102 protein-coding genes, 3 tRNA genes and 5 pseudogenes (1 of these 110 running past the window's edge) are annotated in these 115,343 nt (G+C 65.5%); 58 read left to right on the top strand and 52 right to left on the bottom strand.

The window, feature by feature from the left end; all coding sequences use genetic code 11:
- Together H7K34_RS05195 and H7K34_RS05190 are read left to right on the top strand one after the other, a co-directional pair.
- Window positions 1-552, top strand: the end of a protein-coding gene (locus tag H7K34_RS05195; protein WP_264060970.1) for a 3-beta-hydroxysteroid dehydrogenase. It extends 555 nt beyond the left edge of the window; 552 of the gene's 1,107 nt are visible here — the last part of the coding sequence; its start codon lies beyond the left edge, outside the window; it ends in the stop codon at window positions 550-552.
- Window positions 553-626: 74 nt separating this feature from the next.
- Window positions 627-1,775 carry an AI-2E family transporter gene (locus H7K34_RS05190; RefSeq protein ID WP_264060731.1) on the top strand — a complete coding sequence of 383 codons (1,149 nt, stop codon included), beginning with the start codon at window positions 627-629 and terminating at the stop codon, window positions 1,773-1,775.
- Here the strand turns inward: H7K34_RS05190 and H7K34_RS05185 are convergent.
- Window positions 1,756-2,553 (bottom strand): dienelactone hydrolase family protein, encoded by a 798-nt coding sequence (locus H7K34_RS05185; protein ID WP_264060730.1) that lies wholly within the window; start codon window positions 2,551-2,553, stop codon window positions 1,756-1,758. The two genes, H7K34_RS05190 and H7K34_RS05185, sit on opposite strands and share 20 nt — an antisense overlap.
- An 11-nt stretch (window positions 2,554-2,564) precedes the next feature.
- Window positions 2,565-3,236, bottom strand: coding sequence for a DUF4245 domain-containing protein (locus H7K34_RS05180; protein WP_264060729.1), 672 nt, complete (start codon window positions 3,234-3,236; stop codon window positions 2,565-2,567).
- A gap of 80 nt (window positions 3,237-3,316) precedes the next feature.
- On the opposite strand from H7K34_RS05180, the gene glpX reads away from it, so the two are divergent.
- Genes glpX through H7K34_RS05165 form a run of 3 tightly spaced genes read left to right on the top strand, consistent with a single transcriptional unit; the run spans window position 3,317 to window position 6,892 of the window.
- Window positions 3,317-4,402 (top strand): class II fructose-bisphosphatase, encoded by a 1,086-nt coding sequence (gene glpX / locus H7K34_RS05175; protein ID WP_264060728.1) that lies wholly within the window; start codon window positions 3,317-3,319, stop codon window positions 4,400-4,402.
- Window positions 4,403-4,433: 31 nt separating this feature from the next.
- Entirely contained in the window at window positions 4,434-5,837 is a 1,404-nt protein-coding gene (locus H7K34_RS05170; protein WP_264060727.1) for a class II fumarate hydratase, read from the top strand.
- Window positions 5,838-5,854: 17 nt separating this feature from the next.
- A complete protein-coding gene (locus H7K34_RS05165; RefSeq protein ID WP_264060726.1) occupies window positions 5,855-6,892 on the top strand; it encodes a hypothetical protein in 1,038 nt (345 codons plus the stop codon).
- A 7-nt stretch (window positions 6,893-6,899) separates the two neighbouring features.
- On the opposite strand, the gene H7K34_RS05160 is transcribed toward H7K34_RS05165, so the two are convergent.
- The 5 genes from H7K34_RS05160 to glyA all read right to left on the bottom strand — a co-directional run bounded on the left by H7K34_RS05160 (window position 6,900) and on the right by glyA (window position 13,214).
- Window positions 6,900-8,360 carry an adenylate/guanylate cyclase domain-containing protein gene (locus tag H7K34_RS05160; protein ID WP_372510697.1) on the bottom strand — a complete coding sequence of 487 codons (1,461 nt, stop codon included), beginning with the start codon at window positions 8,358-8,360 and terminating at the stop codon, window positions 6,900-6,902.
- 120 nt (window positions 8,361-8,480) lie between these two features.
- Window positions 8,481-9,356, bottom strand: a complete 876-nt coding sequence (locus tag H7K34_RS05155; RefSeq protein ID WP_264060724.1) for a polysaccharide deacetylase family protein — start codon at window positions 9,354-9,356, stop codon at window positions 8,481-8,483.
- Between the two features lie 143 nt (window positions 9,357-9,499).
- Window positions 9,500-10,801 carry a PhoH family protein gene (locus H7K34_RS05150; RefSeq protein ID WP_108924474.1) on the bottom strand — a complete coding sequence of 434 codons (1,302 nt, stop codon included), beginning with the start codon at window positions 10,799-10,801 and terminating at the stop codon, window positions 9,500-9,502.
- A 251-nt stretch (window positions 10,802-11,052) separates the two neighbouring features.
- The gene (locus H7K34_RS05145) at window positions 11,053-11,877 is read right to left on the bottom strand and encodes an acyl-ACP desaturase (protein ID WP_108924473.1); all 825 of its coding nucleotides are present in this window, start codon (window positions 11,875-11,877) and stop codon (window positions 11,053-11,055) included.
- A 56-nt stretch (window positions 11,878-11,933) separates the two neighbouring features.
- The gene (gene glyA / locus H7K34_RS05140; protein WP_264060968.1) at window positions 11,934-13,214 is read right to left on the bottom strand and encodes a serine hydroxymethyltransferase; all 1,281 of its coding nucleotides are present in this window, start codon (window positions 13,212-13,214) and stop codon (window positions 11,934-11,936) included.
- A 115-nt stretch (window positions 13,215-13,329) separates the two neighbouring features.
- On the opposite strand from glyA, the gene coaA reads away from it, so the two are divergent.
- A complete protein-coding gene (gene coaA / locus H7K34_RS05135) occupies window positions 13,330-14,268 on the top strand; it encodes a type I pantothenate kinase (RefSeq protein WP_108924471.1) in 939 nt (312 codons plus the stop codon).
- A 72-nt stretch (window positions 14,269-14,340) separates the two neighbouring features.
- Here coaA and H7K34_RS05130 read toward each other — a convergent pair whose 3' ends face one another.
- The 6 genes and pseudogenes from H7K34_RS05130 to H7K34_RS05110 form a co-directional block, all read right to left on the bottom strand.
- Entirely contained in the window at window positions 14,341-14,736 is a 396-nt protein-coding gene (locus tag H7K34_RS05130) for a hypothetical protein (protein ID WP_108924470.1), read from the bottom strand.
- A 155-nt stretch (window positions 14,737-14,891) separates the two neighbouring features.
- Window positions 14,892-15,623 (bottom strand): methyltransferase, encoded by a 732-nt coding sequence (locus H7K34_RS05125; protein ID WP_308205434.1) that lies wholly within the window; start codon window positions 15,621-15,623, stop codon window positions 14,892-14,894.
- A gap of 56 nt (window positions 15,624-15,679) precedes the next feature.
- Window positions 15,680-15,859: pseudogene (locus H7K34_RS27045) on the bottom strand (methyltransferase family protein); the annotation flags it as partial.
- Window positions 15,860-16,002: 143 nt separating this feature from the next.
- On the bottom strand, window positions 16,003-17,091 hold the full coding sequence (locus H7K34_RS05120) for an acetylserotonin O-methyltransferase (protein ID WP_264060721.1): 1,089 nt from the start codon (window positions 17,089-17,091) through the stop codon (window positions 16,003-16,005).
- 179 nt (window positions 17,092-17,270) lie between these two features.
- On the bottom strand, window positions 17,271-18,641 hold the full coding sequence (locus H7K34_RS05115) for a hypothetical protein (protein ID WP_264060720.1): 1,371 nt from the start codon (window positions 18,639-18,641) through the stop codon (window positions 17,271-17,273).
- 49 nt (window positions 18,642-18,690) lie between these two features.
- A complete protein-coding gene (locus tag H7K34_RS05110) occupies window positions 18,691-19,479 on the bottom strand; it encodes a (2Z,6E)-farnesyl diphosphate synthase (protein ID WP_108924586.1) in 789 nt (262 codons plus the stop codon).
- A gap of 156 nt (window positions 19,480-19,635) precedes the next feature.
- Here H7K34_RS05110 and trhA point away from each other — a divergent pair, with 156 nt between their 5' ends.
- Window positions 19,636-20,373 (top strand): PAQR family membrane homeostasis protein TrhA, encoded by a 738-nt coding sequence (trhA, locus tag H7K34_RS05105; RefSeq protein ID WP_264060719.1) that lies wholly within the window; start codon window positions 19,636-19,638, stop codon window positions 20,371-20,373.
- A 7-nt stretch (window positions 20,374-20,380) separates the two neighbouring features.
- Here trhA and H7K34_RS05100 read toward each other — a convergent pair whose 3' ends face one another.
- Genes H7K34_RS05100 through mca form a run of 3 tightly spaced genes read right to left on the bottom strand, consistent with a single transcriptional unit; the run spans window position 20,381 to window position 23,560 of the window.
- Window positions 20,381-22,402: a thioredoxin domain-containing protein gene (locus tag H7K34_RS05100; RefSeq protein WP_264060718.1), complete on the bottom strand. Its 2,022-nt coding sequence runs from the start codon at window positions 22,400-22,402 to the stop codon at window positions 20,381-20,383.
- The gene (locus tag H7K34_RS05095) at window positions 22,389-22,691 is read right to left on the bottom strand and encodes a hypothetical protein (RefSeq protein ID WP_264060717.1); all 303 of its coding nucleotides are present in this window, start codon (window positions 22,689-22,691) and stop codon (window positions 22,389-22,391) included. Before H7K34_RS05095 ends, H7K34_RS05100 begins: the two co-directional genes overlap by 14 nt.
- Window positions 22,688-23,560: a mycothiol conjugate amidase Mca gene (mca, locus tag H7K34_RS05090; RefSeq protein WP_108924463.1), complete on the bottom strand. Its 873-nt coding sequence runs from the start codon at window positions 23,558-23,560 to the stop codon at window positions 22,688-22,690. Before mca ends, H7K34_RS05095 begins: the two co-directional genes overlap by 4 nt.
- Window positions 23,561-23,681: 121 nt before the next feature.
- Here mca and H7K34_RS05085 point away from each other — a divergent pair, with 121 nt between their 5' ends.
- Entirely contained in the window at window positions 23,682-24,116 is a 435-nt protein-coding gene (locus tag H7K34_RS05085) for a DUF4307 domain-containing protein (RefSeq protein WP_264060716.1), read from the top strand.
- A gap of 215 nt (window positions 24,117-24,331) precedes the next feature.
- Window positions 24,332-24,826, top strand: coding sequence for a transcription elongation factor GreA (gene greA, locus H7K34_RS05080; RefSeq protein ID WP_108924585.1), 495 nt, complete (start codon window positions 24,332-24,334; stop codon window positions 24,824-24,826).
- A gap of 12 nt (window positions 24,827-24,838) precedes the next feature.
- On the opposite strand, the gene H7K34_RS05075 is transcribed toward greA, so the two are convergent.
- Window positions 24,839-26,008: a cystathionine gamma-synthase gene (locus tag H7K34_RS05075; RefSeq protein WP_264060713.1), complete on the bottom strand. Its 1,170-nt coding sequence runs from the start codon at window positions 26,006-26,008 to the stop codon at window positions 24,839-24,841.
- A 111-nt stretch (window positions 26,009-26,119) separates the two neighbouring features.
- On the opposite strand from H7K34_RS05075, the gene H7K34_RS05070 reads away from it, so the two are divergent.
- Window positions 26,120-26,548 carry a low affinity iron permease family protein gene (locus H7K34_RS05070; RefSeq protein WP_372510690.1) on the top strand — a complete coding sequence of 143 codons (429 nt, stop codon included), beginning with the start codon at window positions 26,120-26,122 and terminating at the stop codon, window positions 26,546-26,548.
- A gap of 4 nt (window positions 26,549-26,552) precedes the next feature.
- Here the strand turns inward: H7K34_RS05070 and H7K34_RS05065 are convergent, their stop codons facing one another.
- The 3 genes from H7K34_RS05065 to H7K34_RS05055 form a co-directional block, all read right to left on the bottom strand.
- Window positions 26,553-27,227, bottom strand: coding sequence for an RDD family protein (locus H7K34_RS05065; protein ID WP_264060710.1), 675 nt, complete (start codon window positions 27,225-27,227; stop codon window positions 26,553-26,555).
- Between the two features lie 100 nt (window positions 27,228-27,327).
- Window positions 27,328-28,722, bottom strand: coding sequence for a cystathionine beta-synthase (locus tag H7K34_RS05060; RefSeq protein ID WP_108924459.1), 1,395 nt, complete (start codon window positions 28,720-28,722; stop codon window positions 27,328-27,330).
- Window positions 28,723-28,808: 86 nt separating this feature from the next.
- Window positions 28,809-29,876 (bottom strand): alpha/beta hydrolase, encoded by a 1,068-nt coding sequence (locus H7K34_RS05055; RefSeq protein WP_264060709.1) that lies wholly within the window; start codon window positions 29,874-29,876, stop codon window positions 28,809-28,811.
- Between the two features lie 242 nt (window positions 29,877-30,118).
- Here H7K34_RS05055 and H7K34_RS05050 point away from each other — a divergent pair, with 242 nt between their 5' ends.
- Both H7K34_RS05050 and H7K34_RS05045 read left to right on the top strand, forming a co-directional pair.
- Window positions 30,119-31,066, top strand: a complete 948-nt coding sequence (locus tag H7K34_RS05050) for an SGNH/GDSL hydrolase family protein (RefSeq protein ID WP_372510696.1) — start codon at window positions 30,119-30,121, stop codon at window positions 31,064-31,066.
- Between the two features lie 93 nt (window positions 31,067-31,159).
- Entirely contained in the window at window positions 31,160-32,377 is a 1,218-nt protein-coding gene (locus H7K34_RS05045; RefSeq protein ID WP_264060707.1) for an acetyl-CoA C-acetyltransferase, read from the top strand.
- 185 nt (window positions 32,378-32,562) lie between these two features.
- On the opposite strand, the gene H7K34_RS05040 is transcribed toward H7K34_RS05045, so the two are convergent.
- Window positions 32,563-33,426 carry a Bax inhibitor-1/YccA family protein gene (locus tag H7K34_RS05040; RefSeq protein WP_264060706.1) on the bottom strand — a complete coding sequence of 288 codons (864 nt, stop codon included), beginning with the start codon at window positions 33,424-33,426 and terminating at the stop codon, window positions 32,563-32,565.
- Between the two features lie 241 nt (window positions 33,427-33,667).
- On the opposite strand from H7K34_RS05040, the gene H7K34_RS05035 reads away from it, so the two are divergent.
- From H7K34_RS05035 to H7K34_RS05025, 3 genes are read left to right on the top strand one after another with little or no spacing between them, the layout of a single operon-like run.
- Window positions 33,668-34,717 (top strand): enoyl-CoA hydratase/isomerase family protein, encoded by a 1,050-nt coding sequence (locus H7K34_RS05035; RefSeq protein ID WP_372510689.1) that lies wholly within the window; start codon window positions 33,668-33,670, stop codon window positions 34,715-34,717.
- Window positions 34,718-34,730: 13 nt separating this feature from the next.
- Window positions 34,731-35,513, top strand: coding sequence for an enoyl-CoA hydratase (locus H7K34_RS05030; RefSeq protein WP_108924454.1), 783 nt, complete (start codon window positions 34,731-34,733; stop codon window positions 35,511-35,513).
- Between the two features lie 9 nt (window positions 35,514-35,522).
- The gene (locus tag H7K34_RS05025; protein WP_264060705.1) at window positions 35,523-37,322 is read left to right on the top strand and encodes an alpha/beta hydrolase; all 1,800 of its coding nucleotides are present in this window, start codon (window positions 35,523-35,525) and stop codon (window positions 37,320-37,322) included.
- On the opposite strand, the gene H7K34_RS05020 is transcribed toward H7K34_RS05025, so the two are convergent.
- Complete coding sequence (locus H7K34_RS05020; protein WP_264060704.1) at window positions 37,323-37,763, bottom strand: rhodanese-like domain-containing protein; 441 nt, start codon at window positions 37,761-37,763, stop codon at window positions 37,323-37,325.
- Window positions 37,763-38,359: a cupin domain-containing protein gene (locus tag H7K34_RS05015; protein WP_264060703.1), complete on the bottom strand. Its 597-nt coding sequence runs from the start codon at window positions 38,357-38,359 to the stop codon at window positions 37,763-37,765. Before H7K34_RS05015 ends, H7K34_RS05020 begins: the two co-directional genes overlap by 1 nt.
- Window positions 38,360-38,528: 169 nt before the next feature.
- Between H7K34_RS05015 and H7K34_RS05010 the strand changes: the two genes are divergently transcribed.
- Complete coding sequence (locus tag H7K34_RS05010) at window positions 38,529-38,927, top strand: lipoprotein LpqV (protein WP_372510687.1); 399 nt, start codon at window positions 38,529-38,531, stop codon at window positions 38,925-38,927.
- Window positions 38,928-39,030: 103 nt separating this feature from the next.
- A complete protein-coding gene (locus tag H7K34_RS05005) occupies window positions 39,031-40,068 on the top strand; it encodes a patatin-like phospholipase family protein (protein WP_264060700.1) in 1,038 nt (345 codons plus the stop codon).
- A gap of 5 nt (window positions 40,069-40,073) precedes the next feature.
- On the opposite strand, the gene H7K34_RS05000 is transcribed toward H7K34_RS05005, so the two are convergent.
- The 10 genes from H7K34_RS05000 to H7K34_RS04955 form a co-directional block, all read right to left on the bottom strand.
- On the bottom strand, window positions 40,074-40,943 hold the full coding sequence (locus H7K34_RS05000; protein ID WP_264060699.1) for a patatin-like phospholipase family protein: 870 nt from the start codon (window positions 40,941-40,943) through the stop codon (window positions 40,074-40,076).
- Window position 40,944: 1 nt separating this feature from the next.
- Entirely contained in the window at window positions 40,945-41,826 is an 882-nt protein-coding gene (locus H7K34_RS04995) for a class II glutamine amidotransferase (protein ID WP_264060697.1), read from the bottom strand.
- Between the two features lie 30 nt (window positions 41,827-41,856).
- Window positions 41,857-42,330 (bottom strand): SRPBCC family protein, encoded by a 474-nt coding sequence (locus H7K34_RS04990; protein ID WP_264060696.1) that lies wholly within the window; start codon window positions 42,328-42,330, stop codon window positions 41,857-41,859.
- A 38-nt stretch (window positions 42,331-42,368) separates the two neighbouring features.
- On the bottom strand, window positions 42,369-44,000 hold the full coding sequence (locus H7K34_RS04985; RefSeq protein ID WP_264060695.1) for a long-chain fatty acid--CoA ligase: 1,632 nt from the start codon (window positions 43,998-44,000) through the stop codon (window positions 42,369-42,371).
- A 123-nt stretch (window positions 44,001-44,123) separates the two neighbouring features.
- Window positions 44,124-45,269 (bottom strand): YncE family protein, encoded by a 1,146-nt coding sequence (locus H7K34_RS04980; protein WP_264060694.1) that lies wholly within the window; start codon window positions 45,267-45,269, stop codon window positions 44,124-44,126.
- Window positions 45,270-45,665: 396 nt separating this feature from the next.
- Entirely contained in the window at window positions 45,666-46,433 is a 768-nt protein-coding gene (locus H7K34_RS04975; protein ID WP_264060693.1) for a DUF427 domain-containing protein, read from the bottom strand.
- A gap of 7 nt (window positions 46,434-46,440) precedes the next feature.
- A complete protein-coding gene (locus H7K34_RS04970) occupies window positions 46,441-46,713 on the bottom strand; it encodes a DUF6295 family protein (RefSeq protein ID WP_264060691.1) in 273 nt (90 codons plus the stop codon).
- Window positions 46,714-46,725: 12 nt separating this feature from the next.
- Entirely contained in the window at window positions 46,726-47,481 is a 756-nt protein-coding gene (locus H7K34_RS04965) for a dienelactone hydrolase family protein (RefSeq protein ID WP_264060690.1), read from the bottom strand.
- 113 nt (window positions 47,482-47,594) lie between these two features.
- Complete coding sequence (locus tag H7K34_RS04960; protein ID WP_264060688.1) at window positions 47,595-49,178, bottom strand: esterase-like activity of phytase family protein; 1,584 nt, start codon at window positions 49,176-49,178, stop codon at window positions 47,595-47,597.
- Between the two features lie 68 nt (window positions 49,179-49,246).
- A complete protein-coding gene (locus tag H7K34_RS04955; RefSeq protein ID WP_264060687.1) occupies window positions 49,247-50,041 on the bottom strand; it encodes a hypothetical protein in 795 nt (264 codons plus the stop codon).
- Window positions 50,042-50,137: 96 nt separating this feature from the next.
- Here H7K34_RS04955 and H7K34_RS04950 point away from each other — a divergent pair, with 96 nt between their 5' ends.
- On the top strand, window positions 50,138-51,343 hold the full coding sequence (locus H7K34_RS04950; RefSeq protein ID WP_264060686.1) for a class I SAM-dependent methyltransferase: 1,206 nt from the start codon (window positions 50,138-50,140) through the stop codon (window positions 51,341-51,343).
- Window positions 51,344-51,498: 155 nt separating this feature from the next.
- Window positions 51,499-51,828 (top strand): DUF732 domain-containing protein, encoded by a 330-nt coding sequence (locus H7K34_RS04945; protein WP_264060685.1) that lies wholly within the window; start codon window positions 51,499-51,501, stop codon window positions 51,826-51,828.
- Window positions 51,829-51,918: 90 nt separating this feature from the next.
- Here H7K34_RS04945 and H7K34_RS04940 read toward each other — a convergent pair.
- Window positions 51,919-51,992, bottom strand: a tRNA-Leu gene (locus tag H7K34_RS04940).
- 359 nt (window positions 51,993-52,351) lie between these two features.
- On the opposite strand from H7K34_RS04940, the gene H7K34_RS04935 reads away from it, so the two are divergent.
- The 5 genes and pseudogenes from H7K34_RS04935 to H7K34_RS04920 all read left to right on the top strand — a co-directional run bounded on the left by H7K34_RS04935 (window position 52,352) and on the right by H7K34_RS04920 (window position 55,305).
- Window positions 52,352-53,281 carry a PPE family protein, SVP subgroup gene (locus H7K34_RS04935; RefSeq protein WP_264060684.1) on the top strand — a complete coding sequence of 310 codons (930 nt, stop codon included), beginning with the start codon at window positions 52,352-52,354 and terminating at the stop codon, window positions 53,279-53,281.
- A gap of 61 nt (window positions 53,282-53,342) precedes the next feature.
- Window positions 53,343-54,518: a PPE family protein gene (locus tag H7K34_RS04930; RefSeq protein ID WP_264060683.1), complete on the top strand. Its 1,176-nt coding sequence runs from the start codon at window positions 53,343-53,345 to the stop codon at window positions 54,516-54,518.
- Between the two features lie 141 nt (window positions 54,519-54,659).
- Window positions 54,660-54,767 (top strand): annotated as a pseudogene (locus tag H7K34_RS27040) (WXG100 family type VII secretion target); the annotation flags it as partial.
- On the top strand, window positions 54,756-55,049 hold the full coding sequence (locus tag H7K34_RS04925) for a WXG100 family type VII secretion target (protein WP_264060964.1): 294 nt from the start codon (window positions 54,756-54,758) through the stop codon (window positions 55,047-55,049). The pseudogene H7K34_RS27040 and the gene H7K34_RS04925, both read left to right, overlap by 12 nt.
- Before the next feature lie 29 nt (window positions 55,050-55,078).
- Window positions 55,079-55,305: pseudogene (locus H7K34_RS04920) on the top strand (type VII secretion protein EsxI).
- 143 nt (window positions 55,306-55,448) lie between these two features.
- On the opposite strand, the gene H7K34_RS04915 reads toward H7K34_RS04920, so the two are convergent.
- Complete coding sequence (locus tag H7K34_RS04915) at window positions 55,449-57,425, bottom strand: TPM domain-containing protein (protein ID WP_264060682.1); 1,977 nt, start codon at window positions 57,423-57,425, stop codon at window positions 55,449-55,451.
- 65 nt (window positions 57,426-57,490) lie between these two features.
- Here H7K34_RS04915 and H7K34_RS04910 point away from each other — a divergent pair, with 65 nt between their 5' ends.
- Genes H7K34_RS04910 through dnaG form a run of 3 tightly spaced genes read left to right on the top strand, consistent with a single transcriptional unit; the run spans window position 57,491 to window position 61,379 of the window.
- On the top strand, window positions 57,491-58,765 hold the full coding sequence (locus H7K34_RS04910; protein WP_264060681.1) for a deoxyguanosinetriphosphate triphosphohydrolase: 1,275 nt from the start codon (window positions 57,491-57,493) through the stop codon (window positions 58,763-58,765).
- 29 nt (window positions 58,766-58,794) lie between these two features.
- Complete coding sequence (sodC, locus tag H7K34_RS04905; protein WP_264060680.1) at window positions 58,795-59,400, top strand: superoxide dismutase[Cu-Zn]; 606 nt, start codon at window positions 58,795-58,797, stop codon at window positions 59,398-59,400.
- A gap of 44 nt (window positions 59,401-59,444) precedes the next feature.
- A complete protein-coding gene (gene dnaG / locus H7K34_RS04900) occupies window positions 59,445-61,379 on the top strand; it encodes a DNA primase (RefSeq protein ID WP_264060678.1) in 1,935 nt (644 codons plus the stop codon).
- Here dnaG and H7K34_RS04895 read toward each other — a convergent pair.
- Entirely contained in the window at window positions 61,354-61,632 is a 279-nt protein-coding gene (locus tag H7K34_RS04895; protein WP_264060677.1) for a hypothetical protein, read from the bottom strand. The genes dnaG and H7K34_RS04895 overlap by 26 nt on opposite strands.
- Before the next feature lie 173 nt (window positions 61,633-61,805).
- On the opposite strand from H7K34_RS04895, the gene H7K34_RS04890 reads away from it, so the two are divergent.
- A tRNA-Asn gene (locus H7K34_RS04890) sits at window positions 61,806-61,878 on the top strand.
- A 158-nt stretch (window positions 61,879-62,036) separates the two neighbouring features.
- Window positions 62,037-62,318, top strand: a complete 282-nt coding sequence (locus tag H7K34_RS04885; protein WP_165839898.1) for a DUF3349 domain-containing protein — start codon at window positions 62,037-62,039, stop codon at window positions 62,316-62,318.
- Between the two features lie 43 nt (window positions 62,319-62,361).
- Here H7K34_RS04885 and arr read toward each other — a convergent pair whose 3' ends face one another.
- The 5 genes from arr to H7K34_RS04860 form a co-directional block, all read right to left on the bottom strand.
- Complete coding sequence (arr, locus tag H7K34_RS04880) at window positions 62,362-62,790, bottom strand: NAD(+)--rifampin ADP-ribosyltransferase (protein WP_264060676.1); 429 nt, start codon at window positions 62,788-62,790, stop codon at window positions 62,362-62,364.
- 10 nt (window positions 62,791-62,800) lie between these two features.
- Window positions 62,801-64,447: an NAD-dependent malic enzyme gene (locus tag H7K34_RS04875; protein ID WP_264060673.1), complete on the bottom strand. Its 1,647-nt coding sequence runs from the start codon at window positions 64,445-64,447 to the stop codon at window positions 62,801-62,803.
- Window positions 64,448-64,539: 92 nt separating this feature from the next.
- Window positions 64,540-65,226, bottom strand: a complete 687-nt coding sequence (cysE, locus tag H7K34_RS04870) for a serine O-acetyltransferase (protein WP_264060672.1) — start codon at window positions 65,224-65,226, stop codon at window positions 64,540-64,542.
- A gap of 2 nt (window positions 65,227-65,228) precedes the next feature.
- Window positions 65,229-66,161: a cysteine synthase A gene (gene cysK, locus H7K34_RS04865; RefSeq protein WP_264060671.1), complete on the bottom strand. Its 933-nt coding sequence runs from the start codon at window positions 66,159-66,161 to the stop codon at window positions 65,229-65,231.
- Window positions 66,148-67,410, bottom strand: a complete 1,263-nt coding sequence (locus H7K34_RS04860; protein WP_264060670.1) for a thioester domain-containing protein — start codon at window positions 67,408-67,410, stop codon at window positions 66,148-66,150. The genes cysK and H7K34_RS04860 overlap by 14 nt, the downstream gene beginning before the upstream one ends.
- A gap of 371 nt (window positions 67,411-67,781) precedes the next feature.
- On the opposite strand from H7K34_RS04860, the gene H7K34_RS04855 reads away from it, so the two are divergent.
- The 14 genes and pseudogenes from H7K34_RS04855 (at window position 67,782) to H7K34_RS04790 (ending at window position 83,451) form a co-directional block, all read left to right on the top strand.
- Window positions 67,782-68,705 carry a family 2A encapsulin nanocompartment shell protein gene (locus tag H7K34_RS04855; protein ID WP_108925684.1) on the top strand — a complete coding sequence of 308 codons (924 nt, stop codon included), beginning with the start codon at window positions 67,782-67,784 and terminating at the stop codon, window positions 68,703-68,705.
- The gene (locus H7K34_RS04850; RefSeq protein ID WP_264060668.1) at window positions 68,692-70,605 is read left to right on the top strand and encodes a family 2A encapsulin nanocompartment cargo protein cysteine desulfurase; all 1,914 of its coding nucleotides are present in this window, start codon (window positions 68,692-68,694) and stop codon (window positions 70,603-70,605) included. Before H7K34_RS04855 ends, H7K34_RS04850 begins: the two co-directional genes overlap by 14 nt.
- A 571-nt stretch (window positions 70,606-71,176) precedes the next feature.
- Window positions 71,177-71,944 (top strand): MlaE family ABC transporter permease, encoded by a 768-nt coding sequence (locus H7K34_RS04845; protein WP_108925682.1) that lies wholly within the window; start codon window positions 71,177-71,179, stop codon window positions 71,942-71,944.
- Window positions 71,941-72,789 (top strand): ABC transporter permease, encoded by an 849-nt coding sequence (locus tag H7K34_RS04840; protein ID WP_108925681.1) that lies wholly within the window; start codon window positions 71,941-71,943, stop codon window positions 72,787-72,789. Before H7K34_RS04845 ends, H7K34_RS04840 begins: the two co-directional genes overlap by 4 nt.
- Before the next feature lie 4 nt (window positions 72,790-72,793).
- Window positions 72,794-74,062 carry an MCE family protein gene (locus H7K34_RS04835; protein ID WP_264060667.1) on the top strand — a complete coding sequence of 423 codons (1,269 nt, stop codon included), beginning with the start codon at window positions 72,794-72,796 and terminating at the stop codon, window positions 74,060-74,062.
- Window positions 74,059-75,087: an MCE family protein gene (locus H7K34_RS04830; protein WP_264060666.1), complete on the top strand. Its 1,029-nt coding sequence runs from the start codon at window positions 74,059-74,061 to the stop codon at window positions 75,085-75,087. Before H7K34_RS04835 ends, H7K34_RS04830 begins: the two co-directional genes overlap by 4 nt.
- Window positions 75,084-76,267, top strand: a pseudogene (locus H7K34_RS04825) (MCE family protein). Before H7K34_RS04830 ends, H7K34_RS04825 begins: the two are co-directional and overlap by 4 nt.
- On the top strand, window positions 76,264-77,619 hold the full coding sequence (locus H7K34_RS04820) for an MCE family protein (protein WP_264060665.1): 1,356 nt from the start codon (window positions 76,264-76,266) through the stop codon (window positions 77,617-77,619). Before H7K34_RS04825 ends, H7K34_RS04820 begins: the two are co-directional and overlap by 4 nt.
- Window positions 77,616-78,737 (top strand): MCE family protein, encoded by a 1,122-nt coding sequence (locus tag H7K34_RS04815; protein WP_264060659.1) that lies wholly within the window; start codon window positions 77,616-77,618, stop codon window positions 78,735-78,737. Before H7K34_RS04820 ends, H7K34_RS04815 begins: the two co-directional genes overlap by 4 nt.
- Entirely contained in the window at window positions 78,737-80,206 is a 1,470-nt protein-coding gene (locus H7K34_RS04810) for an MCE family protein (protein WP_264060655.1), read from the top strand. Before H7K34_RS04815 ends, H7K34_RS04810 begins: the two co-directional genes overlap by 1 nt.
- Before the next feature lie 17 nt (window positions 80,207-80,223).
- On the top strand, window positions 80,224-80,883 hold the full coding sequence (locus H7K34_RS04805) for a tetratricopeptide repeat protein (RefSeq protein ID WP_264060653.1): 660 nt from the start codon (window positions 80,224-80,226) through the stop codon (window positions 80,881-80,883).
- Window positions 80,880-81,485: a hypothetical protein gene (locus H7K34_RS04800; RefSeq protein ID WP_264060651.1), complete on the top strand. Its 606-nt coding sequence runs from the start codon at window positions 80,880-80,882 to the stop codon at window positions 81,483-81,485. Before H7K34_RS04805 ends, H7K34_RS04800 begins: the two co-directional genes overlap by 4 nt.
- A 14-nt stretch (window positions 81,486-81,499) precedes the next feature.
- A pseudogene (locus H7K34_RS04795) lies at window positions 81,500-81,992 on the top strand (CAP domain-containing protein).
- 67 nt (window positions 81,993-82,059) lie between these two features.
- Window positions 82,060-83,451: an MBL fold metallo-hydrolase gene (locus H7K34_RS04790; RefSeq protein WP_264060648.1), complete on the top strand. Its 1,392-nt coding sequence runs from the start codon at window positions 82,060-82,062 to the stop codon at window positions 83,449-83,451.
- A gap of 94 nt (window positions 83,452-83,545) precedes the next feature.
- Here H7K34_RS04790 and H7K34_RS04785 read toward each other — a convergent pair whose 3' ends face one another.
- Both H7K34_RS04785 and H7K34_RS04780 read right to left on the bottom strand, forming a co-directional pair.
- Window positions 83,546-83,824 (bottom strand): hypothetical protein, encoded by a 279-nt coding sequence (locus tag H7K34_RS04785; protein ID WP_264060646.1) that lies wholly within the window; start codon window positions 83,822-83,824, stop codon window positions 83,546-83,548.
- Window positions 83,825-83,937: 113 nt separating this feature from the next.
- On the bottom strand, window positions 83,938-88,140 hold the full coding sequence (locus H7K34_RS04780) for a bifunctional nitrate reductase/sulfite reductase flavoprotein subunit alpha (protein ID WP_264060963.1): 4,203 nt from the start codon (window positions 88,138-88,140) through the stop codon (window positions 83,938-83,940).
- Between the two features lie 338 nt (window positions 88,141-88,478).
- On the opposite strand from H7K34_RS04780, the gene H7K34_RS04775 reads away from it, so the two are divergent.
- Complete coding sequence (locus tag H7K34_RS04775; protein WP_264060643.1) at window positions 88,479-88,946, top strand: LppP/LprE family lipoprotein; 468 nt, start codon at window positions 88,479-88,481, stop codon at window positions 88,944-88,946.
- Window positions 88,947-89,251: 305 nt separating this feature from the next.
- Complete coding sequence (locus H7K34_RS04770) at window positions 89,252-90,649, top strand: nitrate/nitrite transporter (RefSeq protein WP_264060962.1); 1,398 nt, start codon at window positions 89,252-89,254, stop codon at window positions 90,647-90,649.
- A gap of 18 nt (window positions 90,650-90,667) precedes the next feature.
- Here the strand turns inward: H7K34_RS04770 and H7K34_RS04765 are convergent, their stop codons facing one another.
- Window positions 90,668-92,614, bottom strand: coding sequence for an acyl-CoA dehydrogenase family protein (locus H7K34_RS04765; RefSeq protein ID WP_264060640.1), 1,947 nt, complete (start codon window positions 92,612-92,614; stop codon window positions 90,668-90,670).
- A 99-nt stretch (window positions 92,615-92,713) separates the two neighbouring features.
- Here H7K34_RS04765 and H7K34_RS04760 point away from each other — a divergent pair, with 99 nt between their 5' ends.
- Window positions 92,714-93,436 carry a VIT1/CCC1 transporter family protein gene (locus H7K34_RS04760; RefSeq protein WP_264060639.1) on the top strand — a complete coding sequence of 241 codons (723 nt, stop codon included), beginning with the start codon at window positions 92,714-92,716 and terminating at the stop codon, window positions 93,434-93,436.
- A gap of 67 nt (window positions 93,437-93,503) precedes the next feature.
- Here H7K34_RS04760 and H7K34_RS04755 read toward each other — a convergent pair whose 3' ends face one another.
- On the bottom strand, window positions 93,504-96,008 hold the full coding sequence (locus H7K34_RS04755; RefSeq protein WP_264060634.1) for an ATP-binding cassette domain-containing protein: 2,505 nt from the start codon (window positions 96,006-96,008) through the stop codon (window positions 93,504-93,506).
- Window positions 96,009-96,061: 53 nt separating this feature from the next.
- Window positions 96,062-96,538, bottom strand: coding sequence for a MarR family winged helix-turn-helix transcriptional regulator (locus tag H7K34_RS04750; RefSeq protein ID WP_108925667.1), 477 nt, complete (start codon window positions 96,536-96,538; stop codon window positions 96,062-96,064).
- Window positions 96,539-96,665: 127 nt separating this feature from the next.
- Between H7K34_RS04750 and H7K34_RS04745 the strand changes: the two genes are divergently transcribed.
- From H7K34_RS04745 to H7K34_RS04730, 4 genes are read left to right on the top strand one after another with little or no spacing between them, the layout of a single operon-like run.
- Window positions 96,666-98,708, top strand: coding sequence for an ATP-binding cassette domain-containing protein (locus tag H7K34_RS04745; RefSeq protein ID WP_372510686.1), 2,043 nt, complete (start codon window positions 96,666-96,668; stop codon window positions 98,706-98,708).
- Entirely contained in the window at window positions 98,705-99,559 is an 855-nt protein-coding gene (locus H7K34_RS04740) for a CbiQ family ECF transporter T component (RefSeq protein WP_264060615.1), read from the top strand. Before H7K34_RS04745 ends, H7K34_RS04740 begins: the two co-directional genes overlap by 4 nt.
- A gap of 40 nt (window positions 99,560-99,599) precedes the next feature.
- Entirely contained in the window at window positions 99,600-100,052 is a 453-nt protein-coding gene (locus H7K34_RS04735; protein ID WP_264060610.1) for an SRPBCC family protein, read from the top strand.
- Window positions 100,045-101,847, top strand: a complete 1,803-nt coding sequence (locus tag H7K34_RS04730) for a sulfatase-like hydrolase/transferase (protein WP_264060608.1) — start codon at window positions 100,045-100,047, stop codon at window positions 101,845-101,847. Before H7K34_RS04735 ends, H7K34_RS04730 begins: the two co-directional genes overlap by 8 nt.
- On the opposite strand, the gene H7K34_RS04725 is transcribed toward H7K34_RS04730, so the two are convergent.
- Window positions 101,825-102,271 carry an Lrp/AsnC family transcriptional regulator gene (locus tag H7K34_RS04725; RefSeq protein ID WP_264060606.1) on the bottom strand — a complete coding sequence of 149 codons (447 nt, stop codon included), beginning with the start codon at window positions 102,269-102,271 and terminating at the stop codon, window positions 101,825-101,827. The two genes, H7K34_RS04730 and H7K34_RS04725, sit on opposite strands and share 23 nt — an antisense overlap.
- Window positions 102,272-102,406: 135 nt before the next feature.
- Between H7K34_RS04725 and ddaH the strand changes: the two genes are divergently transcribed.
- The 3 genes from ddaH to H7K34_RS04710 are packed head-to-tail and all read left to right on the top strand — an operon-like array spanning window position 102,407 to window position 105,972.
- Window positions 102,407-103,285, top strand: a complete 879-nt coding sequence (ddaH, locus tag H7K34_RS04720; protein WP_264060605.1) for a dimethylargininase — start codon at window positions 102,407-102,409, stop codon at window positions 103,283-103,285.
- On the top strand, window positions 103,282-104,517 hold the full coding sequence (gene rocD / locus H7K34_RS04715) for an ornithine--oxo-acid transaminase (RefSeq protein WP_308205433.1): 1,236 nt from the start codon (window positions 103,282-103,284) through the stop codon (window positions 104,515-104,517). Before ddaH ends, rocD begins: the two co-directional genes overlap by 4 nt.
- 27 nt (window positions 104,518-104,544) lie before the next feature.
- Window positions 104,545-105,972: an amino acid permease gene (locus H7K34_RS04710; protein ID WP_264060603.1), complete on the top strand. Its 1,428-nt coding sequence runs from the start codon at window positions 104,545-104,547 to the stop codon at window positions 105,970-105,972.
- On the opposite strand, the gene H7K34_RS04705 is transcribed toward H7K34_RS04710, so the two are convergent.
- Genes H7K34_RS04705 through H7K34_RS04695 form a run of 3 tightly spaced genes read right to left on the bottom strand, consistent with a single transcriptional unit; the run spans window position 105,969 to window position 108,998 of the window.
- Window positions 105,969-107,306 (bottom strand): ABC transporter substrate-binding protein, encoded by a 1,338-nt coding sequence (locus H7K34_RS04705; RefSeq protein ID WP_264060601.1) that lies wholly within the window; start codon window positions 107,304-107,306, stop codon window positions 105,969-105,971. The two genes, H7K34_RS04710 and H7K34_RS04705, sit on opposite strands and share 4 nt — an antisense overlap.
- Complete coding sequence (locus H7K34_RS04700) at window positions 107,303-108,127, bottom strand: carbohydrate ABC transporter permease (protein ID WP_264060599.1); 825 nt, start codon at window positions 108,125-108,127, stop codon at window positions 107,303-107,305. The genes H7K34_RS04705 and H7K34_RS04700 overlap by 4 nt, the downstream gene beginning before the upstream one ends.
- Entirely contained in the window at window positions 108,114-108,998 is an 885-nt protein-coding gene (locus H7K34_RS04695; protein ID WP_264060597.1) for a carbohydrate ABC transporter permease, read from the bottom strand. The genes H7K34_RS04700 and H7K34_RS04695 overlap by 14 nt, the downstream gene beginning before the upstream one ends.
- Before the next feature lie 58 nt (window positions 108,999-109,056).
- Here H7K34_RS04695 and H7K34_RS04690 point away from each other — a divergent pair, with 58 nt between their 5' ends.
- The 4 genes from H7K34_RS04690 to H7K34_RS04675 all read left to right on the top strand — a co-directional run bounded on the left by H7K34_RS04690 (window position 109,057) and on the right by H7K34_RS04675 (window position 114,549).
- Window positions 109,057-110,574 (top strand): TldD/PmbA family protein, encoded by a 1,518-nt coding sequence (locus H7K34_RS04690; protein ID WP_264060595.1) that lies wholly within the window; start codon window positions 109,057-109,059, stop codon window positions 110,572-110,574.
- Window positions 110,571-111,944, top strand: coding sequence for a TldD/PmbA family protein (locus H7K34_RS04685; protein ID WP_264060593.1), 1,374 nt, complete (start codon window positions 110,571-110,573; stop codon window positions 111,942-111,944). Before H7K34_RS04690 ends, H7K34_RS04685 begins: the two co-directional genes overlap by 4 nt.
- Before the next feature lie 16 nt (window positions 111,945-111,960).
- Entirely contained in the window at window positions 111,961-112,827 is an 867-nt protein-coding gene (locus tag H7K34_RS04680; RefSeq protein ID WP_264060591.1) for a carboxymuconolactone decarboxylase family protein, read from the top strand.
- Between the two features lie 225 nt (window positions 112,828-113,052).
- On the top strand, window positions 113,053-114,549 hold the full coding sequence (locus H7K34_RS04675) for a B12-binding domain-containing radical SAM protein (protein ID WP_264060587.1): 1,497 nt from the start codon (window positions 113,053-113,055) through the stop codon (window positions 114,547-114,549).
- 12 nt (window positions 114,550-114,561) lie between these two features.
- Here H7K34_RS04675 and H7K34_RS04670 read toward each other — a convergent pair whose 3' ends face one another.
- Window positions 114,562-114,882 (bottom strand): EthD family reductase, encoded by a 321-nt coding sequence (locus H7K34_RS04670; RefSeq protein ID WP_264060582.1) that lies wholly within the window; start codon window positions 114,880-114,882, stop codon window positions 114,562-114,564.
- 256 nt (window positions 114,883-115,138) lie between these two features.
- Here H7K34_RS04670 and H7K34_RS04665 point away from each other — a divergent pair.
- A tRNA-Ile gene (locus H7K34_RS04665) sits at window positions 115,139-115,212 on the top strand.
- Window positions 115,213-115,243: 31 nt separating this feature from the next.
- On the opposite strand, the gene H7K34_RS26870 is transcribed toward H7K34_RS04665, so the two are convergent.
- A partial coding sequence (locus tag H7K34_RS26870) for an integrase core domain-containing protein (RefSeq protein ID WP_372510652.1) occupies window positions 115,244-115,343 on the bottom strand: 100 nt, incomplete at its 5' end.

Genomic DNA, 115,343 nt, shown 5'->3' with positions numbered 1-115,343 from the left:
AGTGGCATCTGGGGCCGCGGCGACCAGACGATGTTCAGGAAGTTGTTCGAGAGCGTGATCGCCGGCCACGTCAAGGTGCTGATCGGCCGCAAGTCGGCCCGCCTGGATAACTCCTACGTGCACAACCTGATTCACGGTTTCATCCTGGCCGCCCAGCATCTGGTGCCCGGCGGCACGGCGCCCGGTCAGGCGTATTTCATCAACGACGCCGAACCGATCAACATGTTCGAGTTCGCCCGGCCGGTAGTGGAGGCCTGCGGGCAGCCATGGCCGCGGATCCGGGTCAACGGGCCCATCGTGCGCGCGGCGATGACCGGCTGGCAGCGGCTGCACTTCCGGTTCGGAATTCCCGCGCCGCTGCTAGAGCCGCTGGCGGTCGAGCGGCTCTACCTGGACAACTTCTTCTCGGTCGCCAAGGCTTCCCGTGACCTGGGCTACCAGCCGCTGTTCACCACCGAGAAGGCACTTACCGAGTGCCAGTCGTACTACATAGATCTGTACCAGCAGATGGAACGCGAGGACCTGGCGGCCAAAGCCGCCGCCAAACGGTAGCGCGGATACTGCCGAAAACCACCGCCTCGGGCTAAGGTTGCGCTCAACGACGAGGTGGAGGACGGACGGCTCGTATGAACACCGAATTCACGCTCACTCAGAAGCGCGCCCTCGCGGTTTTCACGCTGATAGCGCTAGTTTTCGGCGCGTACTTCTTGCGCGACTACTTCGTGCTGATCGTCGTCGCCGCGGTCGGAGCGTACTTGTTCACGCCGCTGTTCAATCGGTTCAACCGCCGCCTCGGCACCGGCCTGTCGGCCGCCTGCACTTTGATGTCGGCGCTGGCCATTTTCATCGTTCCGGTCGGCCTCTTCATTGTGTTGGCCGTCGTCCAGATCACCCGCATGGTCGACAGCGTTTCCGGCTGGGTCAAGACCACCGATCCAAGCGAACTCGGCGGCAGAGTCCTACAGCTCGTCAATGACGTACTGGCCCGAATCCCCTTCCTGCACATCACGGTAACGCCGGAGATGTTGCGTAAGGCGATGGTCACCGCAGCACAGCACGCCGGTCAATGGCTGCTGCAATTCCTGCAGAGCGCCGCCGGCGGGATCGCGGGAGCGGTCACCTACGCGATCATCTTCTTGTATGTGTTCATCGCACTGCTGGTGCACCGCGAGAAGCTGCGCACGTTGATCGGTCAGCTCAACCCGCTCGGCGAGGAAGTCACGGATCTATACCTGAAGAAGACCGGCGCGATGGTACGCGGCACCGTGTTCGGTCAGTTCGTCATCGCGCTATGCCAAGGTGTCGCGGGCGCCGCGTCGATCTACATCGCCGGATTCCAGCACGGCTTCTTCATTTTCGCGATCCTGCTAACGGCGCTGTCGATCATTCCGCTGGGCGGCGGCATCGTGACGATTCCGTTCGGGATCGGAATGATCTTCTACGGCAACATCTTCGGCGGCGCGTTCGTGATTTTGTGGCATCTGTTGGTAGTCACCAACATCGACAACTTCCTGCGCCCGATCCTGGTCCCGCGTGACGCCCGGCTGAATTCGGCGCTGATGCTGCTGTCGGTGTTCGCCGGGCTCGCCATGTTCGGCCCCTGGGGCATCGTCATCGGGCCGGTGGTGATGATCCTGATCGTCACGACCATCGATGTCTACCTGGCGGTCTACCAGGGTGTCGAGCTGGTGAACCCGGACGACGAAGCGCCGAAGCGCCGCGGCTGGCTGCCGCGCCGGAAGGCGAGAGCAGGCGTTAAGTCAGCCGCGCAGTAAGGAATTCGACGACCCGCTTGCGGGCCTCGTAGGCCGGCTGACCTTCGAGTTCACGGACCTCGTCGGTGAGCACCGAGTGCGCCATCTTGCCGAAACCGTGTTCGTTGCCCGGGCGTGAATCGATCTCGATCACCTCGAACGCGTCCCCAAGGCGGTCCTTGAGCGCGGTGAATCGATTCCGCGGAGACATCCAGTCCTCGCTGAATCGCAAACCCATGGCGCACAAGCCCTCGTTGGCAGCGCGGTCGGCGATGGTGGTCAGCTCGGATTCGCTGAGTCCGGTGTCGCTGCGACGCGTCAGGCCAAGGGGCAGCGGTACCGACGGCTGGCTGAGCACCGGGGCCAGCACGCTGTCGTCGACCGCGGCGGCCAGCGCGAAGCCGCCGGTGAAACACTGGCCGATCACGCCGACGCCCTTGCCTCCCGCCGACGCCTTGAGATCACGGGCCAGCGCGCGCAGGAACAGCGACACCGGCCGCTGCTTGTTGGTCGCGAAGGCCGCGAATTCCTTTGCCACACAGGCCCGCGCGATCACCCCCGCCGTGTACCCGGCGGTCTTCGGGTGGCCCGGCACGCCGAACAGCGACGGGATGACGACGGTGAAACCGTTGTCCACCAAGTGATTACCCAGACCCAGCACCCCTGGATGGATCCCGGGTATCTCGGGGATCAGCACCACCCCGGGGCCGGTGCCCCTGCGATAGACGTCATGGGTGTAACCGCCACCGGTGAACGGTTCCGCGACCCATCCTGAGAGGTCCGCTTCGGGTGCTGTCACGCGAGTCGCTCCTATCGGCTTGTCGGCAGCGGCGGCTGTGACTGCGTCGCCGACGCCAGCGTACGGAACTGGTCGGTACTTCCGGCACCCGTGATCGCGATCTGGGCGGCACCACCCGGGCTGGTGAGCCTGGTCGTCCATACCGGTTCGGCGTCGGCACCACTTTCACCGGATCCGCGGTAGATGATCCAGTTCGTCCCCGAGACGTCGACCGTTCCGGTTGGATACGCCGAAGGATGAATCGAGCCGACCAGCTTGTCCTCGTCTGCGTTGCTCTGCGTCAGGCTCAAATACATTCCCGTCGGGCCGATGTACCCGACCGTCGAGGTGGCCGCGTTCAGCCGTTGGCTACCCGAGGATCGCCCATTCTCGATGCCGCCGCGGCCGCCGGAGTTGGCCTGCCAGCCTGCGGGTAGCAAGGGCAATCGGATGGGAAACCCCAGTGTCTGAGCATCCGCACGCAAGGCCGTCGCGGCGTCGTAGGACGGAATTGCTCCTTTGTTCGCCCCGGTCGGCCGGAAGGAACACATCCCGACCATGCCGGCCAGCAGGATGCACCCGATTACCAGCGGTGCCAGCGACCAGAACATGTCCCGACCGTCTTCGAGCAGCCGCGGTTTGGCCGGCCTGGGCGCGGGCACGGGCTCACCGGCCTCCTGCGCGTTGGGCTGCTCGTCGGTCACCCCTGCAGTATCCCAGCCCGCTGTCAACAGCCACAGCCCAGATCCAGCTGGCCGATCTGCTTCTGGGAGAATCAGCAACCATGACAGCATCGGGCAGCTCCGGTTCGTCTTCGACCGCAACCGCGGGCCCCGACCCGCAGGTACGGGCACGCCGCGAAGCCCCCGACCGCAACCTGGCCCTGGAACTGGTCAGGGTCACCGAGGCCGGCGCGATGGCCGCCGGTCGCTGGGTGGGTCGCGGCGACAAGGAGGGCGGTGACGGCGCGGCCGTCGACGCGATCCGCGAACTGGTCAACACGGTTTCCATGCGCGGGGTCGTCGTGATCGGCGAGGGCGAAAAAGACGAAGCACCGATGCTCTACAACGGCGAAGAGGTCGGCAACGGTGACGGCCCGGATTGCGACTTCGCGGTTGACCCGGTCGATGGCACCACACTGATGAGCAAGGGCATGCCCAACGCGATCTCGGTGCTGGCGGTGGCCGATCGCGGGGCCATGTTCGACCCGTCGGCGGTGTTCTACATGAACAAGATCGCCGTCGGCCCCGAAGCCGCGCACGTGCTGGACATCACCGCGCCGATCGCCGACAACATCCACGCGGTCGCCAAGGTTAAGGGCCTGTCGGTGCGGGACATGACCGTGTGCATCCTGGACCGGCCGCGGCACGCTCAGCTCATCGAGGACGCCCGCGCCACCGGTGCCCGCATTCGGCTGATCACCGACGGCGACGTCGCCGGCGCGATTTCCGCCTGCCGGCCCGACTCGGGCACCGACATGCTGGCCGGTATCGGCGGCACGCCGGAGGGCATCATCGCCGCCGCCGCGATCCGTTGCATGGGTGGGGCGATCCAGGCGCAGCTGGCGCCGCACGATGACGCCGAACGCCGCAAGGCGGTCGATGCCGGCTACGACCTGGACCAGATCCTGACCACCGAAGACCTGGTGTCCGGCGACAACGTCTTCTTCTGCGCGACCGGGGTCACCAACGGCGACCTGCTCAAGGGCGTGCAGTACTACCCCGGCGGCTGCACCACGCAGTCGATCGTGATGCGGTCGAAGTCGGGCACCGTCCGGATGATCGAGGCCTACCACCGGCTCTCCAAGCTCAACGAATACTCAGCGATCGACTTCACCGGCGACAGCACCGCTGCCTATCCCCTGCCGTAACCGCGATAACCCGACGAACAGGAACTAATTGATGGCCGAAAGCGGCGAATATCGCATCGAGCACGACACCATGGGCGAGGTACGAGTGCCCGCAAAAGCGTTGTGGCGAGCCCAAACCCAACGCGCCGTGGAGAACTTTCCGATTTCAGGCCGGGGGCTGGAACGCACTCAGATCCGCGCGTTGGGACTGCTGAAGGGCGCCTGCGCCCAGGTGAACTCCGACCTCGGGCTGCTGGCCAAGGAGAAAGCCGACGCGATCGTCGCGGCGGCAACTGAGATCGCCGACGGCAAACACGACGACCAGTTCCCGATCGACGTGTTTCAGACCGGCTCGGGCACCAGCTCCAACATGAACACCAACGAGGTCATCGCATCCATCGCGGCGGCCAATGGCGTCACGGTGCACCCCAACGACGACGTCAACATGTCGCAGTCGTCCAACGACACCTTCCCGACCGCCACCCACATCGCGGCCACCGAAGCCGCTGTCCGCCATCTGATCCCGGCGCTCGAAATACTGCACGACGCACTGGCAACCAAAGCCAGCGAATGGCACACCGTGGTCAAGTCCGGCCGCACTCACCTGATGGATGCCGTGCCGGTGACGCTCGGCCAGGAATTCAGCGGATATGCCCGCCAGATCGAGGCCGGGATCGAGCGGGTGCGCGCCACGCTGCCCCGGCTGGGTGAGCTGGCGATCGGCGGAACCGCGGTGGGCACCGGGCTCAACGCTCCCGACGGTTTCGGCGCCAAGGTTGTCGAGGCCCTGGTTGCTTCCACGGGATTGTCCGAACTACGCACGGCGGCAAACTCTTTTGAGGCACAGGCCGCGCGCGACGGCCTGGTGGAGGCATCCGGCGCGCTGCGTACCATCGCCGTGTCGCTGACCAAGATCGCCAACGACGTCGGCTGGATGGGGTCCGGGCCGCTGACCGGTTTGGCCGAGATCGGACTGCCGGACCTACAGCCGGGCAGCTCGATCATGCCAGGCAAGGTCAATCCGGTTCTGCCGGAGGCGGTTACGCAGGTCGCGGCGCAGGTGATCGGCAACGATGCCGCGGTGGCCGTCGGCGGTCTGTCCGGCGCGTTCGAACTCAACGTCTACATCCCAATGATGGCCCGCAACGTCTTGGAGTCATTCAAGCTGCTGACCAACGTGTCAAAGCTGTTCGCCGAGCGCTGCATCATCGGGCTGTCGGCCAATGTCGAGCACCTGCGCGAGTTGGCCGAGTCGTCGCCGTCGATCGTGACACCATTGAATTCGGCCATCGGCTACGAGGAAGCGGCTGCCGTGGCCAAGCAAGCGCTCAAGGAGCGCAAGACGATTCGCCAGACCGTCATCGCCCGCGGCCTGATCGGCGACAAGTTGTCGCTCGAGGAGTTGGACCGCCGGCTTGACGTGCTGGCGATGGCCAAGGTCAAACCAGCGAACTAAGTGGGGATGGTTCTGCAATGACGGTTCCTCCGGGCGGTCCCTACGGCCAGGATCCGTACGGAGCGAATCCGTATGGGCAGGGCCCCTATTGGGGTGGTTCTCCGCAGGGTGGTCCACCCCAGGGCCCGCCGCAAGGCGGCCCGCTGCCGTATCCGCAGGGCGGCCCCTACTCGGGGCCGCAAAGCGGCTCGTACCCCTATCCGCCGACCGGTCCGTTCATCAATCCCGCGGGCGGCGTGGACCCCTCGGCGCAGGGCTACCCCGGTCAGCCGTATCCGCCGCCCGGCCAACAGTTCCCGCCCGGCTGGCCACCCGGGTCCTATCCCCCCGGACCGCCGCCGACTGGCCCACGGTCGAACATGCCATGGCTGATCGTCGCCGGTATCGCGGTGCTTGGCGTCATCGCGCTGGTGGTGATTCTGGTGCTCAGCCTGGGCAACGGATCCAAGTCCCCCAAGGCCAACCCCTCGACCAGTTCGGTCGCGCCGACGTCGCAGCCCAGCGGGTCCGGGCAGACCGCAACCGATTGCACGCCGAACGTGTCCGGTGGCGACAAGCCGGCGGGCGGCGCCCCGATCAAGGCCGGCAAGTTGTCGTTCCCGGCGAACGCGGCACCCGGATGGATGCCGTTTTCGGACGACCAGAGTCCGAATCTGATTGGCGCAGTGGGCCTCGCGCAAGAGGTGCAGGGAGCCAGCCAGTGGGTAATGCAGGCCGAGGTCGCGGTGAGCAATTTCGTTCCGAGTATGGATGTCACCGCACAGGCGGCGAAGTTGATGAATTGCGTGGCCGAAGGTCCCGGCTATTCGAACGCCTCACCGACGCTGGGCCCGATTAAAAAGTCGTCGATGACGGTTGAGGGGATCAAGGCCGCCCGGGTGGACGCCAACGTCACGATCGCCGACCCCGCCCGAAATGTGAAGGGCGATGCCGTGACCATCATCGCGGTTGACACCAAGCCGGTCACTATCTTCCTGGGCGCAACACCCATCGGAGATACCGCCTCGGCGGGCATCCTCAACCAGGTGATCGGCTCGCTGAAGGTCTCGAAGTAGGTCGCGCCTAGGCGGGGCCCGCGGGCGCCGAGACGTGGGTGGCCTCCGATCGGCCGCGCAGCACGGTGGAATAGCACGCCGCCCAGTGATCCCGTTCGGTTTCGTCGGCTCGTTGGATGGCCGCGGCCGAGCACAGAATCCGCCGATCCGAGGTCTTCGCCAGATCCGCCAGGCGTGCGGCCTCGTTGACCGCATCACCGATTACCGTGTATTCATAGCGGTTTTCGGCACCGATGTTGCCCGCGAAAACACGGCCCGCCGAGACCCCGATACCGAAATCGACCACGGGGAGCCGGCGTAATTGGATGCCCAGCGTGCGCGCAGTGGCCAGCGCCGCCGATGCCGGCTCGCCGGTCCGCAGCGGCACCCCGAAGATCGCCAGCGCAGCGTCGCCCGCGAATTTATTGATCAGTCCGTGGTGTTCGTCGACGGCGTCGACGACGATTCGGAAGAAGTCGTTGAGCACGTCGGCAACCTCTTGGGGCGGACGACTTTCCGCGAGCTGAGTGGAGCCCACCAGATCGATGAACAGCACCGCGGCCTCGACCACATCCCCCGACAAAGATGCGCCCTCTTCGATGGCGCGCTGAGCCACGTCGGCCCCGACGTGGCGGCCGAACAGGTCGCGCAACCGGTCGCGCTCGGCAAGCCCGGTCACCATCCGATTGAATCCCGTTTGGAGACGCCCGATTTGGGATCGCTCGTAGGCGCCCACGGTGGTATCAATGTGGCCGCGTTCGACCTGAGCCATCGCGTCCACCACTTCGCCGATCGGGTCCGAAATCGACCGGGAGGTCAGGATCATCGTGGGCAGCCCGAGCAACACCGCGGCCAGCGACACCACCAGGATGGGCACGTCTAACGAGGCGGACTTCTGAATCAGCCAGCCGTATGAGCGCAGCACCACCAGCGTTGCCACGACTCCGATCGGTAGCGCGCTGACCAGAAACCACAGCATGACCAACCGTGCGAACACTCCCGGCACCGCCAATCGGGGCTCTTGCCCCCGCGTGGCGGCACCCATGATGGGCCGCAGCGTGCGTTGCGCGAGCAGCATTCCCGTGCCCGCGGCGGCCGGACCACCGAGCAGCACGCCGAGCATCATCGGCAACAGCAGCGCGGCGCCACCGCTCAGGTTGACCAACACAAAGATGCCGCCGGCCAGGCCCCAGGCCGCCAGCAGGATCCCTGTCTGGCGGCCGGCCAGCCGCATCGCGACTTCCCGTTGCGCCGTGGTGGGTTCGTCGCCGGCGGCATACCAGCGCACCGTGGGCGTGAGGCTGACCATGCCGGACACCGCGACACCGATGACCCCCAGCACCACCAGCAAGACCACGATGGCGGTGTCTTTTTCCGCGAAGACGACGCTGGTGGCGGCCGAAGTGTGACCCCGCAGCGGAATCAGGATGGCGGCAACGTCGATGACGGCGATGATGTAGGACAGGGCAAGGTCGATCGCGTATTCGATCAAGAGCCTGCGAGCCGACTTGCGCTGCGGCGGCTCGGATGTCGCGGCGCTCGACCCTCGCGCACTCCGACCTCGCAGCCCGTCCGCTTTGATCACCCTCTAAAGGTAGCCGCGCGTGCGCTAAGCACCGTTATTTGGCCCGCCCGAGTTCTGGCCTTCGATGTCTGTGATCGGGAAGTTCGGCATCGGCTTGGGCGACGGCGTATTGGGCAACGTCGGGATCTCACCGGGTGGGATGTCGTGAAGCTGGTTGGCCTGGGGCCCGTTTTCCCGACTGCCGTAGCTGCTGCCCGGGGCGCGCGGGCCCAGCAATTCGCTGACCGTCACCATCCGGTAGCCGTTGGCCCTGAGAACCGGAATGAACTGATACACCAAATCGACGGTGCTCGAGTAGGTGCTGTGCAGCAACACCACCGAGCCAGGCTTGATGTACGTCATCAGCATGTACCGGGTGGCGGCGATGTTCGAGTCATTTGCCCAATCGAAAGGGATTACATCCCAAAGGATTTCGGACAGCCCGTAACGGCCGGCGGTCTGGCGTACCTCGGGGGTGGACAGCCCGCCGGCGGGCCGATACAGCGTCGGAGTCCGCCCGGTCGCGGCGTTGATCGCATCGTTGGCCTTAGCGAACTGTGCGGCAATGTCGTCTGGTGGGATCGTCGCCATGTTGGGGTGTTCCCAGGTGTGACTGCCGATCTCCATGCCGGCATCGGCGATGCGCTTTGCTCCGGCCGGGTTGGCAGCCACCTTGTTGCCAATCAGGAAGAAGGTGGCCTTGGCGTCATTGTCTTTCAGAATTTGTAGCAGCCGCTCGTCGAACGGGCTGGGCCCATCGTCGAACGTCAGCGCGACGCATTTGACCACCGAGCAACTCAGGTTGTCGGCGCGCGTCACGTGACCGGTCAGGCCACCGATCACCAGCACCGCGCCGGCGGCCACGACACCGAACACGGTCCGCCAATAGCGCCAGGCCTGGCTGTCGGGTCGTTTCGGCACGGTAAAAGCCTACTCACCCCCGAGTGTGCGACGTGGGCGCCGAGTGTGCCCACGAGGCGGGAAAACGGCTCAAATCGCGCCGTCAGCGCACACTCAAGCCCAAAGGTGCCGACGAAAGCCGGCGGCAGGGTGGTGCGGAAGCGTCAGTTCGGGCCGGCGATTTCTTCGAGCATCTCGGTGACTAGCGCGGCAATCGGTGACCGCTCGCTGCGCAGCAGGGTGATGTGCGCGAACAGCGGATGACCCTTGAGCTTTTCTATGACGGCCGCGACGCCGTCATGGCGGCCCACCCGCAAATTGTCACGCTGGGCGATGTCGTGCGTCAGCACCACTCGCGAACCGGTGCCCAGCCTGGACAGCACGGTCAGCAGCACGTTGCGCTCCAGCGACTGCGCCTCGTCGACGATGACGAACGAGTCGTGCAGCGAACGACCGCGGATGTGGGTCAGCGGCAGCACTTCGAGCATGCCGCGGGATAGCACTTCCTCCAGCACGGCCGGGCTGGCCAACCCTTCCAGGGTGTCGAAGACCGCCTGCGCCCAGGGACCCATCTTTTCGCTCTCGCTGCCGGGCAGGTAGCCCAGTTCCTGGCCGCCGACGGCGTACAGCGGGCGGAACACCACCACTTTGCGCTGGGTCCGTCGTTCCAGCACCGCCTCCAGGCCGGCGCACAGCGCCAGCGCCGACTTACCGGTGCCGGCCTTGCCGCCCAGCGACACGATGCCCACCGACTCGTCGAGCAGCAGGTCGAGCGCGACGCGCTGCTCGGCGGAGCGACCGCGCAGTCCGAACACCTCGCGGTCACCGCGAACCAGCTGGACACGTTTGTCCGCATTGACCCGGCCCAGCGCATGAGAGGTACCGCCGAGAAGCCGAATTCCAGTGTGACACGGCAGGTCTCGAGCATCAGCCAGGTCGATCTCGCCATCGGCGAACAGCGAGTCGATGTCCTCAGCGGCGGTCTCGATCTCCTGCATCCCCGACCAACCGGAGACGACCACGTCTTGCGCGTGGTACTCGTCGGCGGCCAGACCCACCGCGGCAGCCTTGACGCGCAGCGGAATGTCCTTGCTGACCAACGTAACCCGCTTGCCTTCAGCAGCGAGGTTGGCCGCGCAACTCAGGATCCGGCAGTCGTTATTGTCATTGCGGAAACCGGCCGGCAGCACCGCTGGGTCGGTGTGGTTGAGTTCGACGTGCAGCGTACCGCCTTGCGCCCCAACGGGAATGGGCTGATCCAGGCGTCCATGTTCGAGCCGCAGATCGTCGAACAATCGCAACGCCTGTCGGGCGAACCATCCCAGCTCGTGGTGGTGGCGTTTAGCCTCGAGTTCGCTGATCACCACCAGCGGGACCACCACCTCGTGCTCGGCGAACCGACTACATGCCCAGGGGTCGGACAGCAGCACCGAAGTGTCGATCACGTAGGTCCGGAGTTCGGTCACGTAGCGCTCCTCGAGCGGGATGAGCCCGCGCGGACCCGCGCAGGCATGTCGGCGGGAACTGCGACACCAGGACCGGGGCCGGTCCTTCCGTTGTAGTGACGGGAGGTGCCGCCCTGGCAGCTGAGCATGACGCTGACCATCGAGAATGACGCTACTCCCGTCGCCGCTTAGCAGCAGCGCAGGCGCGCCGACGCCGGGGTGGTGATGGGTGGTGAAGAACGGCGAGCGCAGTGATCGCCGCGAAGGTTGGCTTAGCCGACGAACTGCCGCAGTTGGGGCTCGCCAGCGACGCCCCACTCGGTAATGCGATCGGAGATCGCCCGACGCAGTTCGGCGGGACCGAAAATCCCCGCGTCGGCGACGTTGCGCACCTTGTCCCGATACGCCTGGATGTCCGCACCGACGGCCTGGAGGTCGGCCGCTCGTTTGGCGATCGCGGCGATGGTCTCGTCGCGGGTGTAAGTCAGGCAGTGCGCGACGAGATTGGAGAAGAACAGCTCGTGGCGCGCCTCGTCGCGGGCGATCCGGTCGATGAGGCCGGCCAAGATCGGCTCTTCGAGCTGGGCGGCCAGGTTGCGGCAGAAGACGGCATGCGTGCGCTCGGTCAAAGCCATGTACACCAGGGTTTCCACCTGCGTGTAAGTGTCGGCGCGGTAGCCCTGCATCAGGTACTGGACGCGGGCTTCTTCGTTGGCGGTGGGGTCGACCTCGCGGGTCACCACCAGGTATTCGCGCAGCGCGATGGCGTGCAGATGCTCTTCGGCGGTCCAGCGGCCCAGCCAGCGGCCCCACCAGTCCTCGAGAATGAAGTGCTCGACAAGCTCGCGGTGATGAGCGGCCAAGTCGTCCTTGAGCAGCACCAGGATCTCGCAGGCGTCAGTGAATTGCCGCGGCAGCGTCATGCTGGACGAGTCCCAGTCGCGGCCGCCGAGGAAGGCGAAGTTCTCGCCGCGGTCGAACGGCACGTAGTCGTGAGCGAACCAGATGTCGTCGGTGGACAGGTGGCGGTCCATCTCCGCCTCGACGACCGGCTCGAGTTCCAGGGTCAGCGCGTTAGCGACAGGTTTCTGTGCCATGCGGTAACTGTAACCGATAGACACAGGTTTAATAAAACAGGCCGCGCCGTGTCGCGTCAGCGACCGACCAATGCCCAGTCCTCGAGTCCCTCGTACAACGGGAACTCCCGGGCAAGCCGGGTCACCCGGTCTCGCAGCGCCGTGACATCGGCCGAGGTGCCGGCCGCCAACGCGGTGGCGATGACGTCGGCCACCGCGGTGAACTCGGCGTCCCCGAAGCCGCGGGTAGCCAGCGCGGGGGTCCCGATCCGCAGACCAGACGTCACCATCGGTGGCCGCGGGTCGTTGGGTACGGCGTTGCGGTTGACCGTGATGCCGACCTCGTGCAGCAGGTCCTCGGCTGCCTGCCCGTCGAGCGGGGAGTTGCGCAGGTCGACCAGCACCAGGTGGACGTCAGTGCCGCCGCTGACCACCGACACCCCGGCCTTGGCGACATCGGCTGCCAATAGACGATCGGCGAGGATCCGGGCGCCGGACAGCGTGCGCTGCTGGCGCTCGGCGAATTCAGGGGTGCCGGCGATCTTCAGCGCGACGGCCTTGCCCGCGATCACGTGCATCAGCGGGCCGCCCTGCTGGCCGGGGAACACCGCTGAGTTGACGGCTTTGGCGTATTCCTGCTTCCCCAGGATCATCCCGGAGCGCCCGCCGCCCAGCGTCTTGTGAATGGTGGTGGAGACGATGTCCGCGTGCGGCACCGGAGAGGGGTGCAGTCCGGCTGCGACCAGGCCCGCGAAGTGGGCCATGTCCACCCACAGCTTGGCGTCGACCTCGTCGGCGATCGACCGGAACGCCGCGAAGTCGAGAATCCGCGGGTAGGCCGACCAGCCGGCGATGATCACCTTGGGGCGGAACTCGAGCGCCTGAGCGCGCACCGCGTCCATGTCCACGAGATGCGTCGTCGGGTCGACACCGTAGAAGCCGTTCTCGTAGAGCTTGCCGGAGAAGTTGAGCTTCATTCCGTGCGTCAGGTGTCCACCGTTGGCCAAGTCCAGACCCAGCAACCGCTCCCCGGGTGACATCAGGGCGTGCAGCACCGCCGCATTTGCCTGCGCACCGGAGTGCGGCTGCACGTTCGCGAAGTCGGCACCGAACAACGCCTTGGCACGGTCGCGGGCGATGTTCTCCACGACATCGACGTGCTCGCAGCCGCCGTAGTAGCGCCGGCCGGGCAATCCCTCGGCGTATTTGTTGGTCAGCACGCTGCCCTGGGCCTGCAGCACCGAGCGCGGTACGAAGTTCTCCGACGCGATCATCTCGAGGGTGTCGCGTTGCCGGCCCAGCTCTTTGCCGAGCAGCTCGGCGATATCCGGGTCGACTTCGGCGAGCGGGGCAGACATCAGGGACGTGGAAACACGGGCATCAGGTGCGGCAGTCACGGGCCCCAGTCTAACGAGCGACGGTTTAAGCCAGCCCAGCCGTCCGGCGTGCTATCGCCCCTGCCACACTTGCACTATGCCCCGGCTGAGCGAGCCGAGCCCTTATGTGGAGTTCGACCGAAAGCAGTGGCGCGCGTTGCGCATGTCGACGCCGCTGGCCCTCACTGAAGAGGAACTTGTCGGCCTGCGTGGTCTCGGCGAGCAGATCGACCTGCTAGAGGTCGAAGAGGTGTATCTGCCGCTGGCCCGGCTCATCCATCTTCAGGTCGCGGCCCGGCAGCGATTGTTCGCTGCCACTTCGGAATTCCTCGGTGAGCCGCAGCAGAACCCGGACCGGCCGGTGCCGTTCATCATCGGCGTGGCCGGCAGCGTGGCGGTCGGGAAATCGACCACCGCCCGTGTGCTGCAGGCGTTGCTGGCGCGCTGGGATCACCACCCGCGGGTCGACTTGGTGACTACCGACGGCTTCCTCTATTCGAATGCCGAGCTAGACCGACGAAACCTGATGCACCGCAAAGGCTTTCCGGAGAGCTACAACCGCCGGGCGCTGATGCGGTTCGTCACCTCGGTCAAATCGGGCTCGGACTACGCGTGTGCGCCGGTGTACTCACACCTGCGCTACGACATCATCTCCGGGGCCAAACACGTGGTTCGGCATCCAGACATCTTGATCCTGGAAGGTCTCAACGTATTGCAGACCGGTCCGACGCTGATGGTGTCGGACCTGTTCGACTTCTCGCTGTACGTGGACGCCCGGATCGAAGACATCGAACAGTGGTACGTCTCGCGGTTCCTGGCCATGCGCGGCACGGCCTTCGCCGACCCGGAATCGCACTTCCACCACTACTCGGCCCTCAACGACACCAAGGCAGTCGCCGCCGCGCGTGAGATCTGGCGGTCGATCAACCGGCCCAATCTGGTCGAGAACATTCTTCCCACCCGTCCGCGCGCGACCCTGGTACTGCGCAAGGACGCCGACCACTCCATCAACCGGTTGCGGTTGCGCAAGCTGTAAAGGCTCCCAGCAGGCCGGAGCGGGGCGACGCTCCGTGGCCGCGGAGGCGCCCCGCACCGGCGGGATGGGGAGCTAGGCGGTCTGGAGCCGACGCACTCCCAGGTATTGCAGCCACGCGAAGCCCGCGGCGTAAACGCCGGTGGCCAGCGTGGCGGCCACCCCGGCCGCGGACATGGGGACTGCTTCGACGGCCACCAGGGCGCCCAGAGTCAACACGATGTTTGCGACGATGACACCGACACCAACGCCGCGCAGGTCCGCCAACCCCGTCAGGCTGTACACCACCAGGCCGTAGACCACGAACAGAGCGCCCAGGGCGTATTCCAGATCGGAGTTCAGGTCGGCGATGACGGCGATGGCCAGACCGAACAGCCCGGTCAAAGTGCCGTCTGCACGCATCGCGAAACGCAACAACGATTCGGTCGAGTCGTACATGTGTCTATTCGGTATGCCAGTGACAACGGACATTTGATTACTCCTCGCGATGGCGTTTTGTGTCGAACTGGTTTGAGCGTGCCGCCGGAGCACTGCCATATCGACTCGTGGCACTGCCAACTCCTGCCACGGAAGAAATGACGAGGGATCGCATCGAGGTATTCCCAAAATCGGCGGCGAATGGGGATTTAGACGGCGACGGCTTCGACGACGCTGTACGCCGATGCCGTTGGCACCACCCGTGTCATGCGGAACCCGGCACGATTCAACATTTCGGCATATCCGGCGGCGGTGCGCTCGCGTGCGTCGAATTCGACGAGCACTTCCAGGTCGAGCCAGTTGCCCATAAAGTCGCGATCGTGGCCGGGCAGCACCATTTCGACGAGCAGCACATGCTTACCGGCCCCGGCCGCCTTACGAACATTGCGCAGGATTTGCAGCGCCTCGTCGTCGGGCCAGTCGTGCACGATGTGTTTGAGGACGTAGGCGTCGCCGCCCTCGGTGATCGTCTCGAAGAATGACCCCTCGGCCACCCGGACCCGGTCGGCCACCCGATGCTGCTTGAGTAGCGGTGCCGCGTCCGCGACGACGTGCGGCTGGTCGAACAGAATCCCCCGAGCCTGCGGGGTGGCATTCAAGATCGCGGCCAACAACCGCCCGTGCCCACCGGCGACGTCCACGATCGTCGAATAGCGGCTGAAGTCGTAGCCCGCGACAACCGGCGCGATCGCGAGTTCGGACGCACTGGTCATGGCGTCGTTGAAAACTTCGTCGAGTTTCTTTTCCCCGGCCAGATAATCGAAGATCGGTTTGCCGCGCATCTCTTGAACGACTGCCCGGCGGGTGCGGATAGCAGTCGTGAGGTGGCTCCAGTGCTCCCGATGCTCGGGGGCGCCGAGAAACCGGACGAAGCCTCGCATCGACACCTCGTTGTCGCTGCGTAGCGTTTCCGCGAGCGGGTTGAGGGCATGCGCCCGTCGCGCAGCTGACGGAAGACGCCACGGCCGATCAACGCCCGCAGCAGGCGGGCGAGGCTGTCGGCATCGGCGTCGACCGCGTCGGCCAACTCGTCGGCCGACAACGGTCCGTTCGCCAGCGCGTCGGCGATACGCAGATCTGCCACGGCGGTAATCGCTTGCGCCGCCCACGCACTCATGACCAATTCCACCATCGCCGCCGGCGGCGGGACCATGCGTTGGTGTAGCCGACCGAGATGATGCCGAGCGATGCCGACGATCTGCATAACCTCGGTCTGTGGGAATTTAATCGAAAACATAGGTACTCCTTGATGATTCAGTGTTAGACAGCGACTGCTTGGACAATGCTGATCGGTGAGGCCGTTTGGACCACCCGCGTCAGCCGGAAGCCCGCACGGCTCAAGAGCCGGCCGTATTGGGAGGCGGTACGCTCGCGGGCCCCGGCCCCGATGTGCATTTCCAAGTCCATCCAGTGGCCGGGGAATTCGCGGTCGTGCCGTGGAATGACGAATTCGACGATCAGGACATGCTTTCCGACCCCGGCGGCCTTCCGGATGTTGCCGAGAATCTGTACGGCTTCGTCGTCGGGCCAGTCGTGGATGATGTGCTTGAGCAGGTAGGCGTCGCCACCGTCGGCGACAGACTCGAAAAAGGAACCATCGACCAGCTTCACCCGGTCAGCGACCCGATACTGCTTGAGTAGCGGTGCTGCGTCCGCGACGACGTGCGGCTGGTCGAACAGAATCCCCCGGGCGTGTGGCGTGGCGTTCAAGATCGCGGCCAACAACCGACCGTGCCCACCGGCGACGTCGACGATCGTCGAATAGCGGCTGAAGTCGTAGGCCGCGACGATCGGGGGAATTTCGAGTTCGGAGAGGTCAGTCATCGCGTTGTTGAAGATCTCGTCGAGTTCGGGTTGCTCGGCGAAATACTCGAAAATGCATTTGCCGCGTATCTCGGGGACAACGGCCCGGCCGGTGCGGATCGAGTCGGTCATGTGGCTCCAGTGCTCCCGCTCCTGCGGTGAGCCCACGAACCGGGCGAACGCGCGCAGCGAGGCATCGCTGTCGCTGCGCAGTGTGTCCGCCAGTGGGGTGAGGCCATAGCGCCCGTCCCGGCGCAGCCGAAAAATGCCTCGCGATATCAGCGCCCTCATCAGACGGACGATCGTGTCGGCGTCCGCATCGACCGCTTCGGCCAACTCGTCAGCGTTCATCGGCTGCTTGGCCAGCACGTCGGCGATGCCGAGGTCGGCTGCCGCGGTAATCGCTTGCGCGGACCAGGCATTCGTGATCATTTCCAGCATCGCGGCAGGCGGTGGAACCATGCGTTGGTGCAGCCGACCGACGCGGTGCCGGACGATCTCGGCAATCCGCGCAAATTGGGCGGGCGGAAGGGTCGGCGAAAACATCAGTCCCCCTGGCAGACTCGGGATGGCACGTGCCGGCCGGCCGGCCGCACCTAACGCATTCGTTGCCAGTCCACCCGAAGATGGGCCGCGGGGCCATTACAACCGGCGTTGTCAGCCGAATAACGCTGATGGCTGTACAGATAAGGCTCGGGCGCAAGCGCGCCCGCGGCGGCGTCGAGCTACTCGGTAGGGACGGCGACGCGCCCGCGAAGATCGGCGGCGATCAGCCGGGCCGCGGCATTTTGCCAGTTGTGCAGCGAGCGCTGTGGGACCTCCGTCACAAACCACTGCCACGCCTGCCGAGCGGTCGGATCCAGACCCGAGGCGGTGGCGTTCTGCGCGTAAGCGCGCACCCCGACGACGTAGGGGAAATACAGCGAGTTGTAGTACCGCCATTCTTCGGTGGTGCCGAAGTCGCCACCTTCGCGGGGCTTCAGCCGCGAAATGCCGTCGGCGAGCAGGGCCTTGAGTTCGTTGGCCCGTTCGACCGGATGGTCGGGTGCGCCGCGGGCGGTCAGCCGCTCGTCGATCACCGGCAACGCCGTCAACGGGCTCGCGACCAGCTTGCTCAGGTCGCCGTAGTGGCCTAGCGCACGGCGGGTGAGCCTGACGAAGGTGACGTCGTCGACGTCGCCGAGCGGGTGCTCCTGCCGCAGCGGCAGGGCCGCCCCGGTATGCCGCAGCACGGCCCGATCCGCCCGCAGCGCAGGCGATTTCCAGAACGCCAGCCGGTCGAGGACACCGGCCAGCGGATCCGCGAGCACCTGCACGGTGATCGCGATCGCCAGGCTGGTGAACAGCAGCACGGTCAGCGCGGTCTGCGCGGCGGGGTCGTCGCGGGTCATCTCCAACCCGATCAGCGCCTGGCCGCCGAAGAGCACCGCCACCGCCACCGAACCGGCGAACGAGCGCAGCATGTGGTTGCGCAGCGCCTGGCCCTCATCAAATGCGTCCCACAGCGCGACGGCAAGCCCGAGCGCGAGGACGTCGCAACTCGTCGACGCCAGCGCAACCCAGCTGGGCACCAGGCCCAGCGGAATGATCAGGATCGCATTGGCCAATGCAAAGAACAGGGTCGCGGTAATGGCGAGTCCCACGGCCGGCCTCGGCCGCCGCGGGCGGCGCAACGCGACCGCCATCGCGCCGAGGGTCGATATCGAGATCACTGCGAACATCACCCAGTGACCTGGCCGCAGCGGCCCCTCCACACTGCCGGCCATCATCGCCCCGAACAGGGTCAGCACGGCAACCCCGGCCACCAGCAACAACTCGCGGGTGCGCGTCCGCCCGCCGTCGCTGGGCCGGGACAGCTCGACGAGCACCGCGAACCACGCCACGCCGGGGATGGCCGTCAGGTAGATCTCGACTCGGCTCAGCAGCTGGGCATCCGCGGGATTGGCGGTCCGAACCGCATCCAGCCCCACCACGAGCGCGAAGCCGCACAGTCCAATCGCCGCGAGCGCGAGGACGGGTTTACGCGGATCACGGGCCGCCAGATACAGGCCCAGCCAGGCACTCAGCGTGAACACCACCGCCGACAGTGCAGCCATCTACCCAGTGTGGCACGCGGGTGACCTGCCGCTTGAGCGCCTTGGCCGACTACTTGCCGTGCCGGCGATCCCGCCGCGTGTAGTCGCGCAAGGCGCGCAGAAAGTCGACGCGGCGAAACGCCGGCCAGTGCGTTTCGCAGAACCACATCTCCGAATAGGCGCTCTGCCACAGCAGAAACCCGGACAGCCGTTGCTCGCCCGACGTGCGGATCACCAGGTCGGGGTCGGGCTGCCCCGAGGTGTAGAGGTTCTCGGAAATGGCGTCGACGGTCACCGCGTCGACCAGTTCCTCGGCGGTGGCGCCATTGGCGAGCTCCTTGCTCAACAGCGCACGCACCGCGCCGGCGATCTCCTGCCGGCCGCCATAACCGACCGCCACATTGACATGAAACGGCGCGACGCTGGGCGTGGACTCGACCGCGCCCCGCAACCGGCGGGCCGGCTCGTCGCCCAGCAGTTCCAGATCGCCCACCGTGCGCACGCTCCAGCGGTTGGCCGGTGCACAGATCTCCTCGACGACGTCGGTGATGACTTCGATCAGCCCGGCAAGCTCGTCGGGATCGCGTTGCAGGTTTTCGGTGGACAGAAGATAGACCGTGGTCATTTCGACGCCGGCTTCCTGGCACCAGCGCAGCATCTCGGCAATCTTGGCCGCGCCCATCCGATAGCCGTAACTGACGTCGTCGTATCCCGCGTCGCGGGCCCACCGCCGATTCCCATCGCAGAGCACCGCGATATGCCGCGGAAGCTGGGACTTCGAGGCAACCAGGCCTTGCCTCAGCCGAAGCTCGTAGACGCGATACAGCGGGTCCTTGAGCCGCGGCGGGATAATCTCCACGAAGCTCCACACTACTGTGGGCGGCAAGGAATTCTCGGGCGGATTTTCGCCGAGGTCGCTGCCGCTGAAAGGACACTCCCCGGCCGGTGCCGACTAGTGTCTATCCATGTCAGGCACACCCACCTTGACCGTCACCCGAACAAGGCAACAGGAGACATGAGCGGCTCGACGACCACGGCCACCGACCCGGAACCCGAATCGCAGGGGGTCGCGGCCAACGCCGCACAGCACCTTGTCGATGGTGTGGCCCGAGTACTGACCAAGCCGCGATTCCGCGGCTGGATTCACGTCTATTCCGCCGCCACCGCCGTCTTCGCGGGCGCCTCGCTGGTCGCGGTGTCGTGGGCGGTGGGATCCACCCGCGCCGGACTGGCCACGCTGCTGTACACCTTCGCCACTATCATCATGTTCACCGTCAGCGCCACCTATCACCGCGTCCGCTGGCAGTCGGCCACCGCTCAGAAATGGATGAGGCGGGCCGACCACTCGATGATCTTCGTGTTCATCGCCGGCAGCTACACCCCGTTCGCGCTTTTGGCACTGCCGGGTCGCGACGGGCACGTGGTGTTGTGGATCGTGTGGGGCGGCGCGTCGGCTGGAATCCTGCTGAAGATGTTGTGGCCGTCGGCGCCGCGGTGGGTGGGCGTGCCGCTGTACATCCTGCTGGGCTGGGTAGCGGTCTGGTACACCGGCGAGATCCTGCACAACGCCGGCGTGGCCGCGATGGTGCTGCTGTTCGTCGGCGGTGCGCTGTACAGCATCGGCGGCATTCTCTACGCGCTGCGCTGGCCCGACCCCTGGCCGTCGACGTTCGGCTATCACGAGTTCTTCCACGCCTGCACCGCGATAGCGGCGATCTGCCACTACATCGCGATGTGGTTCGTCGTCTTCTGAATCGGCGCTACCGCGCGGGGACGCCCAGGGCGGCGGCCAGGTCGGCCGACCGCGTCACGGGCAGGTCGCACAGGCGTCCGCGGCACACGTAGGCGGCGTCGGCACTGTGCACTCGGTCCCGGCCGACCAGCAGCGCCGACGAGTCCATCTTGCCGCCCATCACGATCGCTCCACCCGGCGCGAACCGGCGAGCATCGAGCAGCAGCGGTGAGCGCGGCGAGCTGCAGGCGACCGCGACCTGCAGCGGCCCGCGGATCGCGGTTTCGGCCACGCCCAGCCAATGCCCGGCCGACCGTGGGGCCCGCGCCAGCAATGCCGAATGCGCGGTCAGGGCCTCGGTCGCCGCTTGCAGATACCGCGGCGCGTTGCGGCTGTCGACCAGATGCGCCGCGGTCAGCAGCGCTTCGGTGATCGTCGACGCGCCCGACGGGGTAGCTCCGTCCAGCGGGTCTGACGGCCGGAGCATCAGCTGTTCGGCATCGTCGGCGGTGTCATACCAGCGCCCGGGTTGGCGCGGATCGGCGAAATGCGCGCACGCGGTGTCGAGCAGCCCGCACGCCGCAGTCAGCCAGACGTCTTCGGCGTCGAGTTGATAGAGCGCCAGCAGTCCGGTGGCCAGCATCGCGTGGTCCTCCAGGATGGCGGCGCTGTCGCCGACCACTCTGCCGAGGCTGGCCCGGCGCAGTCGGCCGTCGACGACATGAGTGTCCAGCAGCGCCGTCGCGCAGCGTCGCGCAGCGCGGACCAACTCGGGTTCTTCGAGGGCCACGCTGGCCTCCGCCAGCGCGGTGATCGCCAGCCCGTTCCACGACGTGACGACCAAGGCGGCGCGTCCCGGCTGGGTCCGGGTGTGCCGGGCGGCCAGCAGCGCGGTCCGCACCCGTTCGGACCGTTGCGGGTCGTCGGGATCGCGGGGCAACTGCAGCACCGACGTCCCGTGTTCGAAGGTGCCGGATTGCGTGACCACGAAAACCTCAGCGGCCCAAGGACCGTCGTCGGGGCCGAGCACGTCGGTCAACTGTTGCGGCGTCCAGACGTAGGTCGAACCCTCGCGGCCGTCGGCGTCGGCGTCGGCGTCCAGCGACGAGATGAACATGTCGCCGTCGGTCAGCTCGTCGAGCAGAAATTGCGCGGTCTGCGCGGTGACGCGGCGGGCCAACGGGTCGCCGGTGCGCCGGGCCCAGTGCGCGTAGGCGCGCAGCAGCAGCGCGTTGTCGTACAACATCTTCTCGAAATGCGGTACTACCCAAGCGTTGTCGACGCTGTAGCGGGCGAAACCGCCGGCGAGCTGGTCGTAGATGCCGCCGCGGGCCATCGCGTTGCCGGCGCGTTCGACGGCCTCTAGCGCTGCCGGCGATCCGGTGCGCTCGTAGCTGCGCAGCAGCGCTTCAAGAATCGCCGACGGCGGGAATTTGGGCGCACCGCCGAACCCGCCACGCACCGTGTCTTGGTCGGCCAGCACTGCGGCGACCGCCTGATCGCACAGCTCCGGCCCGATGGCAGGGCCGCCACCCGGCAGTCCGGACGACATCTTGCGCAACTCGCCGGCGATATCGTCCGACGCCTCCTCGACCTCGCCCCGGCGCTGCTGCCATGTCTCGGTGACGGCCGAAAGAAGTTGCAGAAAACCGACTTTCGGATAGTAAGTGCCGCAGAAGAAGGGCCTGCCGTCGGGCGTCAGGAAACATGTCATCGGCCAGCCGCCTTGCCCGGTGAGCGCAACGGTGGCGTTCATGTAGACCGCGTCGATGTCCGGCCGTTCCTCGCGGTCGACCTTGACGCAGACGAATCCCGCGTTCATCGCGGCGGCCACCTCATCGTCGGCGAACGATTCGTGGGCCATCACGTGACACCAGTGGCAGGCGGCATAACCGATCGAAAGCAGGATCGGCACATCGCGCGCCGCCGCGTCGGCCATGGCCTGCGCCGTCCACTGCTGCCAGTGCACCGGGTTGTCTGCGTGTTGACGCAAATAGGGGCTGGTCGCCAGCCCGAGGGTGTTGACCGAAGACGACTCAGCCGGGCTCATCGCCGGGTCCTGACGGCCGGGTGGATCCGTTCGTGGGCCCGGGTGCTTCGTCAGGGGGTGATCCGACCGCATCGGTGCCCTCATCGGCGGCCTGATCGGGCTCGGGGTGCGTGGGATCGAACGAATCGGGCACCTTCTTCAGTTGCCGATTCATCGAGCGCAGCAGGAACAAGGTGGCGATCAACAAGAGCACGACGACCAGCAGCCCGATCGGGCTGGCCTTGCCGAAATCGGGCCCGGTGTGCTGCGGTGCGCCGTCAGCGATCAGCGTGAGTAAAAGGTGGCTCACGCGTGGTTCTCGATTCCGGCGAATAGGTCGTCCTCGGGCAGCGGGGCGGGGACGCGCGAGCGAGCCAACTCGAATTCCTCGGTCGGCCATAGTCGCTGCTGCCAGGCGATCGGGGCGGCGAAGAACTCGGCTTTCGGGTCGATCTGCGTGGCGTGTGCGCGCAGCGCATCGTCGCGCTGGCTGAAATATTCCGAGCACTCCACCCGCGTCGTCACCCGGGACTCGAAAGGATCGTGCTCGGGTTGCCAGTGCTTCAGCCACTTGCCGAACGGGCCCTCTTCGCCATTTTTGGCGAATTCGTCTTGTAACAACTGCATCCGCTGACGCAGGAAGCCATGGACGTAGTACAGCTTGGACACCGTCCAAGGTTCACCAGCATCCGGGAAACGGGCATGGTCGCCCGCCGCCTCGTAGGCACCGACCGAAACCTGATGGCAGGCAATGTGATCCGGATGCGGGTAGCCGCCGTTCTCGTCGTAGGTAGTGATCACGTGCGGCCGGAACTCGCGGACCACGCGGACCAGCGCCTCGACGGACTTCTCCAACGGCACCAGCGCGAAGCAGCCGTCGGGCAGCGGCGGTGGCGGATCACCCTTGGGCAGACCAGAATCGACGAAACCGAGCCAGGTGTGCTCGACGCCGAGAATTTCGGCGGCTTTCGCCATCTCGTCACGACGAATTTCGGTGATGTGCTCTTGCACGTCGGGCAGATCCATCGCCGGGTTGAGGATGTCGCCGCGCTCACCGCCGGTCAGTGTCACGACCAGCACGCGGTGACCCTTGTCGGCATACCGGGCAAGCGTGGCCGCGCCCTTGCTGGACTCGTCGTCGGGGTGGGCGTGCACCGCCATCAGCCGCAGTTCGCTCACGTGTCCCCTTGTCGGTCCGCCGGTCTCCCTTCGAAGCCTATAAGGACCATATAATTCCAGTTCTCCCATGTTGCATGCTGTCGGCCCCCGCCGGCAGCCACACTCCACACGTGAAACTCCCATGACCGAAACTTCCATTCCGCGTCCCGAGTCCCGCTACGGGCGTTCGCGACTGTCTGCGGCCTCGCGACGCCGGGTGGCCATCGCGCTGGGTGTGCTGGCCCTGATTGCGGGCATCGGCGTCGCGTTCGTCGGCTACCAAAGGCTGGCCACCAGCGACGTTTCGGGTTCGCTGGGCGGCTACCAGGTGATCGACGCCGAAACGGCCTCGGTCACGATCAGCGTGACGCGATCCGATCCGTCCCGGCCGGTGGACTGCATCGTGCGCGTCCGCGCGAAGGACGGCAGCGAGACGGGCCGACGAGAGGTCAAAGTCCCGCCCTCCACGCAGGCAACGGTGCAGGTCACGACCATCGTGAAGTCTTCGCAGCCGCCGGCGATGGCGGACATTTACGGATGCGGCACCGACGTGCCCAGCTACCTGCGCGCAGCCTGATCGGTCACAAAAGCGAACCTCAAATGATGTCATCGGCTGTTTCCTCGGTGGTAATATGGATGAATGCACGGTTCCGGCTGGGACCGTGTATTGCTGCATTAGCGGCCATCAGCCCAACAAAATGGCAGCAAGGGGTGGAAACCTAGACACTCCCCTTAATGGAGTGCAGAAACTTACGCGGCTACGCGAAACGACAGGACGAGGAGCACGACGAGATGACGGACACTCAGGTGACCTGGCTGACCCAGGAGTCACATGACCGACTGAAGACGGAGCTCGATCAGCTGATCGCGAATCGTCCCGTCATCGCCGCGGAAATCAACGACCGCCGCGAAGAGGGCGACCTTCGCGAGAACGGCGGCTACCACGCCGCCCGCGACGAGCAGGGCCAGCAAGAGGCCCGCATCCGCCAGCTGCAGGACCTGCTCAACAGCGCGAAGGTCGGCGAGGCGCCCAAGCAGTCCGGCGTCGCGCTGCCCGGTTCGGTGGTGAAGGTCTACTACAACGGTGACAAGTCGGACACCGAGACGTTCCTGATCGCCACCCGCCAGGAGGGCGTCAACGAAGGCAAGCTCGAAGTGTTCTCGCCGCTCTCACCGCTGGGCGGGGCGCTGATCGACGCCAAGGTCGGTGAGACCCGCAGCTACACCGTGCCCAACGGCAACACCGTCGAGGTCACGCTGATCAGCGCGGAGCCGTATCACTCCTAGTTCGACCGCGAACTAGCCCAGCGCTTGTTCGAGATCGGCCAGCAGGTCGATAACATCCTCGATGCCCACCGAAAGCCGCACCAGGTCGTCGGGTACTTCCAGTTGCGAACCGGCCGTCGACGCGTGGGTCATCGCGCTGGGGTGCTCGATCAGCGACTCGACCCCGCCCAGCGATTCGGCCAGGATGAAAACCTTCGTGCCGGCACACAGCTTTTCGGCGGCCGCGCGGCCGCCGCGCATCCGCACCGACACCATGCCACCGAAGCCCGTCATCTGCTGTGCGGCGACATGGTGCCCGGGATGGGTGGGCAGACCCGGATACAGCACCGTACTCACCGATGGCTGCCCGGCGAGGAATTCCGCTACGGCCAAAGCGTTTTCGCTATGCCGCTGCATCCGCAGCACTAACGTTTTCAGGCCGCGCATCGTCAGGTAGGCGTCGAACGGGCCCGGCACCGCGCCGGCGCCGTTCTGCAGAAAAGCGAAGGCATCGTCGAGTGCATTGTCGTTGGTGACCAACGCGCCGCCCACCACGTCGGAGTGGCCACCGATGTACTTGGTGGTCGAATGCAGCACGACGTCGGCTCCCAGCGCCAACGGCTGCTGCAGCGCGGGCGAGGCAAAGGTGTTGTCCACCAACACTTTCACCGGGTTGTTCGCGGCCGCCAATTCGGCAATGGCCGCAATATCGGCGATGGACAGCAGCGGATTGGTCGGTGTTTCCACCCAAATCAGCCGGGTCTGTGGCGTGATCGCGGCCCGAACCGCGTCGACGTCGGACAACGCCACCGGCGTATACCCGACGTCCCACTGGCTGAAGACCTTGTCGATCAAGCGAAATGTGCCGCCGTAGGCGTCATTTGGGATGACCAGATGGTCGCCGGGACGCAACATCGCCCGCAGGGCACAGTCGGTTGCGGCCATGCCGGAACTGAACGCTCGCCCGAATGCGCCGCCTTCGACGGCCGCCAGCGAGGCCTCCAGCGCGGCCCGGGTCGGGTTGCCGGTGCGCGCATATTCGAACCCACCGCGCAGCCCACCGACACCGTCTTGGGCGAACGTGCTGCTGGCATAGATCGGCGCGTTCACTGCGCCGGTAGCCGGATCCGGGTGATAGCCGGCGTGGATGGCCTTGGTGGCCAGTCCTTTAATTCCGTCGTGTCCGTTACGGTTCTCGCTCATCAAGGATCAGCCTAGTGAGCGACGCACGATCACGTCGCCTGCGGTTATGAGAATCACCGGCCGGGTAGTCGTCGGTAACTGGACTGCACCAACCGCTCAGAGAGAACCACCATGACCGATGACAGCCGCCCGGCGGCCAATCCGTCATCCGAGGACATGCCGTCAGGCGACGACTCGGAGCTGACCCTGTTCGATCGCTTCGCAACTTCCACCAGCGCGTGGGTTTCCAAGCCATGGTTTTTCGCGATCTGCGTGCTTCTTGTCGTCGTGTGGATACCCACCGTCTGGGCGCTTCCGACGGTGGATACCTGGCAACTGGTGATCAACACCGTCACCACCATCATCACGTTTCTGCTGGTGGCATTGCTGCAGAACACCCAGTCACGTAGCGATCGCGCACTGCAGCACAAGCTCAACGCAATCGCCGATGCCCTATGGGATCTGATGGGCGAATTAGGTGACGAGCACCCTCGGCTGCGACGTCACCGCGACGAGCTGGCCGACGCAGTCGGCCTGGAACAGCGGATGGGTTCAGCCTGACCCGTCAGATCGGCAGGACCACCGTTGTCATGATCTTGTCGGCGAGGGTCTGCCGTTTGGCGTCCCATAACGGAAACAGGAAACCGATGAGGCAAATGACCGCGTCGACGAAGTGGGCGAGGTCGCGCACGACGGACAATCCGAAACCGATCGGCTGCCCGGTGGTCTCGCTGACCACCTTGATCTTCATCACCGTCTTGCCGAGGCTCGAGCCGGTGGTGCCCTGGCGGTAGCCACGGTTCCAGATCCAGTAGGCCAAGCCCACCAGCGTCGCGAGCCATTGCAGCAACTGGCCGATCATCGAGGGCTGGCTGGCGCAGTACTGGCTGACGTCGTACTGCGTGATATCGGTGACGCAGGACGACGTCTGGGTGGTGTACATGATCCCGGTGCCGATGCCCTGCACGATCGCGTAGGGCAGGTAATCGATGATCAGCGCGATTACCCGGGTGAGCCACGGCGTGTAGGAGTCTGTCGGCAGCGCTCGGACCGCCGGTCCGGGCGGCGGCGGCGCGTAGCCACCGGCAGCCGGCGGAGGTGGGGGGTAACCGCCGCCGGGCGGCGGTGGTGGAGGGTACGAGGCGCCCGGCGCGGAAGGAGTGGGTTCATGCCCGCCGGAGGGCGGTTCGTAGCCACCAGGTGGTTCGGGCGGCGAGGAGGGCGGCGGTTGATCGGTCATGGTGCAACCTTCCACTGCGGATTAGCTGAACTAGCCGCATTACCCTACCTGAGAGCCGCCCCTGAGCGGAGGCTCCGCGCGAGGTCTGCGGCCGGCGCCGCTAACGCCGTCGCGGTCCGTCCGACAGAAAGCCCAACAGGTCGTATCGGGTGATGACCCCGACAGGTTTGCCTTCCTCGACGACCATCAACGCGTCCCAGTCACGCAGCGCCTGCCCGGCGGCGCTGACCACCTCGCCGGCACCAATGATCGGTAACGGCGGGCTCATGTGCACGGAGACGGCGTCGGCCAATTTGGCGCGGCCCTCGAAGACGGCCGACAGCAGTTCGCGCTCGGAGACACTGCCGGCGACCTCACCGGCCATCACCGGCGGCTCGGCGCCGACGACGGGCATCTGGGACACCCCGTACTCGCGCAGGATGCCGATGGCGTCGCGCACCGTCTCCGAGGGGTGGGTGTGCACCAGATCGGGCAGCGCACCCGATTTACCGCGCAGCACATCACCGACCGTGGGCTGCTCGGTTGAGCCGTCCAGCCGGGTCCGCAGGAAGCCGTACGACGACATCCACGAGTCGTTGAAGATCTTCGACATGTAGCCGCGGCCGCCGTCGGGGAGCAACACGACAACCAGCGCGTCGGGCCCGGCTTCCTCGGCCACCTTCGCGGCGGCCACCACGGCCATGCCGCACGAACCGCCGACCAGCATGGCTTCTTCACGAGCCAGCCGCCGGGTCATGTCGAACGAGTCGGAGTCGGACACCGCGATGATCTGGTCGGGCACCGCGGGGTCATAGGCCGCCGGCCAGAAGTCCTCACCGACGCCCTCGACCAGATACGGCCGGCCGGTGCCGCCCGAATACACCGACCCTTCGGGGTCCGCGCCGATGACGCGCACCGCGCCGCCCGACACCTCCTTGAGGTAGCGGCCTGCGCCGGTGATCGTCCCGCCGGTGCCGATGCCGGCCACGAAGTGGGTGACCTTGCCGTCGGTGTCGGCCCAGATCTCGGGCCCGGTGGTCTCGTAGTGGCTGGCGGGACCCTGGGGGTTGGCGTATTGATCGGGCTTCCAGGCGCCCTCGATCTCGGCGACCAGCCGGTCGGAGACGCTGTAGTAGCTCTCCGGGTGCTCCGGCGGCACCGCCGTCGGGCACACCACCACCTCCGCGCCGTATGCGATCAGCACGTTGCGCTTGTCCTCGCTGACCTTGTCCGGGCAGACAAACACACACTTGTAGCCGCGGTGCTGGGCAACCAGAGCCAGACCGACGCCGGTGTTGCCCGACGTGGGTTCGACAATGGTGCCGCCCGGCTTGAGCAGCCCGCTGGCCTCGGCGGCGTCGATCATCTTCACCGCGATGCGGTCCTTGGAGCTGCCGCCCGGGTTGAGGTATTCGACCTTTGCCGCAACAGTGCCAGCGCCGGCGCGGATGACGGAGTTCAGGCGAACCAGCGGCGTGCCGCCGATGATGTCACTGATGTGCTGCGCAATTCGCATGCGTCCATCGTCTCAGGCCATTTGTGGCCGCGCGCACCCACTCTCGGTGTGATCGAGATCCCGGCGCGCGGCGAACAACCGAGCAGCTAGCCGGTGGCTTCGCGGATGTACTCCCCGATTTGGCGCAGCGAACGGACGGCTTCGGGAACCAGCGGTGCCGCCAGCTGGAAGTCGTGAACCTGTCCGGGCCAGACCCGAACTTCGGCCGGCACGCCAACGGCGGCAAGCCTGCTCGCCGCCAACTGCGCGTCGTGCAGCAGCACCTCGGAACCCGAAACGTGGATCAGCGTGCGCGGAAGTCCGGGTTTGATGTACTCGAGGGGTTCGTAGATCTCCTCGGCCTTGCCGTCGACGACGTTCTTCTGCGCCGCGCCAGCAACCAATTCGACGAGCGCATCAAAAGCCTTGGCAGAGAACATCGCATCCGTCTTGATGTTGGGATGCGTTTGCTTGTATTCCTTTGCTAGCTGCAGCAGCGGCGAGATTGCTACCAGCGCCGCTGGCTCCTCGCATTCCTCCTGCAGCCGTTGCGCGAGGGACAGCGCGAGATACCCGCCCGCGGAATCTCCGGCGAGCACGATCTGGTCCGGCTGATAGCCGCGCCGCCGCAACCACCGGTAGGCGTCGTGGCAGTCCTGCAGAGCCATGCCCACCGAGTGCTTGGGCAACAGCCGGTAATTGACCACCAAAACGGGTGAATCAGCAAACTTCGAAATCGATTCGACCACCCGGCCGTGGGAGTTCGCTCCACAGGTCAGGAACGCGCCGCCATGGAAGTAGAGCACCATCCGCCTGGTGCCGTCCGCGGGCAGCACGCCGGGAGCGCGAACCAATTGTGCCGACGCATTCGGCAACGTCACAGTCTGTCGCACGGTTGCGGAGGCGGGCAGCAACGCCCGGGCCGCGAGGTCGATCAGGCCCCATGGCCACGGCATGTTGGGCACGTAGCTGCCGGCCGCCAAAATCGGCCGTATCGTCACGCGCAAGGCCAGCGTGGCTACTCGCGCCTGGACGCTGGGGCCCGACTCCAGGACCTCGACCGGCGCGCCGTCGCTGATAGCGAATTTGCGTGCCTCGGCCCTGCGTGACTTGAGCAGGTCACGGAGATGGCTGGTATTCCGGGGTGCACCGGAAACCTTGCTGGGTGCGGTCATGCTCGACACTCCTACGCCTTTGTAGTGCGATACAGCATGTGACGAGGAAGCCAAGCGCTCAGTTCATTTCGTGCACCGAGCCGTTCAGCCAACCCGTTGAACTTAGCTTCGCAGGCATTACTTAGAAGAACGTTTGAAGAGTCTGATTTGATACCACATCTGATTCACAACGTGACCGCATTGTTTGTCGGGCGTCCGCGCAAACACGACAGCCGATCTAAACTGATCCAGTGACCATTAGGGTGCCGCGTCGCTCGACGATCGCCCTGGCCACAGCGGGCGCACTCGCCTCGACGGGGACGGCCTATCTGGGCGCACGCAACCTGCTGGTCGGCCAGGCGACGCACGCGCGCACCGTCATTCCCAAAGCCTGGGACATCCCGCCGCGCGCCGACGGCGTGTACAGCCCGGGCGGCGGGCCGGTGGAACGGTGGCAGCGCGGCATGACCGCGGATCTGCACCTGATGATCTTCGGGGACTCAACTGCCACCGGATACGGATGTGCGAGCGCCGAAGAAGTGCCGGGCGTGCTGGTCGCCCGCGGGCTGGCCGAGCAGACCGGCAAGCGTATTCGGTTGAGCACCAAGGCAATTGTCGGCGCCACCTCAAAGGGCGTCAGCGGCCAAGTCGACGCGATGTTCGTGGCCGGACCGCCTCCGGACGCTGCCGTGATGATGATCGGCGCCAACGATGTCACCGCCCTCAACGGGATCAGCCAGTCCGCGCGGCGGCTGGGCAGAACTGTGCGCAAGTTGAGTTCGCGCGGCGCGGTGGTGGTCATCGGCACCTGCCCGGACCTGGGCGTGATCAGTGCGATCCCGCAGCCCCTGCGCTCGCTGGCGCGCGCGCGGACCAGACAGCTCGCCCGCGCGCAGGCCGCGGCGGTGCGGTCCTCCGGGGGGCTGCCGGTACCACTGGCGCACCTGCTGGCTCCCCAATTCCGGGCCACACCCGAGCTGATGTTCTCGGCCGACGGCTTCCATCCGTCACCGGCCGCGTACGCGCTGGCAGCGGCGCAGCTGCTGGTGGCGCTGTGCGATTCGCTGGGTGTAGAGGTTGCGACCCCGGTGCTGAATCTGGCGGCACGCTCCGAGACACCCATGGTCAGCGCGGGCCACACCCCACTGAGTGCCATGTCGCGGCTATGGCGGCGCCCGGCGTCCAGCGCGGCCGCCCCATCGTCGAACTGACCAATCGGCACCGTCTAGATTTGCCTTAGCCCGTCGGGGTGGGTGTGCCACCCGATTGTTACGCGAGCCCGTATCCCATTGGAGGGAATCGTCATGCCCGAAGCCGTCATCGTCTCCGCCGCCCGCTCTCCGATCGGGCGCGCCATGAAGGGGTCGCTGGTCAGCATGCGGCCCGACGACCTGGCCGCGCAGATGGTGCGCGCCGCGCTCGACAAGGTGCCCGCGCTCAACCCACACCAGATCGACGACCTGATCCTGGGCTGCGGCCAGCCCGGCGGTGAGGGCGGATTCAACTTGGCGCGCGTGGTTGCCGTCGAACTGGGCTATGACTTCCTGCCCGGCACCACCGTCAACCGGTATTGCTCGTCGTCGCTGCAGACCAGCCGGATGGCTTTCCACGCGATCAAGGCCGGCGAGGGCGACGTGTTCATCTCCGCGGGTGTGGAAACCGTGTCCCGCTTCGCCAAGGGCAGCGCCGACTCCTGGCCGGACACCAAGAACGCGCTGTTCAGCGAGGCGCAGGAGCGGTCTGCCGCCGCGGCAGGCGGCGCCGACGAGTGGCACGACCCGCGCGCCGACGAGAACATTCCCGACGTCTACATCGCGATGGGGCAGACGGCGGAGAACGTCGCGCTCCTGACCGGCGTCAGCCGCGAAGACCAGGACCACTGGGGCGTGCGCAGCCAGAACCGCGCCGAGGAAGCGATCAAGAGCGGGTTCTTCGAGCGGGAGATCTCGCCGGTGACCCTGCCCGACGGCACCACGGTGAGCACCGACGACGGCCCGCGCCCCGGTACCACCTACGAGAAGATCAGCGAACTCAAGCCGGTATTCAGGCCCAACGGCACCGTGACCGCGGGCAACGCTTGCCCGCTCAACGACGGTGCGGCGGCGTTGGTGATCACCAGCGACGTCAAGGCCAAGGAGTTGGGCCTCACGCCGCTGGCCCGCATCGTGTCCACCGGAGTCAGCGGCCTTTCGCCGGAGATCATGGGCCTGGGCCCGATCGAGGCGTCCAAGAAGGCGCTGGCCCGGGCCGGCATGTCGATCAACGACATCGACCTCTACGAGATCAACGAGGCCTTCGCGGTGCAGGTGCTGGGTTCGGCCCGCGAGCTGGGCATGGACGAGGAAAAGTTGAACGTCTCCGGTGGCGCGATCGCCCTGGGCCACCCGTTCGGCATGACCGGCGCACGCATCGCCGCGACGCTGATCAACAACCTGCAGACACACGACAAGACGTTCGGCCTGGAGACCATGTGCGTCGGCGGCGGCCAGGGCATGGCGATGATCATCGAGCGGCTCAGCTAGCGCTTTCAGCTGTTCAATGTGCGTCCTGAGCGCCGAGTGTGCGCCCAGGGCGACGACACGCCGGATGAGGCAACCGTCAGCGCACACTCGAGGCCGTAGCCGCACACACGATGCGGTTGCGGACCTCGTCAGCGCACAAAAAAGCCGGCACGCCCGTGGGCGCGCCGGCTTTCCCGTTAAGCGGGCTACCTATCGCCCTGGAAGTAACTGAGCAGACGCAGGATCTCGAGGTAGAGCCAGACCAGGGTCACGGTCAGGCCCAGCGCGATCCCCCACGCCGCCTTCTCCGGCGCTCCGGCGCGGATCATCTGGTCGGCTGCGTCGAAGTCGATCAGGAAGCTGAACGCCGCGATAGCGATCATGACCAGCGAGAAGATGATCGCCACGGGTCCGCCGCTGCGCAGGCCCAGCCCGGTGCCGCCGCCGACACCGAACAGCGCCAACACGAAGTTGCCGAGCATCAGGAACAGTGCGCCGAACATGGCGGCGACCACCATGCGGGTGAACTTGGGCGTGACCCGGATGGCGCCGGTCTTATAGACGACGAGCATCCCGAAGAACACGCCGAGCGTCCCCAGCACCGCCTCGCCGATCATCGCCCCGGCGTTAACCGACCGACCGCTGCCGACCGATACCTGGAAGGTCAGAAGTAGCGATATAGCGCCGAGGGCCAGGCCTTCGAGAACGGCGTAGCCGAGCACGATCGCCGGGTTGTCCTGCTTGCGGCCGAACGTGGCGATCAGCACCAGCACCAAACCGCCGATGGCGCCGATGAAGGTCAGCGGCGCCGCCAGCGCGAGGTTAGTCGACGCCAGGTAGAACGACACAACGGCGGAGGCCGTCAAAACGGCCAGCGTGATGCCGGTCTTGGTGACGACGTCGTCGATGGCCAGCGGCCGGGAGGCCTTGGCCTCCTGGTATGGAGCTGCCGTGTAGGGGTCGCCCTGGTAGTAGCCCTGCTGCACCTGGGCCGCGCCAGTGCCGAACTGCGCATATCCGCCGCTCTGCTTGGGCAGCGAACGAAATACCGGGTTGCTGGTCTCCCGCACCGTCGGTTCCTCTCTTAGGATTGTGGGTTCGAGCTGTGCGAACGCTTGCTCAACGATCAGTCGCCTTCCCAGGTTCCCAGCGGAACTGGTGTTTTCAGGGTATCTCCGGGCACGGCCGCTGTCGTCGGCTCAAACATAATCCTTACCCGCGGGTATCGCTTCCGTTGTAACGATCTAGATTGCTGGTCAAGGCCCGGCAAGGCGACACACGGGCACCGATTCCGGCGATGGGAGCCACGGCGTGACCGAAGGCGCGACTGACCAAATCGACGAGGTATTGACCCGCATCGACAATGGCGTCGGCCTGATCACGCTCAACCGCCCTAAGGCAATCAACTCGCTGAACCAGACGATGGTCGACGTGCTCGGCCCGCTGCTGCGCCGTTGGGAAAACGACGATGCAGTGCGCGCGGTGGTGCTGGCCGGGGCCGGCGAACGCGGACTGTGCGCCGGCGGCGACGTGGTCGCGGTCTACAACAGCGCCCGCAAGGATGGCGTCGAGGCACGGAGATTCTGGCGCGACGAGTATCTGCTGAACGGCCAGATCGGCCGGTTCGCCAAGCCCTACGTGTCGTTGATGGACGGCATCGTGATGGGCGGCGGCGTCGGGGTCAGTGCGCACGGCAGCGTCCGCGTGGTGACCGAAAAGTCCAAGATCGCAATGCCGGAGGTCGGTATCGGGTTCATCCCCGACGTCGGCGGCGCATTTCTGTTGTCCCGGGCGCCGGGTGCGCTCGGGCTGTACGCCGGCCTCAGCGGAGCACCGTTCGGCGGGGCGGACGCCATCGCATTGGGCTTTGCCGACCACTACGTCCCACACCAGCAGCTGGGCGCGTTCACGAAGGCGATCGTCGACGACGGCGTTGAAAGTGCGCTGGCCGCGCACGCTGTCGAGCCACCGGCCAGTGAACTTGTCGCGCAACGCCATTGGATTGACCATTGCTTTGCCGGTGAGACCGTGCAGGACATCATCGAAGCGCTGCGCGGGCATGACGCCGGGCCTGCCCAAGACGCCGCCAACCTGATCGACAGTCGCTCCCCCATCGCGGTGTCGGTGGCACTGGCGGCGGTGCGCCGAGCTGCGAAGCTGGACACACTGGAAGACGTTCTGGTACAGGACTATCGAGTGTCGTCGGCGTCGGCGAGCTCACACGATCTGGTGGAAGGCATTCGAGCACAGATCATCGACAAAGATCGTGATCCGAAGTGGTCGCCGCCGAACCTTTCCGCGGTCTCCGCGGCCGACATCGACGCGTACTTCGCGCCGGTCGACGACGACTTGAGTTTCTAGAAAGGCGATTTGGGTGAGCGAGACAACGTACGAAACCATCCTGGTCGAGCGCGATCAGCGGGTCGGCATCATCACGCTGAACCGGCCGCAGGCACTCAACGCGCTCAACAGTCAGGTGATGCACGAAGTCACCAGTGCCGCAGCCGAACTCGACGAGGACCCGGGCATCGGGGCGATCATCATCACCGGTTCGGCCAAGGCGTTCGCGGCCGGGGCCGACATCAAGGAGATGGCCGCGCTGAGCTTCGCCGACGCGTTCGGCGCCGACTTCTTCGCCGCTTGGGGCAAGTTGGCCGCCGTGCGCACCCCGACGATCGCCGCGGTGGCCGGCCACGCACTCGGCGGTGGCTGCGAGCTCGCGATGATGTGCGACCTGCTGATCGCGGCCGATACCGCGAAGTTCGGACAGCCCGAGATCAAACTCGGTGTGCTGCCGGGCATGGGCGGCTCGCAGCGCCTCACCCGCGCCATCGGCAAGGCCAAGGCGATGGACCTGATCCTGACCGGCCGCACGATCGGCGCCGAAGAAGCCGAACGCAGCGGCCTGGTTTCGCGGGTGGTGCCGGCCGACGACCTACTCGGCGAGGCCAAGGCCGTCGCCACCACCATTTCGCAGATGTCGCTATCGGCGGCCCGGATGGCCAAGGAAGCCGTCAACCGTGCCTTCGAGTCCACCCTGGCCGAGGGACTTCTCTACGAGCGCCGGCTTTTCCATTCGACTTTCGCGACCGACGATCAGTCCGAAGGGATGGCGGCATTCGTCGAGAAGCGGGCTCCTAACTTCACGCATCGCTAAGATGCTCGGATGAGCGAGCCAGGTTCTGCGACCGGCACCGACGACGAACCAGCCGTCAGCGCAGACAAACTCGCGGGCTCCGACGACGCCCAGGTCACCGGAGAGGCGACCAAGGCCGAAACGGCTCCCGAAATCCTCTCCGCTGACGACGCTGCTGATGCGACGGAAATCGCGACGAAGCCGTTTTGGGTGCGTCACTACACCTTCACCGGCACGGCGGTCGGCCTGATCTTCATCTGGTTCTCCCTGACGCCGTCGCTGCTGCCCCGCGGCCCGCTGTTCCAGGCGTTGGTCAGCGGGTTCTCCGGCGCCATCGGCTACGGCCTGGGCGTGTTTTCGGTGTGGTTGGTGCGGTTCATGCGCGAAAAGCGTCACAGCCCGCCGCCGCCACGCTGGGCGTGGAAGGTACTCGTACCGGTCGCCCTGGTCGGCCAGGTGCTGATGGCGATCTGGTTTCACGTGTGGCAGGACGACGTGCGCAACCTGATGGGGGTCGCTCACCTGCACTGGTTCGACTACCCCCTGACCGGGATCCTGTCGGTCATCGTGTTGTTCACGGTGGTCGAAATCGGCCAGGCCATCCGCCTCCTGGTCAGATTCCTTGTCGGCCAACTCGATCGGATCGCGCCGTTCCGCGTTTCAGCCACCATCGTGGTGGTCCTGCTGGTCGTCTTGACGATCACCTTGCTCAACGGCGTGGTCATCAAGTTCGCGATGCGCACGATGAACAACACGTTCGCCTCGGTCAACAATGAGATGAATCCCGACAGCACGGCCCCGACAATTTCGGAGCGATCCGGGAGTCCGCAGTCGCTGGTGTCGTGGGAATCCCTGGGCCATCAGGGCCGTATCTTCGTCAAGGGCGGTCCCCGAGTCGATGACCTCACCAAATTCAACGGAACCCCCGCCACCCAGCCGATCCGCGCCTACGCCGGCCTGAATTCCGCCGACGGCATCACCGCGACCGCCGAGCTGGCGGCGCGCGAACTGCTACGCGAAGGCGGACTGCAACGTGCCGTTGTCGCCGTCGCGACCACCACCGGGACCGGCTGGATCAACGAGGCGGAGGCGTCGGCGCTGGAATACATGTACAACGGCAACACCGCGATCGTGAGCATGCAGTACTCGTTTCTGCCGAGCTGGCTCTCGTTCCTGGTGGACAAGGAGAACGCTCGGCATGCCGGCCAGGCGCTGTTCGAAGCCGTCGACAGACTGATCCGCCAAATGCCTGAGGCGCAACGCCCCAAACTCGTGGTGTTCGGCGAAAGCCTGGGTTCGTTCGGCGGTGAGGCGCCGTTCATGAGCCTCAACAATGTGCTGGCCCGAACCGATGGTGCCCTGTTCAGCGGACCGACCTTCAACAACACCATCTGGACGGACCTGACCTCCACCCGGGACTCCGGTTCACCGCAGTGGCTGCCCATCTACGACGACGGCCACAACGTCCGATTCGTCGCTCGCCCAACCAATCTGGATCGTCCCAAGGACCCGTGGGGCGCACCGCGAGTGGTGTATCTGCAGCATGCCTCCGACCCGATCGCGTGGTGGACACCCGATCTGCTGTTCAGCGAGCCGGACTGGCTGCGCGAACGGCGGGGCTACGACGTGCTGCCGCAAACCAATTGGATTCCGGTGGTGACGTTCCTGCAGGTGTCGGCGGACATGGCGGTCGCCGTGGATGTGCCGGACGGGCACGGACACCGCTACGTCGCCGACGTCGCCAATGGCTGGGCCGCGGTAGTGTCACCGCCCGGGTGGACGCCGGAGAAGACCGAGCGGCTGCGGCCGCTGTTGCACGCCAACGAATAACTACAGCCAGCGGCGGCCGGTCGCCCCCGCATTCGCCAGCGCCGCCGGGTCGACCGCGGCAGCGGCCAACTCCGCCAGCACGCCGGCGCCGGCCAGCGCGTGGTAGCCGCCGACGACGTCGGTGGCGCGGTGCAGACCGATGTCGAGCAGCGCGGCCGCCGCCAGGCTGGATGTGTAACCCTCGGAACACAGGATCACCCACTCGACGTCGTCGCCAACGGCTTCCGGCAGACGGGCATCGCTGGTCGGGTCGCAACGCCATTCCAGGACATTGCGTTCGATCAGCAGCGCGCCGGGCACTTCGCCCTCACGGAATCGCTGAGCCTGCGGGCGGATGTCGACGAGCACCGCGCCGCGCCGCAGCGCATCGGGCACCTCGGCGGCTGAAAGCCGGCGATAGCGGCGTCGGGCGGATCTCAAGACCACATCGATACGGCTCATCACGTCCCCTCTGGCTGGTCGGTCAGTTCGGTGCGCTGGCGGCGCAACGTGTTGTTCCCGGTGACCTCGTAGTAGGACATCGCACTCAGCGGCGGCGAATAGGCGTGCACGCTCAGCGTCGGTGCAACCGGTGTCTTGATCGGCATGACGGTCCCCGGGACCGGGCTTGGAACAGTCCTGGGCGCCCACACCACGTCGTGCACCCAGCCCAGCGGAAAGCCGGCCTGATCACCCGCGTCAAGGCGGCGGCGCCGCAATCTGCGCCCATCCCAACGGAATTCGTTGAGCGACCCGGACACCACGGTCAGCGCACCCAGCGACCCACCGTGGTCGTGCAATTCGGTGGCGTGACCGGGAACCCAGCTGATCAGCCAGACGTCGAGTTCGTCGTCACCGTGGACGCGGGTGAACCAGCGCTGCGAATCCGGTACGCCGCCGTCGGGCAGCAGGTGGTCGCAACGGCCGCTGAGTACGTCGTCGGCGACTTGGTCGGTGGCGCGCAGCAGGTCGGGAACCCGCAGCCGCGTCGGCCCCGCGGCAGGCGACGCGATGGCCGGCGAACGCAACGCAACGGAACTGGTGACAGGCAATGACATTGGGAGAGCTCCAGAGAAAGCGGAAGGGGCAAGGGCGGCGCGTTAGGGCCGACAACACTCGCAAAATCCGAAGCGCTCCATCACGGCCGCAAGTGTTGCATAGATTGAGACGGTGCGCTGGTGCTGTCATCGCCCCCTGCTGTGGGGCGCGCTCGTTGCGGCGACGTCTGTGACCGGACTGTCTGCGGTCACGGGATGCTCGCCGGGCGGCGGTCCCCCGGGCAAGGTCACATCGTCGACGACGCGGCCGGCGGCCATTCCGCACGGCCCCACTTCGGCGCCACCGGGAGCTGTCGGGCTCTCCCCCGCCGGCGTGACAACCAGGGTCGACGTCCCCGCGGATTCGACCGAAGAAGAGTATTACCAGGCCTGTCACGCCGCAAAAGTGTGGATGGACGCCCGGCCTAAGACCGGAGAATCCCAGTTCGAGCCGTATCTGGCCATGGTCCAGACCTCGTCTTCGGGCACTGCTGGCAGCTGGAATGCCAGGTGGGTGGACCTGGCGCCGGCCCGGCAGGCAGCGGTGATCACCGCCGCGCGGGCGGCCGCCAACGACGAATGCGGGTAGCACCAGGCGAACGGGCTTCGAACGCCTGCGCAATTGCGATCACGGCTGTAAAAAGTGCCGCCCCGACCCGGCGACGGCACGATCCGCCACGCAAAATGTAGGGGTGCCTACCGAAGTTGCCGCACGACGCTCAGCACCGCCCCGGGTCGCGATCGCGCTCGGGAGCGGTGGCGCCCGGGGCTACGCCCACATCGGGGTGATCGAGGCGCTCGATGCGCGCGGCTTCGAGATCGTGGGGATCACCGGCTCGTCGATGGGCGCGATGATCGGGGGTCTGCAGGCCGCCGGACGGCTTGACGAGTTCGCCGACTGGGCGAAGTCGTTGACGCAACGCACGATTCTGCGGCTGCTTGACCCGTCGATCAGCGCGGCGGGGGTGATGCGGGCCGAGAAGATCCTGGAGGCCGTGCGCGACATCCTCGGCCCGGTCACGATCGAGGAACTGTCGATCCCGTACACCGCGGTGGCGACCGACCTGCTGGCCGGTAAGTCGGTGTGGTTTCAGCACGGACCGCTCGACGAGGCGATCCGGGCATCCATCGCGATTCCGGGGGTGATCCCTCCGCACCAAGTCGGCGGACGCCTGCTCGCCGACGGCGGCATCCTGGATCCGCTGCCAATGGCTCCGCTCGCCGCGGTCAACGCCGATCTGACGATCGCGGTGGGCGTCAGCGGCAGCGAAGTGATCGCCAAACGATCCCCCGAGCCCGGCGCCACCGTTGAGTTGCTGAACCGGATGGTGCGCAGCACTTCTGCGCTGCTCGACACGTCGGCCGTTCGCTCACTGCTCGACCGCCCCACCGCGCGCGCCGTGTTGAGCCGATTCGGCGCTGACACTTGGTCAGAGGAAGCCGGCGACGCGGATACCGACGACCTCGTGGGCGGGCCCGGGGTTCCGAAATTGGGCAGCTTCGAAGTGATGTACCGGGCATTCGACATCGCCCAGTCGGCGCTCACCCGCCACATGCTCTCGGCCTACCCGCCCGATCTGCTGATCGAGGTACCACGTTCGACCTGCCGGAGCCTGGACTTTCATCGGGCCGCGGAGGTGATCGACGTCGGACGGTTACTGGCCGATCAGGCCCTCGATGCGCTCGAACACGTGGCCACCGAACCCGTAGGGCCCGCGATCGAAGGCTGATCCGATCAGACGCCCAGGAACCGGGCGATCGCGCGCGCTTCACGGCGACCCTGCTCACGTCCAGCCTCGGCCGAGCTGACCCGACAGCGCGGGTCTAACAGGTTGGGCCCGAACGCTTTCAACGAGCCATCGTCGGCGAACACCGCGAATGTGGTGCCGTCGAACGCCGCGATCTCGGCGGCCAGTCCGTCGCCGAACGGTGCTGGAGCATCGGGCGCCGAGGGCACCAACACCACGGCCGCATCGCAGTCGTCGGCGACACCGAGGTTCACCGAACTGGCGATCCCGCCGTCCATGTACCGCCGGCCCGCGATCGTCACCGGCGGCCACGCGCCCGGCACCGCGCAACTGGCCGCCACCGCATCGACAAGCTGCACTGCCGAATCGGAGTCGAAGACCACCAATTCGCCGGTGGCCGTGTCGATTGCGGTAATACGCAGTGTGCGGCTGGGCCAGTCGTGCGACGGCAGGCGCTGCACGATCACCTGGCGGCGGACCGGCTCGGGCACGGTTTTGCTACCCAGCGCCACCGCCCCGATCCGCTGCATCTGCTGACGCGTCCTGGGCGGCGACTCGTCGTACGGCACGGCCAGGGCGGTCAAGAACAGTTCGGTGATGGTCTCGAAGTCGACGCCGGAATCGATTTCGGCCGACGTCTCGGCGACTTGCCGTTCGAACAGCGCCTCGGGCGTGCTGCCGGTGCCGATCTGGGCGGCGACCGCCGAACCCGCCGACGTGCCGACCAGCACATCCGAATCCAGCAGCAGCCGTGCGGCGGCCGGCGACTCATCGGCGATGCCCTGCAGAATACCTGTTTCCCAAGCGATTCCGGCTATCCCCCCACCGGCCAGCACCAGCGCGCGTCTGATTGTCATGTCACAACTTCCTGGTGTTGGGCAGTGCGTGCTGCGCGTCTTCGACCGGGACGCTGAGATCCTCCCGGCGCAGCAGATGCTGGGGCGGGTCCGGCAGGATCATCGTTCGGTTGATCTGCAGCGAGCCGTCGACCTGCACCAGCTCGCCGGGATGCAGCAGACGCCAGCGCGGGTCGTCGTCCATCGGTTCGGTCGCCAGCACCACCGACGGGCGCGTGCACAGAGCTTCGGATTGGGCGTGAATTCGCTTGGTACGCAAATCGAACTCCGGATCCGGTGCCCCGTCGCGGCGGTCCAGCAGGCAGAGCTGGTGGGTTTGCGGGTAGCGCAGCGCCCACATATCGGTGGCCGTGCTCAGCAGCACGTTGACCGCATAGATCGGCACGTTCGCGGCAAGCCAGGTCATCGCGTCGGTGATGCCGGCGCAGACGTCGCCGTCGGCGGCGCGGATCGATGCGGTGATCAACGCGAATACCCGCTCGGAATCGGTTTGGCCCAGCACCAGGTCATCGGTGCCGACCTCGCGCAGCCGTTCGTCGAGGATCCCCAGCCCCTCAAGCACACCGTTGTGCGCGAAGATCCGGCCGTCCTGCAGAAACGGGTGGGTGTTGCGGACGTCGCGCGACCCGGTCGTCGCGTAGCGCACGTGGGCGATGAACGTCGTGCCGGTCTTGCGGTGTGCTTCGGTGGCGAAGTCGGCATCCTGCCAGGCCGCGATCGGCTCCTTGTACAGCCGCGGTCCGCCGTTGGATTCGAACACACCCAGGCCGGTGCCGTCCGGGTTCCGCCTGCTCTGTTCGGACAGACTGTCCGGTGCGTCCAGCAGCCAGAAGGTCGCGGTGCAAGCGTGCGTCCCGGCGTGCAGGCCAAAGAGTCGACACATGGCTCGACGGTACCGAATGCCGTTGCGGCCTCAGCGCGTCAACAGCACCGACAGCTCATGCAGCGACCGGCGCGCGTAGCCCTTCCACATCGCGGCGAACACCGGGAGCGCCAAGGCGCTGCGCGCCGACCGCGGGTGAATGTCCCAGCGCCAGGTGACCTGGGTGCCGCCGGCGGCCGGGGTGAAGATCCACTCGCCCAGCACGTGGTCGACCAGCAAAGCCATCGGGCCGGTGACGTTGCCGAGCCGGTAGCCGAACGATCGCGGTGGGTCGACGCTGGTCAACTCCTCGCGGGTGCTACCACCACCGGCCAACACCACGGTGCGGGTCTGGCCCGCCGCGTCCCAATCACCCGTCTGGTCGCGGACCTCCTTGATCGGCGGGAACACCCCGTGCCGGCGGCTGAAAATCTCCGGAAGCGGCGCCGGCAGGGTGCGGTGGAAGGCCTCCTCGACGGGCACGGGGATCACCAGCGATTCGGAGACAACACGCGAATGTGCCATGCGCTTAACCCTTTCAGACCTCTGGCTTGACGAGCCGCTCAGTCGCGCGCCTCGGTGACCTCGTATGCGTTGTCCGCGTAGCGGGATCGGATCGCCTTCTTGTCGTACTTACCCACACTGGTGCGCGGGACTTCGTCGGCAAAAGCCCACCGTTCGGGCAGCCACCAACGAACGACCTTGTCCGAGAGGAACGTTCGCAGCTCGCCGGCGCTGACTGACGCACCTTCGTTGAGCACGACGACGGCCAGTGGGCGTTCCTGCCAGCGTTCGTCGGGAACTCCGACGACTGCGGCCTCGAGCACGTCGGGGTGACCGACCAGGCAATTCTCCAACTCCACCGAGGAGATCCACTCCCCGCCGGACTTGATCACGTCCTTGGCGCGGTCGGTGAGGGTGACGAAGCCCTCCTCGTCGATGCGACCGACATCGCCGGTGCGCAGCCAGCCGGAATCGAATTTCGAATCGTCGTGCCCGCGGTAGTAGGAGCCGGCGATCCACGGGCCACGGACTTCCACCTCACCCACGGCCTGACCGTCGTTGGGTAGCACCGCGCCGTCGTCGGAGACGATCCGCATTTCCACACCGCATATCGGTTGGCCCTGGGTGCCGCGGATGGCCCAGTGCCGGTCTTGCGGCGTTCCGACCGGCGGCCAGGCCAAAGTGGCCAGCGGCGACGTTTCGGTCATGCCCCACAGCTGCCGGATCTGGACGTTGTACTTGTCTTCGAAGGTGCGCATCATCGACACCGGAACGGCCGAGCCGCCGCAGGCGACCAGCCGCAGCGACGAAATGTCGTGGTCGGGGTCTTTTTCGAGGTGATGCATCACGTCGTTCCAGATGGTCGGTACCGCGCCGGCCAGAGTAGGCCGTAACTTCTCGATCATGCCGATCACCGATCGAGCGTCGAGGTGGCAATCGGGCAGCACCAAGTCGGCGCCGGCCATCACCGCCGCGTACGGCAGCCCCCACGCGTTAGCGTGGAACATCGGCACAATCGGCAGCACCCGATCGCAGGCCCCGACCCCGATCCCGTTGGTGCTGCATGCGCCCATTGTGTGCAGGAAGCTCGAACGATGGCTGTAGACAACACCTTTGGGGTTTCCGGTGGTACCGCTGGTGTAGCATATCGCGGCCGCGGAATTCTCGTCGATGCGTGGCCAGTCGAATTCGGTCGGCTGGCCCTCGAGCAATTCCGCGTAGCGCAGCACCGTCTTGCCCGACTCCTGCAGCGGCGCCGTATCGCCTTCGCCGACCGCGATCACGGTGTGCACCGTTTTGAGCTCGGGCAGTACCGGGGCGAGCAGTTTGACCAGTGACATGTCAACCAGCACGACCTGGTCTTCTGCTTCGTTGGCGACATAGGCGATCTGCTCGGGGAACAAGCGGATGTTGAGGGTGTGCAGCACGGCACCCATCGAGGGCGCCGCAAGGTAGGTCGCCAGGTGCTCGGCGTTGTTCCACATAAACGTCGCGACCCGCTGATCTCCGGTCACGCCCAGACCGCGCAGCCCGTTCGCCAGTTGAGCCGCCTGCTGACCCAATTCGCGGTACGTGGTGTGGCGGTAGCCGTCAGCCATCGCGGTGGTGACCGTTCGGGCCCCGTGAACGCCGCAGCCGTGCCGCATGATCGCGGAGATAGTCAGCGGAAAGTCCTGCATTGTGCTGTCCATCGATCTACCGCCTTACGGTCTCGGCGCAGCACCGCCACATGGTCGGTCGGGCGAATGGTATCGCCGCGCTACATCAGGAGAAAGGGTTCCCCTGACAAGGCGTGTTGTACCCCCGGCCGAGAGTCAGGCGGGCACCGGCTCCTGCGGCATCAGGTCGGGCAGCATCCAACCGGTCGCCGACAGCTCGCTGTTGGGCACGGCGCTCTCGATGGCCAGCGTGGTGGCCGAGACGATCGGCGCAACGCTCACGGCACCGGAGTAATCGGCGATGTACAGGCGCGTCCCATCCGGGCTCTCCACCACGCACGACGGCTGGGTGCCCGCGCCAATGGTGGCGATGACGTCGTGGGTCAGCGTGCACAGCACGGTGACGCGGTCGTCGCTGACCAGATAGGCGCGATCGCCGTCGGCGGACAGCGTCATCCCGGTGAGAATGCCGCCGATCTCGCCGACCTTGCGCGTGTTGGTGATCTTGTTGGTCCGGGTGTCGATGACGTCGACCACGACACCGATCTCGGGAGCGCAACTCGCCACATAGGCGAGCGCACCGCCCCGGCTCAGGGCGACGTCGCGGACGGGCAAGCCGATCTCCACGGTGTCAATGACCTGCAATGCGGTCTGGCGGTCGGTGCCGTGCTTCTTCCGCCAGCCGGTGTGGCCGCCGGCCGCACCGGACTGCGCTTTCGTGCCGATCACCACGAGCCGGCCGCCGGCGGGCCCGTTGATCCCCACATAGGCCCGAGTCCCGTCGGGGCGCACCCGCACGCATTCCGTCGCGGTGCCCGCCGCGGCGTCCGCGACACTGATTGCCTGAACCCGTCCGGTCCTGGTGTCCAGGACAGCGAGGTCGACAACACCGGCGGCGTTGCGGCTCGCGTACACATGGCGCCCGGCGGCATCGACCGCTAGGTCGCTGACGGACAGCGCCAGCGGGTGCGTCGCGACCACCGCGTTCGTGGACATGTCGATGACCTGGATCGAGTCATAGGACGCCGACGCCGTGCTGACGTATGCCTGTAGTCCCGACCCGTCCACCGCAATGGCAAACGGTTCGTCGACGCCGTCGATCGAATCGACGACCCGGAAGCAGTCAGTGTCGATGACCGAGACGCTGCCAGCGCGAAAGTTGGTCACCATCAGTCGTCTGCCGTCGCGGCTGATGGCGATGCCGCTGATCGGGCCGTTGCCGACCGCGATCTCGACGGCCACCGGCGTGGGGTCGACCTCGACGATCTCGCTGGCGGCCTGCCGGCCGTTGAGTTCGTTCACGTTCGTACCGCCTTCGCTGTTGTCAACGGCGATCTCCGCTCGGGCCGGTCACCGCAACTCTGATGCGACACCGGCGGCTGGGATAACCGCGTTTCAGCACCGGAGAAATGCGCTGATCTGCACAAATTTTACTGGCCCAATTTCGGCCAAAAATCATTTAAATCGGCAATGTCGGCTAAATCACCGTGCGGCCTCAGGATCTGCTCAGGTGATTGTTACCGAGTATATACACGGCCACCCCCAGGCAAACAAGTCATAGAGGGACTATCTGCGGCTATGTGCAGTTAGGCTAATGCTGATGCGAGCAGTGAGCACATAGCCGAATAAGAATTCATTAGATTTGTCGGCAAAAAGAGGTAAATGTCACATTCAGCGGGCTCGGCATGTCGCGGTTAATTAGCTGAACTGCGTCTTTGGCCGGGCCAGGCCGACACCGTCGACCTCGATATCGAGCTTCTCGTTGTAGAAAGCCACCAGCCCCGCGATCTGGCTCACCGCGGGCAGCGGATAGTGATACGTCCACGCGAGATCGGTATGCACGGTGTCGCCGACGCGCACCGACCAGTAGCCCGACGTCACCCCTTTGTACGGGCATTGCGTCTGAGTCGGGCTGGGCTCCAGATGCGCGAAAAAGACATCGGTGGGATCGAGGTAATACCTTGTCGGCAAACCGGTTTCGAAGAGCAGCACCGGCGACTGGGTATCGGCCAGCACGACGGCGTCCAGCTCTACCCGAATGTGTCGGTGCGAGCGCAGCGCGTCGACCCGCGAGTAGGGATTGCGCGGGTGGACGTAGATGGGCTCGTCTTCCTCGAACCACCGCAGCGCGTCCCATTCGAAGCGCACCGTGCCCGCTACCGGGCTGTCGGTGTCGGCGTCGAACACCCGCGCGGCCGCCGGGTGCGTCTGGCCGGCCCCGACGAGGGCATGCAGCCGCGAGGGCCCCAGCTGCACTTTCTGCGCGTGGTCCTCGTCGCGCAGGAACTCTTGGCGCACATCCGCTAGCGGCACGTAATACGCCGGGTAATAAGGGATTTCCCACACGTAGCGAGCCGCGGTGGTGTCGAAGACCAGCTCGGCGCCCAAAAAGCCCCGGACCCGCCGCGGTGCCGGCTCGATCCTCCCGCGGGCGGCGGCCGGCTGCGGGTAGTCATTCTCGGTCATGGCTCACCTACTGGTCCCTGGACGCAAGGCCGGCCGGCGCATTCGCAATCGCTTTGTGGATGGCGTCGGCCAACGCCAGCGCACTTTCCGCGGTGAGCTCCAGCGCGACCCGCGCCGACGGCCCGAGCTCCGGATTGATGACGTCGATGTTGACGGTGTGGCCGTAGGGCGCGTGGACGGGATGGTCGACGTAGACGGTCGCGCGGTGCGCGCCGAACCATCCCAGCGCACCCTTGCCACTGCCATCGATGTCGACGTGTTCGGTCAGATATGTGCACATCGCTTGGCGGACCTAGCCTTTCAGATGGGTGGCGAAAAACTCGTCGATGCGGCGCCAGCCGTCGACGGCCGCCTCCGCCCGATACGCCGGTCTGTCAACCGAGAAGAACGCGTGGCCCGCGCCCTGGTAGGAGTGGAACTCGTGTGGCTTGTCCAGCTTGTTCAGCTCCGCGTCCAGCGTGGCCACCGCGGGTGGGGCCGGAAATTTGTCGTCGATGCCGAACAGCCCCAGCAGTGGACAACTCAGCTTCGGCGCCAGATGCAGGATCGGTTGCATGGCCTTGGGCATGCCCTCGGGCCGGTCCTCTACGACGAAGGCGCCGTAGCAATCCACGGCGGCGTCCAGCTGCAGCGAGCACGCCGCCAGGTAGGCGTGCCGGCCGCCCGAGCAGTGCCCGATGACGCCGAATTTCCCGTTCGCGCCGGGCAGCGACCGCAGGTGCTCGATCGCGCCCGCGACATCGCCGACCAGCCGCTCGTCGGGCACCCCGCCGGCCGCGCGCACCGCGGCGGCCGCGTCGTCGGGAGCGGCCCCCGGCGCCTCGCGGGAGTAAAGATTCGGCGCCACGGTGTGATAGCCGCTGACGGCAAGCCGGCGGACGAACTCTTTGGTCTCGCGGTCGTAGCCGGGCATGTGATGGATCCAGACGACCGCGCCGCGCGATCCTTGCGCGAGCGGTGTCGCGCGGTAGGCCTCGATCTCCTCACCGCCATGGCCGGTGATGGTGATCGTCTCCGCGCGAATGGCATCTGGGCTAACCGCATTCATCGAAATGCTCCTTGCTGGGCCGCAATCGGGTGCGCAGCGCGTGCGGCTCATCCGGGTGCCGGCGGGGTGGTGCGCCCGCCCGACACCAACGTATCCGAACTTCGCGTCGGGGCTCAGGCAACCTTGATAGGGACTGTCTCCGACTCCATCGTGGGGGGCAGCTTCCCGGTGTCGACCGTCAGAATCTCACCGCTGTCCGCAGCACCGTTGGGCGCCATCTTGGGCATGAGCGAAAACGGCGCGGTGGTGGACGCCAGGCCGGCCAGCCCGAAATCGCTGTCGTTGGCGATGAATATCGTCTTTCCGCCGTCCGGAGTGATGACGCCTTCGATCTTGGCGTGCCCAAAGAAGTTGCCGTTGGCGGACAGGGAACGCAGCATGTCGGTGAGATCGAGCTTGAGCCTCTTGCCCGTCACCGTGATACCGGCGGCGCTGAGTTCGTCGGTCGCCGCGTCGACCCCGCCGACTCCGACGAAGGTCTCGATCGGAACCCCATTGATCAGCAACCCGCCGCCGTCGGCCCGATAGGTCGCCCCGGGCAGCTTCGCGCGCGGACCCACATCGGTGGCCCCGGAGATGTCGGCCGAGTAGATCTTCTTGTTGCCGTTGGGTTGTGGCTCGCCGTCGAGCTCGTCGACCAGGAAGGTGGTGGCCGTGACCGCGGTGATCTCTGAGACCGCGACCTTGGTCTGCTGGAGGTTGGCCAGCGGGTACAGGTACTCGTGCACGTCGCCGCGGTTGGCGAGTTTGATCGTCACGATGCGGGTGATCGGGACCGACGTCGACGGGCCGACCAGACCGGGTGTTTGCAGCGCCGACTGCATGATGCCCACCAATGTCGTGGCGTCGGGGGTGACGGTAAGGCCCTCCATCCCGTGGTTCGGGCTGCGCAGCGAAAGCTCCTTGGGCAGAGTTCCGTCGAAAGGCGAAAGCCGTTCCAGCTCTTTGCCGTTGGCGTCGAAATGGACGATGAACGGGCCGTATTCGTCGGAAACCCAGAAGGTGCCGTCCGGCAAAGCGACCAAGCCTTCGCCGTCCAGTCCGTGATCGGATGGCGGCAACGGGGCACCGTTGATGTCGACCATCGAATCGCCGGTGCTGGCCTGCGGGTGGGACAGTCCGACCAACGGGGCGCCGTCCTTGCCGGCCAGCGTGATGATTTGCTCCACCGACGCCACCCCGTCGGCGAGCTTGAGCTTGGCGATCTGCGGGTGGAAATCGGGTACGGGGAAAACGATTTCGTTCGGCGTGCGCCCGGCTACGTTGGGGCCGCGATCCGTCAGGCCGTAAATCTCGTTGGAGCTACCGGGCACCGGGGCGATTGCGGAGCCGTGCGCGTTGGCCTGGACGGCGACGCCGCCGACAGTCGCCAGCGGCGGCAGGTTCTCGGCATAGAGCTTGACGCTGGGCGTGACGGTGATGTGGAGCCGATCGGTGCCGGTGAAGCCCGCGTCGGGGGTGTAGATCATCGCGCCGTTGGCGCCGTACGCGATGTTGCCCTGCTCGGGCTTGCCGAACGCCACCGGCGTCTCGCCGTCCGTCGCGGCCAGCAGCTGATCCGGGGTGATGGTCAGCGCCTTGCCGGCGCCGGTGCTCAACGCCACCTTGGCGCCCGACCCCCAGTGGCCTGATGAGCAAGCTGCCACCGCGATCAGCACCGTGGCGGCAGCCAGCGGCCAAGTCCTGTGGGATGCCATGCGATCGACCTAACAAGTGGAAGTTGTCGCGCCGGTGGATGTCGGGCGCGCGGACGAACAGCGCGCCCCTAATGGTCCTTGTCGCGCACCTTGTAGGACGAGGGCCACGACTTGCGCGACTCGTCTCCGGTCAGCGGGGTTCCGATCCCCCCGACCTTCACGTTGTACGCCTCCTTGCCCGGGCCCACCTCGCGATTCGCGTGTTCCTGGGCGAGGTAATACAGCTCATCGATCGTTGCTTCGTCGTAGGCGACGAACGAGGTCTCCCGGGCGACGTCGTCGATCCCGACGAGCATCCGCTCTGGCACATACCGTGACGCCAGCGCCGCCACGCCCAGCAGCGAGTACGGGATGACCCAGTAGCAGATGAACAGCAGCGGAGTCCGCGTATCGAGGATCGTGGCCTCGCGCCCGCCGAACTCCTCCAAGACCGGCGGAATCGCGGACGACACCGTCATTCCGGCGAACGCGGCGATCCAGATCCAGGACAAGACGTCGGTGATCCGGTCGAACAGCTCGGTCTTGACCACGTCAGGCGGTTGCTCCGCCGCGGCGAACTCACGCACAAACGACTTGCCGACCAGCTGGCCGATCAGAGCCACCAGGAAGATCCCGCCACTGCTGAGTGGCTGTATCCAGCGGTGCATGAACGACTCGCTGAGCGTGAAGGTCAGCACCGTCAGCACCGCGAAGGTGGCGACCGCCCCGACCTCCAGCGTGCCGCCCGGCTTACCGAGCAGACGCCCGATCAGAAACGCGGCGGCAGCGATCACCAACGCGACCACCACCGCGGTCTTGAAGGGAACGTTGCCAACCAGCACCCAGTAGATAAGCCACGGCGCAAATCCAAAGAGCATGCCCACGGTGCGCCAGTGTAGGAGTTGCTGGCTCATACCACGGCGCGCATCGCCGCATCGCGTCCGGCGGCAACCCAGCAAAGCCACTACATTGCGTCTGTAGTGAACGACGATCCGCGCAACGACATGGTCTCCCGGCAATACGACCGGTGGCAGTACCCGCCGCCCATCGACGACCTCGAGATCTACTCGAAGAACAACTGGGAGTGGTTCGACCCGTTCCGCGCGCACCGGGTGTTGTGGCCGGACCGGGACTATCGCGCCGACCTGGACATTCTGATCGCGGGGTGCGGCGCCAACCAGGCCGCGGTATTCGCCTTCACCAACCGCGCCGCCAAGGTGGTGGCCATCGACGTCAGCCAATCGGCACTGAACCACCAGCAGTATCTGCAAGACAAGCACGCCCTGCACAACCTGGAATTGCACCTACTGCCGATCGAAGAGGTATCGGCGCTGGGCCGCGACTTCGACCTGATCGTGTCCACCGGCGTTCTGCATCACCTGGCCGACCCGCTGACCGGTATGCGGGCGCTCGCCGGGTGTTTGCGCCGCGACGGCGCACTGGGGGTGATGCTCTATGCCAAGTACGGCCGGACCGGGGTCGAGCTGCTCGAGTCGGCGTTTCGCGACTTGGGGCTGTCCCAGGACGAGGCGTCAGTGCAGGCGGTCAAGGACATCATCGCGATGCTGCCCGCGGACCATCCCGTCCGCAGCTACTTGACGGTGGCTCGCGACTTGCAGACCGACGGCGCTCTCGTCGACACCTTCTTGCATGGCCGCCAACGCAGCTACACCGTCGACGAATGCCTCGATCTGGTCGCCTCGGCCGGGCTCACATTCCAAGGGTGGTTCCACAAGTCGCCGTACTATCCACACGAAATCCTCACGCAGTCAGGCGAATTCGGATCTCATCTGGCCCAGTTGCCCGACCGCGAACTCTGGTCGGTGATGGAACGGCTGCAGACCCTGAATGCGACGCATTTCTTCATGGCTTGCCGTCCGGACCGCCCGACGCAGCAGTACACGATCGACTTCTCGGCGGCCCAGACCCTTGATTACATTCCCGTGTCGCGCACCGCGTGCATGTTGTCCGGAGCCGACCTGATGGGACCCGGCGCCCGACTGCGGCTCGGCGCGGCCGATCTGGCTTTCGCGGAGCTCGTCGACGGCCAGCGCAGCATAGGTGAGATCGCTGCCATCGTCGCGCAGCGCGGCGACGGCGAGGCACAGGCCCATGCGCGCAGGCTTTTTCGGGAACTGTGGCGGCTGGACTTCCTGGCAATGGCCATCGACGCGAGCTCGCCGTAAGCTGTAATACGTTGCACTGGAACATATCTCGTGCACGACAGCCGGGTGCACAGGCCACAACCGGAGACCGCTCGTTGCGCCGGGGAGACATAATGTCAAGACGAAGTTAGGATTCGGGTCCTGCATGCAGGCAGTTCACCCAAAGGAGTCGACGAATGAAGAACACGGCACGGATGGCGGGCCCGATCGCTGCCGTTGTGGCCGGCCTCCTTGGTATCGCCGCCGCACCGAGCGCGCATGCCGACCCGGCGGATGACACGTACCTGCAGACCCTGCAGCAGCGAGGGCTGAGCTGGGCAAACGGCCAGGACCAGACGATGATCAACGTCGGTCACGCGGTGTGTACGGACTTTGCCGCTGGGGACACGATGGAGCAAACCGTCGGCGATGTGAAGAAGGCACTCGGGGTGAGTAACAACGGTGCGGGCAGCATCGTGGGTGCGGCGGTTGCCGCCTACTGCCCAGAAAACCGCAGCAAGATGTGAGCTGGCCCAAGATCGGCCGCCAGTCACACTTCTTTCGCGTTAACGGGTGATCACACCCAGGGTTGCGCTCGGTGAGCACCACTTTTTGCGTGCCCCCAGTCGGACTCGAACCGACACTGTGCGGATTTTAAGTCCGCTGCCTCTGCCAATTGGGCTATGGGGGCCCCGGCGGCGAATCTAGCGCGCTAGACCAAGACCGCCGACACCGCGTCCCATCCGGCTTTGCCCGAATTCTGGGGGTGCGTGCCGGCCGAGCTTCGCGTACTATCCGCGCGCCGCGCAACATTTAGCGGTATCGCCCCTAGTGTCAGATGACACGGCCATGTCGGTTGCTAGGTGCTTGTTAAAACTGCCTGCGTCGACGTTAAGAGGCCGTAAACGCCCGTCACCCTCGCCATTTCAATCGGGAACTTGGTCAGTGGGGAATTTAGCCTTACGCAATCACACAGCGGCTCGTACGCCCACCACGTAGGTCGACCCAGAGCTTTGGGACGACATGGTTCCAACCCTAGAGGAGCAATGGATGTCCTTCCTGACAACAGTGACTGAAGAGTTGCTAGCCGCGCAGGGGCAGCTAGAAGCGATCAACGCCAACCTGGCGGCACAAAACGCGGGCGCCGCGGCAGCGACCACCGCGGTGGCTCCGGCCGGCGCTGATCCCGTATCGGCCCAGCAGGCGGTGATCTTCTCGGCGTTCGGCACCTCGTACCAGGCGACCGCGGGCGAAGCTCAGACCCAGCTGGAAACGTATGCGACCAACCTGGGAAGCAGCTCCACCAGTTACAGCGACGCCGAGGCCACCAACGCCGCTCAGGCTCTTCTCTCCGAAGCCGACCCGATGCAACAGGCCAGCCTCCTTTCGGATCCGGTGTCGCAGGTAGAGGCTCCCGGTCCCGGCAGCACCGTCCTCGACTGGCTCACCTACCTGCTCGGTGGTACCGGCAACTACACCAACCCGTCGATGCTCGGCGGAGTGTTCGGCCTATCGAGTAACGCGGCGAACATCCTCAACATCGGTGGTGGTAACTGGGCTTCGGCCGCGTCGAACCTGGTCGGTATGGCCGGTGGTGGTTTGCTTCCGGCCGGCAGTGACACCATCGGCGACGCCGCCGCCGCGGCCGGCGCCGCGGACCTCGCCGCCTCGACTACCCCGGTGCCGGTCGGCGCGGCCGGCATGGGAATGCCGGTGGTCGCGGGCTTAGGCCAGGGCACCCTGGTCGGCAATCTGGCGGTGCCCCCGAGTTGGGCCGGCGGCCAGGTCACCCCGGTGCTGGGCACCACCGCTACGCCGCTGCACACGGTGGGCTGGACCGGCGCTGCCCCGCAGGCCGGCGCCGGCATCCCCGGCATGCCCGGCATGGTCGCTCCCGGCGCGGGACGCGCCTCCAGCGGCTTTGGTGCGCCGCGCTACGGCGTCAAGCCGATCGTCATGCCGAAGCCAACGGCCGTCTAGGGCAAAGCACGGACCGTCACGGTTACTGAACAGCTAATTCGGACGAATTTAGGGGAAAGAAATGGTTTTTGAGTTTGCCGCATTACCTCCGGAGATCACCTCGACGCTCGTATACACCGGCCCGGGCTCGGCGCCACTGATGGCCGCCGCAACCGCGTACGCCAACCTGGGCGCCGAAGTGAGCACCACAGCCACCTCGTGGGAGTCGATCGTGTCGTTGCTGACGACAGAGCAGTGGACGGGTGGCGGGTCGGCCGCGGCCGCAACCGCCGCCCAGCCGATCGTGTCCTACCTGACCGACACGGCGGCCGCACTCGAGCAAGCGAGCTCCGCGGCCGCAGCGTCTGCCGCCGCCTTTGAGGCTGCACATGCGTCGGTGGTGAGCCCGGCGCTTGTTTATGCGAATCGCGCCGAGTGGGCGGCCGCATTGGGGGGTCTCCCCTTCACCCTCCCGGAGCTGATGGCGTTGGACATGGAGTACGAGGAGATGTGGGTCCAGGACGCCACCGCGATGAGTGCCTACCAGGCCGCTGCGGAGGCAGCTGCCGCGACCCTGCAGCCGGTGACACCACTGACGACGACCACCAACCCGGCCGGGCCGGCCCTCGAGGATGCCAACAGCGCGTTCCAGGCGGCAGATACCCCGTTCCAGGCGTTGGATGCATTGGATTTGAGCTCGTTGACCGACGCGCTGCAGATCCCCTTCTCGAGCAACAACATTCTGCAATCGATCGACGGCTTCCTCGGTACGCCGTCGGTGCTGAACGCGATCAACGGCGCGGTCAACACCGCGGCCTGGTTCACCATGATCACGATCCCGACCGCGGTATCGCTGGGTCACACGCTGGCCGGTGCCGCGGTGCCGGCAGCGGCGGTTAGTGACGTGGTCCCCGAAGCCGGCTCGGCCGGCGTGGTCGAGGGAACCATGGTCCGATCGGTCGCTCCGGTCGGCGGTCTCGGCGCAGGAGCGATGGGCAGTCTGGGGCAGGCGACCACCGTCGGCAAGCTCTCGGTGCCGGCCACCTGGTCCGCGGCCACCCCCACGGCGGAATTGGCTTCGTCTACCGCTCCGGTCGAGGGCTCGGGCTGGAATGTCCCCGTCGAGGAAACCGGGACGGGCATGGGCGCGCCCGGTATGCCGGGAATGCTGGCCGGGGCCAAGGGCGCCGGTGCCTATGGCGCGGGTCCGCGGTACGGCTTCAAGCCGATTGTCATGCCGAAGCAGGTCGTTGTGTGACGCACCAAAAAAGGGTTCACATGTAACTCGTTGGAGGCTGGCAGTTAACCGCTACGCCGTAATCTGTGCGCTGCGCGGCCACTGCCAGCCGCGAAGACTTCCATGAATTAACGGCATCAACCGAAAAAGGAGAAAGGCAACATGGCAACACGTTTTATGACCGACCCGCACGCGATGCGTGCGATGGCCGGCCGCTTTGAGATGCACGCGCAGACGGTGTCGGATGAGGCTCGCAAGATGTGGTCGTCGATGACCGACCCGCACGCGATGCGTGCGATGGCCGGCCGCTTTGAGATGCACGCGCAGACGGTGTCGGATGAGGCTCGCAAGATGTGGTCGTCGTCGATGAACATCGCCGGCGCGGGCTGGAGTGGTCAGGCTCAGGCCACNTCTTACGACACCATGGGTCAGATGAACCAGGCGTTCACCAACATTGTCAACATGCTGCACGGCGTGCGTGACGGCTTGATCCGTGACGCCAACAACTACGAGACGCAAGAGCAGGCCTCGCAGCAGGCCCTCGGCCACTAGCTGCTACCCAACACCTGAGGACGTAGACAATGTCAATCAATTATCAGTTCGGAGATGTGGACGCCCACGGCGCCCTGATCCGCGCGCAGGCTGCTTCGCTGGAAGCCGAGCACCAGGCCATCGTTCGCGATGCACCCAGTTGGGTCGTAACTTCCAGGTGATCTACGAGCAGGCCAACCAGCACGGCCAGAAGGTGCAGTCCGCGGGCAACAACATGGCCAGCACCGACAGCGCCGTCGGGTCCAGCTGGGCCTAACGCGATTTCGAGCAGTAGGGCTGCACCGATTCGGTGCGCCCCTACTGCTGTTTTGGAATCGTCTGCCGGCTCGGAAGAGTGCGCCACTACCTATTGTTTTGGAATCGTCTGCCGGCTCGGAAGAGCGCGCCACTACGTATTGGTTAGAAGCGTCCACCGCCGCCGATGAAGCCGCCATCGGAGCCGCCCGGCGACGAGCTCGAAGAGCCGCCGAACGACGCGGGGCTCCAACCGCCGAATCCGCCGCGCATGCCCCCGCTGAGGAGGTCTCCGATGATAATGCCGCCGAGTATCGCGCCGGTGTCGTAGCCGCCGCGGGTGTAGGCGCGCTGCGCCGACATCACGTCGGCGTTGGCCAGCGATTGAGCGTTGGCAGCCAGTGTCGATGCCGCATTGGCGTGGGCAATCGCCTCGGCCGGGTTGGTCGGCTTTTGGTCGTTTGCAGCCTCTAAATGCCGTTGGGCTTCAGCGAGCCGGGTTCGAGCGTCGGGTCCGATGCTGCCGCGACGGGTGTCGATGAACTCCGAGACACCGCGCACCCGCGCCTCCGCCGTGAACAACGCTTGCTCGAGTGATCGATTGAGCCGGTCGGCGGCCGCCTGCTCCTTGGCCAGGGTGGCCAACTGCCGGTTGAGGTCGGAGTCCGCCTTGGCCAGCGCGGCGAAGGTGCCCAGGGGATCGACGGATCCACCGCCGGCGGCGGCGACGGCTCTGGTGGCGGCGTCACGGGCCGCCACCAGCTCGCTGGTATGCGCGGATTTGACGCCGTGGCTTTGCAGTTGCTCGGTAGCGTGCGCAATGCCCGCCTTGATGTCGGTCATCACCGACGGCAACCGATCAACGGCACGCCGAATGTCGTTGTCCGCGTTGTCCACCGCGTCGAGCAGCGCGCGGGCTTGCCCGAGCGCCGACTCGGCGGCGCGCACCGCGTCGACCAAACCGCTCTGCTGTCCACTCACGGCCTGGCCGGCCAGCGTCCGGGCCGAGCCGATGTTGCGGTCGGCGAATGCCAATCGCTCCTTGGCGGCGGCGACATTGCCCGACACCGAAGTCAGTGCCGCAGGGCCGAATTCGTTGTTCAACTCGGCCAGCCGCTGTTCGGCCGGCGCGATGCGGGCGGTGAGTTCGACAACCTGCTGGGTCAGCGCGTCCAGCCGCGATGCGGCGTTGACCACCAAATCCCGCAACTGCTCGAACGCCTCGGTCTGGGCTTCCAGCTCGCAGTCGGCGCCGGCCGCCGACACGATCACCTGGGTGAGTAGCTGGCGCTGCTGCGCGGGCGTCTCGGGCGTGTTGTCGTCAAGTTGCTGGCGCACGGTAAAAGCCTGGGACAGAGCTGCTTTGGCGTTGTCGACGGCTCGAGTGAAGGGCTTGGTGCGTTCGGCGCCGAACTCGTCGATCGCTAGGGCGAGCTCGTTGGAGCTCGTCCGCAGCGCGTTGTCGACCTCCACCACCATCGCGCGCGACAGGTCGTCGAGTGCTCCCAGCGGCACGGCGGCGAGTGCGGTCGGGTCGGTGGGGTCGACACGCCGGGCGGCAGCCAATTCGGCGGCGCTGCGTCGCCGGCGGCGATAGCGCATGACGAGTAGCAGGGCGACTACCGCGAGAACTATCACACCGAGTGTGCCCAGCAGCCAGAATCGGTTCGACGAATTCGGTGTCGAATTGAGTCCGTCCGCCGCGGAAACCGCTGCACCACTCCAGTCGCCGTCGCGCAGATCGGGTTCGATCCCGTTATGGCGCAGGTCGTCCACCTGAGTCTGGGTCACGCCTTTGACCCCGGATGGCACCAGGAACGCATAAGCGCGTCCGGTGGTGGCCACCGCGAGCAGCGCGTCGTAGGCGCCCAAATCGCTTTCGTGGACGGTGCGCTGTGCCCAGTCCATCGCGTTCTGGCCGGAGAAGTCCTCGACGTAGACCACCCACAACCGGATGTGGCGGTCGGCGTAGAGCTTGTCGATCGCCGCGTCGACCTCGGCGCGACCGGAGATCGACAGCGCGCCCGCGTTGTCGGTGAGGTACCCCGCCAGCCGGAACGGGGGCTGCGCTTCGACCGGCGGTGCCACCAGCAGCCCGGTGATGAGCATTGTCAGGATCACGCCGAGTAAGCGGGTGCGCATAGGTCAATTTAGCGCCGAGGCGCAGCACGGCCACTTCCCGGCATTCCCTGGCAGACTGTGCGTCGGTGATCACGAACCTGCAAGACCCATACGACGACTTCGACCGTCAACGGCGGGTGGGCGAAGCGCCGAAGACTGCGGGTCTGCCGGGCACCGACGGTCAGCACCGCACCGACTTCGCCCGGGATCGGGCGCGCGTGTTGCACAGTGCCGCGTTGCGTCGCTTGGCGGACAAGACGCAAGTCGTCGGGCCTCGTGAAGGTGACACCCCGCGCACCCGGCTGACGCACTCGCTGGAGGTCGCGCAGATCGGGCGTGGCATGGCGATCGGACTGGGCTGCGATCTCGATCTCGTCGAGCTGGCCGGGCTGGCCCACGACATCGGGCACCCGCCCTACGGGCACAACGGCGAGCGCGCACTCAACGAGGTCGCCGACCAGTACGGCGGTTTCGAGGGCAATGCCCAGAATTTCCGGATCCTGACCAGTCTCGAGCCCAAAGTGCTTGATGAGCAAGGCAATAGCGCCGGGCTGAATCTGACCCGCGCCTCGCTGGACGCGGTCACGAAATATCCGTGGACGCGTCGTGAGGGACGCAAGTTCGGGTTCTACGAGGCGGACCGCGACACCGCGGACTGGATGCGCGCGGGCGCGCCGACGGACCGAATGTGCCTGGAAGCACAGGTGATGGACTGGGCCGATGATGTCGCCTACTCGGTGCACGACGTCGAGGACGGCGTCGTCTCGCAGCGCATCGATTTGCGGGTGCTTGCCGACGACGACGAGGCGGCGGCGCTGGCGAAGCTGGGGGAGAGCGAATTTTCCCGGGTGAGCGCCGACGATTTCATGGCTGCCGCGCGCCGGCTGTCGGGGCTGCCGGTGGTTGCGGCGGTCGGCAAGTACGACGCCACGCTGGCCGCATCGGTCGCGCTCAAGCAGTTGACCAGCGAACTCGTAGGCAGGTTCGCTTCGGCCGCGATCGCCACCACGCGCGCGGCGGCCGGTGCCGGGCCGCTGGTGCGTTTCCAGGCCGAGCTGCAGGTGCCCGACTTGGTGCGCGCCGAGGTCGCCCTGCTGAAAATACTGGCGCTGCAGTTCATCATGTCGGACCCACGGCATCTGGAAACCCAAGCCCGCCAACGCGACCGCATTCATCAAGTGGCGCAGTGGCTGTACGCCGGGGCCCCCCGCACGCTCGATCCGATGTTCGCCTCGGCGTTCACCACGGCCGCCGACGACGGTGCCCGGTTACGGGTCGTCATCGACCAAATCGCCTCCTACACCGAGGGGCGGCTGGAACGAATCGATGCCGGCCCGACGAGCCCGTCACGGCATTCTTAGGCTGGACTACACAAGTTAGGCTGCGGGGCATGAGCACAAACACCACCGTTGCCGCCCTGTTGTCGATTCCGGTCGTGGCCATCGCCGGCTGCAGTTCGCCCCAGCATGCGAGCACCCAGCCGGGCACCACGCCGCCGGTCCACAACGAGCCGCTGCAATCGTCGGCGACACCCAACGCGTCGCCCAGTGGCCAAGCCCTCAGCGCTGCACTCAAAGCACCCGACGGTCGGCAGGTGGCCACGGCCACGTTCGACTTCACCGACGGCTACATCACCGTCACGGTGAAGACGGACACCCCCGGCATCCTGGCACCCGGTATCCACGGAATGCATGTGCACCAAGTCGGCAAGTGCGAGCCGAACTCGGTTGCGCCGACGGGCGGTCCGGCGGGCAACTTCCTGTCGGCAGGCGGTCACTACCAGGCGCCCGGACACACCGGAAAGCCCGAAAGCGGTGACCTGGCGTCGCTGGAGGTGCGTCAGGACGGTTCCGCTTACCTGGTCACCACCACCGATGCGTTCACCAGGGATGATCTGCTGGGCGGGACAAAGACGGCGCTGGTGGTGCACGGCCCCCAGGACACCGACATAGCGATGGACCGCGTTGCCTGCGGCGTGATCGGCCCGGCCAGCTGACCTGGTCGGCTACGCCGCCGGATGCGGCGTCCTAGACTGAGCCGATGGCTGGCCGGATCTCCGATCGTGATATCGCCGCCATCCGTGAACGTGCCCGCATCGAGGAAGTCGTCGGCGACTACGTCCAGCTGCGACGCGCGGGCGCCGACTCGCTGAAGGGCTTGTGTCCCTTCCATAACGAGAAGTCGCCGTCGTTTCACGTCCGCCCCAACCACGGCCACTTCCACTGCTTTGGCTGCGGCGAAGGCGGCGACGTGTATGCGTTCATCCAGAAGATCGAACACGTCAGCTTTGTCGAAGCCGTCGAACTGCTCGCCGACCGGCTCGGCCACACGATCACTTACACCGGCGCCGCGGCCACCAACGTGCAGCGCGATCGCGGCAGCCGCAGCAGGCTCATCGCGGCCAACGCCGCCGCCGCCGAGTTCTATGCGGCCGCGCTGGAGTCCGACGAGGCGGCACCGGCCCGTCAGTACCTGAAGGAGCGGAACTTCGATGCCGAGGCCGCTCGACGCTTCGGTTGCGGATTTGCGCCGTCGGGCTGGGAGATGCTGACAAAACATCTGCAGCGCAAGGGCTTTGAGTTCAAAGAGCTCGAGGCCGCCGGGCTGTCCCGAGAGGGGCGCCGCGGGCCGATGGACCGCTTTCACCGCAGGCTGCTGTGGCCGATCCGCAGCTCGGCCGGTGAAGTGATCGGGTTCGGGGCCCGACGGCTGTTCGACGACGACCCGATGGAAGCCAAGTACGTCAATACACCCGAGACGCTGCTCTACAAGAAGTCGTCGGTGATGTTCGGCATCGACTTGGCCAAACGCGACATCGCCCGGGGACACCAGGCCGTCGTGGTCGAGGGCTACACCGACGTGATGGCGATGCATCTGGCCGGGGTCACCACTGCGGTCGCGTCGTGCGGCACCGCATTCGGCGACGAGCATCTGGCGATGCTGCGCAGGCTGATGATGGACGACAGCTTCTTCCGCGGCGAACTGATCTATGTTTTCGACGGCGACGCGGCCGGCCGCGCGGCCGCGCTCAAGGCCTTCGGCGGTGAGCAGAACCTGGCCGGACAGTCCTTCGTCGCGGTCGCCCCGGACGGCATGGATCCCTGCGACCTCCGGCTCAAGTCTGGCGACGGCGCACTGCGCGACCTGGTGGCACGACGAACCCCGTTGTTCGAGTTCGCGATTCGCACCGCGATCGCCGAGTTCGACCTGGACAACGCCGAAGGCAGGGTCGCCACACTGCGCCGCTGCGTACCGATGGTGGGTCAGATCAAAGACCCCACGCTGCGCGACGAGTACGCCCGCCAACTCGCCGGCTGGGTCGGTTGGGACGACGTCGCGCAGGTCATCGACCGGGTGCGGACCGAGGCGAGGACGTCCAAGGCCCCGGCGACCCGGGGTGGTTCCGCGCCCGCTCCGCGACGTCGCGGTGCCGAGCCGCAGCCGGCGGAAACCCTCCCCGCCGAGCCCGCCGCCGCTCGTCCCGACCCGCGCGACCCGACACTGTGGCCGCAACGCTTGGCGCTCAAGGCGGCGTTGCAGTACCCGGCGTTCGCCGGCCCGGTGTTCGACACCCTGACAGTCGAGAGCTTCACCCACCCCGGGTATGTGGCCGTGCGCGCGGCCATCGAAGCAGCGGGCGGCACGTCTTCGGGTCTCATCGGGGCGGAGTGGATCGACGCGGTGCGCCAGCGCACCACATCGACCCTGACCGCGGGCCTGGTCAACGAGCTCGGCGTGGAGCCGATTCCGAATGAAGATGACGAGAAGCTGCCCCGCTACATCGCCGGGGTGCTGGCTCGTTTGCAGGAAGTCTGGATGGGCCGGCAGATCGCCGAGGTCAAGTCGAAGCTGCAGCGTATGTCACCCATCGAGCAGGGCGACGAATATCACGCGCTGTTCGGCGACCTCGTCGCCATGGAGGCATACCGGCGCAGCCTGCTGGAGCAGGCTAGCGGCGACGATCTGACGGCGTGAGGGCTTCGTCGGCCGGTCGCTCGACTTCGCGCTGCACCACGGCCGTCTCGCTGTCGATCTCGGCCACGGTGACGAACCCCGCGTCGGGTGAGATCCGATTCGCGATCTTTCGCCGGCCGCCTTCGATCACCGACTGCGCCACCGGACTGCTGGTCAGCGCGCGATAGGTACCGACGAGCTGCTCGTATCGGCGACGTCCGGCTTTGGAGCCCAGCACGTAGCCCAGTCCGAGCACGACGACATATCGGATCAAAGCGTCCCTCCCCGACGATGCGGATGGGTCCATCCTGCCTCACGCGGCTGGGTGTGCGCGCGCCCGATCGGTCTAACTGGGCACGAACGGCTGGCCTTGAACTTGGGCGCGGGTGTGCCAGTACGCTAGAGTCGTCCAGCGATCCGCGCCAGAGTTCGTGTGGACCGAGTTAATCCCCTGTAGCTCAATTGGCAGAGCATTCGGCTGTTAACCGAAGGGTTGGTGGTTCGAGTCCACCCGGGGGAGCAAATAACGGCGATGGCTCGGAATTCAACAAGCGTGGAACGTGCGTTGCGCGCACGTCACCGATAGTTCAGTGGCGGCGCGTACGGTTTGGCCGTCGGACTCGTGTGTCCGCACATGACGGCCGGAGGGGGTGTCATCCGGTGCCAATGAGCGGTTTGGTGACCACATTCGACGCCTTCATTCGCGCCGGCTACCCGCAGGGTGTGCCGAAGGCCGACTGTGTCCCGCTGTTGGCGTTGTTGCGCCGCCGGATGTCCGACAACGCGGTGGCGGCGGTGGCCGCTCATGTGGCGGCGCGCGGCGACCTGAACATCGATGCCGCCGATATCGGTGCGGCCATCACCCGGGCTGCCGATGAGCTGCCCTGCGCGGCCGATCTCGAGCGTGTCCAGCGTCGGCTCGCGGCGATCATCGAACTGACCCGGCAGCGCGCGTCCTGATCTAGCGGACTCACCTGCACTCGAAAGGCGTTTGCGCTCAACGCTAGTCGTAGATAACGGCAAGTCCTCGCCGCTCCAGGTCGGCCAGGCTGTCTCGCATGGCTTGCAGCTGTTCGAATGAATGCCCCACCCAGTCCGTGATCTCACCAATGATTTTCACGGGTTCGGTCGTGCGGTAGGAGCGAGTCGGGTTTCCGGGAAACTTTTTGTCGGTCACGTTCGGGTCGTCCTCCAGCGTGCCTTGCGGTTCCACGATGTAGATGCGGCGCTTGCCTTCTCCTTTAGCCAGCTCGGCTCCCCATACCGCGGCATCCAATGTTCGCGTCACGTAAACGTGGTTCGCCAGACGTCCGCCGCCGAAATTGGACCGACAACCCACCACCAGCAGGTCGCCCACCGCAAGGTCGGCCTTGGTGCCGTGCAAAAACGCGCCCGACTCGTGCACTTCAAAAGGTTTCGGCGTGCTCGTCACAGCATCGACGCTAGTCGTATTCGGGTCGCCACATCGTCTCGAGGACGACCTGTGCGACGTCGTTGTGGGTTCGGGTGGCCACTCCGTCGTCGACGGCGGCGTGATAGACGGCCTCGGCGACCGCGGTCGAGACGGCGCATAAGTTCTGCACGTCCGGCAACAGCGAATCCCCGGGATTGGTGGGGCTAGCCTGTCCCGCAATGGCTTTCGCGGCCGCGTGCAACATGGCCCGGGTCAGCCGCTGGGCGCCGGCCACGATAATGCCCAGCCCCAGCCCCGGGAACACCAGCACGTTGTTGGCCTGGCCGATGCTGTAGCTGACACCGTTGTATTCCGCAGCGGCAACCGGGGTTCCGGTCGCAACCAGCGCCCGGCCATGCGACCACTCCAGCACATCGGCCGGCATAGCTTCCATGCGTGAGGTCGGGTTGGACAACGGGAAGATCATCGGTCGTTCGCAGGACGCCGTCATCGCCTGCACGACCTCGCGGTTGAACGCGCCGAACACCGTCGAGCAGCCCAGCAAGAGCGTGGGGGAGGCCAGCTTGATCGCCTCGACGAGCCCGATCCGTTCGTCGGCGGCCACCCCCAGCTGCTGGCGGTTCTTGGCGTAAGGCACCTGGAAATCCCGTAGGTCGTCCATGTCGTCGAACAGCAAACCCTGCTTGTCGATCGCCCAGATCGCGGCGGTGGCCTGCTCGATCGTGGCGCCGTCGTCGACCATCGCGTCGCGGATTTGGTCGGCGACGCCGATTCCGGCAGTTCCGGCGCCGAACACAATCGTTTTCTGGTCGCGCAACGGCACACCCGTGACGTGCGATCCGCCGTGTGCGGCGGCCACCACCACGGCGCCGGTGCCCTGCACGTCGTCGTTGAATACGCAGTAATGGCCGCCGTAGGTCCGCAGAATATTTCGCGCGTTGATCGGGCCGAAGTCCTCGAAATGCAGTATGGCCCGCGGGAATAGCGTGCTGGCGGTCTCGATGTAGCGCTTGATGAAGGCGTCGTATTCGTCGCCCTGGCGGCGTGCGTGGCGATTGCCCAGATAGAACGGATCTTGCAGCAACTGTTCGTTATTCGTGCCGACATCGAGTGATACCGCGATGCAGCGCCGGGGATCGATACCGCCTCCGGCCGTGTAGAGCGCCAGTTTTCCTACCGCGATCTGAATGCCGCCCACACCCCAGTCGCCGATGCCCAGGATGGCTTCGGCGTCGGTGCACACGATCAGGTCGACATCATCGGGACCCAGCCCGAACGTTTGGAAGGCCTCGCGGATCTCACCGGGTTCGTCGATGCTCAGGAACAGCCCGCGCTGGCCGCGGTATTCGTCGGAGAAGCGCTGAATGGCCTCGCCGACCGTGGGTGTGTAGACCACCGGCATCAGCTCGGGCAGGTGGGCTTCGAGCACCTTGTAGTAGAGCAGCTCGTTTCGGTAATGCAACTGCTCGAGCAGCAGGTTTCGACCGAGATCGGTTGCCATGCTTTGCAATTGGTGCCAAACTCGGTCGGCTTGCTCTTCCAGCGTCAGCACCGCGGACGGCAGCCGGCCAGTCAACCCGAGTCGCCGTCGCTCTTCATGGGTGAAGCCGACACCACGGTTGATACTCGGTGATGACATCGCTATCGGAATCCGTGGCACGTGGCCGTCGCCCATCCCCAACCTCCGTCGTCGAGTCGCTACGTCAAGTCACGGTAGCGCTGATAGGGGTGAACGCATCTTGAAAAGCGGCTGACAGCAGGCGTTGTTCAGATGGAGAAGTCTTCGCCGTGCCAGACACCGGCCTCGGGCGGCCGGATCACGCGGCCGGTTTGCGTGTCGTCACCGCTCAGCGCCTCGAGCCGGGCCACTCGGGTGAGCAAGGACTGCAGGCTGACACCCACCAGGTCGGGCATCAGTGCGTCGTCCTCGTTGCCGCGGGCGAGCCGAGTGATGACCTGTCCGGGCACCCCGACCACAACGGAGCTGGTCGGCACCTCTTTGACGACGACGGCGTTGGCGCCGATGCGGCTGTCGTCGCCGATTTTTATTGCTCCGAGGATCTTGGCCCCGGCGCCGATGATCACCCGGTCACCGATCGTGGGGTGACGCTTGCCGATGTCGGCGCCGGTGCCGCCGAGCGTGACGCCGTGGTAGATCGTGACGTCGTCACCAACCTCCGCGGTTTCCCCGATCACTATCCCGGTGGCGTGGTCGATGAACAGTCGCGAGCCGAGGACCGCGCCGGGGTGGATCTCGACGCCGGTGAGGATGCGGGTGAATTCCGCCAAAACGCGTGCGGCTACCCGGGCGCCGCGGTTCCACAGGAGGTGGCTGATCCGGTGTCCCCAGATGGCGTGCACACCGGGGTAGGCGAGGATGACCTGCAGCGTGCCGGGCCGGGCCGGATCTCGCTCCTTGGCCGCCCGGATGTCTTGCCGCATGGTCGCGAACATGGCTAGTCCGCCAAATCGGCGAAAAGCGGCGTGCTCAAATACCGCTCGCCGAAGTCGGGGAGGACGACGACGATCAGTTTGCCGGCGTTCTCGGGCCGGCGGGCCACTTGCAGGGCGGCCACCACGGCCGCGCCCGAGGAGATCCCGACGAGCAGCCCCTCTTCCCGGGCCAGCCGCCGGGCCAGGTCGATCGACTCGTCGTTATCGACGGTGACGACCTCGTCGACCACATCCTCGTCGTACACCAGCGGGATGAATCCGGCGCCGAGGCCCTGGATGGGGTGGGGCCCCTTTTTGCCGCCGGACAACACCGGTGACGCGGCCGGCTCGACCGCGATGAACTGCACGGACGGCTTGCGCTCCTTGATGACCTGGGCCACCCCGGTGATGGTGCCCCCGGTGCCCACCCCGGCCACGAAGATGTCGATCTTCCCGTCGGTGTCCCGCCACACCTCCTCGGCGGTGGTCTTGCGGTGGATCGCGGCGTTGGCCGGGTTCTCGAACTGTTGCGGCACGAAATAGCGCTGGTCGCTCTTCGCCAGCTCCTCGGCCTTGGCGATGGCGCCCGGCATGCCCTCCGGGCCCGGGGTGAGAATGATTTCGGCGCCGTAGGCGCGCAACATCTTGCGGCGCTCGATACTCATCGTCTCCGGCATGGTCAGCACCAGCTTGTAGCCACGGGCCGCGGCCACCATCGCCAGCGCGATGCCCGTGTTTCCGCTCGTCGGCTCGAGGATGATGGTGTCGGGGTTGATCAGCCCCGCCTCCTCGGCGGCGTCGATCAGTGCCAAGCCCAGGCGGTCCTTCACGCTGTTTGCCGGGTTGAACGATTCCAGCTTGGCGACAACGTCTGCGCCCGCGCCGTCGGTGACCCGGTTCAACCGGACCAGTGGGGTGTTGCCGACTAGTTGCGTGATGTTCTCAGCGATGGTCACAGACGCCATTCCAGCGAATGTCGAAGTGGATTGCAACGTCGGAGGGCACGGCGAGGGCGACCGGAGTGAATTGTTCGGGTGCCTGCGGCGCCACTCCGGTCAGCACTCTGCCGACGAGTCGGTCCGGAGTTGTTGCGGTCAGGGTTGTCGCCGAGGTGCCCGGCGCCGGGCGCAGGTAGAAGTCCGTATCCGGGTCGACCACCCCATCAATGGCGAAGCCGTCGGCGTCAATCAGCGAGTGGCCGTCGGAGACATTGAGCGCCAAGGAGATTCGCGCCCGAAATGGGCCCACCAGCTCCGGCCCGGCGGTGGCCTCGGTATCGACGAGGAGCGGCTCGTCGGCTTCCTGCGGTTGCTTCAGCGCACCGGAGAGCAGGTAGTTGTAGAGGTGTACAACGCCATCGGCGTTGCGGTAGTGGCGAGTACCGGTGAGCCAGAAGGCCACGTGGCCGACTCTGGGTGTGGTGCCGGCCGCTGTCTCGGCGATGAGCCGGTAGTAGCGGTAGCCGCGTCCGCGGTGGCCATGGCTGCTGCTCGACAACGTGCTGCCTATTCCCAGCGCGCGTTGGTGACGACCCTTGGTCGGGCCCGTGGTCAGCTGCGAACCGGAAACATGTTGCCAGTCAACGCCATTGGCGGACTTCTGCAGGCGTAGCGTGACGGTGCCATCGGTCCACACCGAGTAGCCGCCGAGCTGGGGTTCGCCGTCGAATTCGAAGGTGATTACCGGTCCGGGTGCCCGGTGCACCGCGACGGGAATGTTGAGCGGCTGGGTGTCCAGAGCCAAGCCGTTGGTCAGGTACCAGATCGCAGCCTGAGTAGCAGCGATGGCTTCGTGTTCATCGAGATTGGCGTGCCCCAGCGGGTAACCGGCCTCGCGTAGCCGTTGACTCAGCTCCGCGGTCGTGCGCATCGGATACGATTGGCGCAGAATCCAATCCACCTCGGCTTCATAGTCGCGACTGCGCAGATGCGGCAGCGCGGACCAGCTCCCCATGCGGTAGCGCGACGGCAGGTGCGGTGCAATGCCGCCGAAGTCCAGTGAATAGGCGCGCAGATTGGGATGCAGGCGGATCAGGTCGGTCCGCGCGGTGCTGCCGTCGCTGAACACGATCCTGTCGACCGTGTGGGAGTAGGTGCCGCCGCGGTAGCGGGTCATGTGCGGTAGTTCGGTGGCCGGCCGGACCACAATGCGCTGGCGAGTCGCCACCGGCGCCAAGGCGCGGCTGGGTATGGATAACACGGTCATAGCTGGTTGTTCTTCCTGAAGCTTTCGACTGGGGCGCGCCTGAAGTACGCGCGGGCCTGTCTGCCCGCCAGCGGGAAAAAAGCGCGACGATTAGAACGTCAGAATTGGGTCGTCAGGTAATCAACAACAGCAACAACAGTCCACGGCAAGGCAGCGCGAAGGAATGAGGCGCAACTGTGCAGCGTGGTGCATGCGACCACTATAGGGCAAGATCCGTTTTGGGTTTGCTTGACCAGTCACAACCACCCCGCTGTACATAAAATCTCGATGAGTTTTACACTTGCCTCGGTTCAGCGCGGCGCCCTCAGTTGGTCGCCGCCTTTTTGGCTCGACACCCGCGCTGGCTACTCGATGACGATGGAAGGATCAAGATGACCTCGGCTCAAAACGAGTCTCAAGCACTCGGGGATCTCGGTGCCAGGCAGCTCGCGAACGCGACCAAGACCGTTCCGCAGCTCTCGACGATCACCCCTCGCTGGCTGCTGCACCTGCTCAGCTTTGTGCCGGTCGAGGCCGGTATCTACCGGGTGAACCGGGTGGTCAACCCCGAACAGGTCGCCGTCACCGCGCAAGAGGGCGCCGCTCTGGACACGCCGCTGTCCGAGACCTTCGTCGACTACGAGACCAGCCCCCGCGAATACACGCTGCGCAACATCTCCACGCTGCTCGACGTCAGCACCCGGGTCTCCGACCTTTATTCGAGCCCGCACGACCAGGTCACCCAGCAGCTGCGGCTGACCATCGAGACGATCAAAGAGCGCCAGGAATCCGAACTGATCAACAGTCCGGAGTATGGGTTGCTGGCCCAGGTGACCCCGGAGCAGACCATCCAGACGCTCGGTGGTGCTCCGACGCCGGACGACCTGGACGCGCTGATCACCCGGGTGTGGAAGACGCCGAGCTTTTTCTTGACCCACCCGCAGGGCATCGCCGCGTTCGGCCGCGAAGCAACCTACCGCGGCGTGCCGCCGGTCGTCGTCAGCCTGTTCGGTGCGCAGTTCATCACCTGGCGCGGCATTCCGCTGATCCCGTCGGACAAGGTGCCAGTCGAGGATGGCAAGACCAAGATCATCCTGGTGCGCACCGGTGAGGAGCGCCAAGGAGTTGTAGGCCTGTTCCAGCCGGGCCTGGTCGGGGAGCAGGCGCCGGGCCTGTCGGTGCGGTTCACCGGCATCAACCAGTCGGCGATCGCGCGCTACCTGGTGACTCTGTACACGTCCTTGGCTGTCCTCACGGACGACGCGCTGGCCGTCCTCGACGGTGTCGCAGTGGACCAGTTCCATGAGTACAAGTGAGTTCCGGTCGGTAGACGCCGAAAGCGACTTGCCTTTGGGCGCTGCGGAACTCGCAGCACTGGCCAGCCAGCTATATGCGGCCAGCATCCGGCCAGGCCCGGACAGCCCACCGCAGGCGGCGCCAGTCGCCCCGCGCGGGAGCGTGCCAGCCACGACTGCGGCCACCTCGGCAGGGCAGACCGCAGCGGGTAGCGCCGATCTGTACTCGGCACCAGTTCCGCTAATCGGTATCACCGACATCTATGTCCCGGCTCCGACTTCGCAACCAGAACCGCCACCGCAGGCGGTGCCGGTCGCTCCGCGCGGCAACGTGCCGGACACGACGGCAGCGCCCTCGGGTGCACACGCGGTCGGCAGCGTCGCCGACCCCTATTTGCCGCCAGCCGATTTCAGTGCGTTCGAGGTTCCCAGCGCGGGCATCGTTCCGACGGTGCCGGGTGTGCTGGCCGGGGCACCGCCGAGCGCTCCGGTGGCACCGCGGGGTTCGGCGCCGTACGCGGGGATCGGGTGGCTGCCCGATGCGCCCTCCGTTGGCGACCTGGGCTGGTCGGATGCGGTGCCCGCCGCGCCGGCGGCGCTGAATGCGCCGGCCGACAACGAGTACAGCTACCACTTCCTGACCTCACCCGTCGCCGAAGCCAACCGGGTGCCGCGGTTGCCGGACGACCACGAAGTGTTCGACGTCAATGCGATCCGGAAAGACTTTCCGATCCTCAAGGAGCAGATCAACGGAAAGCCGCTGATCTGGTTCGACAACGCCGCGACCACGCAGAAACCGCAGGTGGTCATCGACCGGCTGTCGTACTTCTACGCGCACGAGAACTCCAACATCCACCGGGCGGCGCACGAGTTGGCGGCCCGGTCGACAGATGCCTACGAAGAAGCCCGCGAAACCGTGCGGCGGTTTATCGGTGCGTCCAAGGCCGAGCAGAACATATTCGTGCGCGGCACCACCGAAGCCATCAATCTGGTGGCCTATGCGTGGGGTGGCAAGCACTTACTCCCGGGCGACGAGATCGTCATCACCCATTTGGAGCACCACGCCAATATCGTTCCGTGGCAACTACTTTCGCAGCAGACCGGCGCCGTCCTCAAGGTCGCGCCGGTGGATGAAGCGGGCAAGCTGCTGTTGACGGAGTTCGAGGATCTGCTGGGTCCGAAGACGAAGTTGGTGGCGGCGACTCAGGTGTCGAACGCGCTGGGCACGGTGACGCCGGTGGAGAAGATCGTCGAGCTGGGCCATCGGTATGGGGCGCGCGTGCTGATCGACGGGGCGCAGTCGATTCCGCACCTGCCGATCGACGTCGCCGAACTCGGTGTCGACTTCTTTGTGTTCTCCGGCCATAAGATCTACGGCCCCACCGGAATCGGGGTGCTGTACGGGTCTGAGGAGGCGCTGGCCGAGACGCCGCCGTGGCAGGGCGGCGGCAACATGATCGCCGACGTCACCCTGGAACGCTCGCTGTACCAAGGACTTCCGAACAAGTTCGAAGCCGGCACCGGCAACATCGCGGATGCGGTCGGGCTGGGCGAGGCGCTGCGCTACGTCGAGCGAGTGGGTATCGAGCGCATCGCGGCCTACGAGCACGCGTTGCTGGACTATGCGACACCGCGCCTGGCCGACATCCCCGGTGTTCGCCTGGTCGGCACGGCCGACGAGAAGGCCAGCGTGCTGTCCTTTGTGCTGGCCGGCCACGAGCCGCTCGAGGTCGGCAAGGCCCTCAACGCCGAAGGGATTGCGGTGCGCGCGGGACATCACTGCGCGCAGCCGATCCTTCGCCGGTACGGCCTGGAGGCCACAGTTCGCCCGTCGTTCGCCTTCTACAACACATTCGAGGAGATCGATGTGTTCCTCAAGGCGGTGCGCCGGATCGCCGAGGGCGGTGCCAACGTCGGCTGATCAGCCGACGAAATGCTTTTACTGACGACGAGTTAACGCTCACCCTGCACGAAACCCTTGTTTAGGGCTCGGCTCGTCACCGACTGTTGCATTCCGCGGCTGTAGCAATATTCGATCGTGGCCGTGAACGCTCGAGTAGGTGTCGCCTGTGACGGACAGAAGTTCGCATATCGGTTTCAGTCTCGGCGCCGGTGAACGGTCTTTTATCGATTCCTGCTGTCGCCGCGACCTTTCCATTCCACGCTTCGCGAACCGCTGGCCGGGCCGTCGCCGCGCTCCTCCCCAGGCGCGAGACCGCTTCTCCGATGCTGCTCAGCTAGCTGTTCGGCACGAACGTCCGTCGGACGTTATCGCCATCCGCCAGATTTCTTCTGGTTGATTGCAACCCTAACGTTGGGTATCACTGTGCCCGTAAATTGCACCGATGTTCTATGTGTGCAAACAGGCAGTGCGGTCCACATGTAAACAATGCTGATCCTTCTGGGTCGGACAGTTACCAGCGGGTAAAAGGCATTACGAATTTGGGGGACCGCATGAGCCAAATGGGCCGTCGATGGTCTGGGCAGGTTCTATGAACGGCGCGATCGTCGCGAAGCCGATGAACGCGCTGGGTGAGTTCTTCATGCTCAGTGCCGAAGCATTGGTGACTGCGCTGCGCCGGCCGTGGGCCTGGCGCGAGATTCTTGAACAGATTTGGTTTGTCGCCCGGGTATCGATCTTCCCGACCATCATGCTGTCGATTCCGTACACGGTGCTGATCGTGTTCGTGCTCAACATTCTGCTCGTCGAGATTGGTGCCGGGGATTTGTCCGGCGCCGGGGCCGGGCTGGCCTCGGTGACGCAGGTCGGGCCGGTTGTCACGGCGATGGTCGTCTCGGGCGCCGGTTCGACGGCGATGTGCGCCGACTTGGGCGCTCGCACCATCCGTGAGGAAATCGACGCGATGAAGGTCATCGGCGTCAATCCGATTCAGGCACTGGTGGTTCCACGGATCATTGCTGCCACCTTCGTCGCGGTCCTGCTGTACTCGGTGGTCGCGGTCACGGGGCTGACCGGTAGCTACATCTTCGTGGTGTTCGTCCAGCACGTGACACCCGGAGCGTTCATTGCGGGCATGACACTGGTCACCGGGCTTCCGCAGGTGGTGATCTCGCTGATCAAGGCGACGTTGTTTGGGCTGTCTGCCGGTTTGATCGCCTGCTACAAGGGCTTGTCGGTGGGCGGCGGCCCCACCGGCGTCGGCAACGCGGTGAACGAGACCGTGGTGTTTTCCTTCATGGCCTTGTTCTTCATCAACATCGTGACTACCGCGCTCGGGGTGAAAGTGACTGCCAAATGACCGATCTCGCACGCGGGCCATCGTGGCTGGACACTTTTGGCCCGAGACTGGTGGCTGGCACCCGCAAGCTGGGTGAGCAGACCGAGTTCTACGGAAAGTCGTTGGTTGCCACCGTCGACGCGGTTCGGCGCTACCCCAACGAGCTGCTGCGGCTGATCGCCGAGATGGGCATGGGCACCGGCGCATTGGCGGTGATCGGCGGCACCGTCGGCATCATCGGCTTCCTAACTTTGACGACCGGCGCTCTTGTCGCCGTGCAGGGATACGACACGCTGTCCAACATCGGCGTCGAGGCGCTGACCGGATTCTTATCGGCATTCTTGAATGTCCGGATGATCGCGCCCTGTACGGCCGGGCTGGCATTGGCGGCCACGATCGGTGCCGGTGCGACCGCGCAGCTGGGCGCGATGCGCATCAACGAAGAGATCGATGCTCTGGAAGTCATGGGCATCCGGTCCATCACCTACCTGGCATCCACCCGGATTATCGCCGGCGTGCTGGTGGTGATCCCGCTCTACGCCGTCGCGGTCCTGATGTCGTTTATCGCGGCGAAGTTCCTCACGATTTACGCCTACGGCCAGTCCCGGGGCGTCTACGAACACTACTTCTCCACCTTCCTGCGTCCGAGCGACCTGATGTGGTCGTTTCTATCGGCGCTGACGATGGCGACAGGTGTGATGGTCGTGCACACCTACTACGGCTTTACCGCGACAGGTGGTCCCGCGGGGGTGGGAGAGGCTGTTGGTCGTTCAGTGCGGTCATCGATGATCGTCACGGCGTTTGTGTGCCTGATGATTTCGCTGTCCGTCTACGGGCAGTCCGGCAATTTCAACCTGTCGGGGTAGCCGGATGACCAACCACAGAGAGAACGAACCCGCACGGCGAAACAGGGTCCGCAGCAGCAAGATTGACCCCATCTGGTGGGCGCCGACCTTGTTCATCGTTGTCGCGGGGCTGATTGCAGTGACCGCGGGGGCGTTCTCCGGAAAGTTTGCGGACTTCATCCCGTTGACGCTGGTGTCGGACCGGGCCGGGCTGGTGATGGAACCGGGTGCCAAGGTGAAGTTGCGTGGTGTGCCGGTCGGTACGGTCGCGTCGATCGGCACCGACGTGAAAGCGGCTCAGCTGCAGTTGAAGATGGACCCGGGCCCGTTCAAGTATCTGCCGAGCAATCTCGAGGCCGAGATCAAGTCGACCACCGCGTTCGGATCCAAGTATGTCGACTTGATCGTGCCCGAGCAGGCCAGCCATACAAGTCTGCGGCCCGGCGCGGTGCTGCACTCACGCAATGTCACCGTCGAAGTCAATACGGTTTTCCAGAATCTGCAATCCGTGGTCCAAGCGCTGGACCCCGCGAAGCTGAACTCGATCCTGTCGGCGTTCGCACAATCGGTGCGCGGTAAGGGCGACCGGCTCGGCCAGGCGATCACCAATGCGAACAACATACTGCTCACCGTCAACCCGCGGATGGACACCATCCATCGGGACTGGCAGCTTTTCGGCAAGACCACGGCCATCTATTCCGATGCGGCGCAAGACATCCTGTCGATCCTCGACTCGGCGACGACCACCAGCGCCACCCTCACCGAAAACCAGCGTTCGCTCGACTCGCTGCTGCTGTCCGCGATCGGCTTCAGCCAGACCGGCATCAATGTCATCGGCAGAAACGAACCCAACATCGTGCGGTCGATGAATCTGCTCGACCCGACGCTGACCCTGCTGAACAAGTATTCGCCGACCTACACGTGCCTGTTCCAGGGTGCGCAATGGTATGTCGACCATGGCGGCCGAGACGCGCTGGGCGGCAACGGGCATTCGGTAATCCTCGACGCCGCGCTGCTCTTCGGCGACGACCCGTACCGGTACCCGAAGCACCTGCCAAAGGTGAATGCCACGGGCGGCCCGGGCGGCAGGCCCAGCTGTGGCTCGCTGCCCGACCCGAGCGCGAACTTCCCAGTGCGTGCGCTGGTCACCGACACCGGTTGGGGTGCGGCGCCGAACGAGATTCGCACCAACGTGGCCGCTGGCAATCCATGGTGGGGCAACTGGTTCCCGACCACCAAGAATCCTCCCGAGCCGCCACGCTACTTCTGGCGCGGGGGGCAGCCGCCGCCATGAGAAGAAAACTGTCAAGCATCATTGCGCGGGTCGCGATCTTCACGGTGGTGTGCCTGCTCTTCACCTTTACGTTGGTCGCGGTGTTCGGGCAGCTGCGCTTTGAGGACCGCACCGACTATTCTGCGGTTTTCACCAACATCTCCGGTCTGAAATCCGGCAACTTCGTTCGCATCGCCGGGGTGGAGGTCGGCAAGGTCGGCGACCTCGACCTGCATCGCGACGGCACGGTCACCGTCGGCTTCGCGATCGACAGGGGAATACGGCTCAGTGAGGGCACCAAAGCCGTCGTGCGGTACGAAAACCTGATCGGTGACCGGTATCTCGCGCTCGAAGAAGCTCCCGGACCGCCGCGCCGGCTGCCGGCGGGGGCAACGATTCCGCTGGCGCGAACGTCGCCCGCGCTCGACATCGACGCACTCATCGGGGGCTTCCGCCCGTTGTTCCGGGCGCTGGATCCCGATCAGGTCAACGCGTTGTCCGGTCAGTTGCTGCGCATCTTCCAGGGCCAGGGCGGCACGCTAGCCTCCGTGCTGTCGCAGACCTCGATACTGACCTCGACGCTGGCCGGGCGCAGCGAGTTGATCGGCGAGCTGATCACCAACCTGAACACCGTGTTGCACACCTTCGCCGCGCGCGACCACGAGTTCTCCGACGGTTTGGACAAGCTGGCCCAGCTCGTGCAGGGTTTGGCGCAGCGGAAGGACGACATCTCCACGGGGCTGGCGTACATCAACGCGGCGGCCGACTCGGTCACCGATCTGCTTGTGCAGTCCCGCCAGCCGATCAAGGACGTGGTGCACGAAACGGATCGCATGTCCGGGCAGGTGCTTTCGGACCGCGACTACTTCGACAAACTTCTCAAGGACCTACCCGATGTCTATCAGGTGCTGGCCCGCCAGGGTCTCAACGGTGACTACTTCGGCTTCTACTTCTGCGAAGTCCTGCTCAAGGTCAATGGCAAAGGGGGCAACCCGATATTCGTTAAGCTCTTGGACCAGCCCAGCGGGCGGTGCACGCCGCAATGAAGCTGAAGCTGGGAAAGATCAAACCGCTTGGCCGTCGGAGCCCCTTCATGTTGGGGGTGATGGGCACCGCGATCCTGACTTGCGTGACCATCGTCGCTTTTCAATACAACAGGCTGCCCTTTGTCAAGAACACGGACGATTACGCCGCCTACTTTTCGGAGGCGGGTGGCATCAAACCCGGTAGCACGGTGCGGGTTTCGGGGATGGGGGTCGGCAGGGTCTCCGACATCCGGCTCGAGGGCACCAAGGTCCGGGTCGGCTTCACCGTGCGCCAGGGCATCGTGCTGGGCGACCGGACCGAGGCGGCGATCAAGACCGAAACGATCCTGGGCTCCAAGATGCTTGAGCTCACGCCGCGTGGGAAGGGCAGCTGTCGGGCACCATTCCGCTGACACGTACTCACTCGCCCTATGACCTTCCCGACGCGCTGGGCGACCTGACGACCACGATCAGCGGCCTAGATACTGCCCAATTATCATCGGCCCTAACAACATTGGCTAATACATTCAAGGAGACGCCGCCAAACCTACGACCCGCATTGGAGGGCGTGGCCCGCTTCTCGGACACCCTCAACGGTCGCGACGCACAGCTGCGGAACCTGCTGGGCAATGCCAACAAGGTGTCGACGGTGCTGGGCAAGCGCAGCCAGCAGATCGCCGGCCTGGTGTCCAATTCCAACGCGCTGTTGGCCGCACTGCTTGACGAGCGGGATTCGCTGGACGCCCTGATGAACAATCTCACCGCGGTGTCGCATCAGATCTCCGGGCTGGTCAACGACAACAGAACCCAACTCAAGCCGGCCCTGGACAAGCTCAATGGTGTGCTCGAAATCCTGGACAACCGCAAGGAAGATATCCAGAAGACCCTGCCCAAGTTCAAGCGATACGCGATGTCATTTGGTGAATGCTTAGGCTCCGGGCCATTTTTCAAGGCATACGTGGCCAACCTGGTTCCGGGCCAGATCGGTGGGCCGGTCCTCGACGCAGACATGTACGACCGGTTCCTGGATCCCAACCAAAAGCTGCCCTCCGAGGCGGTGGACCCGCCAACCGGAACGCCACCCGTGCCGCCGGAGAACGCGCCGGTCCCGCTGTGGTCGCAGCCGCCCTCGCCGCCGCCCTCCACGCCGCCGATACGGACCATCCCGCCGCCGTCGCCTCACGATTTCGACGGGCCATGACCATGAGTCGAGAGGCCCTTCGAAAAGCAACAGCGCTCAGCCTGGTGCTGACGCTGGCCGTGGCGTCGTTCCTGGTCGGCAAGAAGTTGTGGCAAGACGTCGAAAGGAACACCTACTCGGCGTATTTCACCGAGGCCAACGGGTTGTTCGTGGGTGACGAGATTCGGATCCTCGGCGTCGCTGTCGGTGTGGTGGACAAGATCGAACCGCAGCCTGCCAGCTCTAAGGTGACGTTCTCGGTTGACAAACAGTACTCGGTTCCGGCCGATGCGCGGGCCGCGATTCTGTCGCCTTCGCTGGTGACGTCGCGGGCAATTCAACTCGTACCCGCATACTCCGGCGGGCCCAGATTGAGCCCCGGTGCGTCGATCCCGCTGAATCGCACCGCGGTGCCGGTCGAGTGGGACGATTTCCGCAGGCAGCTTGAGAAGCTGACCGATGCGTTGCAGCCCACCAGCCCGGGCGGGGTGAACTCCGTCGGCGAGTTCGTCAACTCGGCCGCGGACAACCTGCGCGGCCAGGGAGACAGCGCTCGCGACACCGTCATCAAGCTCTCCCAAGCCATCTCGGCGCTCGGCGATCACGCCGACGACATCTTCAGCACGGTGCGCAATCTGCAGCTGCTGGTGTCGGCGCTGTACTCCAGCAGCGATCTGCTGGCCGCCTTCAATCAGAACCTGGCCAGCGTGACGACGGTGCTGACGAATAGCCCCAATGAAATCGGCAGCGCGCTAAAGGGTCTCGACGGGGCGTTGACGGATGTCCGCGACTTCCTCGCGGAAAACCGCGAAGCAATGGGCGTCACATTCGACCGGCTCGGTTCGATCACGACCGCGCTGAACGACAGCCGGGGCGACATCAAGCAGATCCTGCACATCGCGCCGACGGTGTTTCAGAACTTCCTGAACATCTACCAGCCGGCTCAGAGCGCGATGACCGGCATCATCGCGCTGAACAACTTTGCCGACATCCCGCAGTTCATTTGCAGCTCAATCGAAGCGGCGTCCCGCGCGCGCCTGGCCCGGGTGTCGAAGCTGTGCCTGCAGTACATCGACCCGATCATCAAAAACCGGATCTACAACTACATTCCCGCGGGGATCAACCCGTTTGTCGGGACGCAGGCGAGGCCCAACGAGATCACCTACAGCGAGGATTCGCTTCGGCCCCGAAACCCGCCGCCACCGGACGTGCCGCCGCTACCCGGGCCACCGCCACCGGACGCGCCGCCGCTACCAGGGCAGGCCGGCCTCGCCGATCAGCCGCCACCGGTCGAGGCGCCGTCACCGAATGCCGGGGTGAGCTCGATCCAAGTACTGCAGAACCTGATGTTGCCGACGGGGCCTCCGTCATGAGACGCGCGATAGCCGTAGTGCTGAGTCTGGTGTGCATCTGCGCACTTTCGGCGTGCGGCTGGCGTGGTCTGAATTCGTTTACCCTGCCCGGTACTTCTGGTGGCGGGCCGGGCGCATACACGATCCAGGCGCAAATGCCCGATGTGGTCACCATTCAGCAAAACACCCGTGTTCGGGTTGATGACGTCAATGTCGGCAACGTCACCAACATCGAGCTGCAGGATTGGCACGCACTGGTCACCATGCGCATCAACGGCGACGTCCGGCTACCGGCGAATTCGACCGCCAAGTTGGGCCAGACCAGCCTGCTCGGTTCGATGCACATCGAGCTCACGCCGCCCAAGGATGAGCCGCCCGTCGGCCAACTCAAAGACGGATCGGTCATCGCGTTGTCCCGGGCGAGCTTGTATCCGAGCACCGAGCAGACGTTGGCGTCAGTGTCAATCCTGCTCAACGGCGGGGGAATTGGGCAGTTGCAGGAGATCAACCAGGCCATCGCCAAGGCATTCGCAGGCCGGGAAAACGACATGCGCAGCCTGCTGACCCAATTGGACGTGTTCATGGCCAAAACCAATGACCAGACCGACGACATCATCAAGGCCAGCGAGAATCTCAACGCCTTAGCGGGGCAGGTTGCCGCCAAAGATCTGGCTGTCGACAAGGCGCTGACGACGGTGCCCAAAGCGCTTGCCGTATTGGCGGCGGAACGCGCCAAGATCGCCGATACGATCGACCAGGTCGGCAAGTTCAGCGCGATCGCGGCCGACACCATTCACCAGAGCAGGGAGTCTCTGGTCAACAATCTTCGCAATATCGCACCGGTACTGCGCTCGCTTGCCGACGCGGGCCCCTCGCTGACCCGGGGCCTGGACGGTTTGGCGACCTACCCCTGGCCGACATCCACGGTGCGGAACTGGTTTCGCGGCGACTACGCCAACCTCACCCTGGTCGTCGACTTGACCCTGAGCCGCATCGACCAAGGGCTCTTCACCGGCTCGCGGTGGGAAGGGAACCTGACCCAACTCGAAATGCTGTGGGGGCGAACCATCGGCATGCAGCCCAGCCCGGTCACGGGAGGCAACCCGCTGACCTACCCGTATCACTTCGGGGGGTACTGATGCTGCGCCTCAATCGCAGAACCTGGATCCAGTTGGCCGTGTTGACCCTGGTGACCGTGGTTTCTTGTGGCGCAATGGCGTTCAACTTCATGAAGCTGCCCGCGACGTTATTCGGGATCGGGGAGTACAACGTCACCGTCGACCTGCCCCAGTCGGGCGGGCTCTACCAGACTTCGGTCGTCACCTACCGCGGCACTGACGTGGGCCAGGTCAAGTCGGTCGAGGTCACTGCCACCGGGGTGCGGGCGGTACTCGCCATGAGATCGGGGGTCAAGGTGCCCGCCAATGTCCAGGCTTCGGTGCACAGCCGCACGGCGATCGGTGAGCAATACATCGACTTGACCCCGCAACAGGGCAAGGATGGCGCCCAATCGCGGATGCTGCAGGCCGGCGACGTCATTCCAGCCGGCCACGTCGATGTGCCCGTCGACATCGGACACCTGCTCGACCTGACTAATCGCGCGCTGCAAGCGATTCCGCGGGACAACCTGCGTACGGTGATCGACGAGAGCAACCGTGCGGTCGGAGGCCTTGGCCCTGAGCTGTCCCGGATCGTGGACGGATCAACCACGTTGGCCATTGCGGGTGGCCAGACCATCGACCCGCTCGCTTCCTTGATCGATCAGTCCCCGGCGGTGCTGGACTCACAGGTGCAGACGTCGGATGCGATTGCCACGTGGGCCAGTAGAACATCGGCACTGATGGCGCAGTTCAAGGCGCAGGATGCGGCGGTGCGGGATCTGTTGACGCAGGGCACTTCCGGCATCGAAGAAGGCCGCGCATTGCTCGACCGGGTGTCGCCGGCGTTGCCGGTGTTGTTCGCCAACCTGGTGAGCCTCGGCGACATCGCCGTCGTCTACCGCCATGACATCGAACAACTGCTGGTGCTACTTCCGCAGGGCATCGCGGCCATGGCCGCGATCATCGTGCCGAGCTCGAACACCAAGCAGGAGTATCGCGGCGCGCAACTGGACTTCAACCTCAACATCAACTTGCCGCCACCTTGCACCACGGGGTATCTGCCCCCGCAGCAGCGCCGTTCACCGGCCAGCGTCGATGCTCCGGATCGCCCGGCGGCGGACCTGTTCTGCCGGGTGCCGCAGGATTCGGAGTTCAATGTGCGTGGGGTGCGCAACATCCCGTGTGAGACCAAGCCGGCCAAGCGTGCTCCCACCATCGAGATGTGCGAGAGCGACGAGGAGTATGTGCCGCTCAACGAGGGCTACAACTGGAAGGGCGACCCCAACGCCACCACGTCGGGCCAGGGTGTCCCGATGTATCCGCCGGGACAGGATCCGCGGCTACCACCGCCACGGGGCACCGCGCCGTCGACCCCGCCGCTTTCCGTGACCACCTATGACCCGGCCACCGGTGACTACATAGGTCCCGACGGAAAGCGCTACACCGAATCCGACTTGGCGCACCCGCGTGCCAAAAACTGGCAGTCGCTGCTGGTGCCGCCAGCCTAGGAGTGTGAAGGAGAAACATGGCCGATGAGCCTGACACCCCCGAGACCGAAAAGGTCACTGAGTCAACGACTGCCGAAGTCGACGACTACGACGGCGCGCAAGACGACGGCGCTGTACCGGTCGACGAGGCACCAGAAACTGAAAGCGAATCCACGGGCCGGCTCGCCCGCTTGCGGAACCGGGCTCGCCCGCGGCCCCTTTCGCGCGTCGCGACCGCGCTGGTCGCCAGTGCCGCGATCGTGGCGGTGCTGAGCGGATTGGCGGGCTGGGTCGGATATCGCGCTTACGAAAGGCATCAAGCCCAGGCGCAGCGCGATCTGTTCGTCCAGCTCGCACGCCAGGGCGCGGTGAACCTCACGTCGATCAACTACACCGAGGTCGACGCGGATGTGCAGCGAATCCTTGACATCGCCACCGGAGCGTTCCGTGACGATTTCGAGCAGCGGGCCAAGCCGTTCACCGAGGTCGTCAAGGCGGCGCAGTCGAAATCAGAGGGGACGGTCACCGATGCCGGTCTGGAATCCCAGCGCGGCGACTCTGCCCAAGTCCTGGTCGCGGTCGCGGTGAAGTCGAGGACGGCGGGCGGCGAAGAAGCGCCGCGGGAATGGCGGATGCGCATCGAGGTCCGCTCGGTCGGCGAGGACGCCAAGGTGTCGAACGTGGTGTTCGTGCCATGACGACACTTCGCGACGACATCGAGAACGGCATCCCCGACGAGGAGATCCTCGAGGAGGCAACAGATTTGACCGAGACGACGGATGTGGCCTTAGCGGAACCCGCGCATGAGCGGCGGGCGATCCCGTGGTCGCGGGTGCTTGCTTACGGGGTGTTGCCGGCGATCGCATTGGTGCTGGCGCTGGGCGCCGGCTACTTCCGATGGGTCCTCGGGTCATCCGATGAGCTGGCACTGGCTCGCACCGAATCGGTCCGGGCGGCAAGCGAAGACGCCACCGCCTTGCTGTCGTACCGCGCGGACTCGGTCGACAAGGATCTCGGTGCGGCGCGCGAACGGCTAACCGGCGAGTTCAAGGACGCCTACACCGCGCTGATCCACGAGGTGGTGATCCCGGGTGCGAAAGAAAAGCGCATCTCGTCCGTGGCGAAAGTGAGTGCGGCGTCCTCGGTTTCGGCAACCGCCGACCATGCGGTGGCTCTGCTGTTCGTCAACCAGACCGTGACGATTGGCGGCGGATCGCCCACCGATACCCAGCCCGTCATCAAGGTGACGCTGGACAAGGTCAATGGCCGATGGCTCGTCGCGCGCTTCGACCCGGTGTGATTCGGGGAGGTTAGATGACCGGATGGATACGCTTGCTGCCCGTCGTCGTGATTCTTTCGGCGGCCTCAGGATTAGCGGCACCGGCCGCGCATGCCGACAACAAGCGGCTCAACAGTGCCGTCGTCTCGGCCGTCTACACCCTGCAGCACCAGGCGGGCTGCACCAACGACGTCGTCCGGAACAATGCGCTGACGCTGGCCGCGCAATGGCATGCCGACGACATGCTCAACAATCGAAATATCAATGGCAACACTGGATCTGACGGTTCGACACCACAGGACCGCCAACGCCGCCGGCTTCCGCGGCAGAGCCGCCGAGACGGTGGCGATCAATCCGGCCATCGCCATCAGCAGCCTGGAACTGGTCAACCAGTGGTACTACAACCCCGACGACATGGCGATCATTCGGGACTGCGCCAACACAAATATCGGGGTGTGGTCGGACAACAGCCTAGACCGCACCGTCGTGGTCGCCGTGTACGGTCAGCCCACCCCGCCAACGCGGTAGGCGTGCCGTTCGAAGCATCCGCAGTTCAGGACCTCTGACCGGAAGTGGACTAAAGGAGGACCACCCGATGATCTTTACCCAGCACTATCTGGACTGCCTATCACAGGCGTCTTACCTTATCGGCGATGAAACCACCGGCCGCGCAGTCGTTGTCGATCCACGGCGGGATGTCGGCATCTACCTTGAGGAAGCGGCACAAAACGGGCTCCGCATCGAACGAGTCATCGAGACCCACATCCATGCAGACTTTCTCAGCGGTCACTTGGAGTTAGCACGGGCCAGCGGGGCGGTAATCTCATTCGGCGACAAGGCGGATGTTGAATTTCCGATCGAGCCACTGCGCGACGGCCAGCGAATCGCACTGGGAGAAGTGATATTCGAGGTTCTTTCGACGCCCGGCCACACTCCCGAGTCCATCTCGATCGTCGTTTACGAGCATCCCGAAGACGAGGTGCCTTACGGCGTTCTCACCGGTGACACGTTATTCGTTGGCGACGTAGGGCGTCCAGACCTTTGCTCGTCGGACGGCATAACCGCGGAAGAGCTCGCTGCCTCGCTCTACCGATCGCTGCACGACAAGCTGCTGAAGTTGCCCGACGACACGCGGGTATTTCCTGCTCATGGCGCCGGGTCCTCGTGCGGCAAAAGTCTTTCAAGCGAGACCAGTTCGACGATCGGCAAGCAAAAAGAAGCCAACTATGCGCTGAAAAAGACCGATGTCGACGGATTTGTCGCCGCGGTTACCGAAGGGCAGTCGGTGCAACCGCCGTACTTCGAGTATGCGGCGCATTGCAATGCTCAGGCCCACCCACTGCTTGACGACGATTCTCCGCTACTCCTCGGTATCGGTGACGTGCTCGGGCACTCCGCGGCAGGGGCGATTCTCCTGGACACCCGCCCACCGGGCGACTACGCATTGGGCCACCTCCGCGGTGCGATCAATGTCAGCCTGCAGGGACGTCTCGCCGAGTGGGCGGGCAACGTGTTGTCATCGGAGCGCGACATCGTGCTCGTTGGCGACCCGGTTCACGCACGCGAGTCCAAGGTCCGCCTGTCGCGCGTGGGATATGATCGCGTCATTGGCCAATTACGCGACCTTGCAGAGGTTGTCGCGGGTCGGCAGGATCTCGTAATAGCCGCGTCGCGGTTGAGCGTGCACCAGCTCGCCGGACTGCGCGACCGGGGCTCGCGCCTACAGATCGTCGATGTGCGCGGCCCGGCAGAAGTGGAAGAAGGGGCCATCCCCGACGCCCTCAAGATTCCGCTGCCGGCGCTCGTTGACTCACTTGCGACACTCGACAAAGCGATTCCAGTCGTTACCTACTGTGCCAGCGGCTCACGCTCAATGGTGGCCGCCAGTGTGCTTCGGACGTCAGGCTTTAACGACGTGTCGGACGTGTTGGGAGGATATGGTGCCTGGGCTGACGCCGACCTGCCTACATCGGGCGGCATGAAGTGAGTTCTACCAACGAGTTCTTCCGCTACTAGCCGTCAGTTCTTCTTCAGTTTCTCGGCGAGCATCACGATAGTGGCCCTGGGACCTCGGATTCGTGTCATTCGATCCAGCCCCCAGCCAGGTCACGCCACGCGAATTGAGGGGATCGGCTGCCGCCGTAGCCCGCCTCGGCATCGAGCGACTGCAAGTCCGCGGCGGCGTCGCGCTCGCGTGCCTGGGTGCGTAGCGCGCGCCAGCGCTCACGCGTCAGGTGTTGCGTGTAAACCTTGTCGCGCTGTGCCTGGGAGAACGCCCAATCCAAGTTGACGGGCAACCCTGCCCAGGCGACTTGCGCCATCGGCGATTCCTGGTCACCCAGTCGGTCCTCGGTTGCCATCTGGGCACCCCTTCATCGAGTACGCACCAAGTTGTTGAGCACATGATGCGACAGCGATGTTTCGGCCGCGGGTGTGCCGCGTTTCGGCCGTATTACGGGTTTAGCAAGGTGACTCAGTAGACGTCGCGGTGGTAGCGCTTATCGGCGCTCAGCGACTGGACGTAAGCCGTGGCCGCGTCCGGGTCGAGGTTGCCGTGCTCGGCCGCGATGTCGCAGAGCGCACGATCGACGTCTTTGGCCATCGGGTCGGCGGTGCCGCAGACGTAGAGTTGTGCGCCGTCCTGCAACCAGCTCCAGAGCTGAGCCCCGCGCTTGCGCATCAGGTGCTGGACGTAAACCTTCTCGGTCTGGTCCCGGGAGAACGCGAGGTCCAACTCGTTGAGCACCCCGTCGTTACGCATCTGCTCGAGCTCGTCGCGGTAGTAGTAGTCGGTCTCGGCGTGCTGCTCGCCGAAGAACAGCCAATTGGCCCCCGTGTGGCCGAGCGCTCGGCGCTCCTGCAGGAAGCCGCGGAACGGCGCGATACCGGTCCCGGGGCCGACCATGATCATCGGCGTGTCCGACTCACTCGGCGGCCGGAAATTGCTCGATTGCTGTAGATAGACCGCGACTCGATCGCCGGGGGAGCGGTCGGCGAGGTAGGTCGAGCACACCCCGCGCCGTGGGACGCCCTGGTAGTTGTAGCGCACCGGTGAGACGGTCAGATGAACTTCCCCCGGGCACTCTTTGGGGCTCGACGATATCGAGTACAGCCGCGGCTGAAGGCGTTTGAGGACTCTGAGCCACTCGTGGGCCGACGCGGCGACCGGCAGCGCAGCCAACAGGTCCACGGACTGGCGTCCCCAGATCCAATTGCTCAGCTCGGCTTTATGTTCCGGCCTCAGCAGCTGTGCGAGTTTGGCGTTGCCGGTGCGCTCCTGCACGAACCGCACCAGGTCCCGGCTGATGTGGGCGATCTCGATTCGTTCGGTGAGCGCGGAGCGCAACGACATCAGGCCGTGTTCGCCCACCTCGACCGGTGTCTGCGCGTCCAGGCCGGTGACCGACAGCCATTCGTCCACCAGCTGGTCGCTGTTGCGCGGCCACACCCCGAGCGCGTCGCCCGCTTCATAGCTGGCGGTCTCGTCGGAGAGGTCGAATACGATCTGCCGCACGTCTTTTGCGGAGCTCGGTCCGCTCAGCGTGGTGTTGCGGATCATGTCGGTGACCAGCGGGCGCTTCTTGTTGTAGGTCGGTGTCTCGGGACGGGTTGCCGGACGCGGCGCGGACGTAGCGGGCGCCGGCGCGTTGCCGCCCTGGCCGACCCGGGTGGGCGTGCGCGTCAGCGCCTCGATCACTTCGCCCAGCCAGCTGCCGGCGGCTTCCTCGAAATCGGGCTCGCAGTCGACGCGGTTGACGATGCGGGTCGCGCCCAGCTCCGCCAGCCGTTCGTCGAGTTTGCGCCCGTATCCACAGAAGTCGTCGTAGTTGGAGTCACCCAGGGCCAGGACGGCGTAACGGGTATTGGTGAGCTGCGGTGCGCCGTCTCCGCTGAGCGTCCGCCACAGTCCGGCGCCGTTGTCGGGTGCCTCGCCGTCACCGGTGGTGCTCGTGACTATCAGCAGCTCTTGGGTTGTCGGCAAGTCGGCCAACGGGAAGTCGTCCATGCCGTACAGCACGACGGGCAGCTGGGCCGCACCGAGCTGGGCGACGATATCGGCGGCGAGTTCCTCGGCGTTGCCGGTCTGCGAGGCCCACAACACCACCACCGGAGCTTGCTTCGGCTTGGCCTCGGCTCGCGGGGGCTTGGGCGGCTGCGCCGGCGCCTCGATGGCGCCCGATGCCAGCGCTACCGTGGGCATCGAGGCAGGCACTTCAGTACGCGCGAACATCCCCGCGAGCAGGCCGTCCACCCACAGCCGGGTGGTGGTGTCGAGCGGGGCGTTGAGCGGCAGGGTCGGCACTCCGACGGCGCGCCGACCGGCCTCCGAGCGCAGTCCGGCTAGCACCCCGGCAAGGTAGCTGCGGCCGAGCGGGCCGAGCACAGGAGTCGGTTCGTTTGCCACACCGAGGATTTCGGCGATGGCGTCAACTTGGGACAAGCTGATTTCCGTAACCTCCGTAGGTGCGGGTGCCGCAGTGGCGGTGGCCACCGAGGGTGCGGGCTCGGTGACGAAATCCGCAGTGGTGGCGGCGATCTTCGTGATGGTGACCGCACACGCCTTGAACTCCGGTTGGTAGGACACCGGATCCACCGCGTCGTTGGTAACGGCGTTGATCGACAAGTATTCGCCGAAGGTGTCGTTCCAGTGGAACGGCGCAAAGCAGTTGCCCGGCCGCACCCGGTCCGAGACCACCGCAGGCAACACGGCACGGCCACGGCGCGAAGCGATTTCGACCTGATCGTCATCGCAGATCTCGAGCCGCGCGGCGTCCTCAGGATGGATTTCGACGAACGGTCCGGGATTGAGCTTGTTGAGTTTGGCGACCTTGCCGGTCTTGGTCATCGTGTGCCATTGGTGCGGTAGGCGCCCGGTGTTGAGCAGGAATGGGTAGTCGTCGTCCGGCATCTCGTCGGGCGACAGGTGCGGCCGGGCGAAGAACATGGCACGACCGCTCGCGGTGGGGAAGACCAGCCGCGGCGCGCTGCCGTCCTCGCGGACCATCCGGGTCTGGCTGACACCGTCGTTCAGGTAGCGGATGGGGTTGCGGTCGTCGGTGCACCCGGGTGGGCACGGCCACTGCAGCGGCGTCTGCCGCAGCAGGTCGTAGCTCGCGCCGCGCAGGTCGTAGCCGGTCCTGGGGTTCCAGAATCCCTTGATCTCCTCGAATACGTCTTCGGCGGAGTCATAGTTGAAGTGATCCGAAAAGCCCATCTCGCAAGCGATGCGGGCGATGATCTGCCAGTCCGGCATCGCCTGGCCGGGCGCCCGAACGGCCGGCTGGAACAGCGTCATGTTGCGCTCGGAGTTGATCATCACGCCTTCGGACTCTGTCCACAGGGCGGCGGGCAGCAATACGTCGGCGTAGCCGTTGGTCTCGGTCTCGAAGAACGCGTCCTGGGCGATCACCAGCTCCGCGCTCTCCAGGCCCGCCAACACCGTCTTTCGATTGGCAACGCTGGCAACGGGATTGGTGCAGATGATCCAGCAGGCTTTGATCTTCCCATTGGCCATGCGGGAGAACATGTCGACGGTGCCGGTACCGACCTCGCTGCGCAATGATCCGCGGGGGATGCCCCACTGGTCCTCGACGAAGTCGCGGTCAGCCTGCGACGTCACCGCGCGCTGGCCCGGCAGACCCGGCCCCATATAACCCATTTCGCGTCCGCCCATCGCGTTGGGCTGGCCGGTGAGCGAGAACGGGCCGCTGCCCGGCTTGCAGATCGCGCCGGTCGCTAGGTGCAGGTTGCAGATCGCGTTGGTGTTCCAGGTGCCGTGCGTGCTTTGGTTGAGCCCCATCGTCCAGCAGGTCATGAAGTTTTCGGCTTCGCCTATCCAGCGGGCGGCGGTACGGATGTCTTCGGCTGGGATGCCGGTGGTTTCGCTGACGTTGTCGGGGGTGAACTGCTCGAGGAAACTGGACATCTCTTCCCAGCCCTCGGTGAACTCAGCGATGAATTCGGGGTCGGTGTGGCCGTTTTCGACGATCAGGTGCAGCAGCCCGTTGAGCAGTGCGAGGTCCGCGCCGGATGAGATCTGCAGGAAGAGATCGGCTTTCTCCGCGGTTGCGGTGCGGCGCGGGTCGACCACGATCAGCTTGGCGCCGGCCTTGACACGCTCCATCATGCGGAGGAACAGAATCGGATGGCAGTCAGCCATGTTGGCGCCGATGACGAGAAAGACGTCGGCCTTTTCGAAGTCCTGATAGGAACCGGGCGGCCCGTCCGCGCCGAGTGACAGCTTGTATCCCGAGCCCGCACTGGCCATGCACAGCCGTGAGTTTGACTCGATCTGGTTGGTGCGGATGAATCCTTTGGTCAGCTTGTTCGCCAGGTACTGCGCTTCCAGCGACATCTGCCCGGACACGTACAGGGCGAAGGAGTCCGGGCCGTGCTCGTCGACGATTGCGCGCAACTGCTTCGCGGACTGGGTGATCGCGGCGTCGACATCGATCGGGGCGAGGGATTCGCCGCGCTCGGCGCGCCAATGGGCTGACTCCATCCGGCCGGGGGCGGCCAGCATGTCTGCGGTGGTTGCGCCTTTGGTGCACAGCCGGCCGAAGTTGGCGGGGTGAGTCTTGTTTCCAACAGATTTCGCGACGTGACGGCGGTCGCTCTGGGGATCGGTTGTGATCTGAAGCACCATGCCGCAGCCCACGCCGCAGTAAGCGCACATGCTGTTCACGGTGTCCTGACCGTGCTCCGCAGTCACGCTTACTTCCCTCCTTTCGAGCGCGCAAGGGTCTATCCGCTAAATCGTGCGACAAGGATGTTTCGGCGTCGGGCGTCCGATGTTTCGGCCGTTTTACGGCTTCCTCTCACCGGATCCAGACTGATATGTGAAGTGTCTGGAAAAGCCCGTCGCCAAGTGTGTAACCGCAGGTCAGCATCGATCTGCGATTGAGGCCAGATTACCCGCGGGTCTTTCGAAATTCCCTATCAGAACAGGTGTTCCGACGAAACAAATGGGACATTCACAGTTTTCGCTAAGCTCACAATGTGCATCGTCACTTTGTGATTTTTCTGGTTTTGTTGGCCACTGCTTGCGGAGGAAAGCCCCCGACACCGGCGGCGTGGCGGGCCGATACCTGCAAAGATTCCGACGGGCCGAGCGCCGACGCGGTGCGCCAGGCGATCGCGTCGATTCCGGTCGAGATTGCGGGCTCGAGCTGGGTTGAGATCGCCCGCGGACACGCCAAGAAGTGCAGGTTGTACTGGGTGCAGGTGATTCCGACCATCGCGAGCGAGTCGACTCCCCAGCAGCTCGTATTCTTCGACCACAACTGGTCGTTGGGCACACCGACGCCAAAACCCAAGCCCTACATCACCGTGCTGCCCGCGGGCGACGATGTGGTCACGGTGCAGTATCAATGGCAGGTGGGCAACGAAGAACCCTGCTGTCCCAAGGGAATCGGGACGGTCAAGTTCCAGATCGGGCCGGACGGCAAGCTGCAGGCACTCGGCAAGATTCCGCACCAATAGGTTTATCGCACATAATGTTCCGATATTTCGCCGTATTCGGTCTCGGTATCGAAGCGATTACAGTGCCCGGCCCGGGCATGCGTCCAGTACTTTGTCAGGAATTCGCCAGGAATTTTGGATCGACAATGACGGCTACCCGCCGGCCGGCCTGGCACCCTGGAAGGCCGGTGTAGCGCCCGGATATAAGGAGAGTGATGGGACCGCAGGTGCTGCTGCACGGCGAGGGATCGCCGCGCGCTTTATCGACGGCAGCAGCCGTCCTGCAAGCCAATTCGCGAGCCAACATCCTTCGAATGGTCAAGCGAGTGGGTAGGTCCCGTCACCTGTCCCATTGGGACGCAGAAGACCTGGTGGCCTGGGAGGCGGGTGGCAACGCCATCGCGCGACGCAACCTGTTCTGGTCGGCCGTCATCGTGCATCTCGGTTACGCGATCTGGGCGCTGTGGCCGGTGATGGCACTGTTCATGCCCAGGGAGGTCTACGGCTTCTCTGCCGGCGACAAGCTGCTGCTCGGCATGACCGCCACCTTGGTCGGGGCGTGTCTGCGCCCGACGTATGCCGTGGCCACCGCAATATTCGGCGGTCGCAACCTGGCTGTGTTCTCGGCGTTCGTGCTGGTGATTCCGGTGATCGGCGCGATGGTGTTGCTGGCTCATCCGGGTCTGCCGCTGTGGCCTTACCTGGTGTGCGCGGCGCTGTCGGGCATGGGCGGCGGCAACTTCGCGGCCTCGGCGAGCAACGCCAACTCTTTCTATCCGCACCGACTCAAAGGCGCGGCGCTGGGGATTGCCGGTGGGATCGGCAATCTCGGGGTGCCGATGATTCAAATCGCTGGACTGGTGGTTATCGCCATCGCGGGCGACCGGCAGCCGTACTGGGTATGCGGCCTGTATCTGGTCTTGTTGATCACCGCGGGCGTGGGCGCCACGTTCTTTATGAACAACGTGGCCCAGCACCGAGTGGAACCGAGCCGGCTGCGCTCGATCCTGTCCGCGGTGGTCTCCACTCGTGACACCTGGCTGCTCTCGCTGCTCTACCTCGGGACCTTCGGCTCGTTCATCGGATTCTCGTTCGCATTCGCTCAGGTACTGCAGACCAGTTTCGTGGCCGGCGGACAAGCCACCTCCCAGGCCTCGCTGCACGCCGCCGAATTAGCCTTCATCGGACCGTTGCTCGCCGCGTTGGCCCGCGTGTACGGCGGCCGGCTGGCCGACCGGATCGGCGGCGGACGCGTCACGTGCGCGGTCTTCGTCGCGATGATTCTGTCCGCCGCGATGTTGATCACCGTTGGCAGCCTCGAGGATCCGCACGCGGGTCCGGTCAGCGGCTCGGCGATGGCCGGTTACGTGGCCTGCTTCATCGCCTTGTTCACCTTGGCCGGGCTGGGCAACGGATCGGTCTACAAGATGGTCCCGACGGTTTTCGAAACGTGCAGCCAGACATTGCATATGAGCGAAGCCGAACAGCGGCAGTGGTCGCGCCTGATTTCGGGTGTCGTCATCGGATTCGTCGCTGGCTTTGGGTCGTTGGGTGGCGTCGGCATCAACGTGGCACTGCGGCAGTCCTATGTCAGCACCGGCACCATGACGTCGGCGTTCTGGATCTTCCTGTCCTTCTACGTCTTTGCCGCCGTGCTGACGTGGGTCAGGTACGTGCGCCGACCGTTGAGCACTTCTGCCCAAGAGGCTGTCGGAGCCGGTTGAGCCGACCGCGATTCAGCCTCAGTCGGAGTCGGTCAGATTTTCCGGGTGCAGCATCTCGGCGTGGCGTAACGGCTCCGGGATGCCGAAGCCGTCGACCAGGGTCTCGGCGTGCGGGCGTAGCGCCCGGCACCGGTCGTTGATTCCGCGGGTGACAGCCTTAGCCCGCCCGGTGGACAGATATCCGTGCTCGATGTACCAGGCCTTGTCCTCTTCGATCACCGACAGCGCGTACAGGTCGCAGATGATCTCCAACAGCTCACGGGCTTCGGCATTTTCGCACGCGTCGATGCCGGCGACGAACGCTTCCAGCACGACCCGGTCGATGTGCGCGCTGGCGGTGTGCAGCACGTGGTCCTGCACCGCATTGAATGCGTCGAACGCCGACATCTCCTTTGACTTGCCCTGTAGGCGCCGCGCGACCGAGGACAGCAGGTATTCCTCGCGTGCTTCGAACATGTTCACCTGGGTACCGCGGTTGAACAGGCTGCCCTCTTCTTCGCTGTCCTGACGGGCGTCGACGATCCTTTGCATAATCGCCTCGGCCGCAGTCCGTTTCATCACTCGATCGCCGACGGTGTTGGCGGCAAACCATACCCAGTCGACCGGACTCATGCTCTTGATGTCGTCGGCGTAGGCGGTCAGCAGCTCCTTGGCCACCAGCTGGGTCAGCACGTGGTTGTCACCCTCGAAGGTGGTGAACACGTCGGTGTCGGCTCGCAGCGCGATCAACCGGTTCTCGGCCATGTAGCCGGCGCCGCATGCTTCCCGGGCTTCCTGAATGGCCTTCGAAGCGTGCCAGGTGTTGGCCGCCTTCAGGCCGGCGGCCCGTGATTCCAGCTCACGCTGTTCCTCGGCGTCGGGGAAGTCCGACGTCTGCAGGTCGTGACACTTGGCCACCAGCTCATTCTGCGCGAACTGCAGCGCGTAGGACTTGGCTATCAACGGGAACAGCCGCCGCTGATGCACCAGGTAGTCCATAATCAGCACTTCACTATCTTCGTCATCAGGCGCGCTGAACTGCCTGCGCTGCAAGGCATATCGAGTGGCGATATCCAGCGCGACGCGTGCGGCGTTGCCCGCGCTACCGCCGACCGTGACCCGGCCGCGGATCAGGGTGCCGAGCATCGTGAAGAACCGGCGGTTGGCATTGTCGATCGGCGAACTGTAGCTACCGTCGGCTGCGACGTCACCGTACTTGTTCAGCAGATTTTCGCGCGGTACGCGGACGTGGTCGAACATGATGCGACCGTTGTCGACACCGGGCAGGCCGCCCTTGTAGTCGCAGTCCGACGTCGTCACGCCGGGCAGGTCGTTACCGTCGGCGTCGCGGATCGGTACCAAGACGCAGTGCACGCCGTGATTGACCGGCTTGCCGTCTTCGGTGGTGATCAGTTGCGCGAAAACCGATGCCATGGTTGCGGTTTCGGCGGCGCCCCCGATGTAGTCCTTGCGGGCGGACGGGGTCGGGGAGTCGATGATGAACTCTTCGGTCTCGGGGTCGTAGGTCGCGGTGGTCTCCAGCGACTGGACGTCGCTGCCGTGCCCGGTTTCGGTCATCGCGAAACAGCCGCGCAACTCGAGGCTGATGATTTTGGGCACGTAGGTCTCGTGGTGGCGCTCGGTGCCCAGGTTCTCCACGGCGCCGCCGAACAGCCCCCACTGCACGCCCGCCTTCACCATCAGCGATAGATCCGACATCGCCAGCATCTCGATCATCGTGACCGCCGCGCCCACGTCGCCGGTGCCGCCGTGCTCCTTGCGGAACGAGTCGGCGGCGGCACCGAACGCGGCCATGATCCGCATTTGCTCGGCCACCTTGGTGCGTGCGATCACCGTGTTCGGGGTGTAGTGCGGGCGGAATAGGTCCTCGGTCATCGCGGCCCGCATCCGGTTCTTCACGTCGCGCCAACGCCCGTCCAAGGCGTTGCGCAGATATTCCGCAGTGTTCGTCGTGTCAGGCGCCATACCCGACGGTAACCTGCCGTCCGCGTAGCGGGAATAACCAGTGGTGGCGCTGTGGGAAAGGTCGGTGCGCACGCGACCGGATCGCGATTAGATGGCGACATGTCACAGCCCGACACCTCATCTCCGAACCCGGCGTACGACGTCGGTCACACCCACCCCGATGTCAGCGGAGGCTGGCTGCGAGCTGCCACCTTCGGCGCCATGGACGGCCTGGTCAGCAACACCGCCCTGATCGCCGGGGTGGCCGCCGGCGAAAGCGCCCACACCACCCTGGTCAGCGGTATCGCCGGCCTGCTCGCCGGCGCGTTCTCCATGGCACTGGGCGAATACTCGTCGGTGACCACTTCGAACGAGCAGATCGACTCCGAGGCCCACGTGGAACGCCGCGCCCTGCGCCGCCACCCGAGGGCCGAGCGGGCCGAACTCGTCGACATGCTCGTCGACATGGGCATGAGCAAAAAGACGGCCGAGACGGCGACCGACGAGATCCACCGGGACGAGAATCGGGCGGTCAACTTCCATCTCGTGCAGGAGATCGGCCTGGATCCCAGCGAGAAGCCCTCGCCGCGGCTGGCCGCGATCACGTCTTTTTTCATGTTCGCGATCGGCGCCGTCGTTCCCTTGATCCCTTACCTGCTCGGATATGGATTCCTGGCGCTGGGCCTGGCATGCGGCGGGGTCGGTCTGCTGATCGCCGGCGGCCTGACCGCTCGGTATACCCGCAAACCGGTGTGGTGGGCCGCGGGGCGGCAGCTGTTGTTCGGCGGGGTCGCCGTCGGGGCCACCTATCTGCTCGGTCTGCTCGTCGCGGCGGCGATGTGACGTCGGCGCTGGGCAGGTTGCCGGCGCTGGCCGTCAATCCGTGGTGTTGGTCAGCGACAACGACTTCTCACCGAGGAAGGTCACTGCCTTCCTGCTGTTCGCGATGTAGTGGCCGCTTGCGGACTTCGCGGATGGGCGGCCGAAGCCGGAATCGGACAAAACCGGCCCACGCCGCGCCAAAGACGGCGAGCACGGCCATGTCGAACATCCACCAGCCCGCGTAGTGGGTCCACGTCAAGATCTCGGTGGCCTGACCGTCGACCCGGTGTAGGTCGACGGTCGAGGCCGAGGCGGCGAAGCCCCACTGCGCCGGGATGAACCAGGAGATCTGGTCGTAGCCCCAGGTGCCCACCAGCGTGATCAGGCCGCCGGCGAACAGCAGCGACGCCAGGATCACCGGCACCACCAGTGGCACAACGTTTCGCAGCGACTTGCCCGCCGTCGACAGTGCCAGTCCGACGATCGCCGAGACGATGGCCGTCAGCGCCACGCTCATATACAGCTCGGCGGTGGCGTTCTCTAGTAAGACGGCACCGTGCACGGGCCTGCCCATGTCGGTGATGACGATGGTGAACGCGATGGCGGCCAGGATGGCCGCGGCGACGCTGAAGACGAGGATCTTGGCCGCCAGATAGGCGGACGTGGAAAGCCCGACGGCTTGCTCGCGGCGAAAGACGCGCCGCTCGCCAACCAGCTCGCGAACGGTCAGCGCGGTACCCAGGATCACCGCGGTGATGTTCAGCGCCGCCAGAATCTCGACGGCTTCATGCGGATTGTGGCTGCGTGCTTCGGGGCGGGCTAGGCCGGAATCACCTGGAATCAAAAGAGTTAACGCCGCCAACGCAAACGGTAGCGCGATCAGGAACAGGGCGTAGACGGGATCGGCGACCAGCAGCCGTACTTGCCGACGCGCCACCAACCAGCCTTGCCGGGTCATCGTGAGCGTTAGCGGCGGCGGCCACGGTTCGGAAAGCTCGGACGGTTCCGACGGGCCTTGTGCCTTTTGCCGGGCGCTGAACGCGCGGTGCGCACCGTCGGGATCGGCATTTATCCGCGCGAGAACTTCCGCCCAGTGGGCGGTGCCCATCGCGGACTCGATCTGCTGGGGCGCTCCGGCGAAGGCCATGGTCCCGGCGGGCGTGAGCAGCAATACCTGGTCGCACATGTCGAGGTGGGTCAGCGATGTGGTTGCCAGCACGACGACACAGCCGAGGTCGGCCTGGCGTCGCAGCACCGACATCACGTGCGCTTCCTGCGTCGCATCCAGGCCGGCGCTCGGCTCGTCGACCACCAGCAGCGTGGGTCTGGTGATCAGTTCGATCGCCACCGATGCGGATCGGCTCAGCTCCGGCGACAGTTTGCCGATCCGGGTCTTGCGGTACCCGGTCAGCTCGAGTTCTTCGAGAACCTGGTCGACCACTCGCTGCCGGTGCTCACCGGAGGTGTCTGGTGGCAGCCGCAGTTCCGCGGTGTAACTGAGCGCCTGTTCGACGGTCAGCCGGCGGTGAATTCGGTCCTCTCGCGGCACCATCCCGATACGGGTGCGCATGGATTCGGGTTCGGCGTACACGTCGTGGCTGTCGACAGCAACCAGCCCGGTGCTGGGTCCCTTGGTGCCGGCGAGCATTCCGAGCAGCGTCGAGTTGCGGGCGGCCGACGCGCCGGCGACCGCGGTCAGCGTGCCCGGCCGCGCCGTGAACGAGATATCCGTGAGCAGTTCGCGCCCGTCTGCGGTGAGTCCCAGCCGGTACGCGTCGACGCCGACCGTGCGTGCCGCGGCCTTGAGCGGCAGCCGATAGGTCGTGTTGGGCTCTTCGGTGCGGACGCTGGGGCGACTCGCCCGCAGTTTGCGTGTCGCATCGGTCACCCGCTCGATCAGGCCGCGGCTTTTGGGCTGTTCGTCTCCCGGTTCTGCCGGTGGCGGCGGCTCGAATGGCGCGGCGGGCGGCGGTGGCGGTGGTGGCGCGATCGGCCCGGGGGGCGGTGGTGGCGCGGGCGGCGTCGGGGGCGGACCGACCGGCGGCGGCGCCATCGGTGGGATCGGGCGCTCGGCCGTCGGTTGTCGCGAGGGGACGATCCGCATGCGCTGGGTGCCCCGCTCGGTTGGGACCTGCGCAGGCGCAGGTGGTGGCATCGGCGGCGGAGCCGGTGGGCGGGGCGGCTGCTTGGGTGGTGGTGGTGGTGGTGGATAAGGCGCGTGCTGCGGGGGGCCGCCGGGCGGTGGTCCCGGTGGGCCGGGCGGGGGGCCAATACGGAAAACCAGCCGCGGCCCGCGTTGCGGATCACCCAACGCGATCGTCTGGCCGTCGCGAATGTCGAGCGTCGGAACCCGGACGCCGTCGACGAAGATGCCGGTGCGGCTTCTATCGACGGCAACCCAACGCGTGCCCGCGAAGCGCAGCAGCAGATCGGGCTGCGGAATCGGCGGGGGTGGGGCGGCGAAGCCCAAGCGGTCCAGCGGGATGTCGCACCAGTCGCCGTACGCCACGATCACGTCGCGACCCGGAGCGAAGACGTACTTCACCGATCCGACGAAAACGGTAAGTGGTGAGGCTGGGAACGCGGAAGCCACCGACTAAGTGTCTACCCGCTGGCGCTGGTCGACCCGCAAGGGGTGTGGGCGGGTCACAGCGTGTTGCGGCGTGGTGTCGCTGCGGCATTGTCGAGCAGCCGGCGCAACACCTGGACCGCTTCTGCCAGCACCTGGCGGTCCGTGGGTTCCAGCATGGCCAATTGTGGTTCGATCGCGGCGGCGCGATCGGCCCGAACGGCGTTCAGGGTGCGTCTTCCGTCGGGTGTGATCCGGATCCGGACCGCCCGCGCGTCGCCGGGGTCGACAGTGCGGCTCACCAGGCCGGCGTCCTCGAGCCGACGCACCTGCGTGGTCATCGTCGGTTGAGAGCAGTGGTCGACGGCGGCGAGGTCGCCGATGCGCGCTTCTCCGTGCACTTCGATGGTCGCGAGCAGCCTGGCCTGTGCCGACGGCAAGGGCATCTGGATGCGCTGGGTGGCCAGTCGGTTTAGCCGCGCGACCACGGCGAGCAGGTCCGCCCCTAATCCCTGCTGAAGCGCGACGTTTGCGCTGTCGACGACTTTGTCCATATATACATGGTTGCATAGCTTTGCTATGGGAGACCAATCGCGGACGCCTACCGCCGGGATCCAGCAAAGACCAGTGGCCAGCGCTCGTTGAGCACGGATCCAATTTCAACCTGGCACAATCGAGAAAGTGACCTCGCGCCCACTTCCGTTTCACACGGGTGGACCGTTGCAGCCGAACGAATTAGCTCAGGCCGCGGTGATGGGGGCGCTCTGCGCAGTGACCGCAATCATTGCCGCGATCATTCCGTTTGCCCAGGGGCTGGGCGTGCTCGGCACGGTACCGATGGGGCTGCTGGCGTACCGCTACCGGCCACGCGTTCTGATCGCCGCGACCGTTGCTGCGACGATGATTGCTTTCCTGATCTCGGGGATGGGCAGTTCCGCGATGGTCATCGACGCCGCTTGGGTCGGCGGGATATGCGGGATCGTCAAACGCAAAGGCCGCGGCGTTCCCACCGTGATCTTCGCGTCGCTGATCGCCGGAGCGATCTGGGGCGCGGTATGGGTCGGAGTGTTTGCGGTGCTGACCCGGTTGCGGCAGTTGATCTTTGGAGTACTGACCGCGGACGTCGACGGCTTCGCCGCGTTCCTGCGCTGGATCCACCTGCCGGATGTCGCCGCAGCCATGCAGCGGTTCGTCGCCAACGGGCTGCATTACTGGCCGTGGCTGCTGCTGCCCTACCTGATGTTCGTGGTCGTCATCGTGACGCTGATTGGCTGGTCGGCACTGTCGCGCCTGTTGGAGCGGATGGGCGACATCCCCGATGTCCACAAATTGGATCCTCCTGACACCGACGGGGTTTCCGACGGCCAGATCGGTCCGGTGCCGGTGCGATTGGACAACGTTCGATTCCGTTATCCGAAAGCCGGTCAAGACGCGCTGCGCGAGGTCAGCCTCGAAGTTCGGGCCGGGGAACACATCGCGGTCACCGGCGCCAACGGTTCCGGGAAGACGACGTTGATGCTGGTTCTGGCCGGCTGGCAACCGACATCGGGCAGCGTGCAACGCCCCGGCGCAGTGGGTTTGGGCGAGCTTGGCGGTACGGCTCTTGTCTTGCAGCATCCGAAGAGTCAGGTGCTGGGCACCCGGGTCGCCGACGATGTGGTGTGGGGCTTACCCCCGGACGCGCGCGTCGATGTGAACCGGCTGCTCAGTGAGGTCGGCTTGGAGGATCTCGCCGATCGTGACACCGCGAGCCTGTCGGGCGGGGAATTGCAGCGCCTGGCGCTCGCCGCGGCACTGGCTCGCGAACCGGCGCTGCTGATCGCTGATGAGGTCACCTCGATGATCGATCAGGAGGGCCGCGACACCTTGTTGGGCCTCCTGTCGGGTCTCACCGAGCGGCACCGCGCCGCCCTGGTGCACATCACTCACTTCGACAACGAGGCCGCATCTGCCGACAGGGCAATCAATCTCAGTGATTCATCCGATAACAAGGCTGCGGTCGAGATCGTGGACGCAGCGGTGCCGGCCGGCGTAACGGGCAAGCGGCGCGACGCCGGCACTATCGAACTCGTCGGCGTCGGACACGAATATGCCAGTGGCACACCGTGGGCCAAGCCCGCGCTCCGCGACATCAGCTTTGTCGCGGAGCCGGGTGACGGGGTCTTGATATACGGCCACAACGGCTCGGGTAAGTCGACGCTGGGGTGGATCATGGCGGGCTTGACCGTCCCCACCAGCGGCGCCTGCCTCATCGACGGCGAGCCCACGCACGAGCACGTCGGCGAGGTCGCGTTCTCCTTTCAGGGTGCCCGGCTGCAATTGATACGCAGCCACGTCAACCTGGAAGTGGCATCCGCAGCAGGCTTTTCGCCCGACGACGAAGACCGGGTCGCGGCAGCCCTGGGCCTGGTCGGGCTGCAACCGTCGTTGGCCGAACGGCGCATCGACCAGCTCAGCGGTGGCCAAATGCGCCGTGTGGTGCTCGCCGGGCTGCTGGCGCGTTCGCCGCGAGCATTGATTCTTGACGAGCCGCTGGCGGGATTGGACATCGTCAGCCAGCACGGCTTGCTGCGGCTGCTGGAGCGCTTGCGCCGCGAGCAGGGTCTGACGCTGGTGGTCATCTCGCACGACGGCATCGGGCTTGAAGGTGTCTGCCCGCGCACCCTGCATCTGCGCAACGGCGTGCTCGATACGGTGTCGACCTCGACCGGTGGTGTGGCATGACCGACATGGTGTCACCGGCCGAAGCCAAAGGCCGGACCCGGCGCCCATCCCGGCCGGTCGTGCTGCTGGTTCCGGTGCCCGGCAACTCCGTTATCCACCAGTTGTGGGCCGGCACAAAGCTACTCGTGGTGACCGGCGTCGCGGTGCTGCTGACGTTCTACCCGGGTTGGGTGAGCATCGGATTACTCGGGGGCCTGGTGGTCGCGGCATTGTGGGTCGCGCATATTCCGCGCGGAGCGATGCCGTCGGTACCGCGCTGGATGTGGGTCGTGATCGGGCTGGGCTTTGTGACGGCCGCGGTCGCCGGTGGCAGCCCGGTGCTCTCGGTGGGCGGCTTGCACGTCGGACTCGGTGGCTCGCTGCACTTCCTGCGGATGACTGCACTGACGATTCTGCTGTTGGCGCTCGGAGCGTTGGTGTCCTGGACGACCAATGTCGCCGAAATCGGCCCCGCGCTAGCCACTTTGGGCCGGCCAGCCAAGATATTCCGAATTCCGGTCGACGAGTGGGCGGCAACTTTGGCGCTCGCGCTGCGCGCCTTTCCGATGTTGATCGAGGAATTCCAGGTGCTCTACGCGGCCCGCCGGCTCCGCCCCACAGCGGAGCCGCGCAGTCGCAAGGCCCGACGCCGGCAGCAGGGCCGTGAAGTGATCGACTTGCTCGCGACGGCAATGGTCGTGACGTTGCGGCGTGCTGACGAGATGGGCGATGCAATCACTGCCCGCGGCGGGGCGGGCCAGTTGTCCGCCTCACCGGCTCGGCCGAAACTAGCGGACTGGGTGACGCTCGGTCTGTTCGTCACTGCGGGTGCTGCCTCGGTGGCAATCGATACAATCCTGCATATGGCTTGATTAAGTGAGCAGATCCGCGCTCTTCGCGTAGCGTGAGCGCGTGGCCGACATCCAGCGCACTCGAATCATTGCGGCTCGTGGGCAAGAAGTCTGGGATGTCCTTGCGGACTTCGGCGCAATCGCTTCGTGGGCCGACAACGTCGATCACTCATGCATCCTGAATTCCGGTGCCGGCGGGGCGCCGCTCGGTACCACCCGACGAGTCCAAGTCAACCGTGACACCCTCGTCGAGCGGATTATCGAGTTCGACCCGCCGCACCGGCTCGCCTACGAAATCCAGGGCCTGCCCCGCCTGCTGCGCAGGGTGACCAACCGCTGGACACTCGCGGCGAGCGCGGGCGATTCGACCGTCGTGACCCTGACCACCACGGTCGAAATCGGCTCTCGAGCACCACAGCAGCTTGCCGAACGCGTCGTATGCCGCGTCGTCGCACGACAGTCCGACTCGATGCTCGCCGGGCTCGCGAACCGATTGGAGAGCGCGCGTGTCTGATCTTCCCGACATCGTCATCCTGATGACCGACGAGGAACGTGCGGTGCCGCCCTACGAGACGTCTGACGTACTCGCATGGCGTGATCGAATACTGCTGGGGCGCAAATGGTTCGACGAGCACGGTGTCAGTTTCGTCCGGCACTACACCGGTTCGCTTGCCTGCGTGCCCAGCCGCCCGACGATCTTCACCGGGCATTACCCCGACTTACACGGGGTTACCCAGACCGACGGCATCGGCAAGACGGCCGAAGACTCCCGGATGCGTTGGCTTCGCCGCGGCGAGGTGCCGACCCTGGGCAACTGGTTCCGCGCCGCCGGATACGACACGCACTACGACGGCAAATGGCACATCTCGCACGCGGATCTGATCGACCCGGACACCGACCGCCCGCTGGCGACCAACGACGACGACGGCGTCGTCGACCCGGTCGCGGTACAGCGCTACCTCGACGCGGATCCGCTGGGGCCGTATGGCTTTTCCGGCTGGGTCGGCCCGGAGCCGCACGGCGCGCTGTTGGGCAATGCCGGCATTCGCCGCGACCCGCTGATCGCCGACCGTGTCGTGGCCTGGCTCACCGACCGTTACGCCCGCCGCCGCGCCGGCGACCAAGCCGCGCTGCGTCCGTTCCTGCTTGTCGCCAGCTTCGTGAACCCGCACGACATCGTGCTGTTCCCCACCTGGTCGCGTCGCGGCCCGGTCAAGCCGTCGCCGCTGGACCCGCCGCCGGTCGCTGCGGCACCGACTGCCGACGAGGACCTGTCGACCAAACCGGCCGCCCAAATCGCGTTCCGAGAGGCCTATTACTCCGGTTACGGTCCGGCGCCCGCGATCGACCGGACCTACCAGCGTGGCGCGCAGCGCTACCGCGATCTGTATTACCGACTGCATGCCGAAGTGGACGCACCGATCGACCGCGTCCGACGTGTCGTCACCGAAAATGGTTCGGCTGAAGCCGTTTTGGTGCGTACCGCCGATCATGGAGATCTACTGGGCGCCCACGGCGGACTGCACCAGAAATGGTTCAACCTCTATGACGAGGCCACCCGCGTTCCGTTCGTCATCGCCCGCATCGGCACGCGAACGACCCAGCCCCGCGCCGTCACGGCACCGACCTCGCATGTCGACCTGGTCCCGACGCTGCTCGGTGCCGCGGGAGTCGACGTCGCGGAAGTCGCTGCCACGCTGGCCCAGTCGTTCTCGGAGGTCCATGAGCTGCCGGGCCGCGATCTGATGCCGGTGGTCGACGGCGCACCCGCCGACGACACCCGGGCCGTCTACCTGATGACCCGCGACAACATGCTCGAAGGAGACAGTGGCGCGTCGGGCCTGGGCCGACGCCTAAAGCAAACAGTCAATCCTCCTGCACCGCTGCGGATCCGAATTCCGGCTCACACCGCGTCGAATTTCGAGGGCCTGGTTGTCCGGGTCGACGATGCAGCAGGCGCCGGGCACCTGTGGAAGCTGGTCCGCACCTTTGACGACCCGGGCACTTGGACCGAACCGGGCGTGCGTCATCTGGCTGCCAATGGCATTGGGGGAGAGGCATTTCGGACATCTCCACTCGACGATCAGTGGGAGCTCTACGACCTCACCGCGGACCCGATCGAAGCCGACAACCGTTGGGCAGATCCCGGTCTGCACGACCTTCGGCAGCACTTGCGCACACAGCTGAAGCAGGCCCGGGCGAATTCGGTCCCGGAACGAAACCGGCCATGGCCCTACGCAACTCGGCGGCCGCCAGCGGAGTCGCGGCGCTGGCTGTTAAACCGGGCTAGGTCCGCATCCGGTCAATAAGGTTCGACAGCACCACGGTGCTTTCGCTGCGTTCGATGTCGGCACTCTGCCGGATGCGCTCGAGGGCCGACTCCAAGTGGCGCATGTCGCGGGCCAGCACATGCAGGATCGCGTCGGACGTACCGGTCACCGTCGCCGCGCTGACCACCTCGGGCATCTGCACCCAGGCCGCCCGCAGCTGATCGGGCGCGATCGTGCCGTGGCAGAACACCTGCACATAGGCTTCGGTGTTCCAGCCGAGCGCGTTGCGGTCCACGATCGTGGTGAAGCCCCTGATCACGCCGCTGTCGACCATGCGGTCAACGCGACGTTTCACCGCCGGGGCGGACAGATTCACCTTCTCGCCAATCTCGGCGAAGGTGGCCCGCGCATGCTCGGTTAACTCGTTGAGGATGCGTTCGTCGGTCTCGTCCAGGCGGTCCATCGCCCCTCATCTCAGCCTTACGCAATAAATCGCTGTATGCGTCACTGTAGCGCAATGAATCGTGCATAAACACACAAGATTCGAATTTTGATTGTACGTAAACGTGCAAATACAGTTGATCTATGACGGATTACTATGACGGATTACTATGTCGCCGACCCGGCTCCTCGCGCCGGGCGTGAAGCATGGCAAGACGCCGCACCCAAGCCATCGAGAACAGCTCAGACACGTCGGTATGCGATGACGCCGCCGGCTTTCTACGCGGTCGAATACGCGATCAACCCCTGGATGGACGTCAGCACGCCGGTCGACGTCGAGGTTGCGCTAGCGCAGTGGGAAAACCTTCGGCGGACCTACCTGCGACTCGGTCACCACGTCGACCTCGTCGAGCCTGTACCCGGGCTGCCGGACATGGTGTACGCCGCCAACGGCGGGTTCGTTGCCGGCGACGTCGCGATCGTCGCGCGATTCCGCTACGAACAGCGGGCCGGTGAGGCGACGGCCTACGGCGAGTGGATGTCGTCGATGGGCTATCGGCCGGTCACCACCCGGTACGTCAACGAGGGGCAGGGCGACCTGCTGATGGTCGACGAAATGGTGTTGGCGGGCTATGGCTTTCGCACCGACCGACGCGCACATGCCGAGATCTCGACGGCGCTGCGCATGCCGGTGGTCTCGCTCGAGCTGGTCGACCCCCGGTTCTACCACCTCGACACCGCGCTCGCCGTCCTTGATGACCACACGATCGCGTTCTACCCTCCGGCGTTCAGCACGGCAGCGCAGGATCAGCTGCACGCATTGTTCCCCGACGCTATCGTGGTGGGGAGCGCGGACGCCTACGTGCTGGGCCTCAACGTGGTATCAGACGGCCTGAATGTCATACACCCTTGCGCCGCAACGGGTTTCGCAGCCCAATTGCGGGAATCGAGCTTCCAGCCGGTCGGCGTCGATCTTTCCGAGCTGCTCAAGGGGGGCGGCTCAGTTAAGTGCTGCACATTGGAGGTGTTTGCGTGACGATGCTCGACGACCAGACTTCGGTGACCACCAGCGGAACCGAGGATGCGATCGCCCTCGTCGATGAGTATGCAGCGCATAACTATTCGCCGCTGCCCGTGGTGGCGGCCAGCGCCGAGGGTGCTTGGATCACCGACGTCGACGGACGGCGCTACCTGGATTGTCTGGCCGCGTATTCGGCGGTGAACTTCGGCCACCGCAATCCCGAGATCACCGCGACGGCGCATGCTCAACTCGATACCGTCACGCTGGTCAGCCGGGCATTCCACGCCGCCAATCTGGGACCGTTCTGCGCTGCGCTTGCGCAGTTGTGCGGTAAAGACATGGTGCTGCCGATGAACTCGGGCGCCGAAGCGGTGGAGAGCGGCCTGAAGGTTGCGCGCAAGTGGGGTGCCGACGTCAAGGGCGTCCCCGAGGGCCGCGCCAACATCGTCGTGGCCGAGAACAATTTCCACGGCCGCACAATCAGCATCGTCAGCTTCTCGTCGGACCCGACGGCACGCGGCGGATTCGGTCCGTTCACCCCGGGCTTCCGTGCGGTGCCGTTCGGCGACGCCGCGGCCCTGGCCGGCGCGATCGACGAGAACACGGTCGCGGTGCTGCTCGAACCGATCCAGGGTGAGGCGGGCATCGTCGTGCCGCCCGACGACTACCTGCCGGCCGTGCGGTCGCTGTGCACCGAAAACAACGTGCTGATGATCGCCGACGAAATCCAGTCGGGACTCGCACGCACCGGCTACACGTTCGCCTGCGACCGCTGGGGTGTGGTGCCAGACGTCTACCTGCTGGGCAAGGCGCTGGGCGGCGGCGTGGTTCCGCTGTCGGCCGTCGTCGCGGACCGCGACATTCTCGGCGTGCTGCATCCGGGCGAGCACGGCTCGACGTTCGGCGGCAACCCGTTGGCCGCCGCGATCGGCACCACGGTGGTGTCCATGTTGGCGCGCGGCGAATTCCAGGCCCGTTCGGCCGAATTGGGCGCTCACCTGCACCGGCGGCTGCGGGACCTGATCGGCGACGGGGTGCTGGCGGTGCGCGGCTTAGGCCTGTGGGCCGGCGTCGATATCGAACCCACGCTGGCCACCGGCAAGGAAATCAGCCTGCGCTTGGCGCGGCGCGGTGTGCTGGTGAAAGACACCCACGGGTCGACGCTGCGGTTCGCACCGCCGCTGGTGATCACCGAGCAGGAGATTGAGTGGGCGATCAACCAGTTCGCCGACGTATTGCGGGCATAATCAGCTGATCCAGCGATAGGGGGCGATTTGCCAGTTAGCTCGATCAGCCTAATCCAACAGATGCTGCGGCGCCGCCCGGTGGTTGGCGCACCCGTTGCGTACGGGGCCGCGGATCACCTCAAACGCAGCATCGGCGCATTCGAGCTAACCATGTTCGGGGTCGGCTCCACGATCGGCACCGGAATCTTCTTCGTGCTGTCGCAGGCGGTGCCGGAAGCCGGACCCAGCGTGATCGTCTCCTTTGTCATCGCGGGGATCGCGGCCGGTTTGGCAGCCATCTGCTATGCCGAGTTGGCTTCGGCCGTACCGATTTCGGGTTCGTCGTACTCCTACGCCTACACCACGTTGGGTGAGGTCGTCGCGATGGCGGTGGCGGCGTGCCTGCTGCTGGAATACGGGGTGGCCACGGCCGCCGTCTCCGTCGGTTGGAGCGGTTACGTCAACAAGCTGCTGCACAATCTTTTTGGATTTCGGCTGCCGCGTGAGTTATCGGCGGCACCGTGGGATTCCGACCCCGGCTACGTGAATCTGCCGGCGGTCATTCTGATCGTTATGTGCGCGCTGTTGCTGATCCGCGGGGCCAGTGAATCGGCGCGGGTCAACGCGATCATGGTGCTGATCAAGTTGGGGGTGTTGGCGATGTTCGTGATCATCGCGTTCAGCGCCTTCGACTCCAACCAGCTCAAAGACTTTGCCCCCTTCGGTGCGGCGGGCATCGGTTCGGCGGCGGGCACCATCTTCTTCTCGTTCATCGGCCTGGACGCGGTGTCGACGGCGGGCGATGAGGTGAAGGATCCGCAGACGACCATGCCGCGGGCGCTGATCGCGGCGCTGGCGATCGTAACTGCCGTCTACGTGCTCGTCGCGTTGGCCGCGCTGGGTAGTCAGCCGTGGCAGGACTTCGCCGGGCAGGAGGATGCCGGGCTAGCCACCATCCTCGACAAAGTGACGCACCACGGCTGGGCCAGCACGATTCTGTGCGTGGGTGCGGTGATCTCGATCTTCACCGTCACGCTGATCACGATGTACGGTCAGACCCGCATCCTGTTCGCGATGGGTCGCGACGGGCTGCTACCAACGCGATTCGCGTCGGTGAACCCGCGCACGATGACCCCGGTGAGCAACACGGTCATCGTCGCGATTGCCGCCGGGACGTTGGCTGGATTCGTCCCGCTCGACAAGCTGGCGGACATGGTGTCCGTCGGCACGCTCACCGCATTCATCGTCGTCGCGATCGGGGTGATCATCCTGCGGGTGCGCGAGCCGGACCTGCCGCGCGCATTCAAGGTGCCCGGTTACCCTGTGACACCGGTGCTTTCGGTGTTGGCCTGCGGGTACATCCTCCTCAGTCTGCACTGGTACACCTGGATCGCGTTCAGCGGCTGGATCTTGCTCGCGCTGATCTTCTACTTCGTGTGGAGCCGTCACCACAGCGCACTCAACAACACCGATTAACGGCGAGCGGCCGCATTGGCCGTGGCCTGCGCCTGCCTGAGCGTGGTCGCGATATCGCCGCGGCCAAGGAACATCTCGTCGAAATAGCCTTGCAGTGCCGTGTTTCCCGCGGCGAAGCCGGCGCCGCCCGGGGCCGGGATGCGCGGGCCCTCCAGGACGGCGAAGAAGGGTGTGACATCGACGCCGCGCTCCGCCCAGTAATTGAAGTAGACCTGCTGGGCTGAGAGCACCGCCGGGATCGCCGCGCCCTGCGCACCCAGATAGGCATTGCCCTCATTGCTGCCCATCCATGCCAATACCTGACGCACCGCGTCGGGATGCTTGGTGGCCGAATTTCCAGCTGCGGCAATGCCGTTGGTGACGCTGATCCGGCCCGCGGGACCGATAGGCAGCATCGCGACGCCCCAGCGGAATCGGGCATCGCGGGCTATCGACGCCAGGTTGTAGGTGCCGGACTGGAACAGCGCCATCCGGCCGGCCAGGAACTGGTTGTGGGAGAAGTCGCCGTTGCCGTTGGTGTCCGACGCCGGTGGCGCGACGTGGTCGTCGTTGATCAGACCGACCAGGTAGCGGAAGGCCGCCGCCGCGCGGGGGTTGTCAAACGCGAACTCGTCGCCACGCTGGAACACGCCGCCCGCCGAGCCGATGTAGTTGAGGTAGATCGCCTGCGCGTCGTTGGCAGCATTGTAGCCCCACTGTCGAATCCGGCCGGGATCGAAACCCGCTGTGCCCGCGGTATTTCCATTGACGTCGACGGTGAGCCGGGCCGCGAGCGGGCGCAACGTGTCGTCGCCGTTGGGGTCCCAGCGTAGCGAGTCCAGCTGCGTGTGGTCGATGCCGGCGACGGAGAGGAGATCGGCGTTGTAGTACACGGCGATGCCGGCGTCGGTCAGCTGCGGCACTCCCCACAGCGTTCCGTTGCGGGTGAACTGGTCCACCACCGCCGGTTCCCAATCCGAAATCTCTTCGGGCCTCAGGGTTTTGCGGACGTCCAGTAGTCGGCCATTGTCGGCGTAGCCGGCGAGGTAGGCGTTGGAAAGCCAGAAGATGTCGTCGGCGCTGCCGCCCGCGACGTCGGTGCGCAGCGCGTTGAAGTACGTCGAGTAGGCCACCAGATCGACGCGCACCTCGATGTCGGGATGCGTACGGTGAAACGCCGCGAACGACTCCCGGTAGGCCTCGGCGATTGGAACGTCCCAAACCCGTACCCGCACCACGATTTTGTTGCCATGCGGTTCGCCGGAGTAGTTGAGCAGCACGGCGATCGTGGCCAACAGCACCGCGACCAATCCCAGCGCACCGGCGGCCAGTGTGGAAGAACGGGGCCGGCTCACTTGACACCCGAGAGGACGATCGAGGCGACGATGTGTCGCTGGGATGCGATGAAAAGCAGGGCCAGCGGAACGATCGCGATCGTGGTCGCCGCCATCACCAACGTCCATTGCGAGTTGAAGCGGGACTGCAGTTCGGCCGTCGCCACGGTGAGCACCCGCCACTTGTGACCGCTGGTGATCACTAACGGCCACATGAAGTTGTTCCATTGCGAAACCACGGTGATCAGCGTCAGCGTCGCCAGCACCGGCCGGCTGGACGGAACGACCACATGCGCGATCACGTCCAGGGTGTTGGCGCCGTCGAGGCGCGCGGCATTGATCAAGTCGTTGGGGATCTGGCGAAAATGCTCGCGCAGCAAGAAGATCGCGTACGGGGAGCCGAACATGAACGGCAGCACCAACGCCCAGAACGTGTTGCGCAGCCCAGCCTCGGCCATCATCAGATACATCGGCACCACGGTGACCGTCCCGGGCACCATCAATGTCGCGATGTAGACCCAGAACAATGCGTCGCGGCCGGCGAAGTCCAGGCGGGCAAACGCGTAGCCCGCCAGCACCGAGAAGGTCATTTGGCCCACCAGGATGACCGCCGTCATCAACGCCGTCACCGCGGCCGCGCGGCCGAACCCGGCACCGGCCAGGTCGCCGTAGTTGGACAGGGTGGGCGGGTGTGGCAGTTGCAGCGGCGTACCCGTCGCGAACTGCTGTGCCGAGGTGAACGACGTCAGTAGGCCAAGCGCGAAGGGCAGCAACGTGATCAGCGCACCGACCGCCAGACCGGTGTAGATTGTCGCGTTCGCGACGCGGCTAGACGAGGTCATAGGTGATTCGCCGCCGGAAGTACAGATGCTGAACGATGGTGATGGCGACCAAGATCACAAACAGCACCACCGCCATTACCGATGCCCGGCCGATGGCCGCCGAACCGAACGCCTCCGCGTAGATGCGGTGGGCCACCAGGTCGGTGCTGCCGCCCGGCCCGCCGTCGGTCAAGGCGTACACGGTGTCGAAAACCTGGGCGGTGCTGACGATCCCAGTTACCAGCACGAAAAACATCGTAGGGCGCAGCATCGGCAGCGTGATGCGCCAGAACCGTTGCCAGGCATTGGCGCCGTCGGTGCGCGCGGCGGCGTGGATCTCGTTCGGAATGGCAAGCAGACCGGCCAGAAAGGACAACGAGTTATAGCCCACATTCATCCAGATGACGACCGCCGACACTAGTGGCAGCGCGAACGTGGGATCCGACAGCCAGTCGATGCTGTGCCCCAGCAGCGTCGCGATCGCGCCGTCGGTGGGAGCCAGGATCCAGCGCCACAACACGGCGATCGCCAGTGGCGCACAAATCCACGGCAGCACAAACACGGTGCGGAAAAAGCCGGTCCCCGGCAGCAGGCGAGCCAGCATGGACGCGGCCGCCAGTCCCAGCACGGTCTGCGTCGGAACCACGATCGCGACGAAGATCGCCGTGACGATCAGTGAATTGCCGAAGTCGGAGTCGGCCAGCACCGAGCGCCAGTTGTCCAGGCCCACAAAGCGCAGCGGACCCAGCAGATCCCACCGGTACAGGCTGAGCCAGATCACCACCAGGATGGGCAGCAGCAAGAAGGTGACAACACCGAACAGACTGGGCGCCAGCAGCCCGTAGGCCAGCGCGGTGGATCGCGCCTTACTGCTGCTTGCTGGGCTGGGCATGCAGCTAATTAAAGCGGGCCTGCAGGTGTTTGGAGAGCACTGTCGTTACGGTGGAGCCGTGACACCGAATCGGGGGATCGATGCCGACTTCCTGGGCCTGCCGCGACACGAGCTCGCCGAGGCCGCCTTGTCGGCGGCAACCACGGCCGGGGCCAGCTACGCGGACCTGCGAATTCACCGCATCAACACCGAGATCATCCAACTGCGCGACGGTGAGCTCGAGACCTCGGTGATCAGCCGTGAGGTCGGCCTGGCGGTGCGGGTCATTGTCGATGGCACCTGGGGATTCGCGTCGCACGCCGAGCTGGCGCCATCGATCGCGGCCGACACCGCGCGTCGCGCCGTGCATGTGGCCACCACGCTGGCGGTGCTGAACTCCGAGCGCGTCGAGCTGGCGCCCGAGCCGGTGTACGCCGACGCCACCTGGGTGTCGAACTACCGGATCGACCCGTTCGAGGTCCCCGCGGCGGACAAGATCGGCGTGCTCGAGGAGTACTCCGGGCGGCTGCTGAGCGCCGACGGCATCGACCACGTCTCGGCAGGCCTGACCGCGGTCAAGGAGCAGACGTTCTACGCCGACACGTTCGGGTCGGCGATCACCCAGCAGCGGGTGCGGGTGATGCCGTCGGTGGAGGCGGTGACCGTCGACGCGGCGGCGGGCAGTTTCGACTCGATGCGCACCCTGGTGCCGCCGATGGGGCGCGGCTGGGAGGCATTGGTCGGCGACGAGGTGTGGAACTGGACCGACGAGCTCGCACAGCTACCTGCGCTGCTGGCGGAGAAGGTGAAGTCGCCGAGTGTGAGCCCGGGCCCCACCGACTTGGTGATCGATCCCAGCAACTTGTGGCTGACCATTCACGAGTCCATCGGCCACGCAACCGAATACGACCGCGCGATCGGCTACGAGGCCGCCTACGCCGGAACGTCGTTCGCCACCCCGGACAAACTCGGCAGCATGCGCTACGGCTCGCCGGTGATGAACGTGACCGCTGACCGCACCGTCGAATACGGTTTGGCCACTGTCGGTTACGACGACGAGGGCGTTGCCGCGCAAAGCTGGGACCTGGTGCGTGACGGCATCTTTGTCGGCTACCAGCTCGACCGGGTGTTCGCGCCCCGGCTGGGACAGCCACGCTCCAATGGTTGCTCGTACGCCGACTCGCCGCATCACGTGCCGATCCAGCGGATGGCCAACGTGTCGCTGCACCCCGGCACCGACGATCTGTCCACCGATGATCTGATCGGCCGGGTCGAGAACGGCATCTACATCGTCGGCGACAAATCCTGGTCAATCGACATGCAGCGCTACAACTTTCAGTTCACCGGACAGCGCTTCTTCCGGATTCGCGACGGCCACCTGGACGGCCAGTTGCGCGACGTGGCCTATCAGGCCACCACCACCGACTTCTGGAATTCGATGGAAGCCGTGGGCGGGCCGTCGACGTGGCGGTTGGGCGGTGCGTTCAACTGCGGCAAGGCCCAGCCCGGGCAGGTCGCCGCGGTCAGTCACGGCTGCCCGTCGGCGTTGTTCCGCGGCGTCAACGTACTCAACACCCGGACCGAGGGCGGCCGATGATCACCGCGCAGCACGTCGTCAACCTCGTCTTGGACGAGGCGGCGAAGCTGGGCCGCGCCGACGAGACCATGGTGCTGGTCACCGACAAGGTCGAGGCGACGTTGCGGTGGGCGGGCAATTCGATGACCACCAACGGCGTTTCGGTGAGCCGCAGCATCACAGTCATTTCGATTGTGCGCAAGGGTACGAGCGCATTCATCGGTACCGTCGTGTCCGCCGAAGTGGATCCGCGGGTGATCCCGGGTCTGGTGGCGGCCTCGCAGGAAGCGGCCGGGTCCGCGCCGGAGGCCGGCGATGCTGCACCGCTGCTCGCCGATACCGGGGTGCCCGCCGATTGGGATGCGCCGGTGCCGGGCACCGGGGCCGAGGTGTTCGCCGACGTCGCCGGTTCGTTGAGTCGGGGCTTTCAGGGCGCCGACCGGTTGTACGGCTTTGCGCGACACAGTGTTTCGACGACATTCCTGGCGTCGTCGACGGGTCTGCGAAGGCGCTTCACGCAGCCCACGGGCACGGTGGAGATCAACGGCAAGAGTGGCGATGCCAGCGCATGGGCCGGTATCGGCACACCCAATTTCGTTGAGGTGCCCACCGATTCGCTGCTCGAAGACCTGTCGATGCGGCTGGGCTGGGCGGAGCGCACCGTCGAGCTGCCGGCGGGGCGTTACGAGACAATCATGCCGCCGTCGACGGTGGCCGACATGATGATCTACCTGGGCTGGTCGATGGCCGGCCGGGGCGCGCAGGAGGGGCGCACCGCATTCTCGGCGCCCGGCGGCGGAACCCGGGTGGGGGAGCGGCTCACCGATTTGCCGTTGTCGCTGTTCTCCGACCCGATGGCGCCGGGACTGTTGTGTACGCCGTTCGTCACGGCAAGCAGCTCCTCGGAGACCGTGTCGGTGTTCGACAACGGGATGGAGATCAGCCAGGTCGACTGGATTCGCGACGGGGTGGTCAACGCCCTGGCCTATCCGCGGGCTATCGCCGCGAAGTTCGACGCTCCCGTGGCCGTCGCGGCCGACAACCTGGTGATGACCGGCGGGTCCAACGACCTGGCCGACATGATCGCGGGCACTGAGCGCGGGCTGCTGCTGACCACGCTGTGGTACATCCGCGAGGTCGATCCCACCACGCTGTTGCTCACCGGGTTGACCCGCGACGGGGTGTACCTGATCGAGGACGGTGAGGTCACCGCGGCGGTCAACAACTTCCGGTTCAACGAGAGCCCGCTGGACCTGCTGCGCCGTGCCACCGAGGCCGGCGTCAGCGAGAAGACCCTGCCGCGGGAGTGGGGCGATTGGGCCACCCGGGCGGCGATGCCGACGCTGCGGATCCCCGATTTCCATATGTCCTCGGTGAGCCAGGCGCAGTAGTCGTAACGTATCTGGAATGGCGGCTCCGGTTTCGGTTCGAGAAGACCTGCTGACGCGGTTGGTGGCCCTGTCTCCGGGCTCCCCGGGTGACGGTCGGCTGGTGGGTTTGGTGCGGCGGGTGTGTGCGCAGACGATGTCGCTGCAGCCGTTGCCTGTCGAGGTTGAGGCGGACGAACCCGCGTCGGAGGCCGAGATCGTCGCGGCCGAGTTCGCTGAGCAATTCAGTGCCGACGTTTCCGCCATCACCGACGACCAGCGGTCTCGGCTGTTTAAGTCGTTGGGGGACAGCACGTTCAGTGTCGTGGTGGCGACCTATATTGCCGACCTGTTGCCGCGGGTGCGGGGCGGGCTGGAAGCCCTCGGTGTCGGTGAGCAGTATCTGGGCTGGGCGCGTGGGCCGATCGAGTGGGATCACGCGTCGGAGCCCTCGGATGTGGTGTTCAACGACTTCCTGCCCGCCGTGGGTGCGATGCGTGTGCTTGACCCGGTGACCTCCGAGCTGGTGCGGCTGCGTGGCGCGGCTGCGCACAACTGCCGGCTGTGCAAGTCGGTGCGCGAGGGCAGGGCCCTGGATGCAGGGGGTTCGGAGACGCTCTACGACGACATTGCGCAGTTCGAGAGCTCGACGTTGATCGACGAGCGCGCAAAAGCAGCGCTGCGGTACGTAGATGCGCTAATTTGGACGCCGGCGCACCTCGACGCCGACGTCGTCGCCGAGGTGCGCGCCCGGTTCTCCGAGGCCGAGGCCGTCGAGATCACCCTCGACATCATGCGTAATGCCAGCAATAAGGTCGCGGTGTCCCTGAAAGCCGATGCGCCCCGGGTTGAGAGTGGCACCGAGCGCTACCTGCTTGATGTCGATGGTCAGACGGTGTTCAGCTGACGGCGGTGCGTATCAATTTTTCGGCGCTGTGGCACCTCGAAATAATGTAGCTTTCCCTTCATGGCGTGCTGGACGTTTATTCAAACGTCCCCCAAACGGCGGACATGAAATTCAGCCGAACGTACTAACGCTGGATGGCCGACAGCCGGTAGCGGGTATCGGGTGATAGCAGGCAATCCAGCAAGGACCTGAGCGGATACGATTTTGATCCGTGAGGGAATGACAATGTTGTTGGCCGACAACGGTTTCCGCGCATCAATAGCTGATTTCATGCAAGGGAGTACCGCTGTGACCATTCTTCTTGTCAATCCTCCCGGCGTCCGCGCATACGGGCGCTCGTACGTTGGCGAACAGAAACTTGGTGATCCGCGGTTGTATTCGTCCATGCCGATGGAGCATCTCGGGTTGATGTCGATCAAGGCTTACGCCGAGGCTCAGGGGCTCGAAGTCACAAGCGTTAACGGATTGGTGGCTGGCCACACGTGCGTCGAGGAGACGTGGGCGGCCATGCGGAGCGCCGCTCGTTCCTCTGGAACGCCGCGACTGATCGGCTTTTCGTCGATCGATACGTTTCCCGAGGTGCTCTGGCTAGCGCAGCGGGCGCGAGACACCTGGGCAGGCGTGCGGATCGCGATAGGGAATGCGATCGCAACATTGAACTACGAGCGCCTACTGCGCCAGCATGACTGCTTCGACTACGTCGTCGTTGGAGACGGCGAGGTCGCATTCACCAAGCTGGCTTTGGCGGTGGCCAATGATGCTGCGATTGATGATGTCCCGGGGGTGGCTCGCCGCAATGAGCACGGACAGATTGTCTACAAGCCCGCCTCGCTCGTCGACCTCGACGAGTTGCCTCGTCCGTGTCGCGACGAGTTGCCTACCGTTCTGGCAGATGGCTTCGCCGCATCCGTCTTTTCCACCCGCGGATGCCCTTACCGCTGCACATTTTGTGGCACTGGAGCTATGTCGGCCATGTTTGGCCGTGACAGCTACCGGGCCAAGTCAATTGACTCGGTTGTCGACGAGATCGAGTATCTGGTGTCGGACTTCAACACTGATTTCGTCTTCATCAGCGATGACCTATTCGTGTCCAAGCACCCCAGTTCACAGCAACGCGCGGCTGATTTTGCTAACGCAATGCTCAGTCGTGGGGTCGACGTCAATTTTATGATCGATATCCGTCTGGACTCCGTTGTCGATCTGGACTTGTACAAACACCTTCACACAGCGGGTTTGCGTCGTGTGTTCATCGGCCTGGAGACCGGGTCATACGATCAACTGCGCGCCTACCGCAAGCAGATTCTGACCCGTGGACAGGATCCCGCGGACACGGTTAATGCCTTGCAGCAGTTGGGGATCGATGTTATTCCAGGGACCATCATGTTTCACCCCACGGTGCGGCCAGATGAGCTACGCGACACGGCACGCCTGTTGCGGGCGACGAAGTATACGAACGCCTTTAAGTTCTTAGGCCGGATCCTTGCGTATCCGGGGACGCCGCTATACCAGGAATACTCCGACGCGGGCTACCTCACCACCGAATGGCCGCTCGGCCAATGGGAATTCGCCGACCCGGAGGCCGCGCGTGTATACCAGGATGTCGCCGGTCTGATCGGCCCAAACCCGGAGATCACCTTCGATGAGGCCGAGGCGTTCTTTCTCTCGCGGCTCGATGCCTGGGACGATGTCATCGCCGGCCAAACCGCCAAAGTGGCATGCTAGCCGTGCTTGAGATCAATGCTGCGCCACCTCGATGTCGGAGACCAGTACCCGTACGTCCCCGGTCGCGAGCCGCGCCATCGCGGCGAAGAACTCGCCTGCCTCCGGCGTCGTCACCGCCACACTGACGGCATCGTAAGTCGGGTAATAGAGGTCAATCGAGCGGTACGCGGGCGTCGGACTCCCATCTTCTTTGGGCCAGACCTTTGACGCCTCGAGCCGCAGATATCCCGGTATCCGCCGAGCGGCTTCCAGTTGCTCGGATTCATAGGCGGCTTCGAAGGAAGCGGGGTCGGTAGGGTTGTCGTAGATGACGGTGAGCTTGGTTTCGGACACTGGATTTCCTCGCATCGTTGATAGTCGAGCCTGGTCTGGGATCCCTCAGCGGTAGTAAGTTTCGCAGCCGCATCATCCGGACAGTGACGTGCTCATCGCGCATCCCCGGAATCGAGAACTCGCTGAAGTCGTCCTATAGGCGCCTAGCGGTGGCGCTGGCTCAGCAAGCAGAGGGCGTCGCGCGAACGACGTGAGGTGCCAGCTGAAATATTCTTCGATCGAGCGGCATGGCACCATGGTTGCCGCGTGCCGCGCCGGGGCGGTAGCTCAGTTGGTTAGAGCCGCGGACTCATAATCCGTTGGTCGCGGGTTCGAGCCCCGCCCGCCCCACTGTATTTCGTGTGCGACTGACGGTCATCGATTACGGCCGGGTCTGGGTTTTCTGGCGTAGTCGTTCGTAGGGTGTCTGGCCGCCGAGGCCGCCGTGGGGGCGATGGTAGTTGTAGTAGTCCTCCCACTCT

Origin of the sequence: Mycobacterium montefiorense (assembly GCF_025823255.1) — a bacterium.
Classification (GTDB): domain Bacteria; phylum Actinomycetota; class Actinomycetes; order Mycobacteriales; family Mycobacteriaceae; genus Mycobacterium; species Mycobacterium montefiorense.
The sequence above is the reverse complement of the archived record's forward strand: the minus strand, read 5'-3'. Positions and strand labels throughout refer to the sequence as shown.

Coding starts and splice junctions, on each gene's coding strand:
- H7K34_RS05190 (WP_264060731.1), top strand. CDS start 627: ATGAACACCGAATTCACGCTCACTCAGAAGCGCGCCCTCGCGGTTTTC.
- glpX (WP_264060728.1), top strand. CDS start 3,317: ATGACAGCATCGGGCAGCTCCGGTTCGTCTTCGACCGCAACCGCGGGC.
- H7K34_RS05170 (WP_264060727.1), top strand. CDS start 4,434: ATGGCCGAAAGCGGCGAATATCGCATCGAGCACGACACCATGGGCGAG.
- H7K34_RS05165 (WP_264060726.1), top strand. CDS start 5,855: ATGACGGTTCCTCCGGGCGGTCCCTACGGCCAGGATCCGTACGGAGCG.
- H7K34_RS05145 (WP_108924473.1), bottom strand. CDS start 11,877: ATGGCACAGAAACCTGTCGCTAACGCGCTGACCCTGGAACTCGAGCCG.
- glyA (WP_264060968.1), bottom strand. CDS start 13,214: ATGTCTGCCCCGCTCGCCGAAGTCGACCCGGATATCGCCGAGCTGCTC.
- coaA (WP_108924471.1), top strand. CDS start 13,330: ATGCCCCGGCTGAGCGAGCCGAGCCCTTATGTGGAGTTCGACCGAAAG.
- H7K34_RS05130 (WP_108924470.1), bottom strand. CDS start 14,736: ATGTCCGTTGTCACTGGCATACCGAATAGACACATGTACGACTCGACC.
- H7K34_RS05125 (WP_308205434.1), bottom strand. CDS start 15,623: ATGCGAGGCTTCGTCCGGTTTCTCGGCGCCCCCGAGCATCGGGAGCAC.
- H7K34_RS05120 (WP_264060721.1), bottom strand. CDS start 17,091: ATGTTTTCGCCGACCCTTCCGCCCGCCCAATTTGCGCGGATTGCCGAG.
- H7K34_RS05115 (WP_264060720.1), bottom strand. CDS start 18,641: ATGGCTGCACTGTCGGCGGTGGTGTTCACGCTGAGTGCCTGGCTGGGC.
- trhA (WP_264060719.1), top strand. CDS start 19,636: ATGAGCGGCTCGACGACCACGGCCACCGACCCGGAACCCGAATCGCAG.
- H7K34_RS05100 (WP_264060718.1), bottom strand. CDS start 22,402: ATGAGCCCGGCTGAGTCGTCTTCGGTCAACACCCTCGGGCTGGCGACC.
- H7K34_RS05085 (WP_264060716.1), top strand. CDS start 23,682: ATGACCGAAACTTCCATTCCGCGTCCCGAGTCCCGCTACGGGCGTTCG.
- greA (WP_108924585.1), top strand. CDS start 24,332: ATGACGGACACTCAGGTGACCTGGCTGACCCAGGAGTCACATGACCGA.
- H7K34_RS05075 (WP_264060713.1), bottom strand. CDS start 26,008: ATGAGCGAGAACCGTAACGGACACGACGGAATTAAAGGACTGGCCACC.
- H7K34_RS05070 (WP_372510690.1), top strand. CDS start 26,120: ATGACCGATGACAGCCGCCCGGCGGCCAATCCGTCATCCGAGGACATG.
- H7K34_RS05065 (WP_264060710.1), bottom strand. CDS start 27,227: ATGACCGATCAACCGCCGCCCTCCTCGCCGCCCGAACCACCTGGTGGC.
- H7K34_RS05060 (WP_108924459.1), bottom strand. CDS start 28,722: ATGCGAATTGCGCAGCACATCAGTGACATCATCGGCGGCACGCCGCTG.
- H7K34_RS05055 (WP_264060709.1), bottom strand. CDS start 29,876: ATGACCGCACCCAGCAAGGTTTCCGGTGCACCCCGGAATACCAGCCAT.
- H7K34_RS05045 (WP_264060707.1), top strand. CDS start 31,160: ATGCCCGAAGCCGTCATCGTCTCCGCCGCCCGCTCTCCGATCGGGCGC.
- H7K34_RS05025 (WP_264060705.1), top strand. CDS start 35,523: ATGAGCGAGCCAGGTTCTGCGACCGGCACCGACGACGAACCAGCCGTC.
- H7K34_RS05020 (WP_264060704.1), bottom strand. CDS start 37,763: ATGAGCCGTATCGATGTGGTCTTGAGATCCGCCCGACGCCGCTATCGC.
- H7K34_RS05015 (WP_264060703.1), bottom strand. CDS start 38,359: ATGTCATTGCCTGTCACCAGTTCCGTTGCGTTGCGTTCGCCGGCCATC.
- H7K34_RS05000 (WP_264060699.1), bottom strand. CDS start 40,943: ATGACAATCAGACGCGCGCTGGTGCTGGCCGGTGGGGGGATAGCCGGA.
- H7K34_RS04995 (WP_264060697.1), bottom strand. CDS start 41,826: ATGTGTCGACTCTTTGGCCTGCACGCCGGGACGCACGCTTGCACCGCG.
- H7K34_RS04990 (WP_264060696.1), bottom strand. CDS start 42,330: ATGGCACATTCGCGTGTTGTCTCCGAATCGCTGGTGATCCCCGTGCCC.
- H7K34_RS04985 (WP_264060695.1), bottom strand. CDS start 44,000: ATGGACAGCACAATGCAGGACTTTCCGCTGACTATCTCCGCGATCATG.
- H7K34_RS04975 (WP_264060693.1), bottom strand. CDS start 46,433: ATGACCGAGAATGACTACCCGCAGCCGGCCGCCGCCCGCGGGAGGATC.
- H7K34_RS04970 (WP_264060691.1), bottom strand. CDS start 46,713: ATGTGCACATATCTGACCGAACACGTCGACATCGATGGCAGTGGCAAG.
- H7K34_RS04965 (WP_264060690.1), bottom strand. CDS start 47,481: ATGAATGCGGTTAGCCCAGATGCCATTCGCGCGGAGACGATCACCATC.
- H7K34_RS04960 (WP_264060688.1), bottom strand. CDS start 49,178: ATGGCATCCCACAGGACTTGGCCGCTGGCTGCCGCCACGGTGCTGATC.
- H7K34_RS04945 (WP_264060685.1), top strand. CDS start 51,499: ATGAAGAACACGGCACGGATGGCGGGCCCGATCGCTGCCGTTGTGGCC.
- H7K34_RS04935 (WP_264060684.1), top strand. CDS start 52,352: ATGTCCTTCCTGACAACAGTGACTGAAGAGTTGCTAGCCGCGCAGGGG.
- H7K34_RS04930 (WP_264060683.1), top strand. CDS start 53,343: ATGGTTTTTGAGTTTGCCGCATTACCTCCGGAGATCACCTCGACGCTC.
- H7K34_RS04915 (WP_264060682.1), bottom strand. CDS start 57,425: ATGCGCACCCGCTTACTCGGCGTGATCCTGACAATGCTCATCACCGGG.
- sodC (WP_264060680.1), top strand. CDS start 58,795: ATGAGCACAAACACCACCGTTGCCGCCCTGTTGTCGATTCCGGTCGTG.
- dnaG (WP_264060678.1), top strand. CDS start 59,445: ATGGCTGGCCGGATCTCCGATCGTGATATCGCCGCCATCCGTGAACGT.
- H7K34_RS04875 (WP_264060673.1), bottom strand. CDS start 64,447: ATGGGCGACGGCCACGTGCCACGGATTCCGATAGCGATGTCATCACCG.
- cysE (WP_264060672.1), bottom strand. CDS start 65,226: ATGTTCGCGACCATGCGGCAAGACATCCGGGCGGCCAAGGAGCGAGAT.
- H7K34_RS04860 (WP_264060670.1), bottom strand. CDS start 67,410: ATGACCGTGTTATCCATACCCAGCCGCGCCTTGGCGCCGGTGGCGACT.
- H7K34_RS04855 (WP_108925684.1), top strand. CDS start 67,782: ATGACCTCGGCTCAAAACGAGTCTCAAGCACTCGGGGATCTCGGTGCC.
- H7K34_RS04850 (WP_264060668.1), top strand. CDS start 68,692: ATGAGTACAAGTGAGTTCCGGTCGGTAGACGCCGAAAGCGACTTGCCT.
- H7K34_RS04845 (WP_108925682.1), top strand. CDS start 71,177: ATGAACGGCGCGATCGTCGCGAAGCCGATGAACGCGCTGGGTGAGTTC.
- H7K34_RS04840 (WP_108925681.1), top strand. CDS start 71,941: ATGACCGATCTCGCACGCGGGCCATCGTGGCTGGACACTTTTGGCCCG.
- H7K34_RS04835 (WP_264060667.1), top strand. CDS start 72,794: ATGACCAACCACAGAGAGAACGAACCCGCACGGCGAAACAGGGTCCGC.
- H7K34_RS04830 (WP_264060666.1), top strand. CDS start 74,059: ATGAGAAGAAAACTGTCAAGCATCATTGCGCGGGTCGCGATCTTCACG.
- H7K34_RS04820 (WP_264060665.1), top strand. CDS start 76,264: ATGACCATGAGTCGAGAGGCCCTTCGAAAAGCAACAGCGCTCAGCCTG.
- H7K34_RS04815 (WP_264060659.1), top strand. CDS start 77,616: ATGAGACGCGCGATAGCCGTAGTGCTGAGTCTGGTGTGCATCTGCGCA.
- H7K34_RS04810 (WP_264060655.1), top strand. CDS start 78,737: ATGCTGCGCCTCAATCGCAGAACCTGGATCCAGTTGGCCGTGTTGACC.
- H7K34_RS04805 (WP_264060653.1), top strand. CDS start 80,224: ATGGCCGATGAGCCTGACACCCCCGAGACCGAAAAGGTCACTGAGTCA.
- H7K34_RS04800 (WP_264060651.1), top strand. CDS start 80,880: ATGACGACACTTCGCGACGACATCGAGAACGGCATCCCCGACGAGGAG.
- H7K34_RS04790 (WP_264060648.1), top strand. CDS start 82,060: ATGATCTTTACCCAGCACTATCTGGACTGCCTATCACAGGCGTCTTAC.
- H7K34_RS04785 (WP_264060646.1), bottom strand. CDS start 83,824: ATGGCAACCGAGGACCGACTGGGTGACCAGGAATCGCCGATGGCGCAA.
- H7K34_RS04780 (WP_264060963.1), bottom strand. CDS start 88,140: ATGTGCGCTTACTGCGGCGTGGGCTGCGGCATGGTGCTTCAGATCACA.
- H7K34_RS04765 (WP_264060640.1), bottom strand. CDS start 92,614: ATGGCGCCTGACACGACGAACACTGCGGAATATCTGCGCAACGCCTTG.
- H7K34_RS04760 (WP_264060639.1), top strand. CDS start 92,714: ATGTCACAGCCCGACACCTCATCTCCGAACCCGGCGTACGACGTCGGT.
- H7K34_RS04750 (WP_108925667.1), bottom strand. CDS start 96,538: ATGGACAAAGTCGTCGACAGCGCAAACGTCGCGCTTCAGCAGGGATTA.
- H7K34_RS04740 (WP_264060615.1), top strand. CDS start 98,705: ATGACCGACATGGTGTCACCGGCCGAAGCCAAAGGCCGGACCCGGCGC.
- H7K34_RS04725 (WP_264060606.1), bottom strand. CDS start 102,271: ATGGACCGCCTGGACGAGACCGACGAACGCATCCTCAACGAGTTAACC.
- ddaH (WP_264060605.1), top strand. CDS start 102,407: ATGACGGATTACTATGTCGCCGACCCGGCTCCTCGCGCCGGGCGTGAA.
- H7K34_RS04700 (WP_264060599.1), bottom strand. CDS start 108,127: ATGACCTCGTCTAGCCGCGTCGCGAACGCGACAATCTACACCGGTCTG.
- H7K34_RS04695 (WP_264060597.1), bottom strand. CDS start 108,998: ATGCCCAGCCCAGCAAGCAGCAGTAAGGCGCGATCCACCGCGCTGGCC.
- H7K34_RS04685 (WP_264060593.1), top strand. CDS start 110,571: ATGATCACCGCGCAGCACGTCGTCAACCTCGTCTTGGACGAGGCGGCG.
- H7K34_RS04680 (WP_264060591.1), top strand. CDS start 111,961: ATGGCGGCTCCGGTTTCGGTTCGAGAAGACCTGCTGACGCGGTTGGTG.
- H7K34_RS04675 (WP_264060587.1), top strand. CDS start 113,053: ATGTTGTTGGCCGACAACGGTTTCCGCGCATCAATAGCTGATTTCATG.